The organism is Pseudarthrobacter sp. TE9888, assembly GCF_056279345.1.
The window spans coordinates 1,688,546-1,800,412 of the sequence record NZ_JBWBRD010000002.1 but is presented as its reverse complement, the minus strand read 5'-3'; the positions used below and the strand labels follow the sequence as shown (position 1 = coordinate 1,800,412).

General features: G+C 67.1%; 108 protein-coding genes and 1 tRNA gene (2 of these 109 only partly in view). 39 read left to right on the top strand and 70 right to left on the bottom strand.

The window, feature by feature from the left end; all coding sequences use genetic code 11:
- From ACZ9J7_RS09040 to ACZ9J7_RS09025, 4 genes are all read left to right on the top strand, one after another.
- Nucleotides 1-1,363, top strand: partial view of a long-chain-fatty-acid--CoA ligase gene (locus tag ACZ9J7_RS09040; protein WP_476208773.1) — the 3' portion only. Its footprint begins 194 nt before the window's first position; only the last 1,363 of its 1,557 coding nucleotides appear in the window; its start codon lies beyond the left edge, outside the window; the stop codon is at nt 1,361-1,363.
- 82 nt (nt 1,364-1,445) lie between these two features.
- On the top strand, nt 1,446-2,279 hold the full coding sequence (locus ACZ9J7_RS09035; protein ID WP_476208771.1) for an aldo/keto reductase: 834 nt from the start codon (nt 1,446-1,448) through the stop codon (nt 2,277-2,279).
- A gap of 132 nt (nt 2,280-2,411) precedes the next feature.
- Nucleotides 2,412-2,678 carry a GlsB/YeaQ/YmgE family stress response membrane protein gene (locus tag ACZ9J7_RS09030; RefSeq protein ID WP_141158447.1) on the top strand — a complete coding sequence of 89 codons (267 nt, stop codon included), beginning with the start codon at nt 2,412-2,414 and terminating at the stop codon, nt 2,676-2,678.
- Nucleotides 2,679-2,804: 126 nt separating this feature from the next.
- On the top strand, nt 2,805-3,206 hold the full coding sequence (locus ACZ9J7_RS09025) for a YtxH domain-containing protein (protein WP_476208770.1): 402 nt from the start codon (nt 2,805-2,807) through the stop codon (nt 3,204-3,206).
- 170 nt (nt 3,207-3,376) lie between these two features.
- On the opposite strand, the gene ACZ9J7_RS09020 is transcribed toward ACZ9J7_RS09025, so the two are convergent.
- Complete coding sequence (locus ACZ9J7_RS09020) at nt 3,377-4,168, bottom strand: putative protein N(5)-glutamine methyltransferase (RefSeq protein WP_476211823.1); 792 nt, start codon at nt 4,166-4,168, stop codon at nt 3,377-3,379.
- Between the two features lie 268 nt (nt 4,169-4,436).
- Here ACZ9J7_RS09020 and ACZ9J7_RS09015 point away from each other — a divergent pair, with 268 nt between their 5' ends.
- Both ACZ9J7_RS09015 and ACZ9J7_RS09010 read left to right on the top strand, forming a co-directional pair.
- Nucleotides 4,437-5,513, top strand: a complete 1,077-nt coding sequence (locus ACZ9J7_RS09015) for a lactonase family protein (protein WP_476208769.1) — start codon at nt 4,437-4,439, stop codon at nt 5,511-5,513.
- A gap of 183 nt (nt 5,514-5,696) precedes the next feature.
- A complete protein-coding gene (locus tag ACZ9J7_RS09010; RefSeq protein ID WP_476208767.1) occupies nt 5,697-8,843 on the top strand; it encodes an alpha-amylase family glycosyl hydrolase in 3,147 nt (1,048 codons plus the stop codon).
- A 70-nt stretch (nt 8,844-8,913) separates the two neighbouring features.
- Here the strand turns inward: ACZ9J7_RS09010 and malQ are convergent, their stop codons facing one another.
- Nucleotides 8,914-11,136, bottom strand: coding sequence for a 4-alpha-glucanotransferase (malQ, locus tag ACZ9J7_RS09005; RefSeq protein ID WP_476208765.1), 2,223 nt, complete (start codon nt 11,134-11,136; stop codon nt 8,914-8,916).
- A 175-nt stretch (nt 11,137-11,311) separates the two neighbouring features.
- Entirely contained in the window at nt 11,312-12,046 is a 735-nt protein-coding gene (locus ACZ9J7_RS09000; protein WP_476208764.1) for a GAF and ANTAR domain-containing protein, read from the bottom strand.
- Between the two features lie 177 nt (nt 12,047-12,223).
- Between ACZ9J7_RS09000 and ACZ9J7_RS08995 the strand changes: the two genes are divergently transcribed.
- From ACZ9J7_RS08995 to ACZ9J7_RS08985, 3 genes are all read left to right on the top strand, one after another.
- Nucleotides 12,224-13,270 (top strand): aldo/keto reductase, encoded by a 1,047-nt coding sequence (locus ACZ9J7_RS08995; RefSeq protein ID WP_476208762.1) that lies wholly within the window; start codon nt 12,224-12,226, stop codon nt 13,268-13,270.
- A gap of 73 nt (nt 13,271-13,343) precedes the next feature.
- Nucleotides 13,344-13,868, top strand: a complete 525-nt coding sequence (locus tag ACZ9J7_RS08990; protein ID WP_476208760.1) for a DUF488 domain-containing protein — start codon at nt 13,344-13,346, stop codon at nt 13,866-13,868.
- A 95-nt stretch (nt 13,869-13,963) separates the two neighbouring features.
- On the top strand, nt 13,964-14,251 hold the full coding sequence (locus tag ACZ9J7_RS08985; RefSeq protein WP_476208758.1) for a DUF3040 domain-containing protein: 288 nt from the start codon (nt 13,964-13,966) through the stop codon (nt 14,249-14,251).
- Here ACZ9J7_RS08985 and ACZ9J7_RS08980 read toward each other — a convergent pair.
- The 10 genes from ACZ9J7_RS08980 to ACZ9J7_RS08935 all read right to left on the bottom strand — a co-directional run bounded on the left by ACZ9J7_RS08980 (nt 14,171) and on the right by ACZ9J7_RS08935 (nt 22,867).
- Nucleotides 14,171-15,199: a DMT family transporter gene (locus tag ACZ9J7_RS08980; RefSeq protein ID WP_476211822.1), complete on the bottom strand. Its 1,029-nt coding sequence runs from the start codon at nt 15,197-15,199 to the stop codon at nt 14,171-14,173. The genes ACZ9J7_RS08985 and ACZ9J7_RS08980 overlap by 81 nt on opposite strands.
- A gap of 41 nt (nt 15,200-15,240) precedes the next feature.
- Entirely contained in the window at nt 15,241-15,852 is a 612-nt protein-coding gene (locus tag ACZ9J7_RS08975; protein ID WP_476208756.1) for a TetR/AcrR family transcriptional regulator, read from the bottom strand.
- 63 nt (nt 15,853-15,915) lie between these two features.
- Nucleotides 15,916-16,530, bottom strand: a complete 615-nt coding sequence (locus tag ACZ9J7_RS08970; RefSeq protein ID WP_476208754.1) for a gluconokinase — start codon at nt 16,528-16,530, stop codon at nt 15,916-15,918.
- Complete coding sequence (locus tag ACZ9J7_RS08965; RefSeq protein ID WP_476208753.1) at nt 16,527-17,603, bottom strand: L-idonate 5-dehydrogenase; 1,077 nt, start codon at nt 17,601-17,603, stop codon at nt 16,527-16,529. The genes ACZ9J7_RS08970 and ACZ9J7_RS08965 overlap by 4 nt, the downstream gene beginning before the upstream one ends.
- On the bottom strand, nt 17,603-18,373 hold the full coding sequence (locus tag ACZ9J7_RS08960; RefSeq protein WP_476208751.1) for an SDR family oxidoreductase: 771 nt from the start codon (nt 18,371-18,373) through the stop codon (nt 17,603-17,605). The genes ACZ9J7_RS08965 and ACZ9J7_RS08960 overlap by 1 nt, the downstream gene beginning before the upstream one ends.
- 63 nt (nt 18,374-18,436) lie before the next feature.
- Nucleotides 18,437-19,390 carry a 2-hydroxyacid dehydrogenase gene (locus ACZ9J7_RS08955; RefSeq protein ID WP_476208749.1) on the bottom strand — a complete coding sequence of 318 codons (954 nt, stop codon included), beginning with the start codon at nt 19,388-19,390 and terminating at the stop codon, nt 18,437-18,439.
- Nucleotides 19,391-19,433: 43 nt separating this feature from the next.
- The gene (locus ACZ9J7_RS08950) at nt 19,434-20,195 is read right to left on the bottom strand and encodes an SDR family oxidoreductase (RefSeq protein ID WP_476208747.1); all 762 of its coding nucleotides are present in this window, start codon (nt 20,193-20,195) and stop codon (nt 19,434-19,436) included.
- A gap of 142 nt (nt 20,196-20,337) precedes the next feature.
- The gene (locus ACZ9J7_RS08945) at nt 20,338-21,351 is read right to left on the bottom strand and encodes a 5-oxoprolinase subunit C family protein (RefSeq protein ID WP_476208745.1); all 1,014 of its coding nucleotides are present in this window, start codon (nt 21,349-21,351) and stop codon (nt 20,338-20,340) included.
- On the bottom strand, nt 21,348-22,079 hold the full coding sequence (locus tag ACZ9J7_RS08940; protein WP_476208744.1) for a 5-oxoprolinase subunit B family protein: 732 nt from the start codon (nt 22,077-22,079) through the stop codon (nt 21,348-21,350). The genes ACZ9J7_RS08945 and ACZ9J7_RS08940 overlap by 4 nt, the downstream gene beginning before the upstream one ends.
- Before the next feature lie 2 nt (nt 22,080-22,081).
- Nucleotides 22,082-22,867 (bottom strand): LamB/YcsF family protein, encoded by a 786-nt coding sequence (locus ACZ9J7_RS08935; RefSeq protein WP_476208742.1) that lies wholly within the window; start codon nt 22,865-22,867, stop codon nt 22,082-22,084.
- A gap of 393 nt (nt 22,868-23,260) precedes the next feature.
- Between ACZ9J7_RS08935 and nac the strand changes: the two genes are divergently transcribed.
- Together nac and ACZ9J7_RS08925 are read left to right on the top strand one after the other, a co-directional pair.
- A complete protein-coding gene (gene nac, locus ACZ9J7_RS08930; protein WP_476208740.1) occupies nt 23,261-24,211 on the top strand; it encodes a nitrogen assimilation transcriptional regulator NAC in 951 nt (316 codons plus the stop codon).
- A gap of 122 nt (nt 24,212-24,333) precedes the next feature.
- Entirely contained in the window at nt 24,334-24,576 is a 243-nt protein-coding gene (locus ACZ9J7_RS08925) for a hypothetical protein (RefSeq protein WP_476208738.1), read from the top strand.
- A gap of 149 nt (nt 24,577-24,725) precedes the next feature.
- Here the strand turns inward: ACZ9J7_RS08925 and ACZ9J7_RS08920 are convergent, their stop codons facing one another.
- Together ACZ9J7_RS08920 and ACZ9J7_RS08915 are read right to left on the bottom strand one after the other, a co-directional pair.
- Nucleotides 24,726-25,421, bottom strand: coding sequence for a 4-carboxy-4-hydroxy-2-oxoadipate aldolase/oxaloacetate decarboxylase (locus tag ACZ9J7_RS08920; protein ID WP_476208737.1), 696 nt, complete (start codon nt 25,419-25,421; stop codon nt 24,726-24,728).
- 46 nt (nt 25,422-25,467) lie between these two features.
- Nucleotides 25,468-26,676 (bottom strand): aspartate transaminase, encoded by a 1,209-nt coding sequence (locus ACZ9J7_RS08915; RefSeq protein ID WP_476208735.1) that lies wholly within the window; start codon nt 26,674-26,676, stop codon nt 25,468-25,470.
- Between the two features lie 317 nt (nt 26,677-26,993).
- On the opposite strand from ACZ9J7_RS08915, the gene ACZ9J7_RS08910 reads away from it, so the two are divergent.
- The 5 genes from ACZ9J7_RS08910 (at nt 26,994) to ACZ9J7_RS08890 (ending at nt 33,216) form a co-directional block, all read left to right on the top strand.
- Nucleotides 26,994-27,557, top strand: a complete 564-nt coding sequence (locus tag ACZ9J7_RS08910) for a hypothetical protein (protein WP_476208734.1) — start codon at nt 26,994-26,996, stop codon at nt 27,555-27,557.
- 129 nt (nt 27,558-27,686) lie between these two features.
- A complete protein-coding gene (locus tag ACZ9J7_RS08905; protein ID WP_476208732.1) occupies nt 27,687-29,867 on the top strand; it encodes an amylo-alpha-1,6-glucosidase in 2,181 nt (726 codons plus the stop codon).
- A gap of 273 nt (nt 29,868-30,140) precedes the next feature.
- Nucleotides 30,141-31,520, top strand: coding sequence for an MFS transporter (locus ACZ9J7_RS08900; RefSeq protein WP_476208730.1), 1,380 nt, complete (start codon nt 30,141-30,143; stop codon nt 31,518-31,520).
- A gap of 201 nt (nt 31,521-31,721) precedes the next feature.
- The gene (locus ACZ9J7_RS08895; RefSeq protein WP_476208729.1) at nt 31,722-32,021 is read left to right on the top strand and encodes a DUF4193 domain-containing protein; all 300 of its coding nucleotides are present in this window, start codon (nt 31,722-31,724) and stop codon (nt 32,019-32,021) included.
- 124 nt (nt 32,022-32,145) lie between these two features.
- A complete protein-coding gene (locus ACZ9J7_RS08890; RefSeq protein ID WP_476208727.1) occupies nt 32,146-33,216 on the top strand; it encodes a quercetin 2,3-dioxygenase in 1,071 nt (356 codons plus the stop codon).
- Nucleotides 33,217-33,404: 188 nt separating this feature from the next.
- On the opposite strand, the gene ACZ9J7_RS08885 is transcribed toward ACZ9J7_RS08890, so the two are convergent.
- From ACZ9J7_RS08885 to ACZ9J7_RS08870, 4 genes are read right to left on the bottom strand one after another with little or no spacing between them, the layout of a single operon-like run.
- A complete protein-coding gene (locus ACZ9J7_RS08885; protein WP_476208725.1) occupies nt 33,405-34,640 on the bottom strand; it encodes a DUF3500 domain-containing protein in 1,236 nt (411 codons plus the stop codon).
- Nucleotides 34,618-36,384: an FAD-dependent monooxygenase gene (locus ACZ9J7_RS08880; RefSeq protein WP_476208723.1), complete on the bottom strand. Its 1,767-nt coding sequence runs from the start codon at nt 36,382-36,384 to the stop codon at nt 34,618-34,620. Before ACZ9J7_RS08880 ends, ACZ9J7_RS08885 begins: the two co-directional genes overlap by 23 nt.
- Nucleotides 36,384-37,265, bottom strand: a complete 882-nt coding sequence (locus tag ACZ9J7_RS08875; protein ID WP_476208721.1) for a fumarylacetoacetate hydrolase family protein — start codon at nt 37,263-37,265, stop codon at nt 36,384-36,386. Before ACZ9J7_RS08875 ends, ACZ9J7_RS08880 begins: the two co-directional genes overlap by 1 nt.
- Nucleotides 37,266-37,323: 58 nt before the next feature.
- Entirely contained in the window at nt 37,324-38,193 is an 870-nt protein-coding gene (locus ACZ9J7_RS08870) for an alpha/beta hydrolase fold domain-containing protein (RefSeq protein ID WP_476208719.1), read from the bottom strand.
- A 232-nt stretch (nt 38,194-38,425) separates the two neighbouring features.
- On the opposite strand from ACZ9J7_RS08870, the gene ACZ9J7_RS08865 reads away from it, so the two are divergent.
- Nucleotides 38,426-39,196 carry a MerR family transcriptional regulator gene (locus tag ACZ9J7_RS08865; protein ID WP_476208717.1) on the top strand — a complete coding sequence of 257 codons (771 nt, stop codon included), beginning with the start codon at nt 38,426-38,428 and terminating at the stop codon, nt 39,194-39,196.
- Here ACZ9J7_RS08865 and ACZ9J7_RS08860 read toward each other — a convergent pair.
- The 9 genes from ACZ9J7_RS08860 to ACZ9J7_RS08820 all read right to left on the bottom strand — a co-directional run bounded on the left by ACZ9J7_RS08860 (nt 39,193) and on the right by ACZ9J7_RS08820 (nt 49,924).
- Nucleotides 39,193-39,675 carry a hypothetical protein gene (locus ACZ9J7_RS08860; RefSeq protein WP_476208715.1) on the bottom strand — a complete coding sequence of 161 codons (483 nt, stop codon included), beginning with the start codon at nt 39,673-39,675 and terminating at the stop codon, nt 39,193-39,195. The two genes, ACZ9J7_RS08865 and ACZ9J7_RS08860, sit on opposite strands and share 4 nt — an antisense overlap.
- Complete coding sequence (locus ACZ9J7_RS08855; protein WP_476208713.1) at nt 39,672-42,137, bottom strand: molybdopterin oxidoreductase family protein; 2,466 nt, start codon at nt 42,135-42,137, stop codon at nt 39,672-39,674. The genes ACZ9J7_RS08860 and ACZ9J7_RS08855 overlap by 4 nt, the downstream gene beginning before the upstream one ends.
- Before the next feature lie 93 nt (nt 42,138-42,230).
- Complete coding sequence (locus ACZ9J7_RS08850) at nt 42,231-43,226, bottom strand: bile acid:sodium symporter family protein (RefSeq protein WP_476208711.1); 996 nt, start codon at nt 43,224-43,226, stop codon at nt 42,231-42,233.
- A gap of 104 nt (nt 43,227-43,330) precedes the next feature.
- Nucleotides 43,331-44,893: an o-succinylbenzoate--CoA ligase gene (menE, locus tag ACZ9J7_RS08845; protein WP_476208709.1), complete on the bottom strand. Its 1,563-nt coding sequence runs from the start codon at nt 44,891-44,893 to the stop codon at nt 43,331-43,333.
- 7 nt (nt 44,894-44,900) lie between these two features.
- Nucleotides 44,901-46,226: an MFS transporter gene (locus tag ACZ9J7_RS08840; protein WP_476208707.1), complete on the bottom strand. Its 1,326-nt coding sequence runs from the start codon at nt 46,224-46,226 to the stop codon at nt 44,901-44,903.
- A 123-nt stretch (nt 46,227-46,349) separates the two neighbouring features.
- Nucleotides 46,350-46,805 carry a MaoC family dehydratase gene (locus ACZ9J7_RS08835; RefSeq protein WP_141183076.1) on the bottom strand — a complete coding sequence of 152 codons (456 nt, stop codon included), beginning with the start codon at nt 46,803-46,805 and terminating at the stop codon, nt 46,350-46,352.
- A gap of 53 nt (nt 46,806-46,858) precedes the next feature.
- A complete protein-coding gene (locus ACZ9J7_RS08830; protein ID WP_476208704.1) occupies nt 46,859-48,088 on the bottom strand; it encodes an acyl-CoA dehydrogenase family protein in 1,230 nt (409 codons plus the stop codon).
- Between the two features lies 1 nt (nt 48,089).
- The gene (locus ACZ9J7_RS08825) at nt 48,090-48,980 is read right to left on the bottom strand and encodes an amidohydrolase family protein (RefSeq protein ID WP_476208702.1); all 891 of its coding nucleotides are present in this window, start codon (nt 48,978-48,980) and stop codon (nt 48,090-48,092) included.
- 2 nt (nt 48,981-48,982) lie between these two features.
- Nucleotides 48,983-49,924: an SDR family NAD(P)-dependent oxidoreductase gene (locus ACZ9J7_RS08820; protein WP_476208700.1), complete on the bottom strand. Its 942-nt coding sequence runs from the start codon at nt 49,922-49,924 to the stop codon at nt 48,983-48,985.
- A 130-nt stretch (nt 49,925-50,054) separates the two neighbouring features.
- Here ACZ9J7_RS08820 and ACZ9J7_RS08815 point away from each other — a divergent pair, with 130 nt between their 5' ends.
- The 4 genes from ACZ9J7_RS08815 (at nt 50,055) to ACZ9J7_RS08800 (ending at nt 52,072) form a co-directional block, all read left to right on the top strand.
- On the top strand, nt 50,055-50,522 hold the full coding sequence (locus ACZ9J7_RS08815) for a MarR family winged helix-turn-helix transcriptional regulator (protein WP_476208699.1): 468 nt from the start codon (nt 50,055-50,057) through the stop codon (nt 50,520-50,522).
- Nucleotides 50,523-50,864: 342 nt separating this feature from the next.
- Complete coding sequence (locus ACZ9J7_RS08810; protein WP_476208697.1) at nt 50,865-51,254, top strand: hypothetical protein; 390 nt, start codon at nt 50,865-50,867, stop codon at nt 51,252-51,254.
- Between the two features lie 249 nt (nt 51,255-51,503).
- Complete coding sequence (locus ACZ9J7_RS08805) at nt 51,504-51,671, top strand: hypothetical protein (RefSeq protein WP_476211914.1); 168 nt, start codon at nt 51,504-51,506, stop codon at nt 51,669-51,671.
- Complete coding sequence (locus ACZ9J7_RS08800) at nt 51,608-52,072, top strand: suppressor of fused domain protein (RefSeq protein ID WP_476208695.1); 465 nt, start codon at nt 51,608-51,610, stop codon at nt 52,070-52,072. Before ACZ9J7_RS08805 ends, ACZ9J7_RS08800 begins: the two co-directional genes overlap by 64 nt.
- A gap of 585 nt (nt 52,073-52,657) precedes the next feature.
- Here the strand turns inward: ACZ9J7_RS08800 and ACZ9J7_RS08795 are convergent.
- From ACZ9J7_RS08795 to ACZ9J7_RS08770, 6 genes are all read right to left on the bottom strand, one after another.
- Nucleotides 52,658-53,524, bottom strand: a complete 867-nt coding sequence (locus tag ACZ9J7_RS08795; protein ID WP_476208693.1) for an AraC family transcriptional regulator — start codon at nt 53,522-53,524, stop codon at nt 52,658-52,660.
- A gap of 346 nt (nt 53,525-53,870) precedes the next feature.
- The gene (locus tag ACZ9J7_RS08790) at nt 53,871-54,281 is read right to left on the bottom strand and encodes a hypothetical protein (protein WP_476211913.1); all 411 of its coding nucleotides are present in this window, start codon (nt 54,279-54,281) and stop codon (nt 53,871-53,873) included.
- On the bottom strand, nt 54,178-54,498 hold the full coding sequence (locus tag ACZ9J7_RS08785; protein ID WP_476211821.1) for an SAM-dependent methyltransferase: 321 nt from the start codon (nt 54,496-54,498) through the stop codon (nt 54,178-54,180). Before ACZ9J7_RS08785 ends, ACZ9J7_RS08790 begins: the two co-directional genes overlap by 104 nt.
- A gap of 146 nt (nt 54,499-54,644) precedes the next feature.
- Nucleotides 54,645-55,112: a DUF3237 domain-containing protein gene (locus ACZ9J7_RS08780; protein WP_476208692.1), complete on the bottom strand. Its 468-nt coding sequence runs from the start codon at nt 55,110-55,112 to the stop codon at nt 54,645-54,647.
- Complete coding sequence (locus ACZ9J7_RS08775) at nt 55,109-56,854, bottom strand: CocE/NonD family hydrolase (protein ID WP_476208690.1); 1,746 nt, start codon at nt 56,852-56,854, stop codon at nt 55,109-55,111. The genes ACZ9J7_RS08780 and ACZ9J7_RS08775 overlap by 4 nt, the downstream gene beginning before the upstream one ends.
- A gap of 30 nt (nt 56,855-56,884) precedes the next feature.
- Nucleotides 56,885-58,255, bottom strand: a complete 1,371-nt coding sequence (locus ACZ9J7_RS08770; RefSeq protein ID WP_476208688.1) for an MFS transporter — start codon at nt 58,253-58,255, stop codon at nt 56,885-56,887.
- Between the two features lie 170 nt (nt 58,256-58,425).
- Between ACZ9J7_RS08770 and ACZ9J7_RS08765 the strand changes: the two genes are divergently transcribed.
- Both ACZ9J7_RS08765 and ACZ9J7_RS08760 read left to right on the top strand, forming a co-directional pair.
- Nucleotides 58,426-59,361 (top strand): PaaX family transcriptional regulator, encoded by a 936-nt coding sequence (locus ACZ9J7_RS08765; RefSeq protein ID WP_476208686.1) that lies wholly within the window; start codon nt 58,426-58,428, stop codon nt 59,359-59,361.
- A gap of 100 nt (nt 59,362-59,461) precedes the next feature.
- On the top strand, nt 59,462-60,226 hold the full coding sequence (locus tag ACZ9J7_RS08760) for a FadR/GntR family transcriptional regulator (RefSeq protein ID WP_476208684.1): 765 nt from the start codon (nt 59,462-59,464) through the stop codon (nt 60,224-60,226).
- On the opposite strand, the gene ACZ9J7_RS08755 is transcribed toward ACZ9J7_RS08760, so the two are convergent.
- The 3 genes from ACZ9J7_RS08755 to ACZ9J7_RS08745 are packed head-to-tail and all read right to left on the bottom strand — an operon-like array spanning nt 60,223 to nt 64,882.
- Complete coding sequence (locus tag ACZ9J7_RS08755) at nt 60,223-61,188, bottom strand: alpha/beta hydrolase (protein ID WP_476208682.1); 966 nt, start codon at nt 61,186-61,188, stop codon at nt 60,223-60,225. The genes ACZ9J7_RS08760 and ACZ9J7_RS08755 overlap by 4 nt on opposite strands.
- Nucleotides 61,185-62,174 carry an alpha/beta hydrolase fold domain-containing protein gene (locus ACZ9J7_RS08750; protein WP_476208680.1) on the bottom strand — a complete coding sequence of 330 codons (990 nt, stop codon included), beginning with the start codon at nt 62,172-62,174 and terminating at the stop codon, nt 61,185-61,187. Before ACZ9J7_RS08750 ends, ACZ9J7_RS08755 begins: the two co-directional genes overlap by 4 nt.
- On the bottom strand, nt 62,171-64,882 hold the full coding sequence (locus ACZ9J7_RS08745; protein ID WP_476208678.1) for a family 78 glycoside hydrolase catalytic domain: 2,712 nt from the start codon (nt 64,880-64,882) through the stop codon (nt 62,171-62,173). The genes ACZ9J7_RS08750 and ACZ9J7_RS08745 overlap by 4 nt, the downstream gene beginning before the upstream one ends.
- A gap of 159 nt (nt 64,883-65,041) precedes the next feature.
- On the opposite strand from ACZ9J7_RS08745, the gene ACZ9J7_RS08740 reads away from it, so the two are divergent.
- Entirely contained in the window at nt 65,042-65,872 is an 831-nt protein-coding gene (locus ACZ9J7_RS08740) for an IclR family transcriptional regulator (RefSeq protein ID WP_476208676.1), read from the top strand.
- A 6-nt stretch (nt 65,873-65,878) separates the two neighbouring features.
- Here the strand turns inward: ACZ9J7_RS08740 and ACZ9J7_RS08735 are convergent, their stop codons facing one another.
- Nucleotides 65,879-67,030 (bottom strand): cation:proton antiporter, encoded by a 1,152-nt coding sequence (locus ACZ9J7_RS08735; RefSeq protein WP_476208674.1) that lies wholly within the window; start codon nt 67,028-67,030, stop codon nt 65,879-65,881.
- A 142-nt stretch (nt 67,031-67,172) separates the two neighbouring features.
- A complete protein-coding gene (locus tag ACZ9J7_RS08730; protein WP_476208673.1) occupies nt 67,173-68,096 on the bottom strand; it encodes a LysR family transcriptional regulator in 924 nt (307 codons plus the stop codon).
- A 101-nt stretch (nt 68,097-68,197) separates the two neighbouring features.
- Between ACZ9J7_RS08730 and ACZ9J7_RS08725 the strand changes: the two genes are divergently transcribed.
- A complete protein-coding gene (locus tag ACZ9J7_RS08725) occupies nt 68,198-68,581 on the top strand; it encodes a CBU_0592 family membrane protein (RefSeq protein WP_476208672.1) in 384 nt (127 codons plus the stop codon).
- 4 nt (nt 68,582-68,585) lie between these two features.
- Here the strand turns inward: ACZ9J7_RS08725 and ACZ9J7_RS08720 are convergent, their stop codons facing one another.
- The 8 genes from ACZ9J7_RS08720 to ACZ9J7_RS08685 all read right to left on the bottom strand — a co-directional run bounded on the left by ACZ9J7_RS08720 (nt 68,586) and on the right by ACZ9J7_RS08685 (nt 79,662).
- Nucleotides 68,586-70,073, bottom strand: a complete 1,488-nt coding sequence (locus ACZ9J7_RS08720; protein ID WP_476208670.1) for a glycoside hydrolase family 43 protein — start codon at nt 70,071-70,073, stop codon at nt 68,586-68,588.
- Between the two features lie 91 nt (nt 70,074-70,164).
- A complete protein-coding gene (locus ACZ9J7_RS08715) occupies nt 70,165-70,629 on the bottom strand; it encodes a phage tail protein (protein WP_476208668.1) in 465 nt (154 codons plus the stop codon).
- A gap of 78 nt (nt 70,630-70,707) precedes the next feature.
- A complete protein-coding gene (locus tag ACZ9J7_RS08710) occupies nt 70,708-71,661 on the bottom strand; it encodes a glycoside hydrolase family 43 protein (RefSeq protein WP_476208667.1) in 954 nt (317 codons plus the stop codon).
- Entirely contained in the window at nt 71,661-73,955 is a 2,295-nt protein-coding gene (locus ACZ9J7_RS08705; RefSeq protein WP_476208665.1) for a family 78 glycoside hydrolase catalytic domain, read from the bottom strand. Before ACZ9J7_RS08705 ends, ACZ9J7_RS08710 begins: the two co-directional genes overlap by 1 nt.
- Before the next feature lie 36 nt (nt 73,956-73,991).
- Nucleotides 73,992-74,999, bottom strand: a complete 1,008-nt coding sequence (locus ACZ9J7_RS08700) for an oligopeptide/dipeptide ABC transporter ATP-binding protein (protein ID WP_476208663.1) — start codon at nt 74,997-74,999, stop codon at nt 73,992-73,994.
- Nucleotides 74,996-77,107: a dipeptide/oligopeptide/nickel ABC transporter permease/ATP-binding protein gene (locus tag ACZ9J7_RS08695; RefSeq protein ID WP_476208661.1), complete on the bottom strand. Its 2,112-nt coding sequence runs from the start codon at nt 77,105-77,107 to the stop codon at nt 74,996-74,998. The genes ACZ9J7_RS08700 and ACZ9J7_RS08695 overlap by 4 nt, the downstream gene beginning before the upstream one ends.
- Nucleotides 77,104-78,057, bottom strand: coding sequence for an ABC transporter permease (locus tag ACZ9J7_RS08690; protein WP_350224184.1), 954 nt, complete (start codon nt 78,055-78,057; stop codon nt 77,104-77,106). The genes ACZ9J7_RS08695 and ACZ9J7_RS08690 overlap by 4 nt, the downstream gene beginning before the upstream one ends.
- A gap of 48 nt (nt 78,058-78,105) precedes the next feature.
- A complete protein-coding gene (locus ACZ9J7_RS08685; protein WP_476208658.1) occupies nt 78,106-79,662 on the bottom strand; it encodes an ABC transporter substrate-binding protein in 1,557 nt (518 codons plus the stop codon).
- Between the two features lie 222 nt (nt 79,663-79,884).
- On the opposite strand from ACZ9J7_RS08685, the gene ACZ9J7_RS08680 reads away from it, so the two are divergent.
- Entirely contained in the window at nt 79,885-81,144 is a 1,260-nt protein-coding gene (locus ACZ9J7_RS08680; protein ID WP_476208656.1) for a glycoside hydrolase family 1 protein, read from the top strand.
- Between the two features lie 54 nt (nt 81,145-81,198).
- Here the strand turns inward: ACZ9J7_RS08680 and ACZ9J7_RS08675 are convergent, their stop codons facing one another.
- The 3 genes from ACZ9J7_RS08675 to ACZ9J7_RS08665 all read right to left on the bottom strand — a co-directional run bounded on the left by ACZ9J7_RS08675 (nt 81,199) and on the right by ACZ9J7_RS08665 (nt 83,357).
- Nucleotides 81,199-82,029, bottom strand: coding sequence for a nucleoside hydrolase (locus ACZ9J7_RS08675; RefSeq protein WP_476208654.1), 831 nt, complete (start codon nt 82,027-82,029; stop codon nt 81,199-81,201).
- 76 nt (nt 82,030-82,105) lie between these two features.
- Nucleotides 82,106-82,543 (bottom strand): universal stress protein, encoded by a 438-nt coding sequence (locus ACZ9J7_RS08670; RefSeq protein ID WP_476208652.1) that lies wholly within the window; start codon nt 82,541-82,543, stop codon nt 82,106-82,108.
- Between the two features lie 91 nt (nt 82,544-82,634).
- Nucleotides 82,635-83,357, bottom strand: a complete 723-nt coding sequence (locus ACZ9J7_RS08665) for an AAA family ATPase (protein ID WP_476208650.1) — start codon at nt 83,355-83,357, stop codon at nt 82,635-82,637.
- A 105-nt stretch (nt 83,358-83,462) separates the two neighbouring features.
- On the opposite strand from ACZ9J7_RS08665, the gene ACZ9J7_RS08660 reads away from it, so the two are divergent.
- Nucleotides 83,463-83,771, top strand: coding sequence for a hypothetical protein (locus ACZ9J7_RS08660; RefSeq protein ID WP_476208648.1), 309 nt, complete (start codon nt 83,463-83,465; stop codon nt 83,769-83,771).
- Here ACZ9J7_RS08660 and ACZ9J7_RS08655 read toward each other — a convergent pair.
- Entirely contained in the window at nt 83,752-84,504 is a 753-nt protein-coding gene (locus tag ACZ9J7_RS08655; RefSeq protein WP_476208646.1) for an ANTAR domain-containing protein, read from the bottom strand. The genes ACZ9J7_RS08660 and ACZ9J7_RS08655 overlap by 20 nt on opposite strands.
- Nucleotides 84,505-84,607: 103 nt before the next feature.
- Between ACZ9J7_RS08655 and ACZ9J7_RS08650 the strand changes: the two genes are divergently transcribed.
- Nucleotides 84,608-86,182, top strand: a complete 1,575-nt coding sequence (locus tag ACZ9J7_RS08650; protein ID WP_476208644.1) for a carboxylesterase/lipase family protein — start codon at nt 84,608-84,610, stop codon at nt 86,180-86,182.
- Here the strand turns inward: ACZ9J7_RS08650 and ACZ9J7_RS08645 are convergent.
- The 5 genes from ACZ9J7_RS08645 to ACZ9J7_RS08625 all read right to left on the bottom strand — a co-directional run bounded on the left by ACZ9J7_RS08645 (nt 86,160) and on the right by ACZ9J7_RS08625 (nt 90,644).
- The gene (locus ACZ9J7_RS08645) at nt 86,160-86,600 is read right to left on the bottom strand and encodes an SRPBCC family protein (protein ID WP_476208642.1); all 441 of its coding nucleotides are present in this window, start codon (nt 86,598-86,600) and stop codon (nt 86,160-86,162) included. The genes ACZ9J7_RS08650 and ACZ9J7_RS08645 overlap by 23 nt on opposite strands.
- Before the next feature lie 63 nt (nt 86,601-86,663).
- Complete coding sequence (locus tag ACZ9J7_RS08640) at nt 86,664-87,155, bottom strand: RpiB/LacA/LacB family sugar-phosphate isomerase (RefSeq protein WP_476208640.1); 492 nt, start codon at nt 87,153-87,155, stop codon at nt 86,664-86,666.
- Nucleotides 87,155-88,903 carry a dihydroxyacetone kinase family protein gene (locus tag ACZ9J7_RS08635; protein WP_476208638.1) on the bottom strand — a complete coding sequence of 583 codons (1,749 nt, stop codon included), beginning with the start codon at nt 88,901-88,903 and terminating at the stop codon, nt 87,155-87,157. The genes ACZ9J7_RS08640 and ACZ9J7_RS08635 overlap by 1 nt, the downstream gene beginning before the upstream one ends.
- 52 nt (nt 88,904-88,955) lie before the next feature.
- The gene (locus ACZ9J7_RS08630) at nt 88,956-89,729 is read right to left on the bottom strand and encodes an SDR family NAD(P)-dependent oxidoreductase (RefSeq protein ID WP_175317869.1); all 774 of its coding nucleotides are present in this window, start codon (nt 89,727-89,729) and stop codon (nt 88,956-88,958) included.
- Between the two features lie 90 nt (nt 89,730-89,819).
- A complete protein-coding gene (locus ACZ9J7_RS08625) occupies nt 89,820-90,644 on the bottom strand; it encodes a sugar phosphate isomerase/epimerase family protein (RefSeq protein WP_476208635.1) in 825 nt (274 codons plus the stop codon).
- A gap of 186 nt (nt 90,645-90,830) precedes the next feature.
- Here ACZ9J7_RS08625 and ACZ9J7_RS08620 point away from each other — a divergent pair, with 186 nt between their 5' ends.
- The 5 genes from ACZ9J7_RS08620 to ACZ9J7_RS08600 all read left to right on the top strand — a co-directional run bounded on the left by ACZ9J7_RS08620 (nt 90,831) and on the right by ACZ9J7_RS08600 (nt 95,450).
- Nucleotides 90,831-92,168 (top strand): MFS transporter, encoded by a 1,338-nt coding sequence (locus tag ACZ9J7_RS08620; RefSeq protein ID WP_476208633.1) that lies wholly within the window; start codon nt 90,831-90,833, stop codon nt 92,166-92,168.
- A 36-nt stretch (nt 92,169-92,204) separates the two neighbouring features.
- Nucleotides 92,205-93,113: a transketolase gene (locus ACZ9J7_RS08615; protein WP_476208631.1), complete on the top strand. Its 909-nt coding sequence runs from the start codon at nt 92,205-92,207 to the stop codon at nt 93,111-93,113.
- Complete coding sequence (locus tag ACZ9J7_RS08610) at nt 93,110-94,129, top strand: transketolase family protein (protein WP_476208630.1); 1,020 nt, start codon at nt 93,110-93,112, stop codon at nt 94,127-94,129. The genes ACZ9J7_RS08615 and ACZ9J7_RS08610 overlap by 4 nt, the downstream gene beginning before the upstream one ends.
- 120 nt (nt 94,130-94,249) lie before the next feature.
- Nucleotides 94,250-94,909, top strand: coding sequence for a GntR family transcriptional regulator (locus ACZ9J7_RS08605; RefSeq protein WP_476208629.1), 660 nt, complete (start codon nt 94,250-94,252; stop codon nt 94,907-94,909).
- Between the two features lie 91 nt (nt 94,910-95,000).
- Nucleotides 95,001-95,450 (top strand): transferase, encoded by a 450-nt coding sequence (locus tag ACZ9J7_RS08600; protein ID WP_476208627.1) that lies wholly within the window; start codon nt 95,001-95,003, stop codon nt 95,448-95,450.
- Here the strand turns inward: ACZ9J7_RS08600 and ACZ9J7_RS08595 are convergent.
- The 12 genes from ACZ9J7_RS08595 to arfA all read right to left on the bottom strand — a co-directional run bounded on the left by ACZ9J7_RS08595 (nt 95,374) and on the right by arfA (nt 105,805).
- Entirely contained in the window at nt 95,374-96,492 is a 1,119-nt protein-coding gene (locus ACZ9J7_RS08595; protein ID WP_476208626.1) for a HoxN/HupN/NixA family nickel/cobalt transporter, read from the bottom strand. The two genes, ACZ9J7_RS08600 and ACZ9J7_RS08595, sit on opposite strands and share 77 nt — an antisense overlap.
- Nucleotides 96,492-97,322, bottom strand: a complete 831-nt coding sequence (locus ACZ9J7_RS08590; RefSeq protein ID WP_476208624.1) for an urease accessory protein UreD — start codon at nt 97,320-97,322, stop codon at nt 96,492-96,494. The genes ACZ9J7_RS08595 and ACZ9J7_RS08590 overlap by 1 nt, the downstream gene beginning before the upstream one ends.
- Nucleotides 97,323-97,489: 167 nt before the next feature.
- On the bottom strand, nt 97,490-98,104 hold the full coding sequence (gene ureG / locus ACZ9J7_RS08585) for an urease accessory protein UreG (protein ID WP_476208622.1): 615 nt from the start codon (nt 98,102-98,104) through the stop codon (nt 97,490-97,492).
- Nucleotides 98,105-98,116: 12 nt separating this feature from the next.
- The gene (locus ACZ9J7_RS08580; protein ID WP_476208620.1) at nt 98,117-98,785 is read right to left on the bottom strand and encodes an urease accessory protein UreF; all 669 of its coding nucleotides are present in this window, start codon (nt 98,783-98,785) and stop codon (nt 98,117-98,119) included.
- A 126-nt stretch (nt 98,786-98,911) separates the two neighbouring features.
- Nucleotides 98,912-99,397, bottom strand: coding sequence for an urease accessory protein UreE (gene ureE, locus ACZ9J7_RS08575; RefSeq protein ID WP_476208618.1), 486 nt, complete (start codon nt 99,395-99,397; stop codon nt 98,912-98,914).
- Nucleotides 99,398-99,414: 17 nt separating this feature from the next.
- Complete coding sequence (ureC, locus tag ACZ9J7_RS08570; protein ID WP_476208616.1) at nt 99,415-101,145, bottom strand: urease subunit alpha; 1,731 nt, start codon at nt 101,143-101,145, stop codon at nt 99,415-99,417.
- Nucleotides 101,142-101,495 carry an urease subunit beta gene (locus tag ACZ9J7_RS08565; RefSeq protein WP_476208615.1) on the bottom strand — a complete coding sequence of 118 codons (354 nt, stop codon included), beginning with the start codon at nt 101,493-101,495 and terminating at the stop codon, nt 101,142-101,144. Before ACZ9J7_RS08565 ends, ureC begins: the two co-directional genes overlap by 4 nt.
- Before the next feature lie 11 nt (nt 101,496-101,506).
- A complete protein-coding gene (locus tag ACZ9J7_RS08560; protein WP_476208613.1) occupies nt 101,507-101,809 on the bottom strand; it encodes an urease subunit gamma in 303 nt (100 codons plus the stop codon).
- A 210-nt stretch (nt 101,810-102,019) separates the two neighbouring features.
- Nucleotides 102,020-102,568 carry a cysteine hydrolase family protein gene (locus tag ACZ9J7_RS08555; protein ID WP_261618583.1) on the bottom strand — a complete coding sequence of 183 codons (549 nt, stop codon included), beginning with the start codon at nt 102,566-102,568 and terminating at the stop codon, nt 102,020-102,022.
- A gap of 61 nt (nt 102,569-102,629) precedes the next feature.
- Nucleotides 102,630-103,634 carry a LacI family DNA-binding transcriptional regulator gene (locus tag ACZ9J7_RS08550; RefSeq protein WP_476208610.1) on the bottom strand — a complete coding sequence of 335 codons (1,005 nt, stop codon included), beginning with the start codon at nt 103,632-103,634 and terminating at the stop codon, nt 102,630-102,632.
- The gene (locus tag ACZ9J7_RS08545) at nt 103,634-104,221 is read right to left on the bottom strand and encodes an HhH-GPD-type base excision DNA repair protein (protein ID WP_476208609.1); all 588 of its coding nucleotides are present in this window, start codon (nt 104,219-104,221) and stop codon (nt 103,634-103,636) included. The genes ACZ9J7_RS08550 and ACZ9J7_RS08545 overlap by 1 nt, the downstream gene beginning before the upstream one ends.
- 57 nt (nt 104,222-104,278) lie before the next feature.
- Entirely contained in the window at nt 104,279-105,805 is a 1,527-nt protein-coding gene (arfA, locus tag ACZ9J7_RS08540) for an arabinosylfuranosidase ArfA (RefSeq protein ID WP_476208607.1), read from the bottom strand.
- Nucleotides 105,806-106,113: 308 nt separating this feature from the next.
- On the opposite strand from arfA, the gene ACZ9J7_RS08535 reads away from it, so the two are divergent.
- Entirely contained in the window at nt 106,114-107,064 is a 951-nt protein-coding gene (locus tag ACZ9J7_RS08535) for a GAF and ANTAR domain-containing protein (protein WP_476208605.1), read from the top strand.
- A 36-nt stretch (nt 107,065-107,100) separates the two neighbouring features.
- Here the strand turns inward: ACZ9J7_RS08535 and ACZ9J7_RS08530 are convergent, their stop codons facing one another.
- A complete protein-coding gene (locus ACZ9J7_RS08530; RefSeq protein ID WP_476208603.1) occupies nt 107,101-108,120 on the bottom strand; it encodes a LacI family DNA-binding transcriptional regulator in 1,020 nt (339 codons plus the stop codon).
- 135 nt (nt 108,121-108,255) lie between these two features.
- Here ACZ9J7_RS08530 and ACZ9J7_RS08525 point away from each other — a divergent pair, with 135 nt between their 5' ends.
- Nucleotides 108,256-108,597 carry a YciI family protein gene (locus ACZ9J7_RS08525; protein WP_476208602.1) on the top strand — a complete coding sequence of 114 codons (342 nt, stop codon included), beginning with the start codon at nt 108,256-108,258 and terminating at the stop codon, nt 108,595-108,597.
- 57 nt (nt 108,598-108,654) lie between these two features.
- Nucleotides 108,655-109,233: a M23 family metallopeptidase gene (locus tag ACZ9J7_RS08520; RefSeq protein WP_476208601.1), complete on the top strand. Its 579-nt coding sequence runs from the start codon at nt 108,655-108,657 to the stop codon at nt 109,231-109,233.
- A 49-nt stretch (nt 109,234-109,282) separates the two neighbouring features.
- Here the strand turns inward: ACZ9J7_RS08520 and ACZ9J7_RS08515 are convergent.
- Nucleotides 109,283-109,355 (bottom strand) — tRNA-Lys (locus ACZ9J7_RS08515).
- Nucleotides 109,356-109,565: 210 nt separating this feature from the next.
- On the opposite strand from ACZ9J7_RS08515, the gene ACZ9J7_RS08510 reads away from it, so the two are divergent.
- The 3 genes from ACZ9J7_RS08510 to ACZ9J7_RS08500 form a co-directional block, all read left to right on the top strand.
- Nucleotides 109,566-110,225, top strand: coding sequence for a hypothetical protein (locus ACZ9J7_RS08510; protein ID WP_159634234.1), 660 nt, complete (start codon nt 109,566-109,568; stop codon nt 110,223-110,225).
- 315 nt (nt 110,226-110,540) lie between these two features.
- Nucleotides 110,541-111,158, top strand: a complete 618-nt coding sequence (locus tag ACZ9J7_RS08505) for a DUF47 domain-containing protein (RefSeq protein ID WP_159634237.1) — start codon at nt 110,541-110,543, stop codon at nt 111,156-111,158.
- 1 nt (nt 111,159) lies between these two features.
- Nucleotides 111,160-111,867, top strand: the 5' portion of a protein-coding gene (locus ACZ9J7_RS08500; protein WP_476208599.1) for an inorganic phosphate transporter. 303 nt of this gene lie beyond the right edge of the window; the window shows 708 of its 1,011 coding nt (coding positions 1-708); the start codon lies at nt 111,160-111,162; the stop codon falls past the right edge of the window.

The window sequence follows — 111,867 nt, the reverse complement described above, 5'->3', positions numbered from 1 at the left end:
CGTCGCCGTCCTGATCCCCAACGTGCCGGACTTCGCTCGGGTGTACTACGCCATCCTCTCGCTCGGCGCCATCGTCGTCCCGGTCCACGCCCTGCTCAAGGCCCGCGAAATCGAGTACGTCCTGCAGGACAGCGGCGCCCGGCTGCTCATCTGCGCCGCTCCCCTGCTCACGGAGGGCGCTGCCGGTGCTTCAGCCAGGGGGGTCGATGTGCTGACGGTCATGGCGCCCGACGACGGCGGGTTCCCCCGGCTGGAAGCGGAGGCGGACGCCGCCGAGCCGATCCGGACGTACGAACCCTGCCGGCCATCGGACACGGCCACCATCCTGTACACGTCCGGCACCACCGGCAAACCGAAGGGTGCGCTGGGGACGCACTTCGCCCTGGTGGAACAGACGTCCGTCCTGCTGACCAGCGTGATGGACTTCCGGCCGGGCGACACCCTCTTCGGCGGCCTGCCGCTCTTCCACACCTTCGGCCAGACGGTGGTGCTCAACACGGGGCTGCGCGCCGGTGCCACCATTGTCCTGATGCCCCGGTTCAACGGCCCGGACGCCCTAAAGCTGCTGGCCCGGCACAACGTCAACATCTTCCTTGGCGTGCCCACCATGTACGTGGCACTCCTGGAAGCTGCCAAGACCGTGCCGGAAGGACCCACCGCACTGCGGTACGGCATCTCCGGCGGGGCGTCGCTTCCGCTGGCCGTGATGGACCGTTTCCGCGACGTTTTCGGCGTGGAAATCCACGAAGGGTATGGCCTGACGGAAACGTCGCCGGTGGCGGCCTTCAACCACGTGGGCATGCAGCCGAGGCCGGGCACCATCGGAATTCCCATTTGGGGCGTCGACATCGAAATCGCCCGCCCTGAGGTGACTGAGCGGATCGAACTGCTGCCCAACGGGGAACTCGGCGAGCTGGTGATCCGCGGCCACCTGCTGATGAAGGGGTACCTCAACCGGCCCGAGGCCACCGCTGAGGCCGTGGTGGACGGCTGGTTCCGCAGCGGCGACCTTGGCACCAAGGACGACGACGGCTACCTCACCATCGTGGACCGCAAAAAGGACATGATCATCCGGAACGGCTACAACGTGTACCCGCGGGAAGTGGAGGAAGTCCTGCTGACCCATCCCTCCGTGGTCAGCGCGGCCGTCTACGGCATCCCGCACGACGTCCACGGCCAGGAAATCGCGGCCGCCATCGTCCTGGACGCGGGAGCCACAGTCACCGAGACCGAGCTGGTGGACTTTGCCAGCGCCCAGCTCGCGGCCTACAAGTACCCGCGCGTGGTCAGGATACTTTCCGAACTCCCGCTCGGCCCCAGCGGCAAGATCCTCAAGCGGAAACTGGCGGAGGAACCGGCCTAGGCTCCTGCGGCAGCACCCTCCGGGCCGTTCCGAATCGCGGGCACTGGGCGCCGGGACGGCCCGGAGAGGGCAGACTGATCGCATGACACTTGCACCGCTCATCGACCTCAATGACGGCAACAGGATCCCGCAGCTGGGGCTTGGCACCTGGCCGCTGGACGACGAACAGGCGGCCGCAGCCGTCGTCCAGGCCGTGGAAGCCGGGTACCGGCACATCGACACCGCCGTGAAGTACGGCAACGAACGCGGCGTGGGGAACGGCATCCGCGCCTGCGGCGTGGACCGCGGCGAGCTGTTCATCACCACCAAGCTGGACGGCGAATCCCAAGGCCACGACCGCGCCGTAGCAGGCTTGGAAGGGTCCCTGGCGCGACTGGGCCTGGATTACGTGGACCTGCTGCTGATCCACTGGCCCCTGCCCGGCAGGGACCAGTACGTTTCCACGTGGCGGACCTTCGAACGCCTGCAGTCTGACGGGAAAGTCCGGTCCATCGGGGTGTCCAACTTCAAACCGGCGCACCTCGAACGCCTGATGGCGGAGACTGACGTGGTGCCGGCCGTGAACCAGATCCAGCTAAGCCCCGCCATTACCCGGCAGGCAGAGCGCGAATTCCATAACCGGCATGGCATTGTGACAGAGTCCTATAGTCCGCTGGGCGGCTCTGGGGCAGGTTTGCTGGCTGCTCCCGTCCTCTCCCGGCTGGCAGAAAAGCATGGCAAAACCCCCGGCCAGGTGGTCCTCCGGTGGCACGTACAAAACGGATTGGTAACGATTCCCAAGACGGCTTCCCCCACCCGGATGGCGGATAACCTGGAGGTGTTCGATTTCGTCCTGGACCCGCAGGATCTAGCGGATTTGGGGGCCTTGGACGAGGGCCCCGGGGCAGGCAACGACTCGGACCGGACGGGACACTAAAGCCGTCCTGAACTGCACTTTTTTCCAAAAACGGGGTTGGCAAAAAGATAGTAAGCATGATTACTATTGAGCCAGAAGGATGAAGTGCCTCCGGGACCTGGAGGCCTCCTTTACCTAGGAAGAGAGCTTCAAATGGGATTTATTGCATTTCTGATTCTCGGACTTATTGCCGGTGCGATCGCTAAGGCGATCCTCCCGGGACGCCAGGGTGGCGGCTGGATCATCACCATGGTGCTCGGCGTCGTTGGCGCTTTCCTCGGTGGCTGGCTGGGCGGGATGATCTTCGGCAGTGGACTGCAGGAGTTCTTCTCGATCCAGACGTGGCTGCTGGCGATCGTTGGCTCGCTGATCGTCCTTGCCATTTACGGCATGGTCACCAAGCGCAGCGCCCGCGGCTAACGGCACGGGCACGCCAGGAAGCCGGCCTGGGGACATCATCCCCAGGCCGGCTTTCATTTTCCCCGGCAAGCGGCGTCACCGCCCCCTGCCGGGACTGACAACCTTCTCGCAGAGCAGGAGATCATCGTGAAAAACAAGCTTCTTTTGGGTGTAGGCGTTGCCGTGGGCTACGTCCTCGGATCTCGGTCAGGGCGTGCTGCCTACGACAAGCTGAAGGCCCGTGCGGCCGGCATCTGGGACAGCAAGCCGGTACAGGACAAGGTTTCCGTCGCGACGGAAACCATCAAGGAAAAAGCTCCTGACGTGGCAGACCAGCTTACGGAAGCCGCCCGCAGGGCAGGCACTGTGATCGGCTCTGCAATGCACCGCGACAGTCCTGCGGGCCACACTGCAGCAGGCACTTCTGCTGCACCTTCCACGGACACCGACACCCCCGGCGCCCTGGGCGGAGACCATATCCCCGCCCACAGCACCCACCCCGAGACCACCAACCTTGGCACCTCCGGTGGGACCGGCACGAAGTCCTGATTGACGCTCCACCGGTCATTCATGACGCGGGTCACGCCGCATGACATGGGAATGACCAGCCTTTGTGCTACAACTGAATCGCCTTGCCGGCCGTCGCGATCCTTGGGGGACGCGGCGGCCGGCAGTGCTTAAACCCCGGCAGTGCTTAAACCACAGTCCGGGTTTTTCGCTTAGGGGTTTCGGGGCCCGTAATGTCCGACGACCACAGTCCCGTCCAGCTCTTCCGAACGGACTGTCTGCACAGTGAATCCGGCTGCCGCCAGGATGCCGGCGGTGCCGGCCGCCTGCCGATCGCTGGTCTCGATCAGGAGATGACCGCCGGGCGCCAGCCAGAGAAGACATCCCGCGGCAAGCCGCCGATGGAAGTCCAGTCCATCAGGGCCGCCGTCGAGCGAGGCAACAGGTTCGTACAGGCGGGCTTCCGCCGGCATCGTGCGAATTGCCTGCGTCGGGACGTACGGAGCGTTGACGGCGAGCACCCGGACCCGGCCGCGCAGCGCGGGCGGGAGGGCCGCGAACAGGTCACCCGCATGAACGTGGCCACCCAAGGGTTCCAGGTTCCGCCGGGCGCATCCCACGGCAGCAGGCGCGATATCCGCCGCATGCAGCTCCACGTGCGGGGCGCGTCGAAGGATGGCCGTGCCCACGGCCCCGGATCCGCAGCAGAGATCCACCACCACCGGAGGCGCCGGCAATGCGGCATCCGCCGGCAGGGCCAGGGCCCCCTCCGCCAGCAGGTCCAGAGCCTCGTTGACCAGGAGCTCCGTGCGCCGCCGCGGGACGAAAACGCCGGGCTCAACCACAACGCGGGCGCCGGCAAACTCAGCCCAACCCAGAATGTGCTCCAGGGGGATGCCTTCCACCCGCTGCTGGACACTGCGTAAAAGTTCCTCGGGGCCGGCGCCCTCTGCGAGGAGGAGCCGGGCCTCGTCTTCGGCGAAGACACAGCCCGCAGACCGCAGCCGGGAGACGACCTGGTTGAAGCCAAGCGGCGCGGACCGGCCGTGTACAGTCCGTAACCCGCCAGAATGCTGAACACCGCCCTCCGGGCAGCCCACGGGCACCTCCACGCCGGTTAGGCCCAGGTCTCCGGGGAGCGCCGGGTCCCGCCAATCACCATCAATCCAGCCATAGCCGCGACCCTCTCCCTTCTGCCAGTGCCGAAAAACCCATGCTAATCGGCGGCCCGGGGTACGGGAATAGGGGACAAAGCCTTGGCAGGATTGGACCATGACCAACGGTGCAGCCACCAACGAGGCCTTCAGCAGCAATCCAGCCAGCAACATTCTGTGGATCGGCACGTACACCCCCGACGGAGGCGGCCGTGCCGACGGCATCGGCGCGGCCCGCGAGCACCGGGACGGCAGCCTGGAATGGTTGGGGACGGCCATCGAGGCGCAATCGCCGTCGTTCATTGCTGTACACCCAGCCCTGCCGGTGGTGTACGCGGCGACCGAACAGCGCAGGAAAGTCCAGGCATACCGCCGGCACGGCGAAGCCGCTTTGGAGGCCTGCGGGGAGCCGCAGCCGGCCGGCGAGGCCACCTGCCATGTTGCCGTCGACCCGCACGGCCGCTTTGTCACTGCAGCCTGCTGGGGCGACGGGCAGGTCCTCCTCTACGAGTTGGATTCCGACGGCGGCATGACCCGGCGGTTCCCCGCCGCGCCGTCGGTTGATCCCCCCGCCGCCCTCTCGCCCGGAAGCCCCCGGCAAAGCCGCGCCCACGCCAGCCTGATGCTGCAGGACGGACGCATCATGACCACCGACCTGGGCCACGACACCCTCCGCATCTGGACCTACGAGGCAGGCACCGGACTGGTGGCGGACCACGAGGTCGTCCTCCCCTGTGGCAGCGGCCCGCGGCACCTGGCGCAGCACCCGAACGGGAACGTCTTCATCGTCTCGGAATACTCCGTGGAAGTCTTCGTGGTCCGCCCCGACGCCGGCATTTACGAGCTGGTATTCCGCGGGCCCGCGACGGCGGGCGGAAGCCGGCAGGGCGACTCCGCCGCCGAAATCTGCCTGGGCACGCAGGGGAACTTCGCCTACGCCGGAGTGCGCGGCTCGAACCTCATCAGTGTCCTGGAAGTCGCCGGGAACGGCACCGAACTCATCCCCGTCAAGGACTTTGCCAGCGGAGGGGACTGGCCGCGCCACCACCTGGTCCGCGGAAACTGGCTTCACGTGGCCCACGAGCGGTCGGACAACATCGCCAGCTTTGAGCTGGATCCCATCACCGGCCTCCCCGGACCGATCATGCACAACGTCAACGCCGCGTCACCCACCGCACTGGTAGCCGCGGGATAGCGCTGCCGCCCCGCCGGACCTCCAGGAGGGGCCTTCCCCAAACACTGGAGTAATTCAGTGCAAGCGCTTACAGTTGTGACTTGGTTCACAAGACAGCATGCTGTCCTTCGAACCCTCCTGCCGCATCCCCATGTCAACGGCAAGCCTGTACAGCAGCGCTGCTTCCCAGGAAGGTCTCACCCCTTGTTATTCCGCACCCCTCCCGGCGCTCCCCCACGCGCCCACCAACCGGCAAGTCCAGCCGGAACACCGCACCCTTCAGTAACCAGGCCAACCCGGAAGCGCGTTGCAGCCCGATCCGCAGCCGGTCTACTTGCAGCCGCCGTCGCCGTCTCCGCGGCAGTCCTCCCGGCCCAGGCCGCCCCTAACGGTCCAGGTTCCCAGGACCCCGGCAACAAGAACCAGGGCTCCGCAGAGGCCCTGCATTCGCTCCGCGGTCCCGTGACCGACGAAAACTTCTACTTCGTAATGGCGGACCGCTTCAGCAATGGAAGCACCGCAAACGACCAGGGCGGCCTGGGACCCGACCCCATGGTCTCCGGCTTCGATCCCACGAAAAAGGGCTTCTACAACGGCGGTGACCTTGCCGGCCTCCGCAATAAGATCGACTACATCCAGGGCCTGGGCACCACATCAATCTGGCTGACCCCGAGCTTCAAGAACAAGGCAGTCCAGCCGGAGGACAAGTCAGCCGGCTACCACGGCTACTGGGTCACCGACTTCACCCAGATCGATCCGCACCTGGGCACCAATGACGAACTCAAGGGCCTCATCGACGACGCCCACGCACGCGGCATGAAGGTGTACTTCGACATCATCACCAACCACACCGCTGACGTCATCGGCTACCAGGAAGGCGACCGCAAAGGCTACGTGTCCAAGGATGCCGTCCCTTACAAAACAGCTTCCGGCGAACCCTTCGACGACCGCGATTTCGCCGGCACCGGTACCTTCCCCCCACTGGACGCGAACACCTCATTCCCCTACAAGCCCGTCCTGGTACCCGACGAAGAAAACCTCAAAGTCCCGGCCTGGCTGAACGACCCCACCCTGTACCACAACCGTGGCGACGCCACCTTTACGGGCGAGGACTCCATGTACGGGGACTTCTTCGGCCTCGATGACCTGTTCACCGAAAACCCCAAAGTGGTGCACGGCATGGAGGACATCTACAAGTCCTGGATCGGCGACTTCGGCGTGGACGGCTTCCGCATCGACACCATGAAGCATGTGAACAACGAGTTCTGGCAGGAATTCGGCCCCAATGTCCTCACCTACGCCAAAGAGCACGGCAAGGACGACTTCTTCATGTTCGGCGAGGTCTTCGACACCAGCAAGAGCTTCACCTCGCAGTTCACCACCCGCAACAAGATGCAGGCAGTCCTGGATTTCCCCTTCCAGGACGCGGCTCGCAACTTCGCATCCAAGAGCCAGGACGCCAGGGCCCTGCAAACGTTCTTCGCCGGTGACGACTGGTACACCGACGCCGACTCCAACGTCTATGGGCTCCCCACCTTCCTGGGCAACCACGACATGGGCCGCATCGGCAGCTTCATCAGCCAGGACAACCCGGCGGCCGGCGACGCCGAGAAGGTGGCCCGCGACGAACTGGCCCACGAGCTGATGTACTTCTCCCGCGGCAACCCGGTGGTCTACTACGGCGACGAGCAGGGCTTCACCGGCCCCGGCGGTGACCAGGACGCGCGCCAGACGCTCTTCGCCAGCAAGGTGCCGGACTACCTCGACGACGACCTGCTGGGCACCGACGCCACCCACGCCACGGACAACTTCAACCCCGGCCATCCGCTCTACGCCAAAATCCGTGAGCTGGCTGCCCTGACCAAGGAGCATCCGGCACTGCGGAACGGAGCACACCAGCACCGCTACGCCTCGGATGGCCCCGGCATCTACGCTTTCTCCCGCACCGACGCCCAGGACCAGCGTGAATACGTGGTGGCCCTGAACAACAGCGCCCAGCCACAGACAGCCGCGATCCCCACCTACATCGCCAAGCGCAGCTACACACGGATTTACGGGCAAGGGGCCGAGGAAGCCAAAACCTCGGAGGACGCCAAGCTGACGGTCACCGTGCCGCCGCTCTCCGCCGTCGTCTACGAATCCTCGGGGCGGATCCCGCACTCCAAGGCCGCACCCGCCGTCGCCCTCCAGCAGCCGGCCGCAGCCCCAGGCGACAACGGGCGCATCAACGTGACGGCCGACGTCGACGGTTCCTCGTTCAACGAGGTGACCTTCGAAGCACGGACGGCGGGCGGCCAGTGGCAGCCAATCGGCACGGACGACACCGCTCCGTACCAGGTGTTCCACGACGTCGCGGCCCTGGACGCCGGCACTCCCCTGGAGTACCACGCCACTGTGCTGGACAACGGCGGCCACACCGCCACCAGCCAGAGCCGCCAAGCCAGCGTCCCCACGCCCGTCCTGACCCTGCAGAAGCCCGCCGAAGGCACCAGCGTGGACGGCAAAGTTGAGCTGAGCGCCACCGCCGATCCCGAGAAGGCTGGCAACGTCGTGTCCTTTGAGCGCAGCGTCAACGGCGGGAACTGGACGGCGGTGGGCACGGATTCGTCGTCGCCCGTGTACTCGGCAACCGACGATGTCTCCGGGTTGGCTTTCGGCACGAAAGTCCAGTACCGGGCCGTCATGGCCGGCACGGGCTTCAGCGTCACCAGCGGCACCAGGACCGTCACTGTGGGCCAGGCACCGCAACCCGATTCGGTGACGGTGGCCGGATCACTGAACCAGGCCATGGGCTGCACCGCGCAGTGGGATCCGGCCTGCCCGCAGGCAAAGATGGTCCTGGACCCGGCGGACCGCATCTGGCGGCTGACCGCGGACCTGCCGGCCGGGAAGTACGAATACAAGGCCGCGCTCAACGGCGGCTGGGACGAAAACTACGGTGCCGACGGCCAGCTGAATGGCCAAAACATCGTGCTGGACCACCCCGGCGGGCCGGTCACCTTCCGCTACGACAACAGCACGCACCTGCTCAGCGCCGCCTACGCGTCCCAGCAGCCGTCCGCCGTGGCGGCGGCGGGAAGCATGGACAGCGAGCTGGGCTGCGCCACCGACTGGGAGCCGGCCTGCCAGCAGGCCCAGCTGGTCCTGGACCCGGCAGACCTCGTCTGGAAGCTCACCGTGCCTGACCTGCCGGCGGGGAGCTACGAGTTCAAGGCGGCCCTCAACAAGTCGTGGGACGTCAGTTACGGGGCCGGCGGGGCAACGCCCGGGGCCAACATCGTGTTTGAGCACGACGGCGGCCCGGTGAGCTTCCGGTACGACCACTTCACCCACCTGATCACCGCAGGCTAGGCCGGCGGAACAAGGACGATGGCCCCGCCGCTTGAGGAAGCGGCGGGGCCATCGTGCTTTGAGCAGCTGCTCAGGGTCTGTGCAGGGATCCCTCCACGGCGGCGAGCAGCGCGTTGAACCGCTTGTTGCCGGGAAGGTCATCAAGGTAGACGGGCCTGCCGTCCGGGCCGCCCAGGGGAACCTGCCAGTTGGGGTACAGGGCTTCCGTAGTTCCGGGCTGGTTTTGGAGCCGCCGCTCCCCCACCGCGTCCACCAATGCCACGCCCAGCAATACGGACGGCGACTGGGCCAGCAGGAGGTGCAGCGCCTCGATGGTGTGCTCCTCCGCCGACTGCTGGCCGGGCCCGGCGGCCGTCCCCTCGGAGAGGTAGCCGCGTTCACGCAGCAGGACGAACATTTTCTCCAGCGACGCGTTGTGCTCGGCCCGCTCTTCCTCTTCGGACCGCTCCAGCAGCCCCAGCCGGCTCCGCAGCCCCACATGGTCGCCGGCAAGGTACCCGGCCGTGGGCGGAAGGTCGTGCGTGTTCACGCTGGCGAGCGCCTGCGTACGGTACTTTTCCGGTGCAAGGGGCGAATCGCCGTCGTACTCGAACCACAGGATGGACGTGCCCAGGATGCCGCGGGCCGCGAGGTAGTCACGCACCCAGGGCTCGAAGGTGCCCAGGTCCTCGCCGATCACTACGGCACCGGCGCGGTGCGCCTCGAGGGCCAGGATGCCGATCAGGGCCTCGTGGTCGTACCGGACGTAGGCTCCGTCCCCCGGCGCATTTCCGATGGGGATCCACCACAGCCGGAACAGTCCCAGGATGTGGTCCACGCGGATGCCGCCGGCGTGGCGCAGCACGTTGGCCAGCATGTTGCGGAACGGTTCGTAGCCGGCTTCGGCCAGGCGGGCGGGGTGCCATGGCGGCTGGCCCCAGTCCTGGCCCTGCTGGTTGTACATGTCCGGCGGCGCACCCACGCTGGTGTTTGGGGCCAGCACGCGGCCCAGCGTCCACGCGTCGGCACTGTTGTGGTCCACGCCGACTGCGAGGTCGTGCACCACGCCCAGCCGCATGCCCGAGCGGAGCGCCGCCTGCTGCGCGCTTTCCAGCTGCTCGTCGCAGATCCACTGCAGCCAGCGGTGGAACCCGATCCGGTCCGCCAGCTTCTCCCGCAGCGCTTCCGCCTCCGGCGTTCCGATGGCGCACGCCGGATCAGCCCACAGGGGATCCCCGGGGGCCAGGTCCTCGCGGATGGCGGACCAGAGCGCGAAATCATCCAGGCCGGTGCCGGAGATGCGGCAGAACTCATCGAATGCGGCCTGACGGGACGGTGACCGCCGGGTGTGGTACAGCATCTCCAGTGCCTGCAGCTTGGCGCCGTAAACGGCGTCGCGGTCCAGCCGGGCACCGTCCCGGTTCAGGACTGCTGCTTCCTCGTGCAGCTTTTCCAGTGCCGCGCGCTTCCGCGGCCGCAGGTACGCCAGCTCCGGGATGGCCTCGATCCGGATGTAAAGCGGGTTGAAGAACCGGCGGGTGGACGGCGAGTACGGCGAGGGCTGGACGGGGGGGACGGGTTCGGCGGCATGCAGCGGGTTGACCAGGACGTAGTCGGCCCCGCGCGCTCCGCTGATGGCCGCCAGGTCCGCCAGGTCCGAGAAGTCGCCGATGCCCCATGACCGCTTGGACCGGACCGAATACAGCTGCGTGGCCAGCCCCCAGCCGCGGCGGTCCTCAAGGGGTTTGGCCGTGTCCAGACGGGCCGGCGTGACCACCAGGACGGCACTGGCTGTGGCGCCTTCCGACTCCGCGTGCAGGGTGTGCCACCCCAAGGGCAGCTCCTCGGGAAGGGAGAATGTGGCACGTCCGGTGGAGACGCCGTCCACCTCCCGGGGCTGGATCCAGATGTCCTGCTGGACCGCCTCCCGCGATCCGGTTCCGCCTTCCAGTCTGATGGTGACGCTCGCGGTGGCACCGTCCCGCACGTGGACCGGAAACTGCGCCGGTTCGCCCTGCTTGATGACGACGGCCGGCGGCAGCATCCGCCGCCAGGGGGCCACGTCCACCTCCGCGAGGGCGGCCTCAATCTGCTGGTTGGTGTTGGCCTCGACCCCCAGCGCGGCCAACACCTTGATCAGCGTGGCCTCGGCAACGGCGTGCGGAAGCCCGTCCCAGCCCTGGAAGGACGTACCCACGCCATGCGCGTCGGCCAGCTGCTGCAGCAGGTGCGGATCCACCGTCCCGGGGGCAGCCGTTGGAGGGTCGGCGGGCGTCATTGGCCGTGCTGCGTCCTGCTGGTCTGCTGCCGTCATGGGTGTCCGCCTCGTCTGTGATGGTCCCGGAACTTACAGTGCTGCCTGTCGTGCCGGGCGCTCACACCCCAGTGCACAACCGTTGGTTCAGATTATTGCAGGGCGGCGCAGAGGCGAAACCGGCGCGGGATCGCGGACAGGACCGTTACGTGGATGGGGAGTGGATCCGGGCAGGCTACGGATCGAAGTGCGTGCTCACCGCTCCGTCGCTGACGCGCCCGAGGACCTCAGCGGCGAGGTCCCGCAGCTTCTGGTTCCGGTGGCTGGATGCCTTGGTGAGCAACGCCATGGCCTCACCCTGGCTGCACCGGTTCTGCGCCATGATCACTCCGCAGGCGAGGTCGATCGTGGTGCGGTTTGCCATGGCCGCCTTCAGGTCGTCTGCCAGGTTTTGGGCATCGGCGATCCGCAGCGCCAGCCGCAGGGCCCTGCCGGCAAGGTCGGCAAACCCCTCCGCTGTGCGGATGACGTTGGGGGCAAAGACGCCGGGTTCCGCGGCAAAGAAGTTCAAGGCGGCGGCCTGGTCGGCGTCCAGGCCCAGGGGAACGCCCAGCACGCTGCGGCAGCCGTTGTCAGCCAGCACCTTCTGGTATTCAGGCCACCGGGTATCGGTCTCGACGTCGGACAGGATCATTGGCTGCATCGCCTCCAGCGATGCGATGCAGGGCCCTTCCCCGAGGACCTGTTCCAGCTTGTCCAGCACCGCGGCCCGTTCGCTGCTGCCGGCAATGGTGGCGTTGCGCTTGCGGCGGCGGAGCGTAACCCCGCATTCGATGAAGACGTTCGCGGCATCGCTGAGCGTGGATGCGGCAACGGTGGACAACTCGGACAGGAAGTCAGCAACGTTGGTGCTGCCGATGATGAGGTCGTGCAACTGGACAAATTGTTCATCGTTATTGAGGGTGCCCATGCCTCAATATAAGTGCTGTTTCGGGCTGTTTGAGCGCCATAAAACGTCATCCCCGCCGCTCCGGTTACTCCGTGCGACGAAAAGAGAAGGACTGCAACGGAAATCTGCGCCGGCCTGCCGGATCTGTGTAGCGTCATGACGATCCAGGGCACGGCAACTGAATGAAGGAGACCGGAGATGAGCCTGAGCGAACTGCGGGTGTTCGGACGGTCGGGAACCCCCATCAGTCCCCTCACCCTTGGGACCATGAACTTTGGCGAGGGGACCGGCAGCGGCCAGGGTGCACCCACCGGCGCTGACGAGAGCATCCGCATCATCCACGCGGCGCTGGACGCCGGCATCACCGCTATTGATACCGCCGACGTCTACTCGCAGGGGGAATCGGAGCAGGTGGTGGGCCGTGCGCTGCGGGGCCGCCGGGACGACGTCTTCGTGGCCACCAAGTTCCACGGCCAGATGAGCCCCAACCCCGCGCACTCCGGCAACTCGCGGCGCTGGATCACCCAGGCCGTGGAGGGCAGCCTGCGCCGGCTGCAGACAGACCGGATCGACCTCTACCAGGCGCACCGGCCGGACTACAACACCGACGTCCTGGAAACCATCACCACCCTCAACGACCTGATCCGCCAGGGCAAGATCCTGTACTACGGGACCTCGGTGTTTACGCCGGCGCAGCTGGTGGAGGCACAATGGCTGGCCACCACCAACCACCTGATCCCGCCGGTGGGCAACCAGGTCCCGTATTCCATGCTGGTCCGCGGCAACGAGCGCGACGTACTGCCGATTGCCCAGCAGTATGGCCTGGGTGTCCTCGCGTACGGCCCGCTGGCGGGCGGCTGGCTTTCCGGCAGCTTCGTCCTGGAATCGGCCAAGCCGCCCACCCGGGTGCACACGCTTCCCGGCCGGTACGACCTGTCCGGGCCCGCCAGCGAGCGCAAGCTGTTGGCCAAGGATTCGCTGGCCCGCCTGGCGGACAAGCTGGAGCTGTCCCTGGTGGACCTGGCCGTGGGGTTTGCCCTGACGCATCCCGCCATCAGCAGCGTGATCATCGGCCCGCGCAGCGAGGAACACCTCCAGGCGTACCTTCGCGCCGCCGACGTCCAGCTGGGCGAGACGGTGCTCGACGCCATCGACGACCTGGTACCCCCGGGCACCAACTTCGTGGAGCGGGACGCGGGCGCCATCGTGCCATCCATCGAGTTCGCGGAATTACGACGACGGTAGCCTGCTTCCCTGAGCCAGGCTCCCACTGGGCGGGGCCGGTTACGGCGGCCGGAGCCTGCCTATGATGGCCGCAATGGAAACGCTGTTCACGATCGGTCACGGCACCGGCTCCCAGGAGGACTTCACAGCGCTGCTGCAAACTGCCGGGGTGACGTCCCTGGTGGATGTCCGGATCGGCCCGGGCAGCCGCAAGTATCCGCATTTCGGCAAGGACCGCATGGCGGTGTGGCTTCCGGAAGCGGGGATCGGCTACCGCTGGGAGAAACGGTTGGGCGGCTTCCGCAAACTGCTCCCGGATTCCCCCGACATTGCCCTCCGGAATGACTCGTTCCGCGCCTACGCAGGCTACATGCGCAGTGGCGATTTCCTGGCCGCAAGCGCAGAACTGGTGGCCGGGTCGCAGGTGGAAACCACCGCGATCATGTGCAGCGAAACCCTCTGGTGGCGCTGCCACCGCCGCCTCATCGCCGACCACTGCGTGCTGGTGGCGGGCCTGCCCGTTGAACACCTCTTGCCTCCCGGCAAGGCCGTTCCACACGTCCCCACCCAGGGGGTCCGGGTTGTGGGCGGTGAGCTGCGCTACGACGTCCCGGCGTGAGGGCGGCCCGGGGGCAGCCGAAACTATTGACTAAGTGGTAGAAGGCTCCTACGGTTTGATACCGAAACCGCCTCCCAAGGAAGCAGGGGCCTGCCATGCCAATGTCCGACGAGGAGCGACGCCTGCTCAAGGAGCTGGAAATGGGGCTGATCGTGGATGATCCCCACCTGGCCATGGAACTGCTCTCGGGTTACCCGGCACGTCGTTTTCCTGCAGGCCTGTTCCCGGGAGTGGCGGCGGCCCTGATCGGCGTGGTGCTCATCCTCGCCGGGGCCGGGATCCCCGCGCCGGGTGCGGTGGTGCTAGGGATTCTGCTGCTGGGGCTGGGGGCCTGCCTGTTGCTGGGACCCACGGTACTGGCCCGGCGGCAGCACACCGGCTGATTCTGCCGCTGGCTGTTCTGCTGCGCGGGACTGTGCCGATTCACCTGCTGCCCGGCGGCCGCGGGGCGTCAGGATAAACAGGCTGGCCAGGACGACGGCGGCGCCAAGCCACCCGGGTGCCGGGAGCCTTTCGCCCACCACCACTACTGCCAGGACGGCGGCCACCACGGTTTCCAGCAGGGAGATACCGGTGGCGGTGCTTGCGCCGACCCGGGCCAGGCCCCAGCCGAACAGGAGGTACCCGGCAAACATGGGGACCACGGCCATGTAGGCAGCAACACGGACATTGCCCCAGGACTCCAGCAGCGGTCCGCCCGTCGCGGCGAGGACGGGCATCAGCAGGAGCCCGCCCAGCCCGAAGATGCTCCCCATCGCAGCCCTGGACGTGACCCCGCCGCCCGCCAGGCGGTGGGCCGCCCAGGAGTACAGGGCATAGGTGGTACCGGCCAGCAGGCCAAGGAGGATTCCCGCCGTCGAGCTCCAATCCGTGGCCGCTTCCGCAGCAACCGGTGCGCCTGCTGCGGCGGCTGGCCCTGCCGGCGTGTGCCCGGCGAAGGAGAGCAGCGCGGCGCCGCCGACCCCCAGCAGGGCCCCAATGATCCATTGCCGGCTCAGCCTTTTCCGGTCCGCGAAGCGTTCGATCAGGGCCGCCGCCACGGGGGCGGAGCCGATCGAGACGACCGTGCCCACGGCCACGCCGGAGAGGTGCATGGAGCTGTAGAAGGCCAGGGGGTAGACGGCCACGGCCGCGGCACCGAGCGAAACCAGGCGCCACCGTGCGAGCAGGCTGCCGGCCTGGAGGCCGATGAGCCGTGCTGCGATGATCGCCTGCAGCAGGCCGCCCAGCCCCATTGCCACGGCGCCAACAGCCAGCGGGCTCACGCCTGGGGCGAAGGTGGCTGCGGTCCCGGTGGTGCCCCAGAGGACGGAGGCAGCCACGACGGACATCGCTCCCCATGGATGGGCCTTCGGGTGGTGGCGCTCAATGCTCACAGGGCGTCCAGCAACTCTCCGGCCAGGCCCCTGGCTTCCCTCAGCGGGACGTCATTGCCTTCCAGCCCGGCGCGGGCCATGGCACCTTCGAGCAGGAACGCCAGGTGCACGGCGTTTGCGGGGACCTGTTCTTCCCGCCCCGGCAACAACCCCGCCACATGCCCGGCCAGGAGCTCCTGGACCTCCTCCTTGTGGCGGCGCACCGCGTCCCTGCCGGGATCGCCGGCAGGGAGTTCGGCCGCGGCGTTGAGCAGGCCGCATCCCCGGAAGCCGTGCTCGTAGGCGAAGTTCGCGTGGTCCAGATAGGCATCGAAGACCGCCAGGACCTGGTCCCGCGGCGTTTGCGCCGTCTCCAGCCGCCGGCGGTACAGGCCGAGCCACTCGTCGTGCCTCGCCTCCAGGTAGGCCGCCACCAGGTCCGCCTTGGAACTGAAGTTGTTGTAGAGGCTCTTCTTGGCCACTCCCGCTTCGGCCGTGACGGCGTCGATCCCGGTGGCTGTCACGCCGTTGGCATAGAAAAGCCGCGCGGCAGCTTCCAGCAGCAGTTCGCGGGCGGGGCGGCGCGCAGCGGTTGGGCGGCCGTGGGCTGAGTGGCCTGATGCTGTCACGGGCTCTCCTCACATCGGTGGTAGGTAGACCAGTCTACCTACCACCGAGTGCGCAGGAACCCCCTAGGCGACCCGGGCGGTCTCCACGGTGGGCGCGGCCCGGCTATTCGACGGTGTCGAGTGCGCCCCAAGCTGCCGGGCCACCGCTTCCACAAGGACATCGAGGGGCTGTGTGATGTCCGCCAGGACATGGGCCTCGTCCGCCTCCAGGTCCTCCAGGGCGGCGAACTGGGATTCCAGCAGCGTGCGGGGCATGAATTCGTGCGCGCGCGCCTCCATCCTCGCGCCGATGGTTTCCACCGAGCCGGCGAGGTGGATGAAGACCAGGTCCGGCGCATAGCTGCGCAGCAGGTCGCGGTACCGGTGCTTGAGCGCGGAGCAGGCGACGATCGGCGGCACTGTTGGCCCGCCGTCGGCCGTTCCTCCCGGCACCCCTGCCGCTGCCGCAGGCAACCCGTCCCGTCCCGCCAGCAGCCCGCCCAGGACGGCGAGCCAAGGTTCCCGGTCGTGGTCGGTCAGCGGAATACCGGCGCCCATCTTGTCCTTGTTGGCGGCGGGGTGGAAGTCGTCGCCGTCGAGGAACGGCTTGCCCAGGCGGTGGCCCAGGAGGGCGCCGACGGTGGACTTGCCGCAGCCCGAGACTCCCATCACGACCAGCGGAGGCAGGTGCCCGCTCATTGGGCCTGCCCCGTGTCGCCGAAGGAGAGGAGTACCTTGCCGGAGCTGGTGGAGTCCTTGGCCACCTCGAACGCGTGGAGGGCGTCGGCCAGCGGGAATTCGTGCGTGATGACGGGCTCGATGTGCAGGGACCCGTCGGCGAGGGCGGCGATCACGTCGTCGATCTCGTCGTTGAAGCGGAACGAGCCGAGCAGTTGCAGTTCGCGGGTGATGGCCAGCGAGATGGGCACCGGCTGCATGCCGGTGGGCAGCAGCCCCACCATCACCACGGTTCCGCCGCGCACCGCGCCGCGGATGGCCGAGGCCAGCCCGTGGTGGTTGCCGGAGGATTCGATCACGACGTCGGCCTCCACGGCAGCGATGGCTTCGGTGTCCGCGGCGTTGATGACCTGGTCGGCACCCACGGCCGTGGCGATCTCCAGCGGTTTGGGATGGAGGTCGACGGCGGTGATGTGCGCTGCGCCTGCGCGCTTGAGGACGGCGACCGCGAGGGCGCCGATGGGGCCGGAGCCGATGACCAGCGCGGTTTTCCCACGGAGGTCCCCGGCCCTGGACACGGCGTGCCAGGCGACGGATGCGGGTTCGATCAGTGCCGCGGTGCGCAGGTCGATGTTGTCCGGGAGCGGGCGGAGCATCCGGACGGGCAGCGTGACGTAGCGGCTGAAGGCGCCATCCTTGTGCGGGTAGCGGGCGGCGCTGCCAAGGTACGTGCAGCCAGGTGACAGGTTGGGCCGGTCCGCCGGATAGCGCGCGTCGCCTGGACCGGGCGTTGCGGGGTGGACGGCGACGGCGGTTCCCGCCTGGGGCCCGGAGCCATCCGCCGCCTGGCGCACCACCGTGCCGGAGATCTCGTGGCCCAGGACCAGGGGCGCCTTGAGGATGGACTCCCCCGCCGCGCCGTGCAGCCAGTAGTGGAGATCGGAGCCGCAGATGCCGCCGTAGAGGACCTCAACCACTGCTTCGTCAGGTGCGGGCTGGGGCAGCGGGACCTCGTCGATCCGCAGGTCGCCGGCGGCGTGCGCCACCAGCGCAGGACCGGTGGCGGGCAATGCAACATCAAGGGGCGTTGCCATCAGACCACCACCGTCATTCCGCCATCGATGAAGATGGTCTGTCCGTTCACGAAGTTGGAGCCGTCCGAGGCCAGCCACACCACGGGACCGGCCAGGTCCTCCACGGTGCCCCAGCGGTGGGCCGGTGTCCGGCCCAGGATCCAGGAGTTGAATTCCTCGTCGTCCACCAGGTTCTGGGTCATTTCGGTGTGGATGTAGCCGGGTGCAACGGCGTTGATCTGCAGCCCGGAGGCCGCCCATTCGGCGGTCATGGCGCGGGTAAGGTTCCGCAGTCCACCCTTGGCCGCGATGTACGGGGCGATGGTGGGCCGGGCCAGGTCGGTCTGGACGGAACAGATGTTGATGATTTTGCCCCGGCCCCGGGTGATCATGTGGCGGGCGGCCTCGCGGCCCACCAGGAAGGCGCTGGTGAGGTCCGTGGAGAGGACGCGTTCCCAGTCCGCCACATCGAGATCCAGCATGGGGACGCGGTGCTGGATGCCGGCGTTGTTCACCAGGATCTCGAGCGGGCCCACGTTGTCCTCGATCCAGCGGATGCTGCGGGCTGCGGCGTCGTCGTCCGTGACGTCGAAGGCCACGCTGTGGATCCGGCCGGGCGGGAAACCTGCCGCCATGGCCGCCTCGGCGTCCTTGAGCCGCTCCGGGTTGACGCCGTTGAGCACTACTGTGGCTCCGGCGTCGGCCAATGCCTTGGCAAGGGCCGAACCGATGCCCCTGCTCGAACCCGTGACCAGGGCTACGCGCCCCGTGAGATCAAAAAGCCCTGTCATGTCCTGGTTACTTCCTCTTCATTGTTGTGTCGTGCCGCTGCCTGCATCAGATCCCGGCTGCCGTTAGAGCGTGCCCTGCTGGAAGGGCCCCTCCTGCACCAGGTTGGCCGGGGTTCGGCCGGCGGCCAGCGCCTCGAGCTGCTGCTTCAGGAGTTTCAGGATCCGGGGCTCAAAGGCCGAGGCGTTGCCGCCCACGTGCGGGGTGATGAGGGCATTCTCGGCGGACCACAGCGGGTGGCCGGCGGGCAGCGGCTCGGGGTCGACCACGTCGATGGCGCACTGGAGGCGGCCGGAGACCACTTCGCGGGTCAGGGCCTCGGTGCTGACGACGGCGCCGCGGCCCACGTTCACCACCAGGGCCCCGTCGGGCAGGGCGGCCAGGACCTCCCGGCCCACCGGGTGGTGGGTGTTGTCATTCAGGGGCAGGACGGAAACCAGGATGTCGTGGTCCGCGGCGAGGGCAAGCAGTTCGTCCGGGCCGTGGACCTGCCCGTCGGCGTCCGTGCGGGCCGTGCTTCCCACCCGGGTGATGGTCACCTCGAAGGGTTCCAGGCGGCGCGCCAGTTCCTTGCCGATCCCGCCGATGCCCAGCAGCAGGACCTTGCGGTCGGCCAGGGACTGGCGGCGCTGCGGCTTCCAGCTCTCGACCTGCTGGTCCTTGACGGCCTGGTCGATGCCGCGCAGCTTGGCGAGGATGAGCCCAACGGCCAGCTCCGCGGTGGCAGCTGCATGGACGCCCGAGGCGTTTGCCACTGCGGCGCCCGGACCGGCGGCCTCGCACACGCCGTCGTACCCGGTTGACTGCGTCTGCACGAACTTGAGGTCCGGGACCGTCCCCAGGGAACCCAGCACTGCCCCGGCGTTGAGGTAGGGCAGGATCACGCCGTCGATGCTGCCCAAGTCCCCGCCGGGGGCTTCCGTCATGTCCCAGACCACCCCGCGCAGGCTGCCGGGAAGCGGCGACAGATCGGCCAGGAGCTGGGAATCGGGAAAGCTGACGGTGTGCACGTGCTGCATTGGGGACCTATCGGTTGGTGGTGGGTGAAGTGCGGGGCGGGCGTCAGGCGGTGGGCTCGCGGCGGTCGAAGGTCAGGCCGCCCGGGACCTGGAACGTGGGCATAAGTTCAAGCATGCCAATATTCACGTGCCGCGGCGTCTCAATGGCGTAATCAAGGGCGTTGACAATGTCGTCGGTAGTCAGCGATTCGTAGCCCTCGTAGTACGTATTCCAGGCTTCTTCCATGGCCTCGGGGCTGCCGCCCAGGTTGCGGCCGAAAATCTCGGTTTCCACCCGGCCCGGGCAGATTTCGGTGACGCGGATGCGCTTGCCCACGGTGTCGTTGCGGAGCTGGCGGGAGATCTGGTGCACCGCGGCCTTGGTGGCGTGGTAGACGGTGTGGCCATAGAAGTTGTACACGCCGGCGATGGAGCTGATGTTGACCACGTGGCCCCGGTCCCGCTCCACCATGCCGGGCAGCACCAGCCGGGTGAGCTGCAGCAGCCCGCGGAGGTTCACGTCCACCAGTTCGTCGATGTCCTGCTCGGAGGAGTCCAGGATGTTGCCGGGCCGGGACACGCCGGCACAGTTCACCAGGACGTCCACCTTGAGGTCGCGGACGACGGCGGTGAGCGCGGCAGTGTCGGTCAGGTCCACCACATGCGGGACTGCTCCCGTGCGGTCCGCCAGTTCAGCGAGGCGTTCCTCGTTGCGGGCCATCGCGTGGACGGTCAGGCCGCGCTTGGCCAGCCTTTCGGCGATGGCGGCGCCCATGCCGGTGGAGGCTCCGGTGACGAGGGCTGTGGTGTAGTCGGAAAAAGGCATTTGGTACTCCAGAAAGTGGGAGGGACGGGCTCCTGCGTCCGGCGCGGGGCCGGACGCAGGAGCCCGCCGGTTGGCAGGGGTTAGGGATTGGGTAGCGGTTTGTGGGTGCGGTGCCGGGCGGAGGGAAGGGCATTCATGATGTTCAGGCTCCTGACGCCGGGCTGAGTTCGTACCAGCGCTGGCCGGCGCCGATCCCGAGGAGTCCGAAGACTGTGTTCATGGTGTTCCGGAGTTTGTCCAGTTCCAGGCAGGCTGTGCGGTGCATGGCCGTTGCTTCAGCCACGGATGTCTTTCTGAAGGTGACGGTGTGTCCGGGCCTGGACTGGGCCAGGACATCCAGGGAGCGGCTTGTAACCACTGCCAGGACCGGATAGCCCGCCGTGACGCCGCGTCCCCGGTGCAGGACCAGCAGTTCGTCCCGGGACGGAACCTCGATGGCCCCCACCGGGACACCGCGGGAGAGGACCTCGGAGGTGAGCTGGCGTTCGGGCAGTGCGCCGCCGAGCCGGAGGCCGATGTGGTTGCTCCGGGGGCTCACGGTGTATTCCGTGGTGAAAAGCAGGTCTGCGGTGTCGCCGAATTCGGCCACGTCCGGCCCGTCGGTGACGTCGATGACCGGGTGGGTGGTGAATTCCGGCTTTGCCAGTCCCAGCCGGAACAGGGGCAGGCCGAAATGCGGCTGCGTGATGGGTGCGGTGGTCTTTTGTGTTGCGAGCCGGGTGCCCTCAACGAGTTTCAGTCCGAAGCCCACCACGGTGTCCGCTGCGCAGCTGCCCAGCAGCGTGGGGACGGTGAAGGATCCGTGGACGGCGATGTAGGCGCGGAGACCCGTGCGGATTCCGCGGACCGTCACTGTTTCGCCGGCCCGGACGGAGACGGGCTCCCACTGGGGGCATTCGCGGCCGCCCACCGTGAGGTCCAGGGGCGCGCCGGTCACGGCGATCAGCAGGTCCGTGGTGGCGCGCATCCTGAAGTCCAGGGCAGTGAGTTCCAGCAGCGGATCGTTGTCCCCGTTGCCGGCCAGGATGTTGGCGGCCTTGGCCGAGAACTGGTCCAGGGCCCCGTTGACGGGAAGTCCGAATGCGGGCCCCTTCGTCCGGCCGAGGTCGGTGACTACTGAGTGGCCGGGCTGAAGGATGACAAGTGACCCGATCATGGCCGTGCCTCCAGGAACTGCCCCTCGTAGTTTCCGAAGTCCTCAGCGGGAATGCGGTAGAAGCGCAGTTCATCGCCGGGGACGTAGGGCACCAGGGGTTCGCGTGCCGCGTCAAGGACCGTCAGGGGGGTCTGGCCGATGACGCACCAGCCTCCTGGTGCCACTGCGGGTGCGATCACGGCTTGGCGTCCGGCCACGGATACGGCACCGGCGGGAACGGACAGCCGCGGGTCCTTGAGCCTGGGGACAGGGACCGGGAAGTCTGGTCCGTCCATCATGGGGGAACCGGCCGGCGCTCCGAGGCAGCGGATGACGTAGGTCTTGGCTGTGTGCCGGGCGATGACGTCCTCAACGTCCAGGCCCTGGTGGTCTGCCACGCGTTCCAGGTCCGGCCCGTAGCTGCCGCCGTACACCACGGGGACTTCGAAGCGTCGCGGCTCCCGCATGGCCGTGCCGGTGAAGTCCAGCTGGCGCATGCCCAGGAGCACGAAGGCCCGGACCTGGCGCGCGGAGGTGAGGTAGGGGTCGAATTCCACCAGGACGGAGTCGTAGGTGGGAACGGCGCCGTGGATGCCTTCGACGCCGGCGGCTGCCAGCCAACCTGCCAAGGAATGGACGGTTGCCCAGTTGGTTTCTGCGTCACCGGACCGTGCCACCACGCGCAGGGCGGCGTCGCCTGACTCGTAGATGTCCAGCGCTGTCTGGCTGGTCGTCGTCATGGCGGCCATGGTCAGGAAACCTGCTGCTTTGCGGCGAGCACCTGCGCCAACGGGGCGATGGTGACGCCCGCGGCGATCAGTTCGCTGCGGATCAGGCGGGCAAGTTCGACGGCGCCCGGGTTGTCGCCGTGGAGCAGCACCGTGTCTGCCTCGATGGCAATGTCCCTGCCGGAGGCCGTCTGAATGAGGCCTTCGCTGACCATCCGCACGGTGCGCTGGACGATGACGGAGGGGTCGTGGATTACGGCGCCGGGCTCGCTGCGCGGCACCAGCGTGCCGTCATCCTGGTAGGCGCGGTCCGCGATGCCAACGATGGCCACCCGCAGGCCGCGCTCTACCGCCGCGGTGGCGAGTTCACCGTCCTGCGCCAGGATGATCAGCTTCGGGTCCACCCGGGCGGCGGCATCCGCTACGGCTCCGGCATAGTCCGCGCGGGTGGCCACCAGGTTGCCCAGGCGGCCGTGGGGTGCCAGGTGGGAGACGGAACCGCCGTGGTAGGCGGCAAACGCCGACAGGGCTCCGAGTTGGTAAATGACGTCGGTGCGGACCTCGTCAGCTGTGAGGTCCATGGCCCGGCGGCCGAAGCCGCGGAGATCCGGGAAGCTCGGATGCGCACCGATGCCGACTCCCGTCCTGACGCATTCAGCCACCGTGGCGTCCATGATGTCAGGGTCCCCTGCGTGGAAGCCGCAGGCGATATTGGCGCTGGACACGATTTCCAGCAGGGCTTTGTCGTCACCGATCGAGTAGGCGCCAAAACCTTCACCAAGATCTGCTACGAGATCGACTGTGGGCATTACGGGCCTTCCTCTGCTGGTACTGCGGGTGTAAATCAGTGTGGCATCGGGATTGGAGCCACACAAAGACGAATGCGGTATCACGCTATAGGGAACGGTTATGACCTTCGCCGGCGATTATCACCGGTCCAAAGAATGTACGGGGTCCTTGTTTCGTGACGAGAGAAATGGTGCTTCCAATAAACATTTTCCCTACCTATGCGCAAAACATATGCCACCATCAAAATCGGTGATGACCGGGGCGGGGATAGAATGTTCTGGTCATTGGAAAGTCATCTGCAATTAACCTATGCCCGAGACTCGGATCACACAAAGACGTAATGACTGTCCCGCCATAGCGCCAACGTATGACCCCGCATGCTGAGCCGTCCCCGGCTGGAAAAGAGGAGCGCTATGGACACCCGGAAACTGGCGTACTTCGTGAAGATCGTCGACTCAGGAAGCATCACGAAGGCGGCCGCCGCCCTCCACGTGGCCCAGCCGGCGCTGAGCCAGCAGGTGTCGGCCCTGGAAACGGAGCTGAAGCAGCGGCTCCTGATCCGCAGCAAGCAGGGCGTGGAGCCCACGGCGGCCGGCCATACCCTGTACCGGCACGCGCAGACCATCCTGCGCCAAGTGGAGCAGGCCAGAATGGATGTGGCAGCTTCGGGAGCGGCGCCTTCGGGCCGCGTCTCCATAGCGATCGCCCCCTACAGCATGGCCTCAAGCCTCACTCCACGGATTATCAGCGAAGTTGGACGGCGCTACCCCGACATCGTGCTGCACCTCACCGAGATATACGGCGGCGTGCTCAGTGAGGCCATCAAGAACGGGCGTCTCGACATGGCACTCATTTATGAACCGGGGCCCATCCGGGGGGTGCAGTTCACCACCCTCATCGTCGAGGACCTGTACCTGGTCGTGAACTCCCGGCGGGATCTTCCGGGAGCGACGGAGGCCGGCACCATCACGCTGGACGAGGTGGCCGACGTCGGGCTCTTCCTGCCGGAACAGATCCACACCCTTCGGCAGGTGGTTCAGGCGGGCATCGACAGCAGGGGCCTGAAGCTGAAGCTGGTGGGCGAGGTGGAATCAGTACCTTCCCTCACGCGGCTGCTGCGCACGGACCTCGGAGCCACCATCCTGCCAAAGTCGGCTGCGGACGCGCTGTTCCACGAGGAGGACTTCCGGGTGCTGCGGATCGTCGAACCGGCACTGCAGTGCAAAATCGCACTGTGCACCCCAGACCACGAGCCCCTGTCCGAAGCCGCGTCCGCCGTCCTGCTGGTACTCAAGGAAATGCTGCAGGAAATACTTCGGAGTAAATATCCCGCGCTCCCCACCACACCGCCCTCGGCGCCATAAGCAGGCCTTATCAGGTCACGCCGCTTTAGTCTTATTCAGGTAATTCAGCAGGTCCTAGGATAAATGCCATAAAGGTTTGCCAAAGGCGCAACCGCGGCAATTATTTTCCCTTGGAGCCCACCATGAAAAAGATCACCAGCGTGCAGTACCGGAATTCAGCTGAAAGAAGGATCCAGCTCAAAGCCGGCACCGGTTCCCACTGCCCCACCAACGGCTTCTGGCGTCCAGAGGACGCGCCCGCCACGGAACCGGTCTTCGTGTTTGAGGGAAGCATGATGCCGCCCGGAAAACGCGGCTCCACCATGTGGTACCTGGATGACGCCCAGGTGGGACCGCCCGCCCACCTGCTGCCCGGCATGAGCTGATCGGCACATCGGCTTCAAAGCGGCAACAGGCAAGGCCCGGAGTTCCGAAAGGAACCCCGGGCCTCTGTCGAATAAACCCATCGATTGCTGAGTATCTGCCGTTATGAGGGCTCAAAACGGCACTTACGCAGCAATCGATGGGTATGGAGCTACAGAGCTGGCTCCAGTTCGGCGTCCTCCACCAGCAGGCCCTTGGCCTTGAGCACATCGGTCAGCTTGCACAGCTCGATGGTGGTGCCGCCTTCCTTGTAGCGGCGGATGAGCTCGTCTTCGGCGTCGACGCGTGCCTGCGACAGCTTGATGACTTCCTCGATCTCATCCTTGCGGACCACCACCACGCCGTCGGCGTCACCCAGCAGGACATCGCCCGGGTAGACAATCTCGTCGCCGAACACCAGGGGGTGGTTGATGGGGCCAATGGTTTCCTTGACGGTCCCCTTGATACAGACACTGCCGGAGAACACCGGCAGTCCGAGTTCAATAAGGTCCTTGGTGTCGCGGACACCGGAGTCCGTGACCATACCGGCCAGGCCTTTCGCCTTCATGGCGTTGCCCAGCACGTCGCCGAACGTCCCGGCTTCCTGGTACTCACCGGCTGCCACCAGGACAACGTCGCCCTTCCGGGCGTAGTGGATGGCCACCTGAAGCATCAGGTTGTCCCGTGGTGCGCACACCACAGTGACCGCCGGGCCGCAGAAGGACATGCTGCGGTCGATCGGCTTGATCTTTGAACTCAGGGCACCTTTGCGGCCCTGTGCTTCATGCACGGTGGCGGAGGAGAACTTGGAAAGCCGCTGAACGGCATCTTCGGAAGGCCGGTCGAATTTCGTTTTGACGTGGATCATGGGGTGCTCCTGTTGTTGGGAAAGCATGGGCAAAGTAGTGGTTGGGTCAGGCGAGCGCCGTGACGGCCTTTTCGATCGCAGCGATGGATTCCTCGATCACCGGCAGCCCGGTGGCATAGGAAATCCGGAAGTAGGGGCTCAGTCCGTACGCCGAACCCTGGATGACGGCAACAGACGCCGCTTCCAGCAGGTACAGCGTGAAGTCCTCGTCGTTGGCGATCTTCCTGCCATCGGGCGTCGTCTTGCCGACGACCCCCGCGCAGTTGACGTACGCGTAAAAGGCGCCTTCCGGCGTCGCGCACTGCAGGCCCTTGACCGCGTTCAGCCCGGCGACTGCCGCATTGCGCCGTTCGCGGTACACCTCCACGCTTTCACGGACGAATGCCTGGTCTCCGGTGAGTGCCGCGGCGGCAGCTGCCTGGCTGATGGAGGACGGGCAGGAGGACATTTGGGACTGCAGCTTGTTGATGGCAGCCACCAGGGGCGCCGGTCCGCCGGCGTATCCCAGCCGCCATCCGGTCATCGCGTAGGCCTTGGAGACCCCGTTGGTGACCAGCACACGGTCCTTAAGCTCAGGGGCAACGGCCACGAGACTGGTGATGGGCACTTCGCCGAAGTGGATCTCGTCGTAGATCTCATCGGTGAGGACATAGACGGCAGGGTGGTCCTTGAGGACGGCGGCCAGGCCTGCCAGTTCTTCGCGGGAGTACACCGCTCCCGTGGGGTTGGAGGGCGTGTTGAGGATGACCCACTTGGTGCGCTCCGTCAGTGCCCCTGCCAGTGCCTCAGGGGTGAGTTTGAAACCGGTGTCCTCACCACAGGAAACGATGACGGGGGTGCCTTCGTTGGCGAGCACCATGTCCGGGTAGGAGACCCAGTACGGTGCGGGGATGACAACCTCGTCGCCTGCATCGAGTGTGGCCATGAACGCGGTGAAGATGACCTGCTTCCCGCCCCCTCCGATGGTGATCTCGCCCGGCGCGTACTCCTGGCCGGTTTTGCGATGCAGCGTCTGCAGGATGGCCTTTTGCAGTTCGGGCGTCCCGGTCACCGATGTGTACTTGGTTTCACCACGGCCGATGGCTGCGATGGCAGCGTCCTTGATGTGCTGGGGCGTGTCGAAATCCGGCTCGCCGACCGTCAGGTCCAGGATCCGGCGGCCCTCGGCCTTGAGCTCCCGGACACGGGCCGCCGCGGCAACGCTTGGTGAGGATTTGATACGGGTTACGCGTGATGCGGGCACGAATTCAGGCATGGTTTCTTCCAGGCTTCCGGTACGGATGAGGGTGGTTCAATCGAGCCTAGGGAAGGAGCCGCCCTCTTGGATAAGACCTAAAGTGCGTGGACAGATAAGCAGCCCTTATGACGGAGCAGCTAGAACTTTCGCCTATTGCTCCACGCACTTTCGGTATTGCCTCACCTGCCTGCCGGCGGCGTAACCTGCAGGGTGGATAACGGGCCCACTGAAGGCCCCGCAACGCCGTACAGGCAGGCGGGCCGCACCGGGAGAGGTACGCCTGCCGGCAGGAAGCCGCGCGGGCATGAAGTCACCGACGGAGACAAGGAGCAGAGGTGCCTCGCAGAGAGATGCAGGAACGGATACCTCCGCGAACAGCCGGCACCGGGTCCGGCGGGGCCGGCGCAGCAGCGTACCGGTACCGGGGCGTCCCGAAGCCGGACCCCGCCGCGGCCCGTGCCCAGCAAGCGCTGGCCATGCTGGCCCAGCTGCGGACGACCCTCGCACTTCGGTCCAGCAGGGTCCGTGCCCTCACCGCCGAGCTGGGTGACTGCCTTGCCCAGGCCGTGTGCGACGGCGTGAAGGTTGCCGCCGTCGCGAAGGCCGCCGGCCAGCCTGCCGCCAGTATCCGGTCTGCCACGCTGGCACGCGGCGAGCTGTACCCGTCCGGCCAAACCCGAAGCGGGCATCTGCACCTCATTGCGGGATTGGCTTCGGAGCTGGCGGCAGCCGAAGGCGCCCGGAGTGATGCGGAACAACAACGAACGCAGGTACTGGCACTGGCCAGGAAATCCCGGCTCCTTGACGACCACCAACTCGCGGGGGCAAGCGGCCTGAAGTCCGACGAGATCCGCAAAATGACCAGGGGGGTTGGCTTGCGTGTAGCCCAGCCGCAATGACCGTCCCGGCGTGGCTTTGCCTCCCCGCTCTGGCGGCGGCTGGCGAGCAAGCGTAGCGTCTTTCGAAGAGGCCGCCGCAAGCACGGTGTCTGCTTTCCGGCGCTTCGGTAAGCCGCGGAGGAGGCCGGAATGGCGGGATGGAATGCGGATACGGCCGCCGGGCCGCTAGGAGCAGGCTCCGTGACGTTGGTCGAGGGCTCATCGTTCTGTATCTCGTCATCCAACGGGGATATCCAGGCCGATCGGCCGCATGGCCTCTTCGTGGCTGACGTCAGGATCCTTGCGATCTGGCGTCTGACTGTGGACGGACAGGCGCTTGAACCGCTCACCGCGGAGACAAAGGAGCCGTTCCGTGCAGCATTTGTTGCAAGGATCCCCCGGTCCGACGGCTACGCGGACAGCCCACTGATCGTGGAACGGCTGCGGGAGGTCGGAGCCGGCCTCCAGGAGCAACTCACCATCTACAACTACTCCCAGGAGGCGGCTGAGTGCCTCGTCGTCCTGGAAGTAGGGGCCGACTTTGCGGACCTCTTCGAGGTGAAGGAGGCTCGGATCCGGCGACGGTGGGAGGAAAGCCGGGAAGCCGACGATGGACTGCTCACCATCCGGGGCAGTTGGCAGGACGTCCGAAAAGGCACCGCTATCCACGTACCGGGTGCCGACATCTCCGGTGACACCGTCCAATATCGGGTGTCGGTCCCCGCTCATGGGCAATGGAGCACCGTACTGACCGTTCTGCCCACTGACGATGGAGGCCACGCACCGGCTTTCGTCCATTCCGGGGGAGACACCCTGTCCCCCCGGGACCGCCGCCGCCGTGAGTGGGTCGCAAAGATCCCCGTACTGCAGGTGGCCAACCGCTCGGTGGAACGGACCCTGCGCCGCAGTTATGACGACCTGGGCGCCCTGAGAATCGAGGACCCCGACCATCCGGAGCGCGTCGTCGTCGCCGCCGGGGCACCCTGGTTCATGACCCTGTTCGGAAGGGATTCCTTGTGGGCCTCGGTGATGGCGATGCCGGTGGACCCCTCGCTCGCCTTGGGTACACTCCAGACCCTCGCGGATCGCCAGGGCACCTTGGTGGATCCCATGACGGAAGAGGAACCGGGCAAGATCCTCCACGAGGTCCGGCTTGATGTCTCCAGCGGCCTGTCCCTGGGCGGCAAGTCGAACTACTACGGCAGCGTGGACTCCACGCCTTTGTTCCTGATGGTGCTCGGCGCCGTCAGCCGTTGGGGATTCGCCGCAGAGACCATCAAGGCCCTGCTGCCCCACGCCGACCGCGCGCTGGACTGGATCGTGAACTACGGCGACAAGGACGGTGACGGCTTCGTTGAGTACCAGCGGCTCAACGACCAAGGGCTGGTCAATCAGGGCTGGAAAGACTCCTGGGACGGCATCAACTTTGCCGACGGCAGCCTGGCCGAGCCGCCCATCGCGCTCTGCGAAGTACAGGCCTACGTTTACGTCGCCTACCTCTCACGGGCGTGGCTGGCGTACGACGCCGGTGACATGGCCTTGGGCGACGACCTCACCGACCGCGCCGCACGGCTGAAGAAGCAGTTCAACGAGCAGTTCTGGATCCCCGAGCGCGGGTACTATGCCATCGCCCTGGACGGCAGGAAACGGCAGGTCGATGCCTGCGCTTCCAACATGGGACACTGCTTGCTCCAAGGCCTGATCGACGAAGACAAAGCCCCGTACGTCGCCGAGCACCTGATGTCACCGGAAATGTTCAGCGGCTGGGGAGTTCGCACCCTGGCCAGCAACATGGGAGCCTACAACCCGGCCAGTTACCACAACGGGTCCGTCTGGCCCCACGACAACGCCATCATCGTCGCCGGGCTCCTCCGGTACGGCTTCATCGCCGAAGCACAGAGAATCGCCACCGGGATGATGGACGCCGCAGAGTTCTCCGACGGCCGCCTCCCGGAACTGTTCTGCGGCTTCAGCCGCGACCACCTCGCCACTCCCGTTCCGTACCCCACCGCCTGCTCACCCCAGGCGTGGGCAGCTACCGCCCCCATCCAGATCGTGTCCAGCCTGATGCGCTACGACCCGGTCGTGTCAGCCGGTGGAGTGTGGCTCGATCCCGTCCTCCCCCGTTCCTTCGGGGACCTGCACATTTCCAACGCCCCGCTTGGCAACGGCCGCATCACCATCGACATCGCGGACTCCCTCCCCTCCGTCACGGGACTACCCCCGGGCATGGGGCTTCATCGCGGCCACCGGCCCTGGATGTCCGAACTGGTCGAGGAAGCGGTCCGACGCCGTGGAAACACCCGCCCCACAGCAAACCCTCCTCGTTAAAGTCCCCGTTCCACGGCGGGCTTCCCGTTATCCAGGGTCTCCGGTTCCTCGACTCCAAGCCATAACAAATCGCTATGTAGGTACATAAAAGAGGACTTTGTGTGACCCACACCGCAAACGTTAACTTGATGTCTGGGGCCGGTCCGCAAAAGCCGTCAACACGACTTGCGAGAGAGCTCACAGCAGGACCAGCCGGATATTCCACTCAAGATCTCTTTCCGAGAGCCCAGGTTTAGCGGCAACCGGTGTTCACCCATCACCCACGGAGACGAAATGACAGAAACCACACTTCCCAGGAAGACCCCGGTCAAGGCCGCAATCGCGGCCTGGATCGGCACGACGTTGGAGTACTACGACTTCGCGGTGTACGGCACCTCGTCGGCGTTGGTTCTGAACGTGCTCTTCTTCTCACCCGAGCTGCCCCAGGGCCTCAGCGTGCTGCTCGCCATGATTACCTTCGCGGTCGGCTACGCGGTACGCCCCCTCGGCTCCCTCATCCTGGGGCCGCTGGGGGATCGTCGCGGCCGCAAGTTCGTCATGATGATCACCCTGTTCGGCATCGGCGGCTGCACCTTCCTGATCGGGTGCCTACCCACGTACGCCCAAATCGGTCCTCTCGCTCCGATCCTGCTCGTGCTGATCCGCGTCATCCAGGGACTGTGCCTTTCCGGCGAGCAGCCCAGTGCCATCACCATGAGCCTGGAGCATGCTTCCGAAGGCCGACGCGGGTTCCTCGCGAGCTTCACCACGTTGGGTTCCTCCTCAGGCACGCTGCTCACCCTGCTGGTCTTCATCCCGATCGCCGCCATGCCCTCGGAGCAGTTGCTGAGCTGGGGTTGGCGGCTGCCGTTCTGGGCCTCCGCCATCGTGGTCGTTGCTGCTTACCTGATCCGCCGCCACGTCCAGGAGCCGCCCGAGTTCGTAAAGGCCCAGGCCGCCAATGTGAACGTTGCCCCGCTCCGGCATCTTCTGCGCTTCCACTGGCGTGCGGTGCTGCGGATCGTCTTCTGCGCCCTCATCGCGGGCACCAGCTACATGATGCAGACCTTCTCGGTGGCATTCGGAACCGCCGGGTACAAGCTGGATAAGCCAACCATGCTCCTGACGACCACAGTCTCGGCAGTGATCGCCCTCGGAATCACGCCCCTGGCGGGATTCCTTGTGGACAAGATCGGCCGCAAAACGATGTTCCTTATCGCAACGGGCGGCGCAGGCATCACTATGGTGCCCTACCTGTGGTCAATCACGACCGGCAACTGGTCGCTGATCTTCCTGTTTGGCATCATCAACTACTCCCTCTTCTACTCAATGGTGAACGCGTCCTGGCCGTCATTCTTCGCGGAGATGTTCCCCGGCCGGCTGCGCGTCTCCGGACTCGCACTGGGCACCCAGATCGGCTTCGCCATCTCGGGCGTCATCGGCCCCGTTCTCTCGACAGCCCTCGCTGGCCCCGACCTGAAAGATTGGGTTGGACCGTCCATGGTCGCCCTTGGGTTCATGGTCCTGGCAGGAATCTCGGCCCTTACCGCTAAGGAAACCAAAAAGTACACCCTTAGGGAGCTCGACGAGGTGCAGCAGAGCGAGCAGGAAACGTCCGTCCTCACGGCCGCGGCCATGTCCCCAAGCACAGCTGCCCGCGGCCTCGCTGGCTAGCCCGAAAAGCAGAGGTGAGAGATTTTCGCCCCTGAGCTGATGTGAACAAGTGAAGACCTCTTAGTTACGGCACCAACACAGCCAACAACTAAGAGGTCTTCACTGTTGGCGCACGGGCCGGGAATTAGTTGCGCCCATCCGGCGTTGTCGATCTGTCCGGAACAATCTGGACACCAGCAGCTGGACAGGAGAACACACCACATGTCAGTTGACTACGACGCTCCGCGGGTGGCTCCCGAGGAGGAGCCGAATGTCGCCCTGGAGGAGCTGAAGTCCGATAAGTCCGGCCGCCGGGAGGCCGGGCCCGATATGGACGAAACGGACCTCGCGGACAGCTTTGAGCTGCCCGGCGCCGATCTCTCCAACGAGGAGCTCCTCATCCAGGTGGTTCCGGTGCAGGCCGACGAATTTACGTGCATGTCCTGCTTCCTGGTACACCACCGCAGCCAGTTGGCGCGTGAGAAGGACGGCAAGAAGTACTGCAAGGAATGTGAAGGCTAGCAGGGGACCATGCCGGCCAGGTTTGGATTTCAACTAATGGAATCCGGGCTCGTGGCCGGGGCGTGGGGCGGCCATGCTGGAAGTCACGCTCCGGCAAGGCCGGCCGACTGGAAAGAAGGAAACCATGTCCCTCAGCGTTGAGGAAATGAACAAGCAGCTCCCGGTGGCCAACGCGCTGCCCGGCGAGGCGGTCCCGTATTACATGGCCTCGGGCGAAGGCGCGCGCCACGAAATCAACGGCCAGCTGGTCACGGTCATCGCCCGCGCTGCCGACACCGGGGGCATCTTCAGCGCTGCCTACATCTCCGGCGGCATGGGTGCCGAGTCCCCGTTCGTCAGCCACAAAGTGGAGCACAAGACGCTCTACGTTTTCGACGGGATCCTGCACGTCTGGCTGCCCGGCGAGAGCCGCATCCTCACCCCCGGCGACTCGGTGGTCATTCCGCCGAACACCCCGCACGCCTACCGGATGGCCAGCCACTACACCCGCTTCCTGAACTGGATGACCCCCGGCGGCGGCGAGGCCTACTACGAGCGGGTGGGCACGCCCATCGATTCGCACGTCCCGCCGGTGCGCCCCGGCCACAAGACCAGCCTGCAGGAGCAGGCAGAGGTGGGCGCCGAGTTTGGCATCACGTTCCCTGACGTTGAGCGTGTGGCGCCGTCGTTCAAGCACGACGCCGGGCTGCCGCCCACGCAGAGCCCGTACTTCCTCAGTGCCGGGGAGGGTGAGCGCCTGGTCAGCTACCAGACCATGTTCACCTACCTGTCCCGGCCCACTAACACCGGTTCCAACTACTTCGCCGTGCACACCAAAGGCGCCAAAGCCCCCTACATCCCGCTGCACTTCCACTCCCAGCACACGGAGAACTTCCTCTGCACCGAGGGCCGCATGTGGCTCTACGCCAACGGCCGCGAGATGCTCCTGACCAAGGGTGACTTCGTGCACGCGCCCGCCGGGACCATCCACTCGTTCGCGCTCGACGCGCACAACACGCAGATGGTGGGCTTCCTGACGCCGTCGGTGTTCAACGGCTTCTTCGAGTACTTCAACACGCCCACCGAGGACTACATGTACACCGAGGGCGGCGAGCCGTACATGGACATGGAGGGCTTCGGCCGCGCCCAGGCTGAGATGGACCTGACCGTCGTCGGCCCTCCGCCGCAGCGCCGCGCAGCCCTGGACATCCCCTAACCCCACATCCAACACAGAAGGCCCGGACTTCCGAGAGGAAATCCGGGCCTTCTGGTCTTCTGAACCCATCGATTGCTCCGTAACTGCCGTTATGGCGCCCCAAAACGGCAGTTACGGAGCAATCGATGGTGGGTGGGGGGAAGGTGGGTGGTGGGTTCGGGGATGGTGAGTGGGGGTGGGTCGGTAGGTCAGGACGTGGCTTGCCGGACGAGTTCGCGGCCGTAGTCGTTGCCGTTCGGGGTGCGGACCACGGTGTGCATGTGGAACGGGGCGGGCTCGTCGTTGCTCAGGAACACGCCGGTGTGGTGGTCCAGTTCCAGCACGACCACAGGGCTCTGGACCCGGACGTAGAACGCTTCCTCCCCTTCCCAGCCGCCGATCCAGCTGAAGAATGTTTCGCCGTAGTGTTCCTGGATCTCCCGGCGGCGGGCGGCACGGGGGCCGTCCGGCAGGTAGGCGATGAAATCCTCCACCACGGCGTCGAGCAGTTCCCGGGTTCCGGGCGGCATGTCGGCCACCCGGATGCCCTCGTACGGGATCACCCGGTTGTCCTGGAAGCAGCCGCCCAGGTGCCGTTCGTCGCCCGGGTGGAGGCGGCCCGCGGGCATGGCCGGGTCCACCATCTCCGCATAAACAACAGCACGGTCCCGCAGGTCCGCAGGCAGGGCGGCCATCAGCTGCCGGGCCAGGGCGATGCGCTCCTTGAACACCTTGACGCCCTGATGTGGGCCGGCGTCGATCATGTCCGGCTCTGCGCCCATGAACACCGGCGAGACCACCAGCTGCGTCCCGGCCACCAGGCAGTTCAGCGCCGCGTGGTGGCCGAACAGCTGCCACCCCCACGGCTCCGTCTCAGACGGCTCCCCATACAGCGCGAAGTTGTAGCTGAACTCGTTCATGAGCAGCGGCAGCTCCACCAGGTCACCCAGGAAGCCGTTGATCCGCATCAGGTTCCGCACCAGTTCAAAGCCGGCCGGGCTCAGCGAAGCCTCCACCACGCCCAGCACCGCATCCCGGACAGGAAGATCCAGCTCGTCCAGCCGCAGCCCGGTGTCGTGCTGCATGAACTCGGGGTTGGCCCAGCTCTGCCACTCCGGCGCGTCCACGGCGTAGCAGAGCTTCCCGGCCTGGTCCGCTGTGAGAGTGCCCAACAGCTTCCGCGCCGCAGCCACCATGTCAGCGGTCGGTGCTTCCTCCCCGGGCCGGGCAGGCGCCAGCGGGTAGAGGCCTTCCCGGCGGACGCCGTCGCTGGTGATCCCCGTGAACGGCTGCGGATAGAGCTTCCGCCAGCCCTCGATCATGGGCCCGGCGAACGCATCGGCCTTGGCGGCCTCGGCGTATTCGCGGGCGTCCAGCCCGCGGATGGCCGCCACGCGGGGGTGGTCCGGGGCAAAGAGGAAATCACGGAATGACGGCGTCGACACGGGCGCTCCTGGTCTCGATGGAAGGTGCAGGTTCTTCAGGACGTGCGGAAGGAAAAGCGGTCGCCCAGCCCGCGGCGGCGGACAGCGCGGCGGCGGCCTCCACCGGGGAGCTGCCGCGCCAGGCCACATGCTGGTCCGGACGGACCAGCAGTGTAGTCGCGCCCCACAGGTCCGCAAGGTGCGTGCCGTCGTCGGAAGGCCCGACCACGGCGACGGTCACCGGGATGCCCTGCCGGGCACCGGCTGTCAGGACCGGCTCGAAAACTTCGGCGGCGTCCACCCCGCCCAGCGATCCGGCGTCGGCCAGCAGTGTGAAGCCCGCGCCAAGGGCGCTGTAAAGGGACCGGGAATCCGCCAGCCAGGCGTGGGGCAGCAGGGCCCCCGGAGCAGCGGACGGGACGTAACGGATGGGGTCCTCGTCGGGGAGGGCCGAACCGTCCGGCACCACCACTGATGAACCGCCGTAGTCGTAGCCCAGCACCAGGCCCAGGGAATCGAACTCGCTCTGCTTCACGGCGAGGACCCGGTGCGCAGCCCCGCGGGCGGCATCTCCCGCAGGGCCGGTCGCAACCAGGTCCGGGTCTGCGAAGTGGTAGGCCAAAGCCTTGCCGTTGGTGGCGGCGTCGCGGATGGTGCGTGCAGCCACCGGCCGGCGCTCTGCCCCGTAGCTGGCGAGGAGTCCGGGGCCGGCCCAGCCGTTGATGGTGGCGGCGAGCTTCCAGGCCAGGTTGGCGGCGTCGCCAATGCAGGTGTTGAATCCGTGGCCGCCCCAGGGCGGGTTGAGGTGCGCGGCGTCCCCCACCAGGAAAACCTTGCCGCGGCTGTATTCGGGAGCCAGCAGCATCCGGGCCGTCCAGGGGTCGGTGGCCACCACCTCGATGTCCATGTCCGAGCCCACCAGGGAGCGGACCATCGCTGCCGCGTCCCCGGCAGTGACCGTCACGGACGGATCCACGCCTTGGACAATAGCCCACCACGTGCCGTCGCGGTCCATGGGTCCCACCATGCCGGAGGTCTCCGAGCCCACCACCCAGTACTGCACCGCAGGATCCAGGGAGACAGCGGACGCCAGCGACTTCGAGCGGAAGAGGATGCTGATGTTGGACAGCTCGGCGGAGCCGCCCTCCAGCCGCAGCCCCAGGCTGCGGCGCACGGCGGAGGACCCGCCGTCGGCCCCGATGACGTACTCCGCGTCGATGGTGCGTTCGGCACCTTCGGGATCCCCAACGACAACGGCGCAGGGTGCCGTGGCGGCCCCGCCATCCGGGACGCTCACGCCAGTGACGGTCCAGCCGGCCAGGAACGTCACCAGCGGGTGGCTTTCGACGGCGGCCCGGAGCACCTCCTCGAGGATGGGCTGCGGTACCTGCTGGCCGCACTCCGGCTGCGGCCCGTACCGGCCGGGAACCAGCTGGAAAGCGTTGCGGAACCGGCGCAGCTCGTACGCGGAAGGCCCGGTGAGGCCGGTGCAGAAGATGACGTCCTGGGCGTACTCCACGGGCAGGGGCGCCGCGTCCCGGAGGACCTCGGCGAGGCCCAGCCGGCGCAGGTGGGTCATGGTGCGGGCGTTGGTGGTCTTGGCACGCGGCCGGGTGTGGTCCAGCGCTTTCCGCGGTTCGATGACGGTGCTGGGCACACCGCGGGAGGCGAGGTCCAGGGCCAGGAAGAGTCCGCTCGGGCCGCCGCCGGCGATCAGGACCTGAGCCTCCGCCGGTAGGTCCGCCGCGGTAGGGAAGGCGTTCATCAGGCACGGCTCCGGAGGGAGATGTCGCCCACCGGCGTGGTCAGGGTGCCGAGCTTCTCGATCTCCACTTCGACGGTGTCGCCGGGCTGCAGGAGCCATTGCGGGGTGCGGGCGTAGCCCACGCCTTCGGGGGTGCCGGTGGCGATGACGTCGCCCGGGTGCAGGGTGAAGGTTTCGCTGATGAGCGAGATGATGGCCGGCACGGAGAAAATCATGTCCCGGGTGTTGCCGTTCTGGACTTCGATCCCGTTGACGCGGGTGCGGACCTGGAGCCCGTCGCGCAGGTCGCCCACCTCGTCGCGGCTCACCACGGGACCCAGGGGGCCGCTGAAATCGCCGTTCTTTCCCAGGGTCCACTGCGAAGTGAGCTTCTGGGCCCTGCGGGAGGTGATGTCGTTGAACGTGGAGTAGCCAAAGACGGCATCCGCGGCGGTGTCCTCGTCGGCGGACTCCACGCGGCGGCCGATGTAGGCGGCCACTTCGCCTTCCCAGTCCAGCCCTGCCTCGCCCGCCGGGACCGGGACCGGGACGTTGCCCACGGACAGGGAGGCTGTCCACCGGGCGAACAGGGTGGGGTACGGCGGGAGTTCCTGGTCCTTGAAGCTGCCCTCGGCCACGTGCGCCTTGTAGTTCAGCCCCACGCAAATCACCCGCGCGGAGGCGGGGACCAGCGGCACCTCGGTGACGCTGCCGCGCTTGAGCCAGCCCTCGCCGTCGGACGCTTCAGCGTGTGCCGCGCCGGCAACCAGGGCTGCTGCCTTGTCCTGCCAGCCCTCGGCGTCGGCCCAGAAATCGTCGGCCGGCGTGAGCGGGAGGACCCGGGAGCCGGCGAGCGCCGCTGCCCAGGGTCCGCCGTGGTGGGTGATGCCGATGAACTGCATGGGAGGCCTTTCGGTCTGGTCCGGGGTGCGCGTATTGCCCCGGCATGGTGGTGGGAAATCAGTGCTGTTCCGACTGGCGGCAGAGGAAATCGATGGTGGCGGCAATGGCCTGCTCCGCGGCGCCGCTGTTGCCGTCCGGGCTGGCCCACATGTGGTCCGCGCCCTCCAGCAGGAGGAGTTCGACGGCGCTGCCCGCGCCTTCCAGCGCCCCGGCCAGGGAGGTGGACTGCGCCACCGGGACGAAGCGGTCCGCCGTTCCATGGATAAGGAGGAAAGGCGGGGCGCCCGCGTGGACGTAGCTGAGGGGGCTTGCGGCCCTCGCTTTGTCCGGGTCGTCGGCCGGCTGCGCGCCGATCAGCAGTGCTTCGCGGGATCCGGGATCATCCGCCCGGGCCACGGCGTCCGGCCGCGCCTGTGCGCCCATCCTGAGCAGGTCCGTGGGCGGGTACCAGGCCACGACGCCGGCAACGGAGTCGTCGTCCGGCGCGTCGTTTCCTGCACGGACCGGGAAATCCGCGGTCAGGCCCAGGAGGCTGGCCAGGTGGCCGCCGGCCGAGTCGCCCCAGGCGTAGATGCGGTGCGGGTCCACGCCGTATTCGGCCGCGTGGGTGCGGAGCCAGCGGACAGCTGCCTTGGCGTCCAGCAGCTGGGCCGGGAACGTGGCAACCGTGCTGAGCCGATAGTCCGCCGAGGCCACTACGAACCCGGCATCTGCCAACTGCTCGATGGGGCTGAGTCCGAAACCGTCAACAGCGGGGCCCAGCGAAGACCGCTCCCCGGTCCGCCAGCCGCCGCCGTGGAAGTGGACCACCGCCGGCCGGCCGCCCTGGCGCTTTCCTCCCGCGGGAAGGTAGAGGTCCAGCAGCAGCGGCTCCGCGTTCTGTGGCCGGGCGAACTCGATCCCCTTGAGGACCCGCCGTCCCGTCATCGTTGACTCCATGTGTAGCGCGCCGTTTCTGTGCTGTGTGTTGAAGCGTTGGTGAACTGCTCAAGGGCCCGCAACGGGCCCCCCGTTCATGGACTCAACTCTGTGCCATGGGCCGGGCTGCACGCGCCGCCAGTTTCACTGAATGAAACTCGTTCGCTCCGCGCTGGGTCCTGGCCGCGGCCGCTTGCTCGGGGTTGAACCTGACGCGGCGTCAGGTCCTACGGTGGGCGGTATGGAGCAACCGGAAGAACCCCGCTGGAGCACCGGCGAACTGGCCTCGGCCACGGGAGTCACCGTCAGGGCGCTGCACCACTACGACAACATCGGGCTGCTCCACGCCAGCGGCCGGACCGCCGCCGGCCACCGCCGCTACACGGAACCTGACCTGCGGCGGCTGTACAGCATCCGGACCCTGCGCAGCCTGGGCGTGCCGCTCGCCGAGATTGCACCGGCGCTGGACCAAGCGGGCGGGGATCCGGAGTCCCTGCAAAGACTGCTGCTGAGGCAGCTCGATGCCTTGCACCACCAGGCCCTTCAGCTGCAACAGCTCCAGCAGACAATCCGCGAGCTGCTTGCACGCCTCGGCAGGCAGGGGCACGCCGGGCCCGGCGATTTCGTGACTGTTTTGGAAAGGATGACCATGTTCGAGAACTACTTCACCGGGGACCAGCGCCGGGAGCTTGAGGAGCAGCGTGCCCGGCTGGGGAAGGAGGCAGCGGACGATTCACGGACGGAGTGGGCGGGCCTCGTGCAGGAAGGCCTGCGGCAGGTGGACGGGGGCATCCCCGCCGCCAGCTCCGAGGCCCGGGAGCTGGTGCGCCGCTGGGATGAGCTGGGCTCGCGTTTCCACAGCAGCGAGGGCACGAAGGAAGCCGCCCGCGCCATGTGGAACGAGAACAGCAACGAGTTGAGCCGGGCCCTGCCATGGACCGCGGAGCAGCTGCAGGCACTGGTGGCGCACCTCCAGGCGGCCCGGGAGGCGGTTCCCGAAGCCGGCCCTTAGCTGACCAGGATCTGGGTGGCCGATTCCTTCAGTTTGCCGTTGGCCCACTTCATCTGGCGGATGGTCTGCGGGTGGCACTTCTCCGCCAGGGCCAGGAGGTTCTTGTCCTTCATCCCCTGGGCGGCCTGGGCCAGCAGTTCCCAGTCCGCTGACACCCCGCAGGCCTTCAGGTACAGCTCGCGGAGGTCGCGCAGCAGCAGCATGCCGGTTTCGGGGCGCCGGCCCACCACCTCGCTGCCCTTCTCCCGGATGGTTTCCATCAGCCCGGCCTCACCGCGGGGCTCCGGGTCCAGGTTTTGGCCGTAGTTCTTGGCAATGTCCGCGATGTCGCGGACGTGCTGCTGCGACCAGCGGGCCAGGTCCCGGGCCAGGTGGTAGATCTCGTGGTCCACCTTGTGCCGGTCGGAGATAACCAGTAGATGGTGCGCCAGGTCGTTCTCGGAGCGGTGCATTTCCTCCAGTACCAGCCCGAATTTCATCGTGCCCCTCCTGCCGTGCCGGTTGCCTCGTCCGCCAAAGCGGTGGCGATGCCCTTGGTCCTGGCGTCTTCCGGGAAGTCGCCGGCGGGTGCCGACGCCGTGGTGGTGGGCGCCGGAGAGGGCCCGTCGCCGCCGGAAACCCGGGTGATGCGTGCTGCAGCCGTCTTGAAGATGGGCTGCTTGGATGCCGCATCCCAGTCGGTGATGGTCAGTTCGTTCGCCGCCCTGCCGGCGCCGTCCGGCTGGTGCCCGCCGTCGGTGTCCCAGTAGCCGTAATGAAAAGGCAGGAACAGCACGCCGTTCCGGATGCCGCTGATCCGCACCTTGGCACGGACCGAACCGCGGGGCGTCGCCACCTCGGCAAGGTCGCCTTCGGCGATCCCGTACGCGCCGGCGTCGTCCGCGGACAACTCAACCCACACGTCAGGCGCGGCCGCCTGCAGCTCCGGAGCCCGTCCCGTCTTGGTGCGGGTGTGGAACTGGTAGAGCGTGCGGCCTGTGATGAGCTGGAGCGGGAAGTCCTGGCTGGGCAGCTCGTGCGGCGGCATGTATTCGGCGGCCTTGATGATGGCCTTGCCCTCCGGGTTCAGGGCCTTGTACTCCGTGGGTTCCACGGGCGCACCGGTGATGAGGTCGCGGCCGTAGGTTTCGCAGTACTCGGGGTGCGCCCAGAATTTTCCGTCAGCGTAAATGCGTTCCGTGCCGTCCGGGTTCTCGTCGTTGCAGGGCCACTGGATTCCGGAGCCGCCGCGCAGTTTGTCGTAGGTGATGCCGGTGTAGTCGCAGGGCCGTCCCCGGGTGCATTCCTTCCAGGCCTCGAAGGCGGATTCGGGGTCGTGCCACTTGATCAGCGGCTGCCCGTCCTTGTCCTGCAGGCCCATGCGGTGGGCGTAGTCGATGAAGATCTCCAGGTCCGGCCGGGCCTCGCCCGGCGGGTCCACGGCCTTCTCGGAGAGGTGGACGGTGCGGTCCACATTCGTGAAAGTGCCGGTCTTTTCGCCCCAGGTGGCGGCGGGAAGGACGACGTCGGCCAGCTGGGCCGTCTCGGACAGGAAGATGTCCTGCACCACCAGGAACAGGCGGTCCTGTTCCAGGATGCCGCGGATGCGTGCCAGCTCGGGCAGCGAGACGGCAGGGTTGGTGCCGCTGACCCACAGCATCCGGATGGAACCGTCCTCCGCGTACCGCATCATCTGCATGACGTGCGTGGGCGGGGAGTAGTGCGGGATGGACATGGGATCGATGTTCCAGACCCTGGCCAGGTCCTGGATGTGCGCATCGTTGGACCAGTTCCGGAAGGCGGCAAGGTCGCCGTCGGCCCCGCATTCGCGGGTGTTTTCGGCGGTGGGCTGGCCGTTCATCTGCAGGATGCCGCAGCCGGGCTTGCCCAGCATGCCGCGGATGATGTTGACGTTGTTCACCTGGACGGCAGCCGCAGTGGCCTGGTTGGACTGGTAGAAGCCCTGCAGCACCGTGGACAGCAGCCGCTCCGCGTGGCCAATGATGCTGGCCGCCTCGGTGATCTCCTCCGCCGGGACGCCGCAGATTTCCGCCACCAGGGCCGGCGGGTAGTTCTTGACCTCTTTTTCGAGCTCCGGGTACCCCACGGTGTGCGCCTGGATGTACTCCTGGTCCACCCAGCCGTTGGTGATGATCTCGTGCAGGATGCCGTTCATGAGGGCCACGTTGGTGCCGGGCCGCGGCGCCAGGTGCATGGTGGCGGCCCTGGCCACGGGCGTCATGCGCGGGTCCACGCAGATGATCTTGGGCGGGTTGGGGCCGGCCAGCCGGTCCAGCATCCGGGTCCAGAGGACGGTCTGGGTTTCGGCCACGTTGTGCCCGTACAGGGCGATGACATCGGCGTGGTCCACGTCAGTATAGGAGCCGGGCTGCCCGTCGCAGCCGAAGGATTCCTTCAGCGCCTCGCCAGCCGTCGCCGTGCACAGCCGCGTGTTGCCGTCCACGTGGTTGGTGCCGATGCCGCCGTGGGCCATAGTGCCCAGGGTGTAGTACTCCTCGGAGAAGAGCTGGCCGGTGGTGTAGAAGCCAAGGGCGCTGGGGCCCTGTTCCGCGAGCAGCGCCTTGGACTTGTCCACGATGCGCTTCATGGCAGTGTCCCAGTCCGTTTCCACCAGCTTCCCGCCCTCACGGATAAGGGGTTTGGTGAGCCGGTCCGGGGAAGCGTTGGCCTGCCAGCCGTACAGGTCCTTCGGTCCCAGGCGGCCGTGGTTGACGCGGTCAACGGCCCGTCCCCGCACGCCGACGATCCTGTTGTCCTTGACGGCGATGTCCATGGCGTCGCCGTTGGAGTGCAGGAGCGAGGCCGTCTGGACCCACCGGTCCACGTCCTCCGGGGCCACGCCTTCGGCCAGGTGGGTATCCACCCTGACCGGCCAGTCAGCGCCGCTGCCGTACGGCGTCCGTGTCCCCCATGGTTCAGCTATCCGGTCAATCCGAGCCATCCGTCCATCTCCTTACAGGCACTGGCGGGCAACAACTGCGACGTTGTCCCTACCGGATTCCGTACCCGGAATGGCTTGCTGGAAACGGGCTTCTTAGGCTTGCTTGTCCTGCAGCGGGCGTCGTGCAAGCCAGGCGGCCACGATGGCCCCGGAGATGTTGTGCCACAGCGAGAAGACCGCGGACGGCAGTGCAGCCAGCGGGGTGAAGTGGGCGGTGGCGAGCGTCGCGGCCAGTCCGGAGTTCTGCATGCCCACTTCGAACGCGAGGGCGCGGCGTGCCTTGTCGTCCAGGCGGCCCAGCTTGCCGGCAAGGTAGCCAAGGCCCAGCCCGAACCCGTTGTGCAGCACCACGGCGAGGAACACGATGGCCCCGGCCTCGATGATCTTGTTGGCGCTGCCGGCCACCACGATGGCCACGATCAGGGAGATCACGACGGCGGACGCCCACGGCAGCGCGGGCAGCACCTTGGCGACGAGCTTCTTGAGGAAGACCCGGGCGAGGAGGCCGGCCACTACCGGCAGCAGCACGGTCTTGACGATGTCCAGGACCATGCCGGCGGCATCGATCTGCAGGTAGGAGCCGGCCAGGAACAGGACCAGCAACGGGGTGACGATCGGGGCGATCAGGGTGGAGACGGAGGCCACCGCCACGGAGAGGGCAACATCCCCCTTGGCCAGGAAGGCCATGACGTTCGAGGCCGTGCCTGAGGGTGCGCAGCCCACCAGGATCACGCCGACGGCCAGTTCGGGCGGGAGGTTGAGGGCGCCTGCGATCAGCCAGCCGGCGCCGGGCATGATGACGTAGTGCGCCACGATCCCCAGTGCCACGGCCCACGGCCGCTTGGCCACCGCCGCGAAGTCCGGCGGGGTGAGGGTCAGGCCCATGCAGAACATGATGATGCCCAGCAGGTAGGGCACGCTGGGGGCCATGGGTTTGAACATGCCGGGGAGCAGGAAGCCGAGGACACCTGCGACAACCACCAGGATGGGGAACACGGTCACCGCGATGCGGGCGATTTTGCTTTCCGCTTCGAGCGCGGGGTTGACGGGGGTTCCGTCCGAATTCTGGGGTTTAGTTGCCTCAAGCATCCAATCATGGTGGCACCGGCTGGTATGGTTCCGCCAATTGATGACCGTGAACGGTAACAACGGCGGAACCATACCGGGCGCCAGCCTCAGGCGGGATCAGCCTTTCAAAGCTGTTTCCGGAGTTCCATCTTCCGGATCTTGCCGCTGGCGGTACGTGGCATATCCTCCACCACCACCATGGACTTGGGGATCTTGTAGCGGGCAAGCCTACCGTCGAGGAAGCTGCGCAGCTGCTCCGCGGTCAGCGATTCCCCTTCACGAAGGGTCACGATCGCCTGCGGGACCTCGCCCCATTTGTCATCCGGGACGCCGATGACCGCCACGCTGCCCACGGCGCCGTGCTCGGAGATGACCGCTTCGACCTCGGCCGGGTAGATGTTCTCCCCGCCGGAGATGATCATGTCCTTGAGCCGGTCCGAGACGAACAGGAAGCCTTCCTGGTCCCGGTAGCCCATGTCGCCCGAGCGGAACCAGGCGCCGTCCGCATAGCTGGCGGCTGTGGCCTCCGGCCGGTTCCAGTACTCCTTGATCACGTTGGGTCCGGAGATCTGGATTTCCCCCACCTCGCCCTGGGCCACCGTGCCGCCCATGGGATCGGCGATCCGGACGTCCGTGAAGAAGTGCGGCAGGCCGGCCGAGCCCGCCTTTTCCCGTGACCTGTCCACGGGGAGCATGGTGACGCCGGGGGCTGTTTCGGTCATGCCGTAGCAGCTGGTGAAACCGATGCCCCGGTCCTCGTACGCGTCCAGGACCCGGCGGGGAATCGCCGAGCCGCCGCAGGTCAGCTTGTCCAGGGAGCTGAGGTCGGCCGCGGCCCAGCCTGGATCTTCGCAGAGCAACTGGAAGGTGGTGGGCACCCCGTTGAGGGTGGTCACCTTGTGTTCCTGGATGAGTTCCAGGACGCGGGCGGGATCGAACCTGGCCTCGAGGACCACGGTGGCGCCCTTGAGGAGCATCGGCAGCAGCCCCATGTCCAGGGACGCCACGTGGAACAGCGGCGAGATCATCAGCGCCACGTCGTTGCGGTTCAGGTCCATGTCCACAATGGTGTTGATGCAGTTCCACGTGATGTTTCCGTGCGTCAGCAACGCACCCTTGGGCTTGCCCGTGGTCCCGGAGGTGTACAGGATCATCGCACCGTCGTCGTGGCCCACGGCCACGTCGGGGTGTTCGGGCGCAGCTGCCTGCAGCGCCTCCCCGTACTGTTCCACCGTGACGGAGTGTACGACGGCGGCCGGCGCCGTGGCGGCGGAAGGTTCCGTCCCGCCGTCGGCCGTTATCACCAGGCGGTGGGTCACCGCCGTTCCGTCCAGGGCAGCGGAGGCGGAGGTTTCCAGGGCGCCGGCGTTGACCAGGATCCGGGCTCCGGAGTCCTGGAGCTGGAACTGCAGCTCCGGCGGTGCCAGCCGGGTGTTGAGCGGGACGAAGATGGCGCCGAGGAGGCCGCAGGCGAAGAACGTTTCCACGAACGAGGGGTGGTTCTCTCCCAGGTACGCCACCCGGTCCCCCTTGGCCACGCCCCGGTCGCGGAGCGCGTTGGCCAGCCGGTCGGTCCGTTCGGCAAGCTCCTCGTAGCTCAGGGTGCCCGCTGCTGACAGCAGGGCCGTCTTGGTGCCCGACTTGCGGCGGCGGCGCTGCAGCCAGGAGCCAACTCCGTTGTTGTCCATGGTTCTCCTAACGGACCGTGGTGAGGTCGTTGTTCTTAGATTCCCGCGTCAGGGCGATGAAGACAATCGAGACCAGCGCCATGACGGAGAGGAACACCACCACCGGGAGGATGTTCTGGCCGGAATCCTTGTAGAGGCCGGCGATGATGCCCGGGGTGAAGCCTGCGCCGATGAGGGTGGCCAGCTGGTAGCCCACCGCGGCGCCGGTGTAGCGGGAGGTGGTGCCGAACTGTTCGGACACGAACGCTGCCAGCGGCCCGTAGAGGGAGGAGTGCAGGATCAGCGCCACGGTAAAGGCCACGAACACCATGCCCACATTGCCCGAGCCGAGCATCCCGAACATCGGGAAGAGGTAGGCGATGAACAGGGCCAGGCCGGCGATCATCACGGGGCGGCGGCCGAACCGGTCCGACAGGCGGCCGCCCAGGAGGACGAAAACGATGGAGATGGCCGAGGCGCCGGCGAAGGCGTAGAGCACGCCCTGCTGGGGGGCACCCTTGGAGACGGCGTAGGTCACCGAGAAGGTGGGCAGCACCACCTGCAGGCCGAACCCGGCAGCCCCGGCGAACATGATCATGATCAGCGCCTTGGGCCGGCGGAGCACGTCCAGCAGCGGGATCTTGCGCTTGGCGCCCTGTGCTTCTTCCTTGGCCACGGCCTCGGCGAAGATGGGGCTTTCAGAAACCCGCAGGCGGACGAACATGCCCACGATCAGGAGTACGAAGGACAGCAGGAACGGCACGCGCCAGCCCCAGGCCAGGAAGGCGTCCTGCGGCAGGGCCGAGAAGACGCCCATCACCAGGGTGCCCAGCACGGCGCCGGTGGGGGCACCGGCGTTGACGAACGATGCCGCGAAGCCGCGCCGCTTGGGGTCCGAGTGCTCCAGCGCCATGAGCGCGGCCCCGCCCCATTCACCGCCGACGGCGATGCCCTGGCAGACCCGCAGCAGCACCAGGATGACGGCGCCCCACGGCCCGATCACGCCAGCGCCCGGAATCACGCCGATGAGGGTGGAGGCGATGCCCATCATGGCCATGGAGATGATCAGCATCCCCTTGCGGCCCACCTTGTCACCGAAGTGGCCGAAGATCACGCCACCCAGCGGCCTGGCAACGTACCCGGCGGCAAAGGTGGCGTAAGCGGCGACGACGCCCACCCATTCATCCGTGCCGGCGAAGAAGACCTTGGGGAAGGCCACTGCTGCGGCCGTGGCGTAGAGCAGGAAGTCGTAGAACTCGATGGTGCTGCCCAGATAGCTGGACAGGATGACCGTGCGCGCTTCCTTGCGCTTGGCGGCCGTGCCCGCAGGTGCGAGCGTGATGTGTCCGGACATGGCTGTTCCTAAAGACGGAGGAATGTGGGGGTTTTTGGGGTTGCCTGAGGCGGCGGCGCCGGGGCGTGCCGCCTGGGGTTGGGGAACTGTTGTTCCCTGCGGGTGCTTTCTTGTTAAAGCGGCTTACTTGTAGAAGCGGGCCAGGAATTCGGCCACGACGGCGGGTCGTTCCTGGCCTTCGATCTCGATGGTGGCGTTGACCTTGATCTGGGCGCCGCCCTTGACCTCGGTGACGTCGGCGATGGTGGCCTGCATGCGGACCTTGGAGCCCACTTTCACGGGAGACGTGAAGCGGACCTTGTCCAGGCCGTAGTTCACCTTGGTGGTGACGCCTTCGACGTCGAACAGCTCGCCCCAGAACGGGATGATCAGGGACAGCGTGAGGAAGCCGTGGGCGATGGGGGCGCCGAAGGGGCCGTCCTTGGCGCGCTCGGGGTCGGTGTGGATCCACTGTTGGTCGTCCGTGGCGTCCGCGAACTGGTTGATCTGGTCCTGGGTGATCTGGCGGTAGTCGGTGGTGCCGAGGTCCTTGCCGGACAGGGTGAGCAGGGTGTCGAAATCGACGACGAGATTGGGCATCGTTGCCTCCTGGGCTGGTGTGTGGTTGTGGTGCTGTGCAGGTGTTGCAGGGCTTAGCGGGTGAAGGCGCTCTCGCCGGTGAGGGCGCGGCCGATGATGAGGGCGTTGATCTCGTGGGTGCCCTCGTAGGAGTAGACGGCCTCGGCGTCGGCGTGGAAACGCGCGACGTCGGTTGCCAGGGTGATGCCGTTGCCGCCCACTACTTCGCGGGCCAGGGCTACGGTGTCGCGCATGAACAGGGACGTTTGCATCTTGGCCAGGGCGGAGTCCTGGTCGCGGTAGATGCCTTTGGCCTGCTGTTCCGTGAGCCTGACCACCAGGGAGAGGCTGGCAGTGACGTTGCCGAGCATGCGGGCCAGTTTCTCCTGGACCAGCTGGAAGGAACCGAGGGTCCGTCCGAATTGCCGGCGTTCGTTGACGTAGGCGAGGGCGGCCTCGAAAGCGCCGGCGGCGATGCCGGTGGCGATCCAGGCGACGTCCGAGCGCATGGCCCGGAGCATTGCCGCCACATCCCGGAAGGAGTTGACGTTGTGCAGGCGCATGGCCTCGGGGACCCGGACACCGGTGAGGGTGATGTGGGCGTTCTGCATCATCCGCAGCGAGGTCTTGCCCTGGATTTTCTCCAGGGTGACGCCGTCGGCGGTGCGGTCCACGAGGAAGGCCTTGACCTGCCCGTCCGCGGTGTCCCGGGCGAAGACTGCGAGGACGTCCGCGGTGGCTGCGCCGCCGATCCAGCGCTTGGCGCCGTCAAGGATCCAGCTGCCGTCGGCCTGCCGCCGGGCTGTGGTGGAGAGTCCGCCGGCGATGTCCGATCCGGATTCCGGTTCGGTCAGCGAGAAGACGCCTTTGAGCGAGAAGTCGATGACCTTGGGCATCCATTCGGCCTGCTGTTCCGGCGAGGCGCCAACGCGGATGGCGGTGCGGAACAGGCCGGCCTGGGCGGTGTACCAGGTGGCCAGGGACGCGTCCGTGCGGGCAAGTTCGAAGATCCGGAAGCCCTGGTAGATGCCGCGGGCCGGACTGTGTTCCGCACCCGCGGCGCCGGTGAGTTCGGCTGGTTCCATGAGGTCCAGGTCGATCAGCGGCCGGGCGAGCTGCTCCGGAAACTCGCCGCGTTCCCAGTACTCGGCCAGGAGTGGCCTGGCTTCTGAATCGAGGAAGGACCGCAGCCGGGACAGGACCTGGCGCTCGTCGGGCGTGAGGAGGGACTCGGCGTCGTACCAGTCCGCTGCTTCGTAGAGCCGGGCACCCACAGCGGCCTCCGGCGTCGTCAGCGTGCCCATCTCAGCCACCCAGCCCGAGGAGGCGGACCGCGTTGTCTTTGAGGATCTTGGGCCGGACCTCGTCCTTCAGCGGGAGGTCCGCAAAGGCCCCGAGCCACTTTTGCGGGGTGATCAGCGGGAAGTCGGTGCCGAACAGCACCTTGTCCTGGAGGTAGGAGTTGGAGGCCTTAACCAGCGATTCCGGGAAGTACTTGGGCGACCAGCCGGAAAGGTCGATGAACACGTTGGCCTTGTGCGTGGCGATGGAGTTGGCCTCGTCCTGCCACGGCACGGACGGGTGGGCCATGATGATCTGCAGGCCCGGGAAGTCCGCAGCCACGGCGTCCAGGAGCAGGGGGTTGGAGTAGGCCAGCTTGATGCCGAAGCCGCCGGGAAGGCCCGCGCCCATGCCGTTTTGGCCGGTGTGGAAGATGGCGGGCAGGCCCAGTTCCTGGAGGGTTTCCCAGAGCGGGTAGAACCGCTCGCTGGAGGGGTCGAAGCCCTGCAGGGAGGGGTGGAACTTGAATCCGCGGGCGCCGAGTTCGATTGCCTGGTGCTTGGCGCCGGCGATGGCGTCCTCGCCGGTGCGCGGGTCCACGCTGCCGAACGGGATCAGGACGTCATTGTTCCGGGCAGCACCGGCGATGAGTTCGGGGATGCTGTTGGGCTCGTGCTTGAGCTGGGTGCGGGCGTCCACGGTGAAGACGACGGCGGCCATGTTCAGTCCGCGGTAGACCTCGGCGATGCGGTCCAGGGAAGGGGCGCGGTCCTCGGCCTTGAAGTATTTGGCCGAGGCTTCGGTCAGTTCCTCCGGCAGGGAGCCGTGGCCGCAGCTGTCCACCTCGAGGTGGACGTGCATGTCGATGGCATCGAGCCTTGCCGGGTCTATGCCCAGTTCGTAGCGGTCGGCCATGGTCAGCGGGCCTCGGCGGGCTGTGCGGGCTTCAGGTCCTCCGGCAGCGGGAGGAATTCCTCGCCGTAGCTCTGGAGCGTTTCGGCGGTGAACAGCTGGCCGGCGTTTTCCTGCAGCGCCTCGTAGCTCCAGCCGCCCTCACGGTACTGGGTGGTGGCCGCTTCCGGGTGGGTCCAGACCTGGAGCCGGTCACCGCCGGCGCCGATGGCCTGGCCGGTGATGTTGGCGGCCTCGTCGGAGGCGAGGAAGGCAACCAGCCCGGAGACGTCGTCGGCCGTTCCAAAGCCCAGGTCGTGGCGGAAGAAGGACGGCATGGCCTCGCCGCGCTCGTCCGCCTCCACGGCCTTCTGAAAGTAGGGCACGGTCTTGGTCATGGCGGTGGCGGCGACGGGGATGACGCTGTTGACCGTCACGCCGGCCTTCTTCATTTCCAGCGCCCAGGTGCGGACCATGCCCACGATGCCTGCCTTAGCGGCGGCGTAGTTGGTCTGGCCGAAGTTGCCGCGCTGGCCGGTGGGCGAGCCGATGGTGATGATGCGGCCCTGGACGTTGTGTTCCTTGAAGTAGGCGTAGGCCTCGCGGACGCAGGTGAAGGTGCCCTTGAGGTGGACGTTGATCACCAGGTCGAAGTCCTCGTCCGTCATCTTGAGCAATGACTTGTCGCGGAGGATCCCGGCGTTGGTGACCAGGATGTCCAGGCCGCCGAAGGCGTCCACGGCGCCGGCCACCAGGGCCTTGGCTGCATCGGTGGTGCCCACCGGAACCACCACTGCGGTGGCGCGGCCGCCGTCGGCCTCGATTTGGGCGACGGCCTGCGCGGCCGTGTCGGCGTTCACGTCGTTGATGACGACGGCGGCACCCTGGCGGGCGAGTTCCCTTGCGTAGGCAAGGCCGAGGCCCTGCCCGCTGCCGGTGACGATTGCAACCTTGCCGTTCAAGCTCATGGCCTGCTCCTTCGCATGCGCCGGCCGAAGCCGTTGGGGTGGTCCCACTGCGGTGTGAGATCCTTGTTGAAATCAATGAAATTACGGATCATTGAAAAAGTCAACGATTGTTTTTTACACCGGAGTTGTGATGGCCACCTTGGGCACCGAAGTTCAGACCCCCCGCCTTGCGGCAGCCAGGATCGGCAGTGATGTGGGCCTGCTGCTCGCCAAGCTGCACGCCGCCGGCTCGGTGCTGAACAACAAGGCCCTGGCTGACTTCGGGCTGCGCGAGCGTTCCTTCTCCATCCTGACGCTGGCGTGCAGCGGGCTGGAGCCGACGCAGCGGGAACTGGCGGACTTCCTCAGCCTGGACCCCAGCCAGGTGGTCACCCTGGTGGACGACCTGGAACGCCGCGGCCTGGTGGAACGGGCGCAGGGCAAGCAGGACCGGCGCGCCAAGATCATCGTGTCCACGGCCGAGGGACGCAAAATGCATGCGAAGGCCCGCGCCGCGATGGACGAGGCCGAGCTGAACCAGCTGGCCGGGCTGTCCGGTGAGGAGCCGCAGGAATTGAAGCGGCTGCTCCGGAAAGCTCTATGGGGCGCTTCGGAGTAGGCAGCTGTTTTTTGGGTTTAACTGCACGAGCTTGGGGCAACGCCGTGAACCCGTTCGAGGACCATTAAGGCGTCTCACATTCCAAGGGTTTCGAGACAATCTGGAGCGTTGCGGTTAGGGCACCTTCACCGTGCATTTCATCGTGCGGGGTAAACGTGCATGTGGTGTCAGCAACGGTTGCGATACAAGAATCCATACCTGACTGCGCGGTAAACGACCGGCTTACGGGCGGTGCTTCGACTGCGTAGGACGCCTGACCATGTCAAGCCTTTTGGCCCCATTCAGGACGTTATCCGGCCACCGCGATATATGGTCAGGAATAAGGTCCTCAAAACTCCGTAGGTGCGACCAGTCGATGGAAGGTGCGTCATCAAGACTCTCCGGGCGATCAAACGTCTCTTTACAGAATTGCCCCAACCAGCCAGGGCCTTCTACTGGTGCTTCATCTCGCTTTTCTTGGGGACCTTCCTTCTTGGCGTCATAACCAGGGTGAACTGGGTTGCCATCGGTGTGAGCATAGCTGGGCTGTTCTTGTTCCTGTTTGGGCTGCACGTGTTCCGAGATATCAACGGAACCGCGAGCACGTGGTCGAGGGTTTATAGGGAGAGCCGTGGAATCAGGCCTGAGGGCTTCACATTCGCCGACGTCCCGACGATTAAGCGCATGGGATTTATGTACATGCTCATGGGCGTATTTTTCGCAGTCGGAGGGATCGGGTTTTCTTTATCATGACCCAGGACGCGGCAGGGGCGCCGCATAAGACAGGTCAAGCGATAACCGCTCCTAAGCGTCCGTAAGGCGATCCATTACCGGGCGCCGTTGTCTCCAACGGCGCCCGCAAGCCGATCGTTTACCGGTCCTTGCTTTCCAGAACACGAAGGTTTCGCCTAGCCAAGTCGCTCAGGTGGTCTTTCCGTGAATGCAGCCGCCAGGTCTCAGGGCCCTAGGCTAGTGCTGACCACGTATGACAGGGGGTAAGGCTTGGGCACCGTAAAAGCAGTGGATGCTCACTATGAGATTCATTTCGGCGGCGAGCCGGAGTACTGGAAATTTAATGACCATCCAGAAATGGTCGGAGTTCTCGAATGGCCCAAAGGAGTATCACTAAAGCCATTTCACCTCTACGCGACGCTTGCCTTCATGGCTTAGTTCACGGTCCGCTGAACCACAACCATGGGTTCGAGCTCTACACATGCGTGGCGGCAGGAACAGATGACGTTAGGTTGTCATTTGGCCTGATGGCCAACTATGTAATCGCCGAGCAAATCGTCCTGGAAGCCGGCCATATGGTTACACCGGCAGATGAGCGTATCCTCGACGGCCGCGACTTTAGATCATGGCTAATGCTCGAAAGAGCAGATGATTTCATCCCGCCCCTTCGGCTCGACAACGGTCACCACGTGGTCTTCCTGGACGCCACACCGGTCTTCCCTGAAGAAGCCCGGACCGTGAAGGAACACGGATTGGACGCCTTGTTTGAAGTCTGGGACCAGGATCCACCCAGACTCTCCGACATGAACCGCGAACTCCCACGCCCGCTGCGTGCGTAGTGCACTTCTAGCTGAATCCCCCGCCCGTTGAACGATCCCTTATCGGGCCCGGCGGCAAGTCATTGGCCCAGTTCTTCTCCGGACGGCCAGGTTGTGTAGCCCAGGGCTCTCTCTGACCGGTACTTGGGGATAGCCAGAAACGCTGCACACCCCATGACAGCGAGTTCGAGAAACAGGACCGCAGAAACCAGGTAAAAAAGCCATTGCGGGAACCAAGTGCTCCTCGTGGATGTTGCGAATGCTCCCACCATGAAAACCGGGAGCGTTCCGAAGAGGATCCTGGTGCCGTAAAAGGTGATTAGCCGATAGTTTCCGGCCGCTGGTTGTACCGGCATGGCCTTCCATCTCGTTCTTGGTATCACCTGGATGTCCTGGCTTGTCATCTGGTCCTTCACCTGACATGTAGCGCTAGTTGTAAATCGGCGATGGTTGCCGGTTCTCTCCGCTGATCTTCGCTCAGCGACGTTGCCTCGGCAAGGGCGTGCCGCGGGCGGTAAAGGATCCTTCGCCGGGCACCCGAATCCCGTAGGAAAGTAAGTTGTGCGCCCGCCGGCATGATCATTGTCCTGCAGGCGGGCTGATCCGTCAGGCGCGTTCTACTGGGAGCCACAATTCGCAGCTCGCTGTGCTGAAGTCGGCGGCGCGATCAAGGACTGCCACGATCGAGGGGCCCGGGCGCAGTCGCCACGGGTTGGACGGGAACCAATCGGTGGCAGTGGAGGCCCAGACGGACTGCAGAACCGCCGGGTACGCCCCTTCGGTGTGGAACACCGCCCAGATGCCCGCGGGGACCTCGATCGCGTCGAGCTCCTCGGGCACCGTTGTAGTTTCGGTGACGGCGACGCCATGGAGGTAGGTCAGCTCGCTGCCCTCCGTGTAGTCCGGGTCGACGTCGGCGCTCACCTGGAGCAGGCCAGCGGGGTCTGTGTTGTTCAATTCCTTGAGCCGGGCGTGCTCTGCTGCTGGTAGTGAGGCGATGTGCGCCTGGATTTGCGGGTTTGGGCCGTGGTAGATAAGCGCCACGCGGGCCGAATGGCCGATGAGTCGGAATGCCGGCCGATCTGCGATACGAGTGTCCATTGTGGTGTTCCCTTCTAGGGTCAGGCGGAACCTGAGCTGCGGTTGCGTGCGAAGGGGGCCTCCGTCCCGGCGCACGTCGCCGGGGCCGACGCCATGCACTGATCGGAATGCCCGACTGAAAGCCTCGGTCGAGCCGTAGCCATACCGCACTGCGATTGCCAGCAGCTCGCCCTTTTCGAGAACCTCCGTTGCAGCCATCGTCATGCGGCGCCTGCGGACGTACTCGGAGAGCGGCATACCGGCCAGCGACGAGAACATTCGGCGGAGGTGGTACTCCGTTGTGCCGAGACTGACAGCCAAGTCATCAATATCGATCTCCTCAGTGAGGTGACCGTCGATGAAATCGACGAGTTGATTGAGCGCTGAGATCACGGTTCCCCCTTCGACTACAAGCCTGCCCGTCTGGTTCACGTCGCACCCTACTATTGCGGTCCGATTCGATCGCCGCTTAACTGCAGACCGTCCGTAAGCCGGTCCTCTATCGGGACAACCAGGTGCTGGCCTGCGGCTTTGTGAAGCCGCAGGTCAGGGTGTCCCGTATACCCCGCCCGCAAAACTGCCCGGTGAAGGTGCCCTATTCGCTACACACAAAGTTGCCTCGGATCCCTAGGGTTTTGAGACACCACACAAAGGCTGAGGCCCTGCAGCACACGGCTGCGAGTAGAGGCTTAGGGCCGCCGGAACCTATGAGGCCTGGGCGCCGGGCCTGACCCGATAATCACGACCGCGAGCACACGAACATGACGGTCCGGATGCGCCGCTCTGCGAGGTTGTCCACCTGGTTGGCTGTAATCTGCGCGAAGCTGTCGCCAAGGAAGGTCGCGAAGGTCACCGGTGGTGGCCCTTTCCGCTGGATTTTGGCACGCATGCGCTGGAACCAGGAAAGGCTTTCGTCCGAGGAGTCGACCTCCGAGATGACGTCAAAACCTGCCGAAGGGAGGAGACGGCGCATGTCCTCCAGGGTCGCGGGAAAGCTCGTTGAGGGGTCGGCGGCCCACGGCACAGGGTAATGCGCCTCGCCGCCTTCACCCTGCAGCACGTCGTAAACCACCAACCTGCCGCCGGGCCGCAGGACCCGGAAGGCCTCGGCATACAGCGCGTGCTTGTTCCGGGATGTTCGTCCCCACATGCACGGTCATTGCGGCATCCAAAGACTCGTCCGGAAGGCCGGTGGCTGTGGCGTCCCCAACGTGGAAGCGGGTGCGGCCGGACAATCCTGTCCACTCCGAAAACGCCGCCGCTACCTGGCAGAACTCCGGTGCCAGGTCCACCCCTGTCACCGTGCACCCCGTCACCTCGGCGAGCGTCCGGGCAGGGCCGCCCAATCCGCTGCCGAGATCAAGCACATGGGAGTCCGCGGTAAGGCCGAGTGCTTCGATGATTTCCAGCGTGGCCCTCCGTCCACGGATATGGAATTCGTCGACAGCAGCGAGGTCGGCCGGCCGCAACGCTCAACGGGAAGCCCTTGCGACGACAAGGCTCCGTAACGGCGTCAGCGGACGATGAAGACGGCGATCCTCACGGCGTCCGGGTACCGCTCGCCGGTGCCGACGGCAACCACGTGGTTGAGCCACGACCATTCCTTGGACGCCGTGGAGAACCGCAAGGAGCACCGGAAGTAAATGGCGGCCGGATCCACGGCTTCGCCCCGGTTGAGCCTGGCGATGTCCGCCGCCGCGCCATGCCGCAAAGCACTGTTGTGCACGTGGATCAATGCCCCGTCACTGGTTTCGACCATATAGCGGGCGTCAAGCTCGGTCAGTTCCGGGCTGTGCAGGAGCTGGAAGTCGGCACCCCCGGGCAGCACTGTGCCGGTGAGCGAGGGCCCGGTTACGGTACCCCCGGTGATCGGCACAATCCGGCGGTGGCCGGTGGGGGCGGGCCCGGCGTCGATGGGCGCCTGCACGTTGACGCTGAGCTCGGCGAGGAACTCCAGCGGCGGCGGGGCGGGCGTCCTCACAGGATCCCCACCGTCAGGCGGCTGGGGAAGGCGGCGCCCACGTGGATCCGCTGGTTGGCGGTGACAGCCGCCCCCGACTCATAGGCCAGCATGCCGGTATTGAGGTTCCGGTCCCAGCGCGGATGGCAGCTGGAGGTGACCTGGACCCGGAGCCGCTCCCCGGGGGCGAAGGTCAGGGCTGTCTCCCAGAGGCTGATGGTGTACTCGTAGATCCGGCCGGGCTCGATGGGTGCCGGCGAATGCCCCTCCGAGAAAAGCCCGGTTCCGGCATAGGCATCACGCCAGGACGCGCGGACGATTCCGTCGGCGATTCCCAGGGAGACCCCGTCTGCCGACACCCTGCAGAGCCGGACCACCCAGTCCGTGTCCACGGCGCTCGATGATGCGAAAAGTGTGGCGGTCACGGCGCCAAATATAGTGGTTTGTTCCTCGAACGGCCGGGAGGTGAAGACTGCCACATCGGGGCGCGCCTCGACCGCGTCCTGCCGCGCCGGACCGGCCGGAAACGCGCCGGCCAGCATGGTGGCCCCTCCCGTGGTGGGCACCGGATCCAGGGGGTCGTAGGCGTACTCGACGGCACCGTCATCCGGGGCGTGGCCCAGCAGCTCGCCGCCGGCGGAAAGGAACCACGACTGTTGCCGAGACGGTTCCGGCAACGCGTCGAAGGCCCGCCAGCGGTTCTCGCCCAGGAAATAGACCAGCACGTTGGGGACGTCCGCCAGTGCTTGTTCATCCGCTTTGAGGACGGCGTCAAACCATGCAGTGTGAAGGGAGGAAAGGTCTCCATGGCCATCGACAACACCGGCGGAAGCGGCCGCCCCGAAGTGGATGTCCGGGTAGCCGCCGGAGAGGTTGGTGTGCGTCCAGGGCCCCAGGATGAGGCGGGGCTCGATGCCGCGGCGGGTACGGCTGAGGGCCGCCTGGCGGCGGTACTGGTCCAGGGTATTCGGTGCGAAGATGTCGAACCATCCACCGATATGGAGGGTTGGCAGCGGCACGGGTTCGGCCGACGCGGCATCCCACAGCCGGCAGAAGCTGCTTCCCGGATCCTGGCCGGCGGACGGCGTCACATGGTTGCGGAGGAAGGTCCCCACCCGGGGTTCCAGGTCCCGCAGCGGCAGGACCCCGTAGCAGGAACCATCGGTGAATCCAGCATCCAGGGCAAGCCATTCCCGGAGTTCCTTGCCGCGCCGTTCGGGATCGTCGCCATGCTCACGCATGAGCTCGTTAAGCGATATCGAGGCGTGCCCCCAGGCGAGGCGGCTGCCGAGCTCGTGCGCGCCGCCACGGTACAGGGCACCATTGTTGGCGTTGCCGCCCGCCGAGACACCGAGCGCCAGGGCCTTGAGCCCGGCAGGGGCCAGGCGGGCGGCCCGCCATTGGGTTTCCGCGAAGTAGGACCGGCCCCACATGCCAACCGTGCCGTTGGACCACGGCAGGTGCGCGGCCCACTCGACCGTTGCGGCGCCGTCGGACGCTTCATTGACGGACGGCTCAAAGGTGCCGTCCGAGCCAAACCTGCCGCGGCAGTCCTGCATCACCACCACGTACCCGGCCGCCGCAACGGTGACGGGATTGAAGTAGGCCGAGTTGACCGCCAGGTCCCGCCCGTAGGGAGTCCGCGTCAGCAGCACCGGGAAGGTGCCGCCCGGCGCGTCCGGCCGGTAGACGGTGGACCGGAGGATGGTTCCGTCGGTCATGGTTGCTTCAATATCGCCGTCGACGACGACCGGGTAGCGCACGTGCGTGCCTTTCGTTTGCGTTGGGGGTGCCTAGGCCGTGGCGGCAGGCTGCCTGCCGAGGTCTTCGGTGCGGGTACGGTATGTTTCCTTGACCCACACGGCTGTCACCAGGGCGGAAATGAGGCAGCATGCGGCGGTAAACATGGCCACCGGAAGCCAGCCGACGGGGCCGGGCTGAACGATTCCCGCGGCAATGGCGGGCGCGAAGCCTGTCACCACCAGGCCCAGCTGGGATGCGGTGGCGGCCCCCGTGTACCGGATCCTGGTTTCAAACATTTCCGCCGTCATGGACGGGCCCAGCGGATTGACCATGCCGTAGCCCACCGTCATGAAAAGGATCGCGGTGGCAAAGATGAGCGGGACCGACGCGATGCTGATCGACCAGAAGAAGGCGAACGCTGCCAGTGCACAGATGATGTTGCCTGTTATGAACACCGGTTTCCGTCCGATCCGGTCCGCGAGGATGCCGGCGTAGGGCTGGACGACGATGCCAAGGGCCGCGGTGACGATGGTGACGGTGAGCATCACGGCCGCGGGAACTCCGAGCTTCCCGGCGTAGGCGAGGCCAAAAGCCGCAAACACCGAGGAGACGACGCTCCATAAGCCGAACAGGATCACCTTGAGGATGGTTGCCCAGTGGTCGCGAAGCACTACCTTGATGGGCAGTTCCGGCTGGCTTCCCGTTTCCTTGGCGGCTTCGAAGACTTCGGATTCGGGCAGGCGGAGGCGGATGTAAAGGCCGATGCCGACCACCAGCACGCTGGCAAGGAACGGGAGCCGCCATCCCCACGACAGGAGTTCCTGCTCAGGAAGGAGTGATACGGCCAGGAAAGCGAGGGAAGCGAGCATGATGCCGGCGACGGCGCCGGTATTGACCCAGCTGGCATAGAAGGCGCGCTTGTTGCTGGGGGCGTGCTCCATGGTCATGGTCACGGCGCCAACGGATTCGCCGGCGGCCGAGGCCCCCTGCACGGCCCTGAGGAAGACAAGCAGGACTGGCGCGGCCGCCCCAATGGCGGATGCCGGCGGCAGGCAGCCGATCAGGAACGTCGCGATGCCCATCAGGACGAGCGTCAGGACCAGCATCTGCCGCCTGCCAACGCGGTCACCAAAATGTCCGATCACGCCTGCGGCAACGGGCCGCACAACATATCCGATACCGATGGTGGCCATGGACAGCACCATGCCCAGTGACGGGTCGATGCCCGGGAAGAAGATCTTGTTGAAGATCAGGGCTGAGGCTGATCCGTAGATGAAGAAGTCGTAGTACTCAAGGGTGCTTCCGATGAAGCTGGCCATGGCGGCGCGGCGGGCGTTGGCGCCGCCTGCCTGCGCCGGTGTGGAAACGGGTGTGGCACTCGGGGACAACGGCGTCACCGGGCCAATGGGACCTGCGGTCATTGCGGATCTCCTGGAAAGTGATGATTCAGCAGGCGCCTGCTGGGGACTGTGCGTGCCGGCGCGGGATGTGGGCCGGATCACTGGGCTAAATGTTATGCGCTTTTTAAGACGACCGTCAATAAATGTGCAAAGTAAATTTGCTGCGCCTTGTCCGCCTGCGAAGATGGGGTGTGACTTCTGAGCCGCATCCTTCCCCTGGCGGGCCGAGCGAACCCCGTGTTGCCGCCGAGGAAGTCAACTTCCCGCGCCCGTTGAAGGGTTCGGCGTCGCAGCACCTGGTGGTCACGATGCTGGCGGACTATTGGCGCGACTACACCGGCTGGCTGCCCTCCCGGCTGATTGTGTCCCTGGCCGCGGCCCTGGGCCTCAGCTCGTCCGCTGCCTCAACAGCCCTCAGCCGGCTCGCAGGGCGCGCCGTCCTGGAACAGTCGAGTGCGGGGCGTGCTTCCCGGTACAGGTTCACCCCGGAGGCGAGGGCCCGCCTGGACATCGGGGTGCGCCAGATCAGCGGCTTCGGCTCCGGGGACCGGCCCTGGGATGGCATGTGGACCGTGGTTGCCTTCAGTGTTCCGGAGCGCTCGCGCGAACTGCGCGAACTGCTGCGGAGCCGGCTCAAATGGCTGGGGTTCGCTCCCCTGTATGGGGCGGTGTGGGTTTCCGCGTGGGACACCGCGGACGACCTGGAGGATTCCTGCCGGCACCTGGGCGTGGAAAACTACGTCATCTTCCGCACTGCCGGGGAAGGGCTGCGCGGGCGTCCGCCGATCGAGGCCTGGGACCTGGACGAAGTTCGCCGGCAGTACGCCCCCTTCATCAACGCCTACCGCCACAAAGCCGAGGACCTGGCCGGCGGACGCCTCCCGGGGGAAGAGGCCTTTCGGCTGAGGACCGAGGTGATGGACGCCTGGCGGGCGTTCCCCTGGGAGGACCCCGGGCTCCCCCCGGAGCTGCTGCCCCTTGATTTCCCCCTGTTCGAGGCGCGCCGCATCCTCGTCGCCCTCTACAACCCGTTACTTGAGGATGCCCGTTCCTATGCGGAGGAGGAAGCTGCGAAGCTGGCGCCCGAGGTTGCCGGGCACAGCAGGCCCTTCGTGCTCAAGGGCTGAAGCCTCCCTGCCACCCTTTATACATCTGCGCTATTCCGTGGATTAAGACATATAAGACAGACATATACAGGGCCTTGCCAGGCCCCCATATGATTTATTCATGACCATCCCAAAGGCGGCATTGTCCCCCGACCTGCATTCGTCGCTGGTCGACAACCTGGGGCTTGCCATTGCCGAGGGAACCCTGGCACCGAACTCCATCCTGCGGCTGGACGAACTGGAAACACAGCACAAGGTGTCCCGTTCCGTGATCCGGGAGGCCACCCGCGTCCTCTCGTCCATGGGCATGCTCGAGTCCCGCCGGCGCCTGGGCACGGTGGTCCAGCCGGAGGCGAGTTGGAACCTCTACGATCCGCAGGTGATCCGGTGGCGGCTGGCGTCGGCCAAGCGGCTGGAGCAGCTGCAGGCCCTGAATGAATTGCGCGGCGCCATTGAACCGCAGGCCGCCCGCCTGGCCGCTGAACGCGCGTCACTGGACGAAGCCAGCGACCTTGTCTCCATGGCTGCCCGCCTGTGGGCGGCCGGACAGCGCGCGGACCAGGACGAATTCCTGCGCCTCGACATCGACTTCCACGCCGCAGTCCTCCACGCCTCCGGCAACCTGATGTTTTCGCAGCTGCACAACCTCGTGGCGGAAGTGCTGGCCGGTCGGACGCAGCACGGCCTGATGCCGCATCTCCCGGACCACGAGGCACTCCAGCTGCACGTCGATGTGGCCAGTGCCATCCAGCACCGCGACCCGGGTGCCGCGCTCGCGGCCATGAGCAGGATCGTGGAGCAGTCCACCGAGGAAATGGGCGACATCTGGTCCAGCAGCCACCAGGACGGAAGTTCCGGGCGGCCCGGACCCGCCGGCCGCGGCTAAGCGTGCCGCACCGCCGCCAGTTGGCCCGCCAGGAAGTCCAGGGCCGCCTGCCCTTCCGGCAGCCCGGCCGTGTGGTTGAGGTGGCCGTGCACTGCGCCCTCGGCCAGGAAGTAGGACACCGGAACCCCGGCCCGCTCCAATGCCGAGGCAAACTGCTCGGTTGAGCCGCGGGCGTCGTCGTACTCGCAGGCAAGCAAAGCGGCGGGCGGAAGGCCGGCAGGATCCGCGTAGCCGGGCATCGCGTAGGACGGTGCCATGCTGACGGGGCCGCCCACGTAGTTCTCCGCCGTCCGGATGCAGTCGTCCAGCGTAAACCTCAGGTGACGCGGCAGCCCGGCCATGACCTCATCGTCCAGTCCCCCGGCAGGCGCTGGGAGTTCGGCGTCCAGGAACGGGTAGGCCAGCAGGAGTTTCGCGGGCAGCGGCTTGCCGGCGTCCACCAGGTACAGCGCGGCCCCGACGGCGAGGTTGCCGCCGGCGCCGGCCCCGCCCAGGCAGAGAAGGTCCGGATCCAGTCCCAGGGATCCGGCGTTGTTCCGCGCCCAGAACCACCCGGCCAGGGTGTCATCATGCGGAACGGGAAAGGACACGCCATTGCGCGCCAGGCGGTAGTCGACGGACAACACCGGCGTCCCCCGGGCAGCGAGCACCCGTGCCAGGTAATCCGATTCGGGGCTGTCAATGCTGCCGCTGACGAAGCCGCCGCCGTGCAGCCACACCAGGCCGGGGCTGCCCGCAGCGGCGGGTTCGCCGTAGATCCGGATGCCTACCGGCCCGTGCCGGCCGTCCGCCGCCACGGTGCGGATGGGCACGTCGGGTCCGGGCGAGCGCACGGCATCCGGGTTGAGGAACTGCGGGCCTTCCGGCCTGGCCAGGTACTCCGCGAACCCGGCGTCAGGCGCCTGGCCGTCGTGCCCCGTGCCCGTGGCCGGGGCGGAGTCTGCACGTTTGGTGGGGGTCATGGTGTGCCCAGCTTCCGTGAAAAGTAGTCGACGGCGGTGGCCAGGATGGTGTCCATCTGGTCCTCCGCGCCGAAGAAGCAATGGTCGCCGCCTTTGATGGTGACCACGTCATGTTCGACGCCGGCATCCGCGAGTGCCGCGGCCAGGAGTTCGGTCTGCGAATGCGGAACCAGCCCGTCACTGTCGCCGTGGACCAGCAGGAACGGCGCAGCGTCCGGGGTGACGTAGCTGACGGGGCTGGCTGCCGCCAGCAGGTCCCGATCGTCTGAGCCCCCCACCAGCATGTGTTCGGGCTGCAGGGACATGCCCGGCGGCACGGCGGCCGTCAACGCGTCCGGAAACAGGCCCTCCGGCCGCTGCATGGGCGGGATGTCCGCCAGGGAGGAGACGCCGTAGAAGTCGACGACGGCGCTGACGCTGCTGCTGTGCCCCTGCACACCGAGGCCGCCCTCCAGGTCCGGGCGGTTACCGGTCAGGCCCAGCAGCGCCACCAGGTGGCCGCCGGCGGATTCACCCCAGGCCCCGAACCGTTCCGGGTCGATGTTGAGGCCGGCGGCGAATTCGCGGAGGTACCGGACGGCGGCCTTGAGGTCGTGCAGCTGCGCGGGGAAGGGAGCTTCCAGGGAGTGCCGGTAGTCGGCCGTGGCGCAGGCGATGCCGGCCTGGTTGAGCAGCCGGAACACGGAGTCCGGCGCAAACGTGGGCGGCAGTTCCCGCCGGTCCCCCAGCTGGAACGCGCCGCCGTGCACCCACAGCACCAGCGGCGTGGGTCCGGCGGCGTTGCGGGGCAGCCAGATGTCCAGCTTCAGCGGGCGGAAGCCGAGGGCGCGGGCGTACGTCACCTCGCGGTGCACCAGGGAATCGTCGTTCACCCGCTCGGGTGTGCCGGGCGCATCGTAGACCGGGAAGGGGGGAACCGTCCGGCCTCCCGGGCGGGAAACATCGCGGGAAGGGTCGAGTACGTCGTTGGCACGGTCCACTGTCATAGTGTGCTCCTCATCAGCTCAGGTTGGGTGCTGTCCCCGCCGGGTGCGGCCAGGAAAGTATGGTGTCCGGGCCCGACGACGGCGGCCGGCCGGCCCGGCAGCAGCACCTCGGCGGTGGTGCCGGCGGGGATCGTCGCAGTGAGCGTCAGCCCGCCGTCGTCCGCGTCTTCCTCCGTCACCGCCCAATGCACGTCGATCAGGCCGTGCGGGCCCTGGTGGGAGGTGGACGCGGCGGTGAGTCCGGCGCCGGGGCGGGGCTCGATGACGATGCGGTCCCAGCCGGCGCTCCCAGGTGCCTGGCGAAGCCCGGCCGTGTACCGGTGCAGGAAGGACACCACGGCGCCCTTGCTGTAATGGTTGAGCGACTGGTGCGGGATGCCGTCCGCGTCGATGCCGTTCCAGAGTTCCCATACTGTGGTGGCGCCGCGGTCCACCATGGCCAGCCAGGACGGTTCGGAGTCCTGCATGAGCAGTTCGTAGGCGAGGTCCAGTTCGCCGTTGTCAGCCAGGACGGGCAGCAGGTAGGGCGTGGCCAGGAAGCCCGTGCCCAGGTGCGTGCCGGCGTCCCGGATCAGTCCTGCGAGCTGTGCGGTGACGGTGGCGCGGTGGTCCGGGCTCACCAAGTGGAAGGCGAGGGCACGGACGCAGTTGGCCTGGCTGGCTCGGGTCACCTGCCCGGCGGCGTCCAGGTATTCCGTTTCCCAGGCGTCCCGGACGTTCGCCGAGAGTTCCGCCAGTGCGGCGGCTTCCCCGGCGAACCCCAGCACCCTGGCGATGCGTGCCATCAGGTCCGTGGTGTGCCGGTAGTAGGCGGTGGCCACGATGCCGTTGTCCGCGGCGCGGGCGGCAAACAGGTCCGGTTCCGGGCCGTCCGGCTCCATCCATTCGCCGAAGTGGAAGCCCGTGTCCCACAGGTACTTTTCGTGCGCGGCCGGGACAGGGCTGGCAGCTGCGCGCGCTGCATGCCGCCGGGTTTCCGCGGTGGTCCGGACGAAGCCCAGCCAGCGCTGCATCGCCTCCCAGTTTTCGGCGAGGATGGCGGCGTCCCCGGTGGCGAGATAGATCTCCCACGGCACCATCACGATAGCGTCGCCCCAGCCGGCCGAGCCGTTGGTGAAGGCCATGAATTCGGCCGAGGTGGCCGCCGGCCCGGGCGACGGCGAGATGTTGGCGATGACGCCGTTCTCCCATTGGTCCGCGCGGACGTCCCGCAGCCACTTGCGGGAGAACCCGGTAACGTCGTACAGGTACGCGGCGGTGGGGATGAACAGCTGCCAGTCCCCGGTCCAGCCGGCCTTCTCGCGCTGCGGACAGTCGGTGGGGACCTCGCAGGAGTTCCCCAGGAAGCTCCACTCCACGATGTCATGGAGCTTGTTCAGCCGCTCGTCGCTGCAGTTGAACGTGCCGATGCGTTCCAAGTCGGTCCGGACCAGGCAGGCGGTGATGTCCGCCGGCTGCAGGTCCGTGGCGAGGCCCTGGACGGAGACGTACTGGAACCCGTGGGTGGTGTGCCGGGGCTCCAAGTCCTCGCCGGGGGCGCCGGGGGCAGTGACGGTGTCCACCTGGCCGGCATCGCGGAAGGCCCCGGGTGCGCGGAAATCGTGCGGCCGCAGATGGTCCCGGGTGACGTCACCGTCCGGCCCAAGCGCCTCGCCGTGCTCCAGCGTGACGGTCCCGCCCGGTACCCCGAGCGTGGCCACGCGGACCCAGCCGTGGATGTTCTGGCCGAAGTCCACCACCTGGTGGCCGTTGGGCAGCCGGGTGATGGACGCCGGCGCCAGTTCCCGGGTCACGCGGGTGGGAGGGGCCAAGGGGCCGGCCAGCTGAGCGAAGCTGCCCGGACGGACGACGGCGGGACGCACCCCGGGCGCGCTGCCTCCGGGAGGTGGACTCCCGGCGTCGTGCGCCCGGAAGTCAACCCGCTGGCCCGCCATGAGGTCGGCGCCGGTGATCTCCGTGGCGGACACTTGCCACGAGCCGTCGGTGCCGATGACCTGCGTGCCGGTCCCGGACTCCAGCTCGAGCTGGGCAAGGAACGCCGTGTGTGCGCCGTACATGTCGGCGTCGCGCGTGTACCCGAAGGTCCCGCGGTACCAGCCGTCGGTGAGGACGGCGCGGACGGTGTTGAGGCCCGCGGTGAGCAGGGCGGTGACGTCGTAAGCCTGGACCTGGAGGGTGGTGTTGTAGCTGGTGGAGCCGGGGGTGAGCTGCTGGTCGCCTACGCGGCGGCCGTTGATGAAGAGTTCGTAGATGCCGTGGGCGGTGGCGTAGGCGCGGGCCGTTGCGGGAGCGGTGTCAAGCAAAAAGGTTTTGGTGAAGGCGTAGCCTGGGCGCTCCCCCGGCGCCGGGATCTCCGGTTCGTCGGCGCCGATCCACTGCCCCGTCCAGTCCGAGGTGTGCAGGAGGCCCAGTTCAATCGTCATGGGCCGGGACCAGCCGGTTGGTGTTTCGTTGCCGGCTTCATCGGTGTTCCAGGTGCGGACGCGCCATTCGAAGCGGCTGCGGGAGTCCAGCGCGGGGCCGGCATACGGGGTGGTGCACGCCGCTGATTCCTGCCTGCCTGTGTCCCAGCCGTTGCTGGCGGTGATCCGGTAGGCCGTCTGGGTGGTGCTGCCGGTGGGCGGCGTCCAGCTGAGCCGGGGTTCGGTAACGGTCAAGCCCATGGCTTCAGGCAGGTGTTCGGCCCGAAGCCGGGTGGGGGCGGTCATGCGGCAGGACTCCTGGATGCGGTTGCTGGGAGTTCCAGCTTCCTTTCCATCCCTTGATCCTCCACACAGCTCTTTCAATGGTTGGAATAGTATTGTGGTTCAGCTCACCGCCTTCCCCGTGGGCCCCAGGAACTGCCAACGGCGCTAGGAACCACTGCCATGACTGCCACTCCGGAAACGGACACCCCGCCTGCGCGCGGAAAGCGGCCCAAACAGGGCGAACCCGTCATCGACCGGGCACTGAGCCTGCTCGCCGTCTTCTCGGACCGGCGCCGCGCGCTGACACTGTCCGAGCTTGCCCGCCACGCGGACATGCCCGCACCCACGGCGCTGCGGCTGATAGCCCGGCTGGTGGCGTGGGGCGCGTTGGAAAGGCTCGACGACGGCCGGTACGTGGTGGGGGTCCGGCTGTGGGAAGTGGCCTCCCTGTCTCCGCGCGGGCACGGCGTGCGGGAAATTGCGCTTCCCTACCTTGAGGACCTGTTCGAGGTCACCCGGCACCACGTCCTGCTGGCGGTCCGGGACAACGAGCAGGCGGTGCTGATTGAGCGGCTGTCCGGGAAGGACGCCACCGAGGTCGCCTACCGGGTGGGTGGCCGGGCGCCGCTGCGGTCGACGGCCATCGGTTTGGTGCTGCTCGCCGGAGCGGACCAGCAGTTCCAGGAGACCATCCTGAAACGGCCGCCGGAGAACGAGCCCGGCGTGCCCGAAATGCCGGAGGGGCAGCTGCGCCGGACCCTGTCCGATGTGCGGCGGACCGGCATCGCCATGATCCGGCGGACCGTGCCGTCACGTACAGTGTCCGTGGCCTCGCCCATCTTCGATGCGCAGGGCGCCGTGGTGGCGTCGCTGTCGATTGTGGTTCCGGACGGCGCCACGCCGCCCAACGTCCTTGCCCCGGCGGTCCGTGCTGCGGCCCGCGCGGTGTCCCGCAACATGGGTTTCCAGGCCCAGGCAAGCGCCGGGGTGTGGACCCACTCCCGGGGATAGACCCGGCTACTTGGCCGGGGCCGGGGCGTTCCGGGCGAAGGCGCGGGCAGCCCGTGAACCGGCTGCGGCGCTTGCCCCGATGGTGATAAGGGCGCCCAGGATCAACGCCGAGGCTTCCCCCCGTTCCAGCAGATCCAGCTGGGAGCCGATGGTGGCAGCGGCAACGGGCACGCCCAGTTGGGATGCGGACAGCACGGCGAGCGGCAGCGGCTGGCCCAGCAGGCGCAGGCTGCCGTGGACCAGCAGGGTGCCCGCTCCGAGGCAGACTCCGAGGAGCACCATGCCTGGCGTGACGGCGAGCGCGCGCAGGTCCAGCGATGCACCCAGCCACACGAAGAACACCGGCCCCATGAAACCGTCGCTGACCGCGAAGAGCTGGTGCGCCAGGCGCCGGGGTTCACCCACCGCCGCCACCACCAGCCCAAAGGAGAATCCGGCAAGCATGACGGACACGTGGCCTGCGACGGCAAGCCCGGACAATGCGAAGAGCAGTGCCAGCTGGATCCGCAGTTCCAGGGCGAACTTCCGCTCCTCGGACACGTCGTGCACCCGCCCGCGGGTGCCGCTGCGCTCCAGCCAGCGCAGTACGAAGAAGAGCACCACGGAGCAGGCTGCGACGGCGGCGGCCCCCATCGCAGCCCTCGGTGCGTTGGGCGGGTCCACCGCGAGCGGAAGCGCCACGATGCAGGCGATGTCCGCCACCGCCACCTGCGCCGTCGTCGTGAGGACCTTTGGTCCCGTCAGCTGCAGGGAGTCGACGATGGGCAGGACAAGGGCCGCCGAGGAGGAGGCGAGCAGCACCATGTAGAGCGGTGCGTGCCCGGTGCCGAAAGCGAAGGCAATGAGGATTCCGACGCCGGCCGCGAGGACCGCGGCGATGGCGGCCCGCAGGGCTCCGCCGCCCAGGGCGGGGCGGATGGCCTTGTCCCGCACCGGCACATGCGTTCCGGCGACGAACATGATGAGCGCGAATCCGACGTCGGCAACGAACGTGAACGTCGGGTCCGAGGAATCCACCAGGCCCAGTCCGGTGCGGCCGATGGCGATGCCAGCGAGCAGCTGCCCCAGCACCATGGGAAGGTGCCAGTTCCGGGGAAACGCCAGGAGGGGCCCGAGGAGCGCGACGGCGGCAATCAGCGAAAGCTGGAAGAACGACACCTGCCTCCTTTTGCCGGCGCGCCCGGACCACTGGCCGTCGCAGCCCTTGGCAGCCTGCCGGCGCCGCGGACGGATTGTGCGCCCACAGTACCCATGCCCCTGCAGGGGGTCAACGGCACCGCGGACTGCGCATCAGGGCCGGTCAGGACGCCGACCGCGTGTCGAACGCCGCCGCTGATTCACGCAGGAGCCGCGCAACGGTGTCCATGGGGGTGCTGGAACGCCGGCGCCCGTCGAACCGCCGCAGGACGATGCGCCGCGTCCCCAGCCCGGGAACGTCAAGGATGTCCACCCCTTCGTGCGCCACGCCGGCCAGGGCCAGCGTGGGCAGGATGGCGACCCCTTCGCCGGCGGCGACCAGTGCCAGCGCCGTCAGGGTCTCTTGGTACTGGTGCGTAGTCTCCATGCTGGCGCCCGTTGAATGGCGCAGCCGCCCCAGCACTGCGGAGTTCGCGGCTGCGGAGTCCACCCCGAGCCAGGGAAGCGGCAGCCGGGCGAGGTCCACGCTCTCAGTGCTAAGCAGCGCTCCGGTGGGCACCGCCAGCCTCCAGGGCTCGTCCAGCAGTGGTTCCTCGATCATTCCTGCCCCGAGTGAAAGCTGGCCGGCGGTGGTGGAGTCGTGTTCCACCACGACGGCGTCGAGCTGGCGCTGCCGGAGCAGCCGCATCAGCGCGGGAAAGTCATCCTCCACGATGCGGATCCGGAGCTGCGGATACTGGCTCCGCCATTCGGGCAGCCGGGGAATCACCACGGTGCGGACAAAGCTGGTGAAGCCCCCCAGCCGAACCACACCCGAGATGTTGGCCCCGCTCTCCATCCGGGTCCGGGCGACGCTGAGGGCGCGTTCGATTTCTTCGCCGGCTTCAGCCATGGCGAGCCCCGCAGGAGTCAGCACAGATCCCTTTGGGGTGCGGACCATCAGTGCATGCCCGGTTTCCCGTTCCAGCTTGGTGATTTGCTGGGACACCGCGGAGGGCGTCAGGCGCAGTTCATCGGCGGCGGCCAGCACCCCGCCCGTCCGGGCAACAGCGAGAAGCACGAGCAGCCTGCGCGGATCCATATCCATATTAAGTATTTCTAAACCAGGCCTGCAGAAGAATGCAATTGAACTACACGCCTGCGGACCCGCAGAATTGCCGTTAGGTAACGATTTGCGAAAGGACACCAATGGAACTCGTTTGGGAAATCTCCGGTTGGGCCGGCGCCGCCATGATTCTGACTGCGTTCCTGTCGGTCTCCATGGGGTGGGTGAAGGCCGGCCGGGCATTCCAGGGGGCAAACCTGCTCGGCGCCGCCGCCTTCATCCTCAACGGCGCCTTCCACGAGGCGTGGCCGTCAGTGGCCACCAATGCCGCGTGGCTCCTCATTTCCGCAGTTTCGCTCCTCCGCCTGCGCGGCGCCCGGGGCACGGAGGCCGGCGCCGAGGCCCCTGCCATCCACCTTCCCGGCGTCCCGGACACCACCGGCCAGCTCGCCGTCGTGGATCCGGCGAGGGCGGCGTGCACGGCGCCGGCCGGACACGCCTCGCAGCCCGGCGCCGTGGCCGCGTAGCGGGTCAGTCCCTGCCGCGGTAGGAAAGCTGCCGGACCAGGACCTCACCGTCCACAGCGAAGACGCCGAAGGCCCGGCCGGTGAAGCCCTTGGCGGTCTCGAACGCCCAGTGCCTGCCATCGAGTTCGGTGAGCAGTTCATCGTCCGGGTTGCCGCCCGGCCCCGAGGACCGGACCAGGAGGCGGATCCTGTCGCCGCCCACGGCACCGGCGGTGAAGTCCGACGGCGGCGGGCTGGCAACGATGGCGAGTTCAACGTCTCCAGACGGAACGGTTGTTTCCCAGGTGCGGTCAAAGCCTGCGACGACGGCGCGCGCCGTGATCCTGACGCAGTCGCCGTCCTGGCCGGCTTCGATGCCGAACCAGTTGTCCTCGGCGTTCCGGACGGCGATGCCGCCCGCGCCCGCCGCGACGTTAACCACGGCCCTGAATTCCATCCCGAGGTGGCGCTGGCGCTGGGCCAGGAAACAGGGCCGTGGCGAACCCATGGTGCCGCCTTCGCCCCTGAGCAGGAGCCCCTTGGAGGTGGGGGCGGAGAACTCCGCCGGCACCCGGCGCACGCCGACCCATTGCGGATCCTCCAGCCCGGCGCCGTTGCTGAAGTCATACCCACGTTCCTCGGGCCGGGCTCCAGTTACACGGGGAAGCCGCGCGTGCGGCCAGCCGTCCACCCAGTCCACTGCAGCCAGGAATGTTTCACGGCCCAAGGGGGAGAACGACTTCGCCAGCCCCAGCGGGCGGACACCCAGCAGGACCATGGCCGTTCCGCCGTCGGGCAGTTCAACGAGGTCTGCGTGCCCGGTGTTCTGGACCGCCGAGCCGGTTCCCGCGGCGGTAAGGATGGGATTGTGCGGCGCGGATTCGAACGGGCCGTCCGGGCGCCGCGAGCGGGCCACCGTCACGGCATGCCCCCGGTCCGTTCCGCCCTCCGCCACCACCAGGTACCACCAGTCACCGCGCCGGTACAGGTGCGGCCCCTCGGGTGAATACAATCCACTGCCGGACCACAGTGCCCGCGGCTGTTCGAGGGCTTCCCCGGTTTCGAGGTCCACCCGCACCTGCTGGATCGCGTCAGGGTGGCGGGCGAACGTCACGTAGGCGGTCCCGTCGTCGTCCCAGGCGAGATCCGGGTCGATGCCGTCCACCGCGCCGATGACGGTGCCGTCACTCCATGGCCCGGCGGGATCGGTGGCCGTAAACACCACGCAGCCGCGGCCTCCAAGGAACACCGAGACGATCAGGTAGAAAACGCCGTCCCGGTAGCGGAGGGTGGGCGCCCAGACGCCTCCCGGCGTGGGGACGCCGGCAATCCCCACCTGTTCCTCCCGCGTGGCCACATGGCCCACCAGCTCCCAGCGTTCCAGGTCCGGGCTGTGGTAAACCGGCAGGCCCGGCAGGTATTCAAAGGACGACGTGACCAGGTAGTAGCCGTCCGGGGTGCTGGCGATGCTCGGGTCAGGGTTGAAGCCCGAAAGGATGGGGTTGGAGTTCATTCCGCCATCGTGCCGCCCAGCGCCGCCGCAGGCAGGGCCCGGTTTCAATCGTTGGAAGGCGTTCTTCGGTGCTTCGGCCTGGTCCCTGACCCTAGTACTGGCCCTTGATCACGAAGTAGGAGCCACGGATGGTGCCCGCGAGCTTGGATTTCTGGCGTGCGAACTTGAAGCTGGTGGCCAGTTCCTCCGGGACCTCCATGCCGTCGGACAGTTTGAAGCCCACTGCCCGCTTGCCGCCTTCTTCAACGGAGTACATGACGTTGATGGACAGCCCGGACTCGTAGAAGACGTAAGCCATCCGCAGCCCGTCGACCTCGAAGGAGGACACTTCCAGGGGCTTGGACGCGATCGCCAGGTTCCGCTCCGTGGACAGGATGGTGGTGATGTACCGCAGCGTCTCCGGGTCGTCTTCGGCGGGAGTGACGGTGAAGTCGTGGTCGTATTTGTTCTTGTAGTAGCGCGCCTCGTTGGCGCGCAGCCCGGCCAGCGCCTCGGCTACCGGCGACGATTCCAGACCGGTGGTGGAGACGTTCTTGAAATCCACGGTGTACGGCATGAGTCCTCCTGGGTTGGGTCCTGAGGCACATCGTTGCAGATCAGCGCGCCTGTTGCATCCGGCACCACAGGCCCCGCGTCACATGATCCGGATGCCCGCTCCGCTGATGTCCACTTCGGCCAGCCGTACCCGTTCGTCGGGCGTGCTGTTCGGCCAGTGGAAGGCCACGTAGTCACGGCCGCCGGACGTTCGGAGGACCATCCCGTGGCCGCCGTCGCTGGACCACAGGGGTTCAGGGCGCTGGACCCAGGGCCCCGTGACGCTTCCGCCGGCAGATTCGGCGAGGCCCAGCGCGTAACCGTCCTCACCGTGGCTGGACCACAACATCAGCAGGGCGCCTCCCGGCGCGCGGACAAGGAACGGGCCATCCGTGAACATCGGATCCCTGGCGAGGTTCAGTTCCACCGGCGGCTCCATCCCCTCCGGGAAGCGCAGGGGTCTCGTCCACCTGGCCGAGGCCGCCGTGAACAGCAGGATCGGTTCACCCACGGCCGAGCGCAGGTCCGTCGAGAGGTGGACCGCGTACATTTCCCCGTCCCGGATCCCCGGACCATCCGGCGTCCCCTCCGTCCCGCGGCTGTAGACCAGCCAGCGGGTGCTTTGATCGTCGACATGCAGGGTTCCGTCCAGGCAGGGCTGGGTTGCCGGGGTGACCGGCCCGTCGCTCCACGGCTGGTAGGGGCCGGTGGGGTTATCGGAGGCGAGCACCGCAACTCCGCGCGGACGTGCACCGGAGGACGTCGCCAAGGTGGCGAGCATGAAGAAGCGTCCGTCAAGGGCGTACACCTCCGGCGCCCAGAACTGGGTGTCCGCCCAGAAGCCGGCGGGCGGCCGGAACGCTGCGATGGGGCCTTCCCAGTGCTCCAGGTCGCGGCTGGTGTAGCAGTCAAAGCCGGTGGCGGGGCCGCCCCACACGTTCTCATCGCTGGTTCCGAACAGGACGAACTCACCGGCAGCGGCCTCGAGGATGAACGGGTCCCGCATCCGGATCCCGTCGAGGCGCAGCTGCCGGACCGCCGCCTGTTGGCCCATCAGCGGCTTGCCTGGTAATCGAGCGCAGGTGCCGGCACGCCGGCGAAGTGGTGCTCCCCGCCCTCAACCGTGTGCCGCGCGCCGTCCGGAAGCACGACGTCGGCCGCCACCCCGGCGGGGACGGTCGCATCGAGCCGGAACTCCCCGTCGTCGGACGTCCATGCCACGCGGACCTCGCCGTGCGGGGTCTTCAGGGACGTCCTGGCCCAGCTGATCCCCTCCCCCGGCTGCGGCTGGATGAGCACGCGGGCGTAGCCGGGTTCGGCCGGCCGGATGCCCCCAATGGCCTTGTGCATCCAGTCCGCCACCGCGCCCAGGGCGTAGTGGTTGAAGCTGGTCATTTCGCCGGGGTTGATGGTGCCGTCCGGGAGCATGGAGTCCCAGCGTTCCCACACGGTGGTGGCGCCCATGGTCACGGGGTAGAGCCAGGACGGGCAGCCCTCCTCCAGCAGCAGCCGGTAGGCCTCGTCCACATGCCCGGTGTCGGTGAGTGCGTGCGTAATGAACGGCGTTCCCGCGAAGCCGGTGGACACCCGGTAGCCGTTGTCCCGGACCAGTTCGGCCAGGCGGTTGCCGGCGAACTCGCGCAGTTCCGGGGTTTGGAGCACATCGAAGGCGATGGCGAGGGCGTAGACGGTGGTGCAGTCGCTGGTGATGGTGCCGCCGGCCGCTACGTAGTGCTCGGCGAAGGCGTTCCGCACCCGGGCAGCGAGCGCGTGGAAGTGCGTTTCGTCGTCGTGCTTTCCCAGGAGCCCGGCGGTCTGCGCGGTGAGCCGGGCGGTGCGGTACATGCAGGCGGTGGCCACGACGGCGGTGTCCGCCTTGGCTGCCCACGGCTGGTCCGGCGCGGCGTCAGGGTCCAGCCAGTCGCCGAACTGGAAGCCGGAATCCCACAGCCCGGAGGGTGAGAGCAGGCCTTCGACGCGGCGGGTGTGCGCGGCCATCGACTCGTACTGTGCCTCCAGCACGCCGAGGTCCCCGTACGCCTCCCACAGCGCCCACGGCACCCACACCGAGGCTTCGCTCCACAGCGCGGAGGACTCGGGCGACGGGAATTCCGGCGGCTGCGGACAGTACTTCAGGACGTCCGGGACCACGATGGGCACCAGGCCATCCTGCGCCTTCTGCTCGGCGGCGAGGTCCAGCAGCCAGTCCTGCAGGAAGCCCTTGACGTCGTACAGGTAGGCGGCGGTGGGGGCGAAGACGGCGATGTCGCCGGTCCAGCCGAGCCGCTCGTCGCGCTGCGGGCAGTCGGTGGGCAGGTCCAGGAAGTTCCCGCGCAGGCCCCAGACGATGTTGCGGTGCAGCTGGTTGACGAGGTCGTTGGAGCACTCGAAGGTGCCGGTCCGCTCCAGGTCGGAGTGGACCACCACGGCCTTGAGATCATCTGCGGTGAGGGTTCCGGGCCAGCCGGTGACCTCGGCGTAACGGAAGCCATGGAAGGTCTTGGTGGGCTCGAAGGTGTCCCGGCCGCCGGAGAGGATGAACGTGTCCGTAGCCTTTGCCGAGCGCAGGGGCCGGACGCCCAGTTCGCCGTTTTCCAGCACTTCCGCGTGCCGGACGGTGATCACGTGCCCGGCCTCCCCCTGAACGCTGAAACGCAGCCAGCCCACCAGGTTCTGGCCGAAGTCCACCAGCGTCTTCCCTGCGGGTGAGGTGAGGATTTCCACGGGACGGACGACGCCGGCACGCACCACGGGCGGGCCCACCGGCTCAGCCAGCCGGCCGCCGTCGAACGCCAGCTCCCGCACGCCGGTCCAGTCCTGGCCGGGAGCGAAGCCTGGCTCCGCCCAGCCGGCCTGGAGCCTGCGGGCGTCAATGGTTTGCCCGTCGTACAGGTCGTTGACGGTGGTGGCGGACGGCCCTGCCTGCCAGGACGAGTCGGAGGCGACCGTCTGCACGTAGCCGTCCTCAAACTCGACATCGAGTTGCCCGAAGAACCCCAGTTCACTGCCGTACAGGTTGGACAGTCCGTGCCAGGCCAGCCGGCCGCGGTACCAGCCGTTGCCCAGTTCGATGCCGATCACGGTGGAGGGGCCTACCAGCGATGTGACGTCGTAGCTGCGGTAGCGGAGGCGCCACTCGTAGGAGCTCCAGCCCGGGCCCAGGACGTCCGGGCCCACGGGTGTGCCGTTGATGGAGGCCTCGTAGATGCCAAGGGCGGTGGCACGCAGCGTCGCCTTGGCTACCCCGCCGTGCCCCTCTTCGAGGGTGAACTCCTTGCGGAGCAGCGGGGCGCCGTCGAAGTCCTCTTCGGGCGTGATCATGGCGGCGTGCCAGGGGGTGGAAATCATGGAGAAAGTGATCCGTTCTGAAGTAGGGCAGCAAATTCAGGCGTAGTGGCAGGCGACGTCTGCCGCGCCCACGCGGCGCAGGGCCGGCCGTTCGGTGGCGCACAGCTCAGTGGCGAGCGGGCAGCGGAGCCGGAACGGGCAGCCACCGGGGCCGGGAACGGCGGCGGCGCCGGTGCGGACACCCAGCGCCTCGCGGGCTTCGCGCCGGGCGGCCTGTTCGGCCGGCCGGGGCACCGGGGAGGCGGCAACCAGGGCCTGCGTGAAGGGGTGCTTCGGGTTTTCGGTGACGGCGGCCGCCGGTCCGGTTTCCATCACCTGTCCGCGGTAGAGCACCACCACGCGTTCGGCCAGGAACTGGACCACGGCGATGTCGTGGGCAATGAACAGGTAGCTCAGGCCCCGTTCGTCGCGCAGGTCCGCCAGCAGGTTCAGGACCTGCGCCTGGGTGGAGAGGTCCAGGGCGCTGACCGCTTCGTCGCAGACCACCAGCTGCGGATCGCAGATCAGCGCGCGGGCCACGGAAATGCGTTGCCGCTGGCCGCCGGAGAACTGGCTGGGATACCGGTCCGCGGCCTCCCGCGGGAGCCCAACGCGTTCCAGCATGTCTTCCGCTTTGGCTCTCGCCTCCGCGCCGGAGACGCCGCGGAGCCGGAGCGGTTCGGCGAGGGAGGTGCCGACGGTGTTGCGCGGGTTCAGTGAAGAGTTGGGGTCCTGGAAGACGGCCCGCAGCTCCCCGCCCAAGTCCCGGCGCTGCGCCGCGTTGGCCGCGGTGATGTCCTTGCCCTGGTAGCTGATGGAGCCGCCGGAGACCTTCTGCAGGCCCAGGATGGCCTTGCCAATGGTGGACTTTCCGGAGCCGGACTCCCCCACCAGTCCCACGGTTTCACCAGGGGCGATGCTGAAGCTGACGTGGTCGACGGCGGCGGGTGCGGCGGCTGCCTTGCGGCCCCGGCCGTAGCGGACCACCAGGTCCTTGACTTCCAGCACCGGGGTACCGGCGGCGGGTGGCGGTGTATCGCGGCGTTCCGTGACTGCGGTGCTCATGCCAGGTCCTTTTCGACGATGGTGGTGTTCGTTGGGGTCACGGGGCTGACCGGGAGGAGCCTGCCGGCGGGCACGTCGGTGGCCAGCCAGTCCATGCCTTCAACGGCCAGCTGGTCCGCTTTGACGCAACGGACCAGGCCTTCGCCGGCGCCGGAGTACAGCAGCGGGACCGGTTCCAGGCAGGCTGAGCCGGCGAACTGGCAGCGGGCGGCGAAGCGGCAGCCCGTGGGCCAGTCCTTGGGCTGCGGGACCTGGCCGCTGATGGTTGCCAGCCGCTCGGGCATATCCTCGGCCTGGTTGGCGTGCGGATCGGCGGCGAGCAGGGCCAGGGTGTAGGGATGGCGCGGGTTGTCCAGGATGGCTGCGGTCTTCCCGTTTTCCACCACCTGCCCGGCGTACATGACGGCCACCTGGTCGCAGATGTCCGCCACCACGCCCAGGTCGTGGGTCACCATCACCACGGACATCCCGGTGTCCTTCACCAGGGCCCGGAGGAGGGACAGGATCTCGGCCTGGACCGTGACGTCCAGGGCCGTGGTGGGCTCGTCGGCCACCAGCAGCCTGGGCTGGCCGGACAGGGCCAGGGCTATGGCCACGCGCTGGGCCATGCCGCCGCTGATCTGGTGCGGGTAGGTCTTCAGGATCCGCCGGGCATCCACGATGCCCACCTTCTCCAGCAGGGCCAGGGCTTCCTTGCCCGCCGCGGCCTTGCCCATTCCGCGGAGCCGCCGGATGGTTGCGGTAAGCTGGTAGCCCACCGTGAACATCGGGTCCAGGGCCCGCATGGGCTCCTGGCTGATCAGGGCGATCTCCCGGCCCCGGATGCCTTCCATCTCCTTGTCCGCGGCGGCCGCAAGATCCCTGCCGTTCCAGAGGATCTGGCCGCCGGTCACGGAGACACCGGACGGCAGCAGGCCCAGGAGGGACAGCGCCGTCATGGTCTTGCCGCAGCCGGACTCGCCTACCAGGCCCAGGACAGTGCCCTGTTCGACGTCGAAGGAGACGTCGGTGACCAGCCGGACGCCGTTGCCCGTACCGGCATTGTCGACGCCGACGGACAGGTTGCGAACGGAAAGGGTGCCTTTCGGCGCTTCCCCGGAAGCGCTGTCCCCGGCAGCCGGGGCGGCGGCGATGGCGGCCACGGCCTTGGCGCGCTGCCGCCGGGCTGCCGCGGACGGCAGGTGCGGGGCTGCGGCGTTGGGCGCCTTGCCCAGGGCGTTGCCGATGGCGTTGGCCGCGAGGACGGTCAGGGCCAGCACAGCACCGGTGGGCACCATCATCCAGGGGGCGTCGTAAACGTGCTGGGAAGCGCCCTGGATCATGCCGCCCCAGCTGGGCTGCGGGATGGGCGGGCCGAAGCCGATGAATGCCAGGCCGGCCTGGATGAGCATGCCGACGGCGAAGATGAGCGCCGCCTGGACCACGATGGTGTTGGCAAGGCCGGGCAGGACATGCCGGACGCTGATGCCTAGCGGCCCCACGCCGTCCACTTTTGCCGCATCAACGTACAGCTGGGACTGCAGCGATTTGGCCTGGCCAAGGATCACCCGGTAAATGCCGGCGGACATCAGGATGCCCAGGATGGCCATGACCATGGGGATGTTGGTGCCCACGGCGCCGATAACGGCCAGGATGATCACGGTGCCCGGGAGGGACATCATGACCTCGGTGATCCGGCTGATCGCGGCTTCGGTCCGCTCGCCCGCACCGGCAGCAGCCATGGCGAGGATGGTGCCGAGTCCGACGCCGACAATCACCGTGATCATCGACGTCCCCAGGGTGCCGGCCGCGGCAGCGAAGATGCGGCTGAGGATGTCCCTGCCCAGTTCATCGGTCCCCAGCCAGTGCGCGGCGGTGGGGCCGGACAGGACGGCGGTGAAGTCCTGGTCCTCGGTCTTGAACGGGAGCCAGAGCGGCGCTGTCAGGGACGCGATGACCAGCGCCGCCAGCCACACGAGGCCGGCTACGGCTCCCGGTGACGCGAAGAGACGGTGCTTGGAAAACCTGGCGAGTACCGCCTTGCCGGCACCTGGCACGGGGGCGCCTGCCGCCGTCGTACTTCCTGCCTGGTCCGCGTCTGCGGGGGCCGGGGCAACTGTGGGGATCATGAGGCACGCAACTTCGGGTCGAGGAACTTGGTGGCCAGCTCCAGTACCAGGTTGACGGCGACCACCACCACGGTGGCGATCACCACCACGCCCTGGACGGCGGGGGCGTCGTGGGTGCTGACGGAGGATTGCACGGCCTGGCCCAGGCCAGGCATGGCGAACAGCTGTTCGGCAATGACGGAGCCGCCGAACAGGCCGATGAACTGCAGGGCGATGCCGGCCACGATGGGCAGGCTGGCGTAGCGCAGGGCGTGCACGTAGAGGATCTTCCAGGTGGGGGTGGCCGTGGCCCGCAAGGTGCGGATGTGCTCCTGCTGCAGCGCCTCGAGCATGGACGCCCTGGTCTGCCTTGCGATGAACGCGGCACCGCCGACGGCCAGCGTGATTACCGGCAGCGCCAGCGACATGGCCCAGTCCTGCGGGGACACTTCGAACGGCACGTAGCCGGTGGCGGGGAAAATGGAGGACTGGACGGCGAACAGGTAGACGAAGATGATGCCCACCCAGAACGCAGGGAGTGCGACCAGGAGGCCGACGAACCCGCCGATGGCCTGGTCCAGCAGGCCGCCGCGGACGGCAGCGGTCACGCCCAGGGCGATGCCCAGGATGGCGCTGAGGATGGTGGCGCCGGCCGCGAGCGAGGCGGTGACGGGCAGGCGGCTGGCGAGGTCGGCGCTGACGGAGCGGCCGTCGATCAGCGAATTCCCCAGATTCCCCTGCACGGCGTCCCCCAGCCAGCGGAAGAACTGGGTGAAGAGCGGATCATTCCAGCCCAACTGCTGGTTGAGCTGGCTAATGGCGTCCTGGGAGGCGCCGGCACCGAGGGAAACGGCTCCCGGGCTGCCGGGCATGGCGTGCACCAGCAGGAATGCCAGCACCGCCACCACCAGCACCGTGGCGAGCGCCATCAGCAGGCGCTTGGCAACGAACAATGCCATGGTGACCTCCATTGGTCAGGCCCGGCGCCCCTTTTTAGGAGGGGCGCCGGGCAGGTTGGATCAGTTGGTGGGCGTGTAGGAGGAAAGGAGCGGGTAGGCGTTGGTGCCGGCGAACTTCACCGGGGCTACCTTCTTGGTGTTGTACCCCTGGTTGGTCAGCGCCTCGTACAGCGGGATCATCCAGCCGGACTCCACCAGCCGGGTGTTCAGCTTGGTGGCGGCGGCCTTCACGGCAGCGTCGTCCTTGGCCGCGGCCAGCTCGCCGGTGGCGGCGCTGAGCTGGTCATCGGTGGCCTTCTGCACGTTGGTGAAACCGTTGAGGACGACGCCGTACATGACGCCCACCGGGTTGTCCCAGTTCAGCGGCGCGTACCCCAGGGGCGTGGTGGCGACGGCGGCGAAGGCTTCGTCGGTGGAAGCGGCCATCTTCACGTTCATGGTGATGCCGACGGCGGCGAGGTCCTTCTGGACGGCCTGGAGGTCTGTCTGGGTCTGGGCGCCGGCGATGATGGTGAATTCGAAGCCGTTGGGGTAGCCGGCCTCGGCCAGCAGGCTCTTGGCCTTGTCCGGGTTGTAGGCGAACTCGGTGTTCAGCGCGTCGGTGAACCCGGCGGAGTCCTTGGGCAGGGCGTTCCAGGCCGGGACGTCACCCTTGTGCAGGGCATCCACCAGGCCTTGGCGGTTGATGGCGTACTGGATGGCCTGGCGGACCTTTTCCTGTGCGAACGCCGGCGCGGTCTTGCCGATCTTGTCGAAGGAGATCATGGTGTTGACGGTGCCGCCCGCCTGGGAAACGCCCACTCCCTTGGACTTGGCGAAGTCCACCGTGGAGGACGTCAGCATCGCGACGTCGGCCTGCCCCGAGACCAGGGCGTTGGCGCGTGCCTGGGGGTCCAAAACGACGCTGAAGACAACCTTCTTGTAGGCGAACTTGGCTGCGTCAGCGCTCTTGTCGTTCTTAACCAGGACGTACTTGTTGCCCTTCACGGTGGACGGGTCAAGGGTGTAGGGACCGGAACCGTCCGGCGTGGCAGCCAGGCTGGCGGTGTCCGTGACACCGTTTTTGCCCACGATCATTCCGGTGGTCGAGGCCAGGTTTTTCTCGAACCCGGGCTGCGGCTTGGCGAAGGTCAGTGTCACCTGGGTGGGGCTGACCACATCCACGGACGTGATTTCCTGGGCGCCGCCCTTGGCGACGGCGGAGTAGGCGGTCAGGGCGGAGTCGGACCGGCGGTCCAGGTTGGCCTTGACCAGTGCCGCATCAAGCTTGGAGCCGTCCGTGAACGTGATGTCGTCCCTGAGGTTGAGCGTCAGGACGGTGTTGTCCGCGTTGTAGGTGAAGTCCTTGGCCAGGCCGGGACCTGTGGAGCCGTCCGGCTGGAGGGTCATCAGGCTGTCGTAGAGTCCCTCGAAGAACTGGCGTTGGGCTGCAGCAACGCGCAGGGGGTCGTAGCCGAAGGAGGCCGAGTCGCTGTCGATGGCCAGGGTCAGGCTGCTCGCATCAGCCTTCGCGGACGCCTGGGAGTTTCCGCCGCCGCAGGCGGCCAGGGAACCCATCAGCAGGGCACCGGTCAGGACGGCAGCGCTGCCGCGTGCGGTGGAGGTCATAAGTTTCATCTGGTGCGCCTTCGCATTCTTCTATGACGGTGACAAACGGAGGAAATTCGGGGGGCCGGGGCTGCCCGGCTCCCTTCAAGAATCCGTCGGAGCCTGCGGGACCAAACATGAGAATGTCATTGATTGAAAAAGTATTGTGGCGGCGGTCACGCGGCTGGACAGGATGGATGCAGGCAGTGAGGCCTGGGACGCCGGCGTGCGTCCATGATGAGAGGAACCCCTATGACCAACCCGTTTCCGCAGGACTTCCTTTGGGGCGTGGCCACCGCGGGCCACCAGGTGGAAGGCAACAACGTCAACAGTGATGTCTGGTTCCTGGAGCACCTGCCGGGCACCATCTTCGCTGAGCCTTCCGGGGATGCCGTGGACCACTACAACCGGTACCGGGAGGATATTGCACTGATCGCGGGGCTCGGTTTCACCAGCTACCGGTTCTCCCTGGAGTGGGCCCGGATCGAGCCGGAAGAAGGCCACTTTTCGGTAGCCGAACTGGACCACTACAAGCGGGTACTCGAGGCCTGCCGGGAGCACGGGCTGACGCCGGTGGTCACGTTCCACCACTTCGCGTCACCGCTCTGGCTGCTCCGTTCGGACGGCTGGGAGGGTGAACGCACGCCGGAGCTGTTCGCGCGCTACTGCGACCGTGTCATGGCGCACCTGGGTGACCTGATCGGCTTCGCCTGCACCCTGAACGAACCCAATCTTCCGTGGCTGCTGGAATCGTTCGGCATCGGCGGGGAAGCACCGGAGAACCGCGGGAAGGTTCCCATGTGGGCGGCCGCGGCGGAACGGCTTGGCGTGGACGCCAGCACGGTTGCCCCGTTCCAGTTCTGCTCCACGGAGGCCGGCTTCAACGTCAAACTTGCGGCGCACAAGGCGGCCACCGCAGCGATCAAGGCGCACCGACCGGAGCTGCAGGTGGGCTGGACCCTGGCCAACTCGGACATCCAGTCCATCCCCGGCGGCGAAGACATTGCGGACCGGGTGCGCCGGGACGTCAACGAGCGGTTCCTGGAGGCCTCCCGCGGCGACGACTTCGTGGGCATCCAGACCTACGGCCGCACCGTGTACGGCCCGGACGGACACGCCCCCGCTCCGGAGGGAGTGGCGGTGAACCAGATGGGTGAGGAGATCTACCCGCAGGGGCTGCAGGCAACCATCCGGGAGGCCTGGCGCGTTGCCGGTATCCCGGTGATGGTTACCGAGAACGGGCTGGCCACGGAGGATGACACCCAGCGCGTGGCCTTCCTGGAGGCGGCGGTCGACGGCGTTGCCTCCTGCCTTGCCGACGGCATCGACGTGCGCGGCTACATCGCCTGGACCGCGTTCGATAACTTCGAGTGGATTTTCGGCTACCGGCCCATGTTCGGCCTGATCGCCGTCGACCGCTCCACCCAGGAACGGACCCCGAAGGACAGTGCACGCTGGCTGGGCAACTTCGCCCGGCAGCAGGCTGCATCCGAGATGGCGCAGCCCGCATAGTGTAAAGCAATGGCCCGGACCGCCTTTGGCGGTCCGGGCCATTGCTTTAGCCTGCTACTGCTGCAGCCGCAGCTTGGCGAGGAAGTCCGCCATGATCAGCCGCGTGTCCACGGAGGTGTAGGTCCGGCGCGAGGGCCGGGTGCCTGTTTCCGTGAAGGTGGAGGTGGCATCGTCCAGCCCGGTGACCACCAGGGGCGCGCTGTCACCCAGGCACCACAGGGGCCCGAACGTCATGAAGTCCGGCACTTCCAGGGTGTTGAAGAGCTCCCACAGCCAGGCGCCGGCCGGCCCTGAGTTCCTGAAGGCATGATCGAGTTCGGCCACCGGGGCAACCACCTGCCGGTACGTCTCTGCGGGGAACTGCCACACAGCCAGTTCCCGGTTCCCGAGCACGAAGTCTGCGGCGGCCGGGTCCGTGAAGTAGTTGTATTCCTCTTCATTCACCGCAGCGCCGCCCACCCACGCCAGGGTGAGGGAGGAGGCGACGGCGGGATCCAACAGGATGGCATCGGCCACATTGGTGAGGGGGCCGGCGCAGACAAGGACCAGGGGCAGTTCTCCGCCGGCCGCTGCGGCGTCAGCGATGGCCCGGGCAGCAGGGTTGTCCCGGGGTTGCCCGGTGAAGGGGGCATCGGGCCCTGCCTGCACGGCTGGGACTTCCGGCCGTTTGAGTACCCGGAGCAAGCCGGCCGCCAAATCAGCGCCCTTCTGCGCCATGCCCTGGGGCGGCCCAAACATCGGGTTGGTCAGCGAACTGGTGATGCCGACGATCCTGTTGGCGGGCGACATCGCGTGGTGGGCCAGGGCCACCAGCCCGTCCGGGTCACCCGCCCAGTCGTTATCGATCAGCACGCGGCAGCGGGGCTCCACCCGAATCATGTCCATGCTGCAAGCCTTGCGCCGGCGCGGGGCCCACAGAACGGGACTTTCCATTCACTGGAAGGCGAAGGCGCGCCGCCGGCTATCCCACCTCAGGTTCCCGGATTACCAGCACGGGGCAATGCGCATGGTGGATTGTCTGGTGGGACACGGAGCCCAGCAGCATCCCGGTGAAGCCGCCGTGGCCACGTGAACCTACCGCCACCAGGTCAGCATCCCGGGAGGCCTCGATGAGCGCCGACGCCGGGTTCCCCTCCACGATGCGCCCCGTGACCGTCACGCCCTGGTCCTTGACGCGTTCAAGTTCTTCTTCGAGGATGGCCTGGGCATCCTTCTCGAAGATGTCATAGTCCCATGCTGTGCCGAGGGCATCGCTGACATAGGGAAAGCTCCAGGCCGTCACGGCGTGCACCTCACCCGCGCGCAGCCTGGACTCTTCAATCGCCCAGTCCATCGCTGCCCTGGACTGGTCCGACCCGTCCACGCCCACCACAATCCTGAAACTTCCGCTGTCCGCCACGGTCTCCCTTTTCCTGTTGTGCTCGCATGCTCCAGACAACCAAGTTGACTTCCGGGCCGGTTCACCGCCTAGGGGCGAAGGTCCCCCGGCTCTAGATGTGGCGGAGGTAGCGTTCGGGCGAGTCCATGAACCGCCGCCAGTTCGCGACGAGCTCCAGCTCGTCCCAGGCCTGCAGGCGCAAACCCCAGGGCCCCACTTCGAGGATGGTGGCTCCGGGTAGGGCCGCCAGCACCGGGGAATGTGTGGACATCACCACCTGGGACCTGCCGTCGGCCAGCAATTCCTTCAGGACGGACAGCAGGCTGAGGCAGCCGGAGAAGGAAAGGGCAGACTCCGGTTCATCCAGGACCCACAGGCCGGGCCCATTGAACCGGTCCGCAGCCAACTGCAGGAAGGACTCCCCGTGGGACATGTCATGGAATGGAATGTCCGGATTGAACGTGCTGGGGTTCTGCTCCAGGTAGGTGTAGAAACCGTGCATGGTCTCCGCCCTGAGAAAGTACCCCCGCCGGGTGGCGCCGGCGTTACGGACAAGTCGCAGGTGGTCGCCCAGAACCGATTCGGTGCGCCGGGTGGCGTGCCGCGCGCCCGTGGACCCGCCTTCCGGGGAAAGCCCGTAGGCCAGTGCAAGGGCTTCCACCAGCGTGGATTTCCCCGACCCGTTCTCGCCAACCAGGATGGTCGCAGGGCCCAGTTCGAGCCCCTCGTCGAGGACTTGGGCTACCGGCGGCAGGACCGCGGGCCAGAGTTCCCGGTCCAGGACGTTCGCAGGATCCTCCGCCAGCCGCCGGACGGGGTAAGTGCGCAGAGGCATGGCCCCATTCTCGCAGCAAAAATATTTGCGTATGATTCCCATCCACCCGGGCCGCCGTTCCGAACCACAGCTGTAGGAATCTACAATTAAGGCTAGGAGGCGACGATGGATGCCGTTGACCAGCAGGCCCTCACCGGTGCTGTCATCAAGGAGCACGGACTGGATCTGGCACAGTTGTGGCTGGAGTTCGTCGGACTTGGCGGCGACGCCTCGGAACAACTCATCCGCGCCTATTGCGCGGGCCAGGCCACCCTTTCACCGAAGGAGCGGGACGCCCTGGCGCAGGCCGTCAATGAACACTGCGCCGCCGAGGGCCTGCTCCTGCGCGTCCCGCTCAGCAGCTATGCCCTGTTCCTCCCCCAACCGGAGCCACAGGATCCGGGGCGGAAGGGCCCTACTCGTCGAAGTAGGTAAAGGTGTCCGTCACCCCGGCCACGGACGAGATCACCGTGGCCGCCACATCGCGGAGTTTCATGTTGCGGGTGTTGGATGCTTCCCGGAGCAGCTTGAAGGCAGCGTCCTGGGTGCAGCGGTTCTGCGCCATGATGGCCCCGGTAGCCAGGTCGATCACGGTGCGGGTCCGCATGGCTGCGGTCATGCCGTCCCTGGTTTCCTCCAGCTTGAGCATGCGCAGGCAGAGCGTCAGGCCCTTGGAGGCCCGCCGCACAAACGTCTCGGCAACGTCCACGCGGTTGTCGCGGGGGTCGACGGGATGCGAGCTGTAGAACGTCAGAACGCCCTGAGCGTCCCCCTCCAGCTCCACAGGGATGCTCAGCACCGAAAGGAATCCCTGATCCTGGACGGCCTGGACATATTGCGGCCACCGCTTTTCAAGCCGCAGGTCCGCCACCAGGACCGTGCCGCCAGTCCGCATAGCCGTCAGGGCCGGCCCGTCCCCGTGCTTGAACTCCAGCTGGTTCATCACCTGCGCCGCCGGGTTGCTGCAGACCGTAGTCACGGGTTTCTTGGGCCGCAGCACTGTTATCTCACACGAGCACCCGGGGTCCGGGCTGCCGAGGCGGGCCACGGCATATGCCGCGAGATCCTGCAGGATCGCCCCGACCTCGGGGGTATGGAGGAACGACTCCTGAAGGTGCAAGGCAACGTCAGCAAAATTTTCGGCACCAGAGACGTCGGCGTTGGGCACCCGTCTTACCTCCCGGACAGTTATGAAGAGCCACAGCATCGTGGCCGCCCACTGCCGAACGGTGATGCCAGCCTACCTGTGCGGACGCCGTAACCTGTCAACCATGACGCGTCTCTCCACCCCCGCCGGGTCCATCCTCGGCAACTCCCTCGAAGCTGAAGGGACCACCATCCACCGGTTCCTTGGAATCCCCTACGCTACGCCGCCGTCGGGGGCCAACCGCTTCCTTCCTCCGGTCCCAGCAGCCCCGTGGGCAGGCGTCCTTGACTGCACTGTCCCCGGCCCCGCGGCGCCCCAGAACCTGGAGAACCCCGCTCCGCCGGGCGCCACGCCGCGCACCTGGAGCGAAGACGGCTGCCTCAACCTGAACATCTGGGCCCCGCCGCCGGCGGACGGGCCGGCCAGGCCGGTGATGGTGTGGATTCACGGCGGCGCGTACCTTCTGGGCGCCAACAGTGATGCCATGCACGACGGCGCCCGGCTCGCCGCCGCGGCGGGCGTGGTGCTCGTGTCCATCAACTACCGCCTGGGCGCACTGGGCTTCCTGCATCTGGCTGATCTGCTTGGGCCAGGGTACGAGGACTCGTCCAACATCGCCCTGCTGGACCAGCTGGAAGCCTTGCGCTGGGTCCGCCGGAACATCGGGGCATTCGGTGGCGATCCGGAAAATGTCACTGTTTTCGGCGAGTCGGCAGGCGCCGCAGCCGTCGGCACCCTGCTGGGCATGCCGGCGTCGGAAGGGCTCTTCCACCGCGCCATCATGCAGAGCGGCACCGCGGAACGGTACCGCCAGCCGGAGGAATCGGCGCGCATTACCGCGGAATTCCTGGATCTGTGCGGCCTGGACAAACCATCCGCGAAGGAACTGCTGACCCTCCCGGTGGAGCGGCTGCTGCAGGCCCAGGCCGCCCTTGAGAAGCGGCTCGCGGCAAAGACTTACGCCGTCCCGCTGCCCTTCCAGCCGACCGTGGGGACGCCATCACTGCCCGTGCCGCCGCTGGACAGCATCCGCGCCGGGCTCAACAGCGGGGTGGACCTGCTGATCGGGACCAACCTGAACGAGGGCTCCTTCGCCGTCGAAATGCGCCCGCCTGCCCCGGTGGACCCTGGGTATCCTGACCGCGCCGCCGCCGTCCTGGCAGGGGCGGGGATTCCGTCCACCCAGGCACCGGGCTACACCGAAGCGCTGGCCCGCGTACTGTCCCGGGAGCCGGCCGGCAAGGAACTCCTGGAGGCCGCCATCGCCGATTCCGTCTACCGCCAGCCCAGCAACCGTCTTTTGGCCGCACGCCAACTGGCTGCACGGCAGCTGGTTACACGAAGCGGCGCGGCCGGGAGAGACTTCGCCTACCTGTTCACCTGGCGCAGCCCGGCCATGGGCGGAAAACTGGGCGCCTGCCACGCCCTGGACATCCCGTTCGTCTTCCGGCACCTGGACGCGCCTGAGGCTGCGTTCCTCACCCGGGGCGAGGCACCGCAGACTCTCAGCGACACCATGAGCGGAGCCTGGGCCGCCTTCGCGCACACGGGAATTCCGGCCACCACCGGGATGGGTTGGCCGGAATATGGGGACGCCCGCAGCACCATGGTGCTCGACGACGGCGTCCGGGTTGAGGACGATCCGCGCGGTGGGATCCGGGAGTTCTTCGCAGGCGTCAGACCGCTGCAAGCGAATTAAGCGTGTCCCGGATCCCGTTCAACGCGGGATCACGCAGCGAATTAAAGGCAGGCTTCAGGAGCGGCTGGATGATCTTGGCCGGCCCGTGGATGCTGAACTCGGCCGTGTACGTCACCACGGAGCCGCTCCCGTTGGGCCTGACGTCGATGGAATCGAAGGAGGTGACGGTCTTGTTCTCGCCGCGCAGTTTGATGTGGTTGTCCGTGAGCTCGATGACCTCGTAGACCAGGGTCTGGCGCTTCCCGCGAAACTCGGACTCGGCGTGGTACTTGTGGCCCACGGCAACGGGCCCCGGGGTGATTTTGTCCATCACGGGGGTGTTGGGATCCCACTTGGTGGTGTTTTCGAACTCACTCATGAAGGCAAAGGCCTTCTCTGCGGACAGGTTGGTTTCCACACTTCCGGTGACTGTGATCATCACCCCAGTGTAGGAACGGGCCTCCAGCAAGCCCAGCCCCCGCGCGGTGGGGGCTGAGACCGGTTAGCAGCCTTCGAAGTCGGTGAGGACCTTGACCTTGCCCGCCGAGGCCGACGACGGATCGAACGTGTACCCGATCCATTCCTTTGCCAGGCGGCGGGCGAGTTCGATGCCCACCACGCGCTGGCCCATGGTGAGGACCTGGCAGTCGTTGGACAGGATGGACCGCTCAACCGAGAACGAGTCGTGCGCGGCGGTGGCGCGGATGCCTTCCACCTTGTTCGCGGCGATGGCCACCCCGATGCCCGTGCCGCAGAAGAGGATGGCCCGGTCGGCCCGGCCGTCGCGGATCATCTCGCCGGCCGCGATGCCCACATAGGGGTAGGGCCTGGTGAGGTCGTCCGCGGCGTCGGTCCGGTTGACGCCGATGTCGATCACCTCGCTGACGCGGGGGTCGTTGCGGAGATCCGCGAGGACCTTGTCCTTGTAATCGACGCCGGCTTCGTCCGCGCCGACAATGAGCCGCAGCCCCATGGTGTGTCCTTCCGTCGTCATTACTTGGCTCCTGCCGGCGCAGCGCCGGCTGTAGTGCTGGTGAAATGGGGCCCCATCACGGCAAAGACCATGGCAAGGGACGTGGCGCCGGGGTCGGCGGTGCCCAGGCTCTTCTCGGCCAGCGGGCGGGCGCGGCCCTTGAGGGGCAGCAAATCGGCGGTTGCCTCCGCCGCGGCTGCCGCTTCGCGGGCGGCGTCCTGCCAGGCCAGGCCTGGCTCGTTGCCGCCAGCCACCGCGCGGCTGAATGTGGAAGCGAACGGCAGCAGCGCGTCCACCATGGTCTTGTCACCGATTTCGGCCTTGCCCAGCTGGACGATGCGGTCCGCGAACGCCGTCACGCCGGCTGCAAGGACGCCAGCCCCGGGTGCGGAGGAGTTTCCCACCGTCTCGCCGAAGGCGCGCAGGCCCGCGCCCCACAGGACACCGGAGGTGCCGCCGGCCTTGTCCGCCCAGGCGTCGCCGGCGGCAGCCAGCACGTCGCCGGCACCTGCACCGGCGGTGAGGGCGGCGGATGCTGCGGCAGCGGCGGCGTCCACACCACGGACCATCCCGCGGCCATGGTCGCCGTCGCCGGCGATGGCGTCCATCCGGCCCAGCCGTTCCTCGGCGTCGTGCAGGGAAGCCTGGGCGGCCGCAATGGCCTCAACGCATGCGGCAGCGTACCCGCGGGAGGCATCCGTGGCGACGAACGCCGCTTCGGAGGCACCGGCGTCGGCCGCTTCTTCCCCGGCCGAAACGCCCGCCTGGACTGACACCGCACCGCGGCGGTAGGCCGGAGTCTCGGCAGGGGCAGCCCACAGCGGTTCCAGCTCCTCATCCAGCCAGGTGACGGTCAGCGAGACGCCGGCCATGTCCAGGCTGGTGACCAGCTCCCCCACCTCGGGCATCACCAGGGTGTAGCCGGCTGCGCGCAGCAGCGGGGCCACCGTCCCCCAGAGCACGAAGAGCTCCTCGTGCTTGGTGGAGCCGAGCCCGTTGAGGATGACGGCGATCCTGCTTCCGGCGTCCGGAGGGGTTTCGGAGAGTACCCGGGCCACCAGCTCCTGGCCCAGTTCCTTGGCGGAGGGCAGGTCGGTGTCGTGGAGGCCCGGCTCGCCGTGAATGCCGAGGCCCAGGCCCATCTGCCCCTCCGGCAGGGTGAACAGTGGGGCGTCGGCGCCGGGGAAGGTGCAGCCGGCAAATGCACTGCCGATGGTGCGGGTGAGGTCATTGGCCTTGCGGCCCAGGCGGACCACCTCGGCCAGGTCGGCTCCGGTTTCGGCGGCGGCGCCCATCACTTTGAAGACCGTGAAGTCACCGGCAATGCCGCGGCGCTTGGCGGATTCCGACGGCGGCGCGCTGGCAATATCGTCAGTCACCAGGACGTTCTCCACCGCGATGCCCTCGGCCGCCAGGCGCTCACTGGCCATCCCGAAGTTCATCACGTCGCCAGCGTAGTTGCCGTACGTGAAGATGACGCCGGCGCCGGACTCTGCGGCTTTGGCCACCGAGTAGGCCTGCTGGGCGGACGGCGAGGTGAAGATGTTGCCCACCACGGCGCCGTCCGCGAAGCCGGCGCCGATCAGCCCGGCGAAGGCCGGGTAGTGGCCGGAGCCACCGCCAACCAGGACGGCCACTTTGGGCCGGGCGGGGCGGTAGCGGCGGACGGCGCCGCCGGGGACCTGGCGGACCAGGTCCGAGTGGACGTCGCAGAAGCCTGCCAGGGCCTCCTCGGCGAACTCTGAGGGGTCGTTGAAGATTTTGGTCATGGTGGGCTCTCCGGCGTCCGCGGTGTTATGAGGGCAGCGCTGTCAGGGGCTGCTAGTGGATGTGGCTGCCGCCGTTGATGTCGATGGTGGTGCCGGTGAGGTAGGCCGAGTCCTCGGAGGACAGGAAGGCGATCACGGCGGCCACTTCCTCGGTGGTGGCGTTGCGGCCCAGCGGGATGCCGGCATTGATGGCCGCTTCCTGCTCCTCGGTGCTGCCCACGCGGATGTTGGTGTCCACGGCGCCGGGGGTGATGGCATTGACGGTGACGCCGGTGGTGCCCAGTTCGCGGGCCAGGGCCTTGGTGAAGCCCAGGATGGCTGCCTTTGCGGCGGAGTAGGGGACCTTGCCGAAGACGCCGCCGCCGCGCTGGGCTGACACGGAGGACATGTTGACGATCCGGCCCCAGCCGTTGTCGATCATGTCCGGCAGGAAGGCCTTGGTCACCAGGTAGGTGCCGGTGGCGTTGACGTCCATGACCTTGTGCCACAGCTCAAGGGTGGTCTCCAGGAACGGGATGGGCGAGGTGATGCCGGCGATGTTGGCCAGGGCGCCGACGGGCGGGAGGTTGCCGGCGGCCACTTCGGCGGCGACGGCAGCCTGGGCGGCAATGACGGAGGCTTCGTTGGCCACGTCGATCTCGTGGCCGAAGGCGGGGACGTTGAATTCGTTGCCGATTTCCGCGGCGACCTTGGCGGACTTCTCGCCGTCGAGGTCCAGGATGACGATGCCCCAGCCGTCACGGGCGTAGCGGCGGGCGGTGGTGATGCCAATACCGCGGTCCGAGGTTGCTCCGGTGAGGACGGCGGTGCGCTGGATGGTGGTCATGGTGGTGCTCCTTGAATTGTTTTATTGGATCGGTTGCTCCGTAGCGGCCCTTATGAGGCGTCAAAACGGCGTTTTCGGAGCAATCGATGGTTAGAGAAGGTCGGTGATGAAGCTTGCTGCCTTGGCGGCGGCGGCCGGGCGTTCGTCGTTGGTGACGTCCCGGGTTTCGAGTTCGAGCGAGAAGTGGCCGGTGTAGCCTTCGGCGGCGAGCCGTTTCAGGCCGCCGGCGAAGTCGGCGTCCCCGTTGCCGATGCTGAGGTTGATGTTCCCTGGCACGGCGTCGCGCAGGTGGACGTGGCTGATGCGGTCCTGGTGCCGGTCCAGGTAGGCCTGGATGTCTTCGCCGGAGGCCACAATGTGGCTGAAGTCCATGACGATTCCGACGCCGGAACCGGCAAGGCGGTCGGCCAGCAGTCCCGCGCGCTCCAGGTTCCAGCAGAACCGAAGGAAGTGCAGGGACTCGGTCCAAAGTTCGACGCCGAACTCCGCCGCCCGCTGTCCGGCACCAATGAGCTGGGCGGCAACGAGGTCCAGATCCTCTTCGACGCTCCGGACCGGGGCGTGGTCCAGGGCGCCGCACGGCAGGACCAATGCCTTCGCACCGATCTTGGCCGTCAGGGTAAGCAGGGCGTCCAGGTGGCGGTCCCGCGCAGCCCGGCCTTCGGCGTCGAGCACCTTGTTCAAGTCCCCGATATCGCCGTTCACGGAGCGGACCCGCAGGCCCGAAGCGTTGACCTCGCTGGAGACAGCGTCAACCGCGGCCGCGCTGAGCTCATAGGGCACATGGTCGCAAACGCCGGGCAGGGCGCCCAGGTCGATCTCTTCGAAGCCCAGTTCCTTCATGGTGTGCAGGGCCGTGGCCAGGTCCTGGTGCCGGAAGCTGATGGATGAGCACCCAAGTCTGGAGTGGAACATCATTGATCCTTTGGTTCGTGCCGGGCTGTAGTGATGGGGACCACAATACTTTCGTTAACTGTCAACAGTCAACTCTAAAAGTCGACTGTTGACAGTCATAATGATGTGGGTCACACTGGTGTCCATCAATTGTTAACAGTCGACAGCGGCGGACCTCCTCCAGCCGCTTTTCGAAAGGGAACCACCATGAGCAAAGATGCTCTGACCATGCGCGGGCCGGTCCACGGCACCAAGGACGCCCGGCGAGTTGCCATCGGATCCGGCGTGGGGGCCGTCATCGAGACGTATGACTTCATCGGCTTCGGCACCGCTGCCGCACTGTACTTCGGCACGGCCTTCTTCCCCGGCACCGATCCCGTCACCGGCACCCTGGCGTCCTTCGCCACCCTCGGCGTCGGCTTCGCGGCCCGTCCCCTCGGCGGCATCATCGGCGGACACCTCGGCGACAAGGTAGGCCGCAAGCCGGTCCTGGTCGCCTCCCTCATCCTTATGGGCCTGGCAACCTTCGCGATCGGCCTGCTCCCCACCTACGCCGCGGTGGGACTGCTGGCCCCGGCACTGCTGGTCTTCGTCCGCATCGTCCAGGGCCTTGCCTTCGGCGCCGAGTGGGGAGGCGCCATCCTGATGAGCTACGAGCACGCCCCCTGGAAGGCCAAGGGCAAGTACACCGGCATTGTCCAGGCCGGCTTCCCCGTAGGCCTGCTGCTGGCCAACCTGACCTTCCTGTTCAGCGTCCAGCTCGGCAACGAACTGGCCTGGCGTATCCCGTTCCTCGCCAGCATCCTGCTGGTCATCGTGGGCCTGATCATCCGTTCCAAGGTCCCCGAGTCCCCGGTGTTCGATGAGGTCAAGGACAGCGGCGCCATCGTGAAGGCCCCCATCGTCGAGGTCATCAAGACGGACTGGCGCAACATCGTCAAGGGCATCGGCCTCCGCATCGCCGAGACCGCCGGCTACGCAGTGTCCATCACCTACATGATTTCCTACATCAACAGCCAGCACCTGGCGGACAAGAGCCAGACCCTGATCGCGCTCTGCATCGCTTCGGCCATCGGCATCTTCGCCACCCAGGCCTGGGCCGCGCTGACGGACCGCATTGGCCGCCGCCCGCTGTACGTCTGGTCCACCGCCTTCGCCGCACTGTTCGCGATCCCCATGTTCCTGCTGGTCAACACCGGCCTGTTCATCGCCATCATCCTCACCATCGTGATCTCCTACGCGGTCTGCCAGAACTCCCTGGCCGGCGCCCAGGGCGCCTGGTTCCCGGAACTCTTCCAGGCCAAGACCCGCGCCTCCGGCGCCAGCCTGGCGTACCAGATCTCGGCCATGGTGTCCGGCTTCACCCCCTTCATCACCACCCTGCTGTTCGTCAGCTTCGGCTGGATGGGCCCGGCGCTGCTCTTCGGCGCATACGCGCTGATCGGCCTCTGGGCCGCCGTCGCCACCCGGGAGACCTGGGGCAAGCGGGAACGCGAACTGGCTGACGAGGCCACTAAAAGCACCCCGAACACCGTCAACGCCTGAATGACCGCCACGCACGAAACGACCACGGAGCCAGTAATGCCTACAGACACCGTCCAGGACGCCGCCCAGGGACAAACATTGCAGACCGCAGTGACGCCCGAACGATTGGAGAAAATCAGCGCCGCCGCGTACCGGATCCGGCACCACGCCCTGAACATGGGCGAGGTGCAGGGCCAGGGCTACGTAGGCCAGGCCCTCGGCGCCGCGGACATGCTCGCCACCGTCTATGGTGACCAGCTCCGGTACCGGGCCGAGGACCCGCACTGGGAAGCCCGCGACCGGTTCCTGCTCTCCACCGGCCACTACGCCATCGGCCACTACGCGGCCCTGGCCGAAGCCGGTATCGTCCCGGTGGAGGAACTCGAAACCTACGGCTCGGATGACTCACGGCTGCCGATGTCCGGGATGTCCACCTATACCCCCGGCATGGAAATCTCCGGCGGCTCCCTGGGCCACGGTCTGACCATCGCCGTCGGCATGGCCCTGGGGCTGCGCTACCAGGGCTCGTCCGCCCGGGTGTTCAACTTCCTCTCCGACGGCGAACTGGACGAAGGCTCCACGTGGGAGGCCGCCATGGGCGCGCACCACCACCAGGTGGGCAACCTCACCGCCATGGTGGACATCAACGCCCTGCAGGCCGACGGCAAAACCGACACGGTGCTGCGCACCGAGCCGGTGACCGAGAAGTGGGAATCCTTCGGCTGGTACACCCAGCGGGTGGACGGGAACGACGTTGCCGCCCTGCTCGCAGCTTTCGACAACGCAGCCGCCCAGGCCGCCGCCGTCGGACGCCCCTCCGTGATCCTGTGCGACACCAAGGTGGGCCGCGGCGTTCCGCTGCTGGAAAACCGCGAAAAGGCGCACTTCATGCGCATCGAAGAGAACGAATGGCAGATCTGCCGCGAGCAGCTCACCGCCGGCTACGAAGGAAAGGCTTCAGCATGAGCACCACCACCGAGGCCCCCGACACCGCAGCAGCGGCCAAGCCGAAACTGAAGACCTCGGCGATGATCGCATCGTTCGCCGACCCGGGCCAGAAAACCTCCAACGCCCCGTTCGGGCATGCCCTGGTCAAGGCCGCACAGGAAAACGACAAGATCGTGGGCCTGACCGCGGACCTGGGCAAGTACACGGACATGCACATCTTTGCCCAGGCCTTCCCGGAGCGGTTCTTCCAGATGGGCATGGCTGAGCAGTTGCTCTTCGGCGCCGCCGCCGGGCTCGCCGAGACGGGTCTGGTGCCCTTCGCGTCCACCTACTCGGTGTTCGCCGCGCGCCGCGCCTACGACTTCCTCTGCCTGGACGCGGCCGAACCGAACCTGAACGTCAACATCGTCGGCGGCCTGCCCGGCCTGACCACCGGGTACGGCCCCAGCCACCAGGCCACCGAGGACATGGCGATCTTCCGCGGCATGCCCAACCTGACCATCGTTGACCCCTGCGACTCGATCGACATCGAACAGGCCGTCCCGCAGCTAGCCGCCTCCGAAGGGCCCACCTACCTGCGGCTGCTGCGCGGCAACGTGCCCACCGTCCTGGACGAGTACGACTACACGTTCGAGCTCGGCAAGGCCAAGGTGCTGCGCGGCGGTAACGACGTGGTGTTCATTTCGTCCGGGCTGATGACCATGCGTGCCCTGCAGGCAGCCAAGGCCCTTTCGGCACACAACGTGGACGTCGCCGTCGTGCACACCCCCACCATCAAGCCGTTCGACGCCGAAACCGTCCTCAAGGAAATCAACACGGACCGCCTCGCCGTCACCCTGGAGAACCACTCCGTGGTGGGCGGCCTGTTCGAAACCGTGGCCTCCGCCGTCGTCACCGCCGGAGCAGGCAAGCGCGTGGTGCCCATCGGACTCCCGGACCAGTTCCTCGACGCCGGCGCCCTGCCCACCCTGCACGAGCGCTACGGGCTCTCCGTGGACCGCATCGTGGCCAAAGTCCTCGCCGAACTCGGCTGACGGATTTCAAGACATATGGGAAAGCACGGCACCGGTCCAGGCTGGCGCCGTGCTTTCTGCCGTACCATCGGAATTACTACCGACTGTTAGCAGTCGACTTAAGACATTGAGGACAAAGCCATGGCCGGATTGGGCGCCCCCCTGCTGGGACTGGAAAAGAAGAGCCTGCGTGAACAGGCACTCTCCGCGCTGCGGACCGCGATCACCAGCGGTGAACTGGAGCCTGGCCGGCACCTGGTGGAGACCGAGTTGTCCGAGATGCTGCAGATCAGCCGCGGCACGCTCCGTGAAGCCCTCCGCCAACTGGAGCAGGAGGGCCTGCTGTCCGCCGGCCCCCGCGGACGCCTGTCCGTGCGGCACCTGGACGAGAAGGAAATCCGGGATATCTACGCTGTCCGCGCCGCCCTGGAATCGCTGGCCGCCCGGACACTGTGCGAGCTGCCGGACCGGCAGCACGTCACCGAGTCCCTCCATAAAGCCATCGACGCCATGACGGAGGCCGCAGGCGGGAGCCTGGAGGAACGGATCGAATCCGACCTCGAGTTCCACCGCACCCTCTGCCGGCTCACGGGCAACGAGACCCTGCTCCACTCGTGGGAATCCCTGGAGGGATCCATCCGGATGTCCATCATGTTCGCGGGCCTGGAAAAGGGCGTCAGGAATATGAGCGTGGACCGCCACAAGGACATCGTGGGCGCCATTGACACCGGCGATGCCACCCTGGCCCGGAAAACCATCCTGGAACACATGGACACCGCCGCCGCCAACCTCGTGGCCTAGCCCCCGAGCTGCCCTTTCCGGGGAATCCTCGCGGCCTCCCGGCCGTTAACCTACTGCGCGGTAAATAGCCGCGGTGGTAACGAGGGATGGTATGACCGCGAAGTTTGTGTCTGTAGAGGACGACGCCGGAAAGGTCACCCGGTACAGCCGCCATGACAATGGGGGCGGCCTCATAGCGCCGGGAGCCAGCGTGGCGGACAGCGCCCGGATCGGCCCCATGACCTATGTGGAGCACGGCGCGCACGTGGGTCCAGGCTGCCGGATTGGCCACGGCAGCTGGATTGACCGCGGCGCCATCATCGGTGACCGGACAGTCATTGGCGACGGCGTGCGCATCGGCCGGGGCACGGTGATCGGCAACCGCGTCCACATTGGCAGCCACTCGCGCATCGGCTCCAGCGTCCTGATTGAGCACGGCGCCCACCTGGATTCGGACAGCACCGTGCCGGACGGGAGCGAGGTCCTCACGGGCGCCCGTTCGCGCCTGGCACCGGCCCGGCACCGGACCCACCGCAAGGCGAAGGGCGGGCTGGCCGCCTAGGTTGCCCTCGCACCCATTTTCGGCCGCGTAGCGCCGCCCCGCCCCAGACGGCCAGCAGCAGCGCCACCAGCAGCAGTCCGGCGTCGCCCAGGTCGATCGACGACAGCCACGCCGTCACCGGATCCTCCAGGCTGAAAGCAGCGTGGACGAAACTGCCCAAAGTAATCACGGCGATGAACAGCGCCGAGACCGCCGAAATGCCCGTGACCAGGGCGTTGAAGCCAAGCTTCCGCCGCGGATCGTCCAGCGCCGAGCGGTACATCCGCATCATCGCCATGCCGTTCATCGAATCACACAGCGTCATCGCGGCAGCGAAGGCCAGCGGCAGTGCGAGCAGCGCGAGCGGCGGCACCCCCGCCAGGGACGCCGCCGTCGTCATCATCAGCAGCCCGATGGTGGTGGCGGTATCAAACCCCAGGCCGAAGAGGAATCCGATCACGTAGATGTTCCGGGGCCGGCGCACCCTGGCCAGCGGCCGGTCCAGCAGCCGCGCCACCAGTCCCTGCGGTTCCAGGTCGCGGGGATTGATGGCTGCTCCGGTCCGGGAGCGCCGGAAAGCAGCGGCCGAGCGGGTGAAGGCGGAGCCGTTGAACAGCCCCATGGCCAGCAGGAACAGCCCTGATACGCCGCTGCCGATCAGGCCGAGCATCAGGTTCCCGCCGGTTCCGTCCTGCACGAGGCCGCCCACCATGGATGCCCCGGCGAGTACCAGCACGCCGGCCAGGGTCACCACCGAACTGTGCCCCAGGCTGAACGCGAAGCCCACGCTCACCGGGTCCTGCCGCTGTGCCACGAACTTCCGGGTGGAGTTGTCGATGGCGGCCAGGTGGTCCCAGTCGTAGCTGTGCTTCACGCCGGCCAGGTAAGCCGTGAGGACAAGCCCCCCGGAGAGGACCTGCGGTCCGGTCATCGCGGTATTCCCGGCCAGAAAAAGGACGACGGCGGCGGCATGCAGGGCAGCCACGGCACCGAAAGTGCATAGCACCCGCGTCCGGACCGGCAGTGATTCCCGGCCCCGGTAAAGTGCCGCGATGCTGGTCATCAGTGCTTCCTCAAGTCCAGGGCGCCCTGGCCGTGCCAGCGTCCGCGGAGCAGGTCAGCGCAGGCTCGAAGCAGGCGGTTAAGCTGCTCCGTGCTGTTGGAGAGGCTCCGCAACACCAGCCCGGTGGTCCCTGCAACACTGCGGGTCAGCGAGATGCCGGTCAGGGCCTGGTGGCCGGCCGCCAGCAGGTGCAGGTCGTCGGCGAGCGCCTGGTCCACCCGGGGATCCACTACTACCAGCGATCCCAGGTGGCTGTAGCCTTCCATGAACCCGAGCCCTGTGACGTCGTGCAGCGGCGGCCGGATCAGCAGGTTGTCCAGCGCCAGCAGCTCGGTGCCCGCCCCGGTTTCCACGCGGATGTCGTTCCGCAGCCGGACTTCCTCGTACCGGAAGGCGGCGCCGTCGGGGGACCAGCCGGGAGTGACCACCTCGGCCATGACAAGCGACGACGACGGCCGCAGGGTCACGGACGTCCGCTGCCGGTAGCTGGCTTCCCGGTACGCGATGAGCTGGTCCGGCATGAGCTCCAGCCGCGCCCCCTCTCCCAGCCGAACAGTCATCCGCTGCTCGGCAAAAGACCCCGGAGTCCGGTAGACCTTGGTAGCGGACTGCGTCGTCAGCAGCAGGGAAGCAGAGTCCCCCACCTCCACATCAATCAGGAATAGATCCGCCCCGAGATAAGCCCCGCCAGGATTCACGACGACATAACAAACCTGCCCGGAGTCATCGAGATAATGAGGCCGCATCACCCGAAGCGCCCCTTGATGAAACTGGTGCGAGGCAACCGACCTGCCGCGCCGCGAACTGACGCCCAACTCAAGCCGTCCCATCGGTGACTTCTCAGCGCGAGCGGAGTCGGGGATAGGGGGCCGCGGCGTGGCGGGCACCGCGAAGCGGGCACGGCCCCCTATCCCCGACGAAGCGCCGGAAGCAGACTCACCCGCGGGCGCAGGCCCCGACGAGGTGCCTGCTTGAGGTGACCCAACCGCCGTCGTGCTCATGCCAAATCGAGCATCAGGACGTCGTGCCGGATCCATTCGATGACCTTCTCGAGGCCTTCGTCGGTCTTGAGGTTGGTGAAGCAGAAGGGTTTGTTGCCGCGGAATTCCTTGGAATCCCGCTCCATGATGGCGAGGTCTGCCCCGACGTGGGGTGCGAGGTCGGTTTTGTTGATGATGAAGAGGTCGGACTTGATCATGCCTTGGCCGGCTTTGCGCGGGATTTTTTCGCCCTGTGCCACGTCGATGATGTAGATGGAGAAGTCGACCAGTTCGGGGCTGAAGGTGGCGGAGAGGTTGTCGCCCCCGGACTCGACGAAGATGACCTGAAGGTCGGGGTGCCGGGCTTTGAGTTCCTCGATGGCGGCGGTGTTCATGGAGGTGTCTTCGCGGATGGCGGTGTGGGGGCAGCCGCCGGTTTCGACGCCGATGATCCGGTCCACCGGGAGGATGCCGTTGGCGGCGAGGATTTTGGCGTCCTCGATGGTGTAGATGTCGTTGGTGATGGCGGCCATGGAGATGTCGCCGCTCATGTGCCGGGTGAGCCGTTCCACGAGCTGGGTTTTGCCGGCGCCGACGGGCCCGCCGATACCGATTTTGATGGGTTCAGTCATGGTGTCCTCCTACTAGCTCATGAACATCCGGGCACGCTGGCGTTCGTGCCGCATTTGCGAAATTTCCAGGCCGGGGCTGACGGCCCCAAGGTCGTCCGCCGTAAGGTGCGCGACCGCGTCGATGGCGGCAGCGACGTCTTCGTGCGCTTTTCGCAGCACGCGCTGCCCGGCGTTCTGGCCGAGCGGGATGGCGCGGACGGCGTTCTGCGTGAGCGAGGTGACGGTGGCGAAGAGGTAGGCGGCGAGCGCTTCCTGGAGCGGGACGCCCAGGGAGCGGGCGACGACGGCGAACGCCAGCGGCTGGTGCCCGGCGGCGCGGCCGGTGGCCACCATGTCCCGGTACAGTTCCAGCGCGGGCGAGGGAAACACCTCGGCCCCAATCTCGAGCAGGCGGCCGCCCATCTTCACGCTGGCCTCCCGGACCTGCCGCGGCAAAAGGGAAGCAGAAAGAAGAGTATCCAGTTCCCCCAGCTCACCACCCTCATACAGCAGCCGAACAGCCAACCCATCAGAGTAGGTCAAGGACTGCGCAACGAAAGCGGAGAGCCAGCGCCCGAAAGACCCTTCATCAAAAACGAGCTCCCGATCGAGGTACGTCTCAAACCCAAAAGAGTGAGCAAAAGCCCCAGTAGGCAAAGCGGAATCAACCAACTGCTGCAGTGCCAGCTGATACCCGCCCACTAAAGGACCGCCCAAGGTGAGGAACGCAAGCGACGCGAGGGATATGGGGCCGCGGCGTGGCGGGCACCGCGAAGCGGGCACGGCCCCATATCCCTCGTGGCGTCCCACGCCACGCCGTCGTCGTGCCTAGTGGCTGTGTTCAGCATGGCGGAAAGGCACAGGCATGACGCGTTCCTGGCGGGTATAGGGCACGGCGTTGTGGATGAGGTAGTCCTCGACGGTGTGGTCGTAGGCGCACACCATGACGGCGGCCCCGTACTCGCTGTCCGCGTCGAAGAATTGTGCCTGCAGATGGCGGTTGCCCAGGGAGTGCGCGGTGATGCCCATTTCATGGATGGTCCGTGGCGCGATGACCAGGACGTCGGTGGGCAGGACGGACACCACGATCATGTTGGTGTCCGCGACGTGGAGGATGTCGCCGTCACGGAGGTCGGCGGAGCCGGCGGGGAGGCGGATGCCGATTTCCTTGCCGTGGTCGGTGGTGGCCCGCTGGATGCGTTTGACCAGGGAGGCGCTGGGCAGGACGACTTTTTCGCGGTGCAGGCCGGAGTAGGCGGCGAGGTCAGTGCCCGGCAGGTCGTGAAGGTTGCCGAGGACTCGTTCGATGATCACGTGGTTTCTCCGGATTTCTAGAAGAGAAAGTAGCGCTGCGCCATGGGCAGCACGTCGGACGGTTCGCAGGTGACGTCCTCGCCGTCCACCGTGACCCGGTACGTCTCCGGGTCCACCTGGATGTCGGGCGTGGCGTCGTTGTATTTGAGGTCGGCTTTGGTGAGGTTCCGGATGCCGGAGACGGGCCGGATGATCTTCCCGAGGCCAAGCTCAGTGGGGACCCCGGCGTCGATCGCCGCCTTGGACAGGAACGTGATGGAGCTCTGCTGCACGGCTTTGCCGAAGGTGGCGAACATCGGGCGCATGGTCCGCGGCTGCGGTGTGGGGATGGATCCGTTGGAGTCGCCCATGAGTGCGTAGGCGATCTGTCCGCCTTTGAGCACCAGTTCCGGTTTGACGCCGAAGAACGCCGGATCCCACAGCACCAGGTCCGCAAACTTGCCCACTTCCACTGACCCCACGGAATCGGCGATGCCCTGCGCGATGGCGGGGTTGACGGTGTACTTGGCCACGTAGCGCTTGAGCCGGAAGTTGTCGCTGCCCGCACTGCCGTGCGCCCCGCCGTCGTTGTCTTCCAAGGCCCCGCGCTGCTTCTTCATCTTGTCCGCCACCTGCCAGGTGCGGGTGATCACCTCGCCTACCCGGCCCATGGCCTGGGAGTCGGAGGAGGTGATGGAGAAGACGCCCAGGTCCTGCAGGACGTCCTCGGCGGCGATGGTTTCGGCGCGGATGCGGGAATCGGCGAAGGCCACGTCCTCGGGGATGTCCGGGTTGAGGTGGTGGCAGACCATCAGCATGTCCAGGTGCTCTTCGATGGTGTTGCGCGTGTACGGCAGCGTGGGGTTGGTGGAGGCCGGCAGGACGTTGGGCATGCCGGCAATCTTGATGATGTCCGGGGCGTGGCCGCCGCCGGCGCCCTCGGTGTGGAACGTGTGGATGACCCGGCCGGCGATGGCGCGGATGGTGTCCTCCACGAACCCGCACTCGTTCAGGGTGTCGGTGTGGATGGCCACCTGGACGTCGTACTCATCCGCGACCTTCAGCGACATGTCGATGGAGGAGGTGGTGGCACCCCAGTCTTCGTGGACTTTGAGCCCGATGGCACCGGCGCGGATCTGCTCGGCGAGGGGTTCGACGGCGGACGCGTGGCCTTTGCCGAACAGGCCTATGTTCATGGGGAACGCCTCGGCGGCCTGCAGCATCCGCTGGATGTGCCACTTTCCGGGAGTCACGGTGGTGGCTTTGGTTCCTTCGGCGGGGCCGGTGCCGCCACCGATCATGGTGGTCACGCCGCTGGCCAGGGCGGTGGGGATCTGGTCCGGGGAGATGAAGTGGATGTGGGTGTCGATGCCGCCGGCGGTGAGGATCTTCCGTTCGCCTGCGATGATTTCGGTGCTTGAGCCGATCACGATATCCACGCCGTCGGTGATCTGCGGGTTGCCGGCCTTGCCGATCCGGAAGATGTGGCCGTCCTTCAGCGCCACGTCCGCCTTGTAGATGCCGGTGGAGTCCAGGATCACGGCGTTGGTGATGACAGTGTCCGGAATGTCCCCATCCCGAACGGCCTGGCCGTTCTGCCCCATGCCGTCCCGGATCATCTTGCCGCCGCCGAACACCACTTCCTCGCCGTACACGGTGAGGTCCTTCTCGATTTCGAGGAAGAGTCCGGTGTCCGCCAGGCGGATCCTGTCCCCGGTGGTCGGGCCGTAGAGGTCTGCGTACTGCCGGCGCGGAATCTCGAAGCTCATTCGCCGTCCCCTTCCGTATGAGGCCCGCTTTGGCGCGTGCCGCCGTCGAGCCTTCCGTTGACCGCGTTGCTGAGCCCGTAAACCTCCCGGGTCCCCGCCAGTTCGATAAGCCTTACGCTCCTCGAATCCCCCGGCTCGAACCGGGCCGCCGTTCCCGCCGGGATGTCCAGGCGCCGGCCGTGGGCCGCGTCCCGGTCAAAGGCCAGGGCAGCGTTGGCCTCGGCGAAATGGAAATGTGAGCCCACCTGGACGGGCCGGTCGCCGGTGTTGGTCACGGCCACCTCGATGGCCTCCCGGCCCGCGTTCGCGGTCACGGGTTCCGGCCGGAGGACGTACTCGCCTGGAATCATTGCCGCGCTCCTTAGCGGATGGGGTTGTGGACGGTGACCAGCTTGGTGCCGTCCGGGAAGGTGGCCTCGATCTGGACGTCGTGGATCATCTCCGGCACGCCTTCCATCACGTCGTCACGGGTGAGCAGCGTGGTGCCGTAACTCATGAGGTCCGCCACCGTCCTGCCGTCCCGGGCGCCTTCGATCAGCTCGTAGCTGATGATGGCCACTGCCTCGGGGTAGTTGAGCTTGAGGCCGCGGGACTGCCTTCGGCGGGCCAGGTCGGCGGCCACCACGATCATGAGTTTTTCCTGCTCACGGGGCATCAGATGCATGCGGGGTCCCTTCAACGGCCGGCGGACAGCGTGGATTCAGAGTAGGCCCCGCACATTTCCGCCACGTTTCAGGTCCATCATCCGGACGCCTCGGCGCGGACGCGCTGAGTCTCCCCGCCTTTGGCTCCCCCTTGGCAGCGGACGACGGCGGTTGGCCCGGACACGCCGTCGTCATCGCTCAAAGGTGGGGAGACTCAGCGGCTACTTGGCTTAGCGGAGCCGGGCGAGGATCTCGTCCGTGGACTGGACCGGCTGGCGGTAGGTGGTGGAGAGGATGCGGAGCATGTCCGCCGCGTCCTTGTCATCCTCGGAGGCCATGGCGTCCTTGGCGTAGCTGACCCGGATGTTGTGGGCGAAAGCGTCGGCGGCCGTCTGGGCAATGCAGTTGTGGGTGGAGACGCCGGCCAGCACCACTTCGTTGGCGCCCCAGTTCCACAACCGGGACAGTAGGTCGGTGCCTACGAACGCACTGTCGCGCGTCTTGTTCAGCTGCGGCAGGTCCCCCTTGGCCAGGCCCGGCACGGACTGCGCCTGCTCGGTGCCGCGGAAGATGAAGCCTTGGTCATCGTCGAGCATGCTGAGGGTCCAGGTGGACTTGTCCCGCTCATGCTCGGTGCCCACCAGCAGCGCCTTGTGGCCAGCGGCCTCGAATCCCTTCAGCAGCCGGTTGCATTCGCCCACCACCCTGTCCTGCTGGGCGGCCAGCTCAGGCGCTTCGAAGAAGGCGTTCTGCATGTCGATGACCAACAGGGCTATCACGTGGGGACCTTCCTCTCGCCGGACCGTTGGGGGTAACGTACCCACCTCCGGCCAAAAGACGCTAGGGCGCGGACTCCCTGATTTTCAGTTCGAACCCGGCTTCCACGTGCACGCCCTGGGCCGATGGTTCCCGGCCGGCGATCCTGTCCAGCAACAGGCTGATGGACCGCTCCGCGATCTCGTCCATGCCCGGAGCGACCGTTGTCAGGGAGGGGGACGCAAACCGCGCTTCGTCGAGGTCGTCAAAGCCTGCCACCGCCACGTCCTGCGGGACTTTCACCCCGCGGACCTGCAATTCGTGCAGTGCCCCCAGCGCCAGGACGTCGTTCAGTCCGAACACGGCGTCGAACTCCACGCCGCTGTCCAGCAGCCCGGCGACGGCGGCAGCACCGGTGTCGCGGCGCCATTCAGCGGGTGCCACCAGCGCGGGGTCGTACGGGATGCCCGCCTCTGCGAGCGCCGTCCGGTACCCGTTCAGGCGCAGGCCACCGGTACCGGTGGACTCGCCGGGGTTCGCTCCGATCACGGCAATACGGCGGCGGCCACCGGCCAGCAGGTGCCCGGTCAGGGCGGCTGCGGCTTCCCGGTTCTTCATGGTCACCAGGTCGAAGCGGGGATCCACAATGTGCTCACCCAGCATCACCAGCGGCTTCCTGCCCGCCCGCGCGGCTATGGCCTCCGCATCCACCGCCAACGGGGTGAACAGCAGGCCGTCCGTCAGCTGCCGGAAGGTCCCGTGGAGGGCGCCGAGTTCAGCGGCGGGCTCTGCGTCGGACTGCTCCACCAGCACCCGGTAGCCGTGCCGCGCCGCGGCTTTCATCAGCTTGGATGCCAGCTCGGCGTAGTAGGGGGCGGAGAGGTCGGACAGCACCAAGCCCAGCATGGACGTCTTGCCGGACCGGAGGCTGCGGGCGGTGAGGTTTGCCTCGTAGCCCAGCTCTGCAATGGCGTCCTGCACCCGCTGCTTGGTGGCGGGACGGATGAATTCGTAGTCGTTCAATACGTTCGAAACGGTCTTGAGGGACACACCGGCCGCCCTCGCGACGTCGTTCATGGTTACCGCCATTAACGCTCTTTTCCAGCCTTCGCCGCCGCCTTCGCAGCCTGCTTGCTGGCGCGCACCTTGGCCAGGGATTCCGGGTCCACAATGTCGGCCACCGACAGGTAGGCGCCGTCGTCACCGTAGTGGCCGGCGGCCTCGCGCCAACCGGACGCCTTGAGGCCGCGCTGCTTGCCCAGCAGGGCCAGGAAGATCTTTGCCTTCTGCTCCCCGAAACCGGGCAGGGCCTTGAGCCGGCGCAGCACCTCGGCACCGTCCGGCGAGCCCTTGGTCCAAATGGCGGCGGTCTCACCGTCCCATTCGTCCTGCACCGCCGCGGCGAGCGCCTGGACGCGCGCAGCCATGGAACCGGGGAAGCGGTGGACGGCGGGACGTTCCTTGAACATCTCCACGAATGCCGCGGGATCATGCGTTGCGATGGCATCGGGTTTGAGCGACCCCAACCGCGTCCGGATCTTTTCCGGCCCGGCAAACGCAGATTCCATCGTTACCTGCTGGTCCAGCAGCATGCCAGTCAGGAGGGCGAAATCGTCCTCGGTCAGCAATTTGTCCGCAGCAGGATCCCCTGTGATGTGCAGTTCCATGCCGTCCATCCTCCCACCTGCGGGGCGCCCTCGTCATAAGCGTTCCCGGCATTGCGTCCGGGCATGTCAGGACCCCACAGCCAACCGGATCATGGACCAGGACACTGCCGGGAGTTCGGCGGTGAGCCGTCCGCCGTCGGCCTTTACCGTGGCGTTTCCGGAAGGCAGGACGGAGGTGGAGTCGTCGGCGCTGGCCTGCCAGTAGGGGTCCTCGTTGGCGTAGGTCACCGCTTCCAGCACGCGCACGGCACCCAGGGCACCGACTGCCGCGTCGAGGGTGAGCGCCTGGCGGGCCGAACGGTTCACGGCGAACAGCACGGCCTCACCCTTTTCCCCGTCAAACGTGGCGACGGCGGACAGGGCGGTGGCATCCGCCGTCACCCCGGCGCCGGCCAGTGGGGATTCCACGGCGAGCTGCAGCACCGTGCCGGATGCGTGCCGGGAGGTCAGGGCGAACGGGTGGAAGGTGGTCTGCTTCCAGGCGCGGCCGCCGGGTTCGGTCATGATGGGTGCGATCACGTTCACCAGCTGTGCCAGGCTGGCCGAGTGAACGCGGTCGGTGTTCCGGAGCAGCGTGATCAGCAGGTCCCCTACCACCACGGCGTCCGCCACCGTGTAGCTGTCCTCGAGCAGGGCCGGGGCCACCGGCCAGTCCTTGCCGGTGGGGACCCTGGATGCCTCGCGGCTCATGTGCCAGACGTTCCACTCGTCGAAGGAGATGTTCACCTGCCTGCTGGACTTCTTCACCGATTTCACATGGTCGATGTGGCTCACGAGGTCGTGGATGAAGGCTTCCATCTTGCGCCCGGCGGCCAGGTGTTCCTGCAGGTCGCCGGTGTCCTCGAAGTACTGGTGCGCGGAAATGAGGTCCACCAGGTCGTAGGTTTCGGTGAGGACCACACGCTCCCACTCGCCAAACGTGGGCATGGTGGGGCTGGAGCTGCCGCAGGCGACGAGCTCCAGGCCGGGGTCGATCATGCGCATGCCGCGGGCGGTGTCCGCGGCCAGCCTGCCGTATTCGAGGGCGTTCTTGTGGCCGATTTGCCACGGTCCGTCCATCTCGTTGCCCAGGCACCACATGGTGATGCCGTAGCCGTTGGCAGCCCCGTTGCCGCGGCGCTGTTCGGAGCGGGCCGTCCCGCCGTCGATGTTGCAGTACTCCAGGAGCTCGAGTGCCTCCTGGATGCCGCGGGTGCCCAGGTTTACGGCCATCATCGGTTCCACGCCGGCCTTGGCGGACCATTTTGCGAATTCGTCCACGCCCACGGTGTTGGGTTCAGTCGAATGCCAGGCCAGGTCCAGGCGGACGGGGCGCTGGTCCACCGGGCCCACGCCGTCCTCCCAGCGGTAGCCGGAGACGAAATTGCCGCCCGGGTAGCGGACGGTGGTGACGCCCAGCTCGCGGGTCAGTTCCAGGACGTCCCTGCGGAAGCCGTCCTGGTCGGCGGCCGGGTGCCCGGGTTCAAAGATCCCGGTGTACACGCACCGGCCAAGGTGCTCAACGAACGCGCCAAACGTACGACGGCGGACTGGACCCACGGTGAACGATGGATCAAGGGTTATTTTTGCTGCGGCGGCCTGTGGCTGGGTCACGAAGGTATCCTCGACGATTGATTTACAACGTTATAGAAGCATTGTTTGCCGTGCCGCTGCCCACGTCAAGAGTGCGGCCGGCCAGCCTCCGCAATGGCTTGCGCGCATCAGGATCGGGTCAAGGAGCGCCTCACCTGCGGCAACGTCCCGGGGCGGCAGGGAGCGGCCAGCCTCCAAGTACTACCTAATCGAAAAAACAGGTACCAGCTACGCATCCACCGGAGGCAGGAGGGCAATTAGGTTTTTCACAGAGACAAGGCCTCCAGGCTCTCGGTACTTGTCTCACTAGGGGGGGTTCGAGACTGGCAATGCATCACTCACAACAGATAGGCCCAAGCTTCCCGGTCCACAGGACCCGGGTAATAGGCGGGGCCGGCGACGAGGAGTCCTTCGAGACCAAGGGCTCTCCCCCAGCCGTCGCCGGCCCTCCGGCCCGCCTGGCCCCCCGCAGGGGCCACTCGCCGTTGCCCTCCGCTGCCAGCCACGTGCAGGCTGCACCGCGGAACAACGCCCTCCTTCTCGACCTGGTGAACGGTACCCAGACCCTGGCCGATTCCCTGGACCTGCTGGTGGCGGCATCGGCTGCCCACGTGGTCAGGACCGCCGGAATCGACGTCGGCTGCGGACTGGTGCTGCTCCAGCCAAAGCGCGGCCCGGCCATCACCGGCACCACCGACGACGTAGTCCGGCTGCTTGATTGGGAGCGGGAAAGGGCCGAGGGGCCCGTTACCGATGTGATGTCCGGCGGCCACCCCGTGGCCGTCCTGCAGCGCAACGGCGACTTCCGGTGGCGGCAGTACTCAAGCCAGCTGCAGGCGGCCGGCTTCGGCAGCACCCTTGCCGTCAGGCTCCGCCTGGACGCTGATATTCCCTCCGACGACGGGGCCCCCGGCACCAGCGACCTCGGCCAGTCAAGTGCCGCCCTTGCCTTCTTCGCCCAGGACGCAAAAGCCTTCCCGCTCCAGGTCATTGCCGAAGCACGAAGCTTCGCGCAGCTGGCCACGAGGAGCCTCCAGATGGCCATCAACCTGCACACTGCACGCTCACTGGCCACCGACCTCCGCTCGGCACTGGACAGCCGCACCTCCATCAACGTGGCATGCGGAGTGATCATGGCCCAGAACAGGTGCTCCTACCAGGAGGCCTTCTCCATCCTTGCCAAGGCTTCAAGCCACCGAAACATCAAGGTCCGCAAGGTGGCCGAAGACCTCCTTGAGCGCCTGCCCGAAGGTGCGCCGCACTCGCACTTCGGCCGCTGAGCCGCAGCCCGCGCTGCGAACGGTCCGCCTGCGCCTCTAGGCCGGCGCCGGGGCCGCAGTGCTGGCGCGGAGGACCAGCTGCGGCGGCACCACGGTGGAGCTCACCGCGGCCCCGGACTCGATCTCCTCCAGCATGATGTCCATGCAGCGGCGTCCCAGTTCCTCGAAGTCCTGGCGGACGGTGGTCAGCGGCGGCGTGAAGTACCCGGCTTCCGGCTGGTCGTCGAAACCCACCACGGAGACGTCGTCGGGCACCTTGACGCCCGCCTCCGTGAACGCACGCAGGAGGCCCAGCGCCATCTGGTCATTTCCCACGAAGATGGCTGTCGCCGTGAGTCCGGACGCGAGCCGGCGGCCGATCGCGTAGCCGCTCCCCGCGCTCCAGTCCCCCTCCACCAGGAGGGATTCGTCCAGGCCGGCCTCCCGGAGCACGGCCCGCCAGCCCTCTGCCCGTTCCGCCCCGTCCGTCCAGTCGGGCGGCCCCGCGATGTGTCCGATCTGCCGGTGGCCTTCCCTGACGAGATGCTCGACGGCGAGCCTGGCGCCCGCACGCTGGTTCACCATGGCCCCGCTCACCTTCGCGCTGCCCGCGGAGCCCACGGCCACCACGGGCACCGGAAGGTTCATCTGCTCCAGCACGGCGAGGGTGTCCGTGTGCGGCACCAGCACCGCGATCCCGTCCACTGCCTGGTCCATAAAGTGCCCGACGGCGTCGGAAATGGCTTCCCGGCTGACCTCCCGCAATGCTGCGATGCTGACAAAGTAGCCGGCGTTGCGGGCAGCATGCTCAACGCCCAGCAGGGTATTGGCCGGACCGTACTGGGAAAGCTCACTGGCCAGCACGCCGATGGTCTGCGAGCGCCGCGTGACCAGGCTCCGGGCCGCGGTGTTGCGCCGGTATCCCAGTTCCGCGATGGCCGCCTCCACCTTTTCCCGGGTGGCCTTGCTGACATTGGGGTGGTGGTTCACCACGCGGGAGACGGTCTGGTGGGAGACGCCGGCCACCTTGGCCACGTCTTCCAGGCGCGGCATCCGGCCCTTGCTGGTATTTGCCATGAGCCTATTGTGCCTGTGACCCCGCCGCCCCGCCTGCGCAACATGGGCTGGCGATTCCGGATCAATCCTTGCGCGGCAGCTGCCCGCTGGGAAGGATGAGGAGGATCCCCCGTTTGCAGCGAAGGAGCCGGCGGAATGACCAAATACCTGATCTCGTTTCCCAGCGGAGCCATGGACATCCCCGACGGCGGCCTGCAGGAAGTGGCGGACGCCGCGCACGCAGTGGTCCAGGAGGCAAAGGAAGCCGGCGTCTGGGTTTTCGGCGGCGGGATCGACGAAAGCGTCCCACCCGTCATGGTCGACGCCGGTGGAACCGTCGCGGAGGGCACCTACCCCCAGACTGCGCGGATCGAAGGCGGGTACACGGTGCTGGAGTTGCCGTCGTACGGGGCCGCAGTGCAGTGGGCCGCGAAAATCGCGGCAGCCTGCCGCTGCGCACAGGAGGTGCGGGCTTTCCAGTACGACCCCGCCAGCTGAACCATGCAACCGGCGGAACCGCTTGTCCTTGCGTATCCCTTCAAGGGGCCCTGGCGCGTGCAGAACTCGCCTGCCGACCGGGTTCCCAGCCACGGGACACGGCTCTTCGCCACGGGCTTCGCCATCGGTTTCACCCCGGTGGACGGGAATGGCCGGTCTGCCCCCATTACCGTGGGCTCGCTGTTCCGGCGCGAGCCGCCGGAACACTTCGTGGGGTTCGGGAGGCCTGTCACAGCCCCGGCGGCCGGGGTGGTGCGCGCCGCCCATGATGGGGAGCCGGATCACCCCGCGTACCGGGGGTTTCCATCGATCCGCTACGCAGCAACCCAGGGCCGCCGCGTACGGGAGGGCTGGCCGGGGCTGGCGGGCAACCACGTGATCATCGAGTCCGGCGGGGTGTTCATTGCCCTGTGCCACCTCCAGCGCGGGAGCATCTGCGTCCGTGACGGCCAGGTGGTTGGGTGCGGGGCGCCGGTGGGCCGGTGCGGCAATTCCGGCAACAGCACAGAACCCCATGTGCACGTCCAGGCCATGGACTCGGCAGATCCGGGCCACGCTTCCGCGGTTCCCATCACGTTCCCGGGCGGCCTGCCGCGGGGCGGGACGGTGGTGGAAGCCGGGCTTCGGGAGGGTTAAAAGGAAAGGTCCGCCTGCGTTAGCGGCGGACCTTTGTGGTCTTGATGGGTGGGCCCTGTGGGGCTCGAACCCACGACCCACGGATTAAAAGTCCGATGCTCTACCAACTGAGCTAAAGGCCCCTGCCGGCCGGTCAAACACGCTGTGCCTGCCCGTACGGCCCAATCCATTTCTGGACGTTAATACTGTAACCCATGGTTCCGGCCACTCCGCACACACCGCGGGCGCCGCCGTCGTACCTTTTCACCCCACGGTTCAGGCCGTTCCCGCCGCCAGCGGACAAGCCCTGCAGAGGCTCGATTTCCGCGGCGGCACAGGAGTAGCGTGGGGGCATGAGCGAGCAAGCAGGAACCACTCCGTACGGCGGCAGCAACCGGCACCACAAGCCCAAGCCCTTCGCGCCGATGGACTTCGAGCCCTTCGCAGGCGGGGCCGATCCCGCCCGCGTGTCGGAGGCCGCCCACCTTGCCGCGCAGGCCCTGGTCCGCCATGGCCGCGACAGCGACGATCCCGTGATCACCGAACGGCTGGTCAAGCTCGCCGACGAACAGGGGCTGGATGCGATCGCCGAGATGTGGGCGGAGAGCCCGGCCCGCTCGCTTCCCGGCGCCCTGTGGCGGCTTTACGCGCTGCGCGCCGCCACCGTCCAGGACCCGGAACGCATCAGCGTGTACTTCCGCGCGGGCCGGGACACCGCCCAGGTATCCAACGTGGTGGCCGGCGCGGCTGAGCCACCGGGTGCCGACGAAATGCGCACCATGGCGGACGCCATCCTTTCCGGCGCATTCGACGGCGATTTCGACGTCGCGCTGGAACGTTCCGCCGCCTTCTGCCGCGTGGTGGCGCTCGGGCAGGCCACCCTCGCCGACGGCGCCGAGCATGCCAACGAGGCCCATGCCAGCAAGCTGACCCGCAACTCCCACCAGCTGGTGAAGACCGCCGAGGACCTGGAACACGCCGCCAACGCGTGGCGCTTGGGCGAACTGGACTGAGCCCTGCATGAAGCCGGCGGCCCGGATTTCCGGGACGAACCAAGCCCCCGCTGTCAAGATTGACTTGGGCCGGGGTAAGTAGAAGACTGAAACCGGTGCCGAGCCGCGAAACCCCCGGGCTTCAACAATTAGCCGCCTAGAGCGGCCTACCGCCGAGAGGCGTATCCGGTTCGGCACCATTTTTCTGCCCTCTTCCAGGTGGCCAATTCAGAGGGTGCAGTTTCGGGCCGGTAGAGTAATCCTCAGTTGCCCGCCGCCGTCAAGTCACACGGCAGCAACTCCCGCCTTGATAAGTCCCTGGAGACCGGTAAACACGTGAAGCTGCGCCTTTTTCCACAGGAGCCCGCAGGGCTGAACCTGCTCTCACAGATGGCACAACAGATCGTGCTGGCCACCGCCACCCTGGCCGAGATCCTTGGCGTACCCGCGGACGAGCACGGCAAGCTTGTCGAGGACATGCACAATATCGAGGCCAAGTCCGCCGAACTGCATTTCGCGCTGCTGACCCACATGCGCACCAGCTTCGTGAATCCGCTGCCCCGCGAGGACATGTACGCCCTGTCCCGGTACCTCAACGAAGCCATGGAAAAGATGGACGCGGCCGCAGAGCTGGTGGCCCTGTACCGGCTGGACCGCCTCCCCAAACGTGCCGCCGACCAGCTGGAGATCATCAGCCGGCAGGCCGAACTGACCGTTGACGCCATGCGCAGGCTCAATGACCTGGATGACCTCGAGGATTACTGGATCGAGATCCTGCGCCTTGCCAAACGGGCGGAGCGGACACACCGCGTGTGGGTGGCGGACATGATCGCGGACATGAAGTGGGCGCAGTATTCCCGCAACCGCGACATCGCCAACCAGCTGGTGGAGGTCACCAAGGACATGCGGCGGGTGGCCACCCAGGTAGGCAGCATCATCGTCAAGGAATCCTGACGTGGCGGCAGTCATCTTCGGCGCGGTGGTCCTGCTGGCCGCTGCGTTTGCCTTCCTGAACGGCTTCCGCGACGCATCCACCTCGGTGGCCCTGGCCGTGCGGAACCGGGCCCTCACCCCCAGCGTGGGAATCCTCCTGGCCGCGTTCTTCAACTTTGTCGGCGCCCTCCTCAGCGCCCTGCTCGCCGTCGCCGTCAGCCGGACCTGGATCAGCCTCCCGGGCGGCACCGACGGACTGGCCATTTTGGTGGCAGGCCTGGCCAGCGCGTGCGCGTGGGGCGTCCTGATGTGGTGGCGCGGCATTCCCGCGTCCTCCACCCATGCCCTGGTGGGTGGCCTTGCCGGCGCAGGCCTGGCCAGCCTGGCCATCGGCGGGCCCGGGGTGGCCGGCGTGGACCAGTCGCTGCTGTTCCAGGTGGTCCTGCCGCTGGTCCTGTCCCCGCTGGTGGCCTACAGCGGCTCATTCCTCCTGGTGTATCCGGCCACCTGGGTGGCCCGCTACACCCAGGCCAACGTGGTGAACCAGCGGTTCCGCCGGGGCCAGGCCGTAGCCGCGGGCGCGGTGGCGTTCGGCCACGGCCTGCAGGACGGGCAGCGCGTCAGCGCGGTCCTGCTCCTGGCACTGCTGGCGGCAGGCTATGCCGACGGCGGGATCCCCACGTGGGTGGCGGCGCTTTCCGCTGTGATGATGGCCGCCGGGACCCTTTTC

Coding starts and splice junctions, on each gene's coding strand:
- ACZ9J7_RS09035 (WP_476208771.1), top strand. CDS start 1,446: ATGACACTTGCACCGCTCATCGACCTCAATGACGGCAACAGGATCCCG.
- ACZ9J7_RS09030 (WP_141158447.1), top strand. CDS start 2,412: ATGGGATTTATTGCATTTCTGATTCTCGGACTTATTGCCGGTGCGATC.
- ACZ9J7_RS09015 (WP_476208769.1), top strand. CDS start 4,437: ATGACCAACGGTGCAGCCACCAACGAGGCCTTCAGCAGCAATCCAGCC.
- malQ (WP_476208765.1), bottom strand. CDS start 11,136: ATGACGGCAGCAGACCAGCAGGACGCAGCACGGCCAATGACGCCCGCC.
- ACZ9J7_RS09000 (WP_476208764.1), bottom strand. CDS start 12,046: ATGGGCACCCTCAATAACGATGAACAATTTGTCCAGTTGCACGACCTC.
- ACZ9J7_RS08995 (WP_476208762.1), top strand. CDS start 12,224: ATGAGCCTGAGCGAACTGCGGGTGTTCGGACGGTCGGGAACCCCCATC.
- ACZ9J7_RS08990 (WP_476208760.1), top strand. CDS start 13,344: ATGGAAACGCTGTTCACGATCGGTCACGGCACCGGCTCCCAGGAGGAC.
- ACZ9J7_RS08985 (WP_476208758.1), top strand. CDS start 13,964: ATGCCAATGTCCGACGAGGAGCGACGCCTGCTCAAGGAGCTGGAAATG.
- ACZ9J7_RS08980 (WP_476211822.1), bottom strand. CDS start 15,199: ATGTCCGTCGTGGCTGCCTCCGTCCTCTGGGGCACCACCGGGACCGCA.
- ACZ9J7_RS08970 (WP_476208754.1), bottom strand. CDS start 16,530: ATGAGCGGGCACCTGCCTCCGCTGGTCGTGATGGGAGTCTCGGGCTGC.
- ACZ9J7_RS08965 (WP_476208753.1), bottom strand. CDS start 17,603: ATGGCAACGCCCCTTGATGTTGCATTGCCCGCCACCGGTCCTGCGCTG.
- ACZ9J7_RS08960 (WP_476208751.1), bottom strand. CDS start 18,373: ATGACAGGGCTTTTTGATCTCACGGGGCGCGTAGCCCTGGTCACGGGT.
- ACZ9J7_RS08955 (WP_476208749.1), bottom strand. CDS start 19,390: ATGCAGCACGTGCACACCGTCAGCTTTCCCGATTCCCAGCTCCTGGCC.
- ACZ9J7_RS08950 (WP_476208747.1), bottom strand. CDS start 20,195: ATGCCTTTTTCCGACTACACCACAGCCCTCGTCACCGGAGCCTCCACC.
- ACZ9J7_RS08945 (WP_476208745.1), bottom strand. CDS start 21,351: ATGATCGGGTCACTTGTCATCCTTCAGCCCGGCCACTCAGTAGTCACC.
- ACZ9J7_RS08940 (WP_476208744.1), bottom strand. CDS start 22,079: ATGGCCGCCATGACGACGACCAGCCAGACAGCGCTGGACATCTACGAG.
- ACZ9J7_RS08935 (WP_476208742.1), bottom strand. CDS start 22,867: ATGCCCACAGTCGATCTCGTAGCAGATCTTGGTGAAGGTTTTGGCGCC.
- nac (WP_476208740.1), top strand. CDS start 23,261: ATGGACACCCGGAAACTGGCGTACTTCGTGAAGATCGTCGACTCAGGA.
- ACZ9J7_RS08925 (WP_476208738.1), top strand. CDS start 24,334: ATGAAAAAGATCACCAGCGTGCAGTACCGGAATTCAGCTGAAAGAAGG.
- ACZ9J7_RS08920 (WP_476208737.1), bottom strand. CDS start 25,421: ATGATCCACGTCAAAACGAAATTCGACCGGCCTTCCGAAGATGCCGTT.
- ACZ9J7_RS08915 (WP_476208735.1), bottom strand. CDS start 26,676: ATGCCTGAATTCGTGCCCGCATCACGCGTAACCCGTATCAAATCCTCA.
- ACZ9J7_RS08905 (WP_476208732.1), top strand. CDS start 27,687: ATGGCGGGATGGAATGCGGATACGGCCGCCGGGCCGCTAGGAGCAGGC.
- ACZ9J7_RS08900 (WP_476208730.1), top strand. CDS start 30,141: ATGACAGAAACCACACTTCCCAGGAAGACCCCGGTCAAGGCCGCAATC.
- ACZ9J7_RS08895 (WP_476208729.1), top strand. CDS start 31,722: ATGTCAGTTGACTACGACGCTCCGCGGGTGGCTCCCGAGGAGGAGCCG.
- ACZ9J7_RS08890 (WP_476208727.1), top strand. CDS start 32,146: ATGTCCCTCAGCGTTGAGGAAATGAACAAGCAGCTCCCGGTGGCCAAC.
- ACZ9J7_RS08880 (WP_476208723.1), bottom strand. CDS start 36,384: ATGAACGCCTTCCCTACCGCGGCGGACCTACCGGCGGAGGCTCAGGTC.
- ACZ9J7_RS08875 (WP_476208721.1), bottom strand. CDS start 37,265: ATGCAGTTCATCGGCATCACCCACCACGGCGGACCCTGGGCAGCGGCG.
- ACZ9J7_RS08870 (WP_476208719.1), bottom strand. CDS start 38,193: ATGACGGGACGGCGGGTCCTCAAGGGGATCGAGTTCGCCCGGCCACAG.
- ACZ9J7_RS08865 (WP_476208717.1), top strand. CDS start 38,426: ATGGAGCAACCGGAAGAACCCCGCTGGAGCACCGGCGAACTGGCCTCG.
- ACZ9J7_RS08860 (WP_476208715.1), bottom strand. CDS start 39,675: ATGAAATTCGGGCTGGTACTGGAGGAAATGCACCGCTCCGAGAACGAC.
- ACZ9J7_RS08855 (WP_476208713.1), bottom strand. CDS start 42,137: ATGGCTCGGATTGACCGGATAGCTGAACCATGGGGGACACGGACGCCG.
- ACZ9J7_RS08850 (WP_476208711.1), bottom strand. CDS start 43,226: ATGCTTGAGGCAACTAAACCCCAGAATTCGGACGGAACCCCCGTCAAC.
- menE (WP_476208709.1), bottom strand. CDS start 44,893: ATGGACAACAACGGAGTTGGCTCCTGGCTGCAGCGCCGCCGCCGCAAG.
- ACZ9J7_RS08840 (WP_476208707.1), bottom strand. CDS start 46,226: ATGTCCGGACACATCACGCTCGCACCTGCGGGCACGGCCGCCAAGCGC.
- ACZ9J7_RS08835 (WP_141183076.1), bottom strand. CDS start 46,805: ATGCCCAATCTCGTCGTCGATTTCGACACCCTGCTCACCCTGTCCGGC.
- ACZ9J7_RS08830 (WP_476208704.1), bottom strand. CDS start 48,088: ATGGGCACGCTGACGACGCCGGAGGCCGCTGTGGGTGCCCGGCTCTAC.
- ACZ9J7_RS08825 (WP_476208702.1), bottom strand. CDS start 48,980: ATGGCCGACCGCTACGAACTGGGCATAGACCCGGCAAGGCTCGATGCC.
- ACZ9J7_RS08820 (WP_476208700.1), bottom strand. CDS start 49,924: ATGAGCTTGAACGGCAAGGTTGCAATCGTCACCGGCAGCGGGCAGGGC.
- ACZ9J7_RS08815 (WP_476208699.1), top strand. CDS start 50,055: ATGGCCACCTTGGGCACCGAAGTTCAGACCCCCCGCCTTGCGGCAGCC.
- ACZ9J7_RS08800 (WP_476208695.1), top strand. CDS start 51,608: ATGGCCCAAAGGAGTATCACTAAAGCCATTTCACCTCTACGCGACGCT.
- ACZ9J7_RS08790 (WP_476211913.1), bottom strand. CDS start 54,281: ATGTGGGGACGAACATCCCGGAACAAGCACGCGCTGTATGCCGAGGCC.
- ACZ9J7_RS08770 (WP_476208688.1), bottom strand. CDS start 58,255: ATGACCGCAGGTCCCATTGGCCCGGTGACGCCGTTGTCCCCGAGTGCC.
- ACZ9J7_RS08760 (WP_476208684.1), top strand. CDS start 59,462: ATGACCATCCCAAAGGCGGCATTGTCCCCCGACCTGCATTCGTCGCTG.
- ACZ9J7_RS08755 (WP_476208682.1), bottom strand. CDS start 61,188: ATGACCCCCACCAAACGTGCAGACTCCGCCCCGGCCACGGGCACGGGG.
- ACZ9J7_RS08750 (WP_476208680.1), bottom strand. CDS start 62,174: ATGACAGTGGACCGTGCCAACGACGTACTCGACCCTTCCCGCGATGTT.
- ACZ9J7_RS08745 (WP_476208678.1), bottom strand. CDS start 64,882: ATGACCGCCCCCACCCGGCTTCGGGCCGAACACCTGCCTGAAGCCATG.
- ACZ9J7_RS08740 (WP_476208676.1), top strand. CDS start 65,042: ATGACTGCCACTCCGGAAACGGACACCCCGCCTGCGCGCGGAAAGCGG.
- ACZ9J7_RS08730 (WP_476208673.1), bottom strand. CDS start 68,096: ATGGATATGGATCCGCGCAGGCTGCTCGTGCTTCTCGCTGTTGCCCGG.
- ACZ9J7_RS08725 (WP_476208672.1), top strand. CDS start 68,198: ATGGAACTCGTTTGGGAAATCTCCGGTTGGGCCGGCGCCGCCATGATT.
- ACZ9J7_RS08720 (WP_476208670.1), bottom strand. CDS start 70,073: ATGAACTCCAACCCCATCCTTTCGGGCTTCAACCCTGACCCGAGCATC.
- ACZ9J7_RS08715 (WP_476208668.1), bottom strand. CDS start 70,629: ATGCCGTACACCGTGGATTTCAAGAACGTCTCCACCACCGGTCTGGAA.
- ACZ9J7_RS08710 (WP_476208667.1), bottom strand. CDS start 71,661: ATGGGCCAACAGGCGGCGGTCCGGCAGCTGCGCCTCGACGGGATCCGG.
- ACZ9J7_RS08705 (WP_476208665.1), bottom strand. CDS start 73,955: ATGATTTCCACCCCCTGGCACGCCGCCATGATCACGCCCGAAGAGGAC.
- ACZ9J7_RS08700 (WP_476208663.1), bottom strand. CDS start 74,999: ATGAGCACCGCAGTCACGGAACGCCGCGATACACCGCCACCCGCCGCC.
- ACZ9J7_RS08695 (WP_476208661.1), bottom strand. CDS start 77,107: ATGATCCCCACAGTTGCCCCGGCCCCCGCAGACGCGGACCAGGCAGGA.
- ACZ9J7_RS08690 (WP_350224184.1), bottom strand. CDS start 78,057: ATGGAGGTCACCATGGCATTGTTCGTTGCCAAGCGCCTGCTGATGGCG.
- ACZ9J7_RS08685 (WP_476208658.1), bottom strand. CDS start 79,662: ATGAAACTTATGACCTCCACCGCACGCGGCAGCGCTGCCGTCCTGACC.
- ACZ9J7_RS08680 (WP_476208656.1), top strand. CDS start 79,885: ATGACCAACCCGTTTCCGCAGGACTTCCTTTGGGGCGTGGCCACCGCG.
- ACZ9J7_RS08675 (WP_476208654.1), bottom strand. CDS start 82,029: ATGGACATGATTCGGGTGGAGCCCCGCTGCCGCGTGCTGATCGATAAC.
- ACZ9J7_RS08665 (WP_476208650.1), bottom strand. CDS start 83,357: ATGCCTCTGCGCACTTACCCCGTCCGGCGGCTGGCGGAGGATCCTGCG.
- ACZ9J7_RS08660 (WP_476208648.1), top strand. CDS start 83,463: ATGGATGCCGTTGACCAGCAGGCCCTCACCGGTGCTGTCATCAAGGAG.
- ACZ9J7_RS08650 (WP_476208644.1), top strand. CDS start 84,608: ATGACGCGTCTCTCCACCCCCGCCGGGTCCATCCTCGGCAACTCCCTC.
- ACZ9J7_RS08645 (WP_476208642.1), bottom strand. CDS start 86,600: ATGATCACAGTCACCGGAAGTGTGGAAACCAACCTGTCCGCAGAGAAG.
- ACZ9J7_RS08640 (WP_476208640.1), bottom strand. CDS start 87,155: ATGACGACGGAAGGACACACCATGGGGCTGCGGCTCATTGTCGGCGCG.
- ACZ9J7_RS08635 (WP_476208638.1), bottom strand. CDS start 88,903: ATGACCAAAATCTTCAACGACCCCTCAGAGTTCGCCGAGGAGGCCCTG.
- ACZ9J7_RS08630 (WP_175317869.1), bottom strand. CDS start 89,729: ATGACCACCATCCAGCGCACCGCCGTCCTCACCGGAGCAACCTCGGAC.
- ACZ9J7_RS08625 (WP_476208635.1), bottom strand. CDS start 90,644: ATGTTCCACTCCAGACTTGGGTGCTCATCCATCAGCTTCCGGCACCAG.
- ACZ9J7_RS08620 (WP_476208633.1), top strand. CDS start 90,831: ATGAGCAAAGATGCTCTGACCATGCGCGGGCCGGTCCACGGCACCAAG.
- ACZ9J7_RS08615 (WP_476208631.1), top strand. CDS start 92,205: ATGCCTACAGACACCGTCCAGGACGCCGCCCAGGGACAAACATTGCAG.
- ACZ9J7_RS08610 (WP_476208630.1), top strand. CDS start 93,110: ATGAGCACCACCACCGAGGCCCCCGACACCGCAGCAGCGGCCAAGCCG.
- ACZ9J7_RS08605 (WP_476208629.1), top strand. CDS start 94,250: ATGGCCGGATTGGGCGCCCCCCTGCTGGGACTGGAAAAGAAGAGCCTG.
- ACZ9J7_RS08600 (WP_476208627.1), top strand. CDS start 95,001: ATGACCGCGAAGTTTGTGTCTGTAGAGGACGACGCCGGAAAGGTCACC.
- ACZ9J7_RS08595 (WP_476208626.1), bottom strand. CDS start 96,492: ATGACCAGCATCGCGGCACTTTACCGGGGCCGGGAATCACTGCCGGTC.
- ACZ9J7_RS08590 (WP_476208624.1), bottom strand. CDS start 97,322: ATGGGACGGCTTGAGTTGGGCGTCAGTTCGCGGCGCGGCAGGTCGGTT.
- ureG (WP_476208622.1), bottom strand. CDS start 98,104: ATGACTGAACCCATCAAAATCGGTATCGGCGGGCCCGTCGGCGCCGGC.
- ureC (WP_476208616.1), bottom strand. CDS start 101,145: ATGAGCTTCGAGATTCCGCGCCGGCAGTACGCAGACCTCTACGGCCCG.
- ACZ9J7_RS08565 (WP_476208615.1), bottom strand. CDS start 101,495: ATGATTCCAGGCGAGTACGTCCTCCGGCCGGAACCCGTGACCGCGAAC.
- ACZ9J7_RS08560 (WP_476208613.1), bottom strand. CDS start 101,809: ATGCATCTGATGCCCCGTGAGCAGGAAAAACTCATGATCGTGGTGGCC.
- ACZ9J7_RS08550 (WP_476208610.1), bottom strand. CDS start 103,634: ATGGCGGTAACCATGAACGACGTCGCGAGGGCGGCCGGTGTGTCCCTC.
- ACZ9J7_RS08545 (WP_476208609.1), bottom strand. CDS start 104,221: ATGGACGGCATGGAACTGCACATCACAGGGGATCCTGCTGCGGACAAA.
- ACZ9J7_RS08535 (WP_476208605.1), top strand. CDS start 106,114: ATGCATCACTCACAACAGATAGGCCCAAGCTTCCCGGTCCACAGGACC.
- ACZ9J7_RS08530 (WP_476208603.1), bottom strand. CDS start 108,120: ATGGCAAATACCAGCAAGGGCCGGATGCCGCGCCTGGAAGACGTGGCC.
- ACZ9J7_RS08525 (WP_476208602.1), top strand. CDS start 108,256: ATGACCAAATACCTGATCTCGTTTCCCAGCGGAGCCATGGACATCCCC.
- ACZ9J7_RS08510 (WP_159634234.1), top strand. CDS start 109,566: ATGAGCGAGCAAGCAGGAACCACTCCGTACGGCGGCAGCAACCGGCAC.